This window comes from Kribbella albertanoniae (assembly GCF_004348455.1).
Classification (GTDB): domain Bacteria; phylum Actinomycetota; class Actinomycetes; order Propionibacteriales; family Kribbellaceae; genus Kribbella; species Kribbella albertanoniae.
On record NZ_SMKA01000009.1, the window covers coordinates 1 to 83,011 of the forward strand.

Annotated in this window: 67 protein-coding genes and 2 pseudogenes; 45 read left to right on the plus strand and 24 right to left on the minus strand. The window is 67.3% G+C overall.

Annotated features, from left to right (window positions below; all coding sequences use genetic code 11):
• From E1261_RS04220 to E1261_RS04230, 3 genes are all read right to left on the minus strand, one after another.
• On the minus strand, window positions 1–1,371 hold a 1,371-nt coding region (locus E1261_RS04220; RefSeq protein WP_132402121.1), incomplete at its 3' end, for a hypothetical protein.
• Window positions 1,368–2,027, minus strand: a complete 660-nt coding sequence (locus E1261_RS04225) for a response regulator (RefSeq protein WP_132402124.1) — start codon at window positions 2,025–2,027, stop codon at window positions 1,368–1,370. The genes E1261_RS04220 and E1261_RS04225, both read right to left, overlap by 4 nt.
• Window positions 2,024–3,166: a sensor histidine kinase gene (locus tag E1261_RS04230; RefSeq protein WP_132402127.1), complete on the minus strand. Its 1,143-nt coding sequence runs from the start codon at window positions 3,164–3,166 to the stop codon at window positions 2,024–2,026. The genes E1261_RS04225 and E1261_RS04230 overlap by 4 nt, the downstream gene beginning before the upstream one ends.
• Window positions 3,167–3,297: 131 nt before the next feature.
• Between E1261_RS04230 and E1261_RS04235 the strand changes: the two genes are divergently transcribed.
• Together E1261_RS04235 and E1261_RS04240 are read left to right on the plus strand one after the other, a co-directional pair.
• Window positions 3,298–4,041 carry an ABC transporter ATP-binding protein gene (locus E1261_RS04235; RefSeq protein WP_132402130.1) on the plus strand — a complete coding sequence of 248 codons (744 nt, stop codon included), beginning with the start codon at window positions 3,298–3,300 and terminating at the stop codon, window positions 4,039–4,041.
• Window positions 4,041–6,548 (plus strand): ABC transporter permease, encoded by a 2,508-nt coding sequence (locus E1261_RS04240; protein ID WP_132402133.1) that lies wholly within the window; start codon window positions 4,041–4,043, stop codon window positions 6,546–6,548. Before E1261_RS04235 ends, E1261_RS04240 begins: the two co-directional genes overlap by 1 nt.
• On the opposite strand, the gene E1261_RS04245 is transcribed toward E1261_RS04240, so the two are convergent.
• Both E1261_RS04245 and E1261_RS04250 read right to left on the minus strand, forming a co-directional pair.
• Window positions 6,545–7,276 carry a FadR/GntR family transcriptional regulator gene (locus tag E1261_RS04245; RefSeq protein WP_132402136.1) on the minus strand — a complete coding sequence of 244 codons (732 nt, stop codon included), beginning with the start codon at window positions 7,274–7,276 and terminating at the stop codon, window positions 6,545–6,547. The two genes, E1261_RS04240 and E1261_RS04245, sit on opposite strands and share 4 nt — an antisense overlap.
• Window positions 7,273–8,574, minus strand: coding sequence for an L-fuconate dehydratase (locus E1261_RS04250; RefSeq protein WP_132402139.1), 1,302 nt, complete (start codon window positions 8,572–8,574; stop codon window positions 7,273–7,275). Before E1261_RS04250 ends, E1261_RS04245 begins: the two co-directional genes overlap by 4 nt.
• 139 nt (window positions 8,575–8,713) lie before the next feature.
• Between E1261_RS04250 and E1261_RS04255 the strand changes: the two genes are divergently transcribed.
• The 5 genes from E1261_RS04255 to E1261_RS04275 are packed head-to-tail and all read left to right on the plus strand — an operon-like array spanning window position 8,714 to window position 15,670.
• On the plus strand, window positions 8,714–9,628 hold the full coding sequence (locus E1261_RS04255; protein WP_132402142.1) for an ABC transporter permease: 915 nt from the start codon (window positions 8,714–8,716) through the stop codon (window positions 9,626–9,628).
• Window positions 9,625–10,518, plus strand: a complete 894-nt coding sequence (locus E1261_RS04260; protein ID WP_132402144.1) for a carbohydrate ABC transporter permease — start codon at window positions 9,625–9,627, stop codon at window positions 10,516–10,518. Before E1261_RS04255 ends, E1261_RS04260 begins: the two co-directional genes overlap by 4 nt.
• A gap of 34 nt (window positions 10,519–10,552) precedes the next feature.
• The gene (locus E1261_RS04265) at window positions 10,553–12,238 is read left to right on the plus strand and encodes a type 2 periplasmic-binding domain-containing protein (RefSeq protein ID WP_132402147.1); all 1,686 of its coding nucleotides are present in this window, start codon (window positions 10,553–10,555) and stop codon (window positions 12,236–12,238) included.
• Window positions 12,145–13,674 (plus strand): alpha-L-fucosidase, encoded by a 1,530-nt coding sequence (locus tag E1261_RS04270; protein WP_132402150.1) that lies wholly within the window; start codon window positions 12,145–12,147, stop codon window positions 13,672–13,674. The genes E1261_RS04265 and E1261_RS04270 overlap by 94 nt, the downstream gene beginning before the upstream one ends.
• A gap of 1 nt (window position 13,675) precedes the next feature.
• Entirely contained in the window at window positions 13,676–15,670 is a 1,995-nt protein-coding gene (locus E1261_RS04275; protein ID WP_132402153.1) for a glycoside hydrolase family 36 protein, read from the plus strand.
• Here E1261_RS04275 and E1261_RS04280 read toward each other — a convergent pair.
• Both E1261_RS04280 and E1261_RS04285 read right to left on the minus strand, forming a co-directional pair.
• On the minus strand, window positions 15,663–16,100 hold the full coding sequence (locus E1261_RS04280) for a PPOX class F420-dependent oxidoreductase (protein ID WP_132402156.1): 438 nt from the start codon (window positions 16,098–16,100) through the stop codon (window positions 15,663–15,665). The genes E1261_RS04275 and E1261_RS04280 overlap by 8 nt on opposite strands.
• Before the next feature lie 24 nt (window positions 16,101–16,124).
• Window positions 16,125–16,919, minus strand: a complete 795-nt coding sequence (locus E1261_RS04285; protein WP_132402159.1) for an SDR family NAD(P)-dependent oxidoreductase — start codon at window positions 16,917–16,919, stop codon at window positions 16,125–16,127.
• A 66-nt stretch (window positions 16,920–16,985) separates the two neighbouring features.
• Here E1261_RS04285 and E1261_RS04290 point away from each other — a divergent pair, with 66 nt between their 5' ends.
• The 3 genes from E1261_RS04290 to E1261_RS04300 all read left to right on the plus strand — a co-directional run bounded on the left by E1261_RS04290 (window position 16,986) and on the right by E1261_RS04300 (window position 18,865).
• Window positions 16,986–17,450 (plus strand): MarR family winged helix-turn-helix transcriptional regulator, encoded by a 465-nt coding sequence (locus tag E1261_RS04290; protein ID WP_202874295.1) that lies wholly within the window; start codon window positions 16,986–16,988, stop codon window positions 17,448–17,450.
• An 87-nt stretch (window positions 17,451–17,537) separates the two neighbouring features.
• The gene (locus E1261_RS04295) at window positions 17,538–18,395 is read left to right on the plus strand and encodes a hypothetical protein (RefSeq protein WP_132402162.1); all 858 of its coding nucleotides are present in this window, start codon (window positions 17,538–17,540) and stop codon (window positions 18,393–18,395) included.
• Between the two features lie 23 nt (window positions 18,396–18,418).
• Complete coding sequence (locus E1261_RS04300; protein ID WP_132402165.1) at window positions 18,419–18,865, plus strand: peptidase inhibitor family I36 protein; 447 nt, start codon at window positions 18,419–18,421, stop codon at window positions 18,863–18,865.
• An 11-nt stretch (window positions 18,866–18,876) separates the two neighbouring features.
• Here E1261_RS04300 and E1261_RS04305 read toward each other — a convergent pair whose 3' ends face one another.
• The 5 genes from E1261_RS04305 to E1261_RS04325 all read right to left on the minus strand — a co-directional run bounded on the left by E1261_RS04305 (window position 18,877) and on the right by E1261_RS04325 (window position 26,722).
• Window positions 18,877–19,536: a metal-dependent transcriptional regulator gene (locus tag E1261_RS04305; RefSeq protein ID WP_238175997.1), complete on the minus strand. Its 660-nt coding sequence runs from the start codon at window positions 19,534–19,536 to the stop codon at window positions 18,877–18,879.
• 14 nt (window positions 19,537–19,550) lie between these two features.
• Complete coding sequence (locus tag E1261_RS04310) at window positions 19,551–20,420, minus strand: metal ABC transporter permease (RefSeq protein WP_132402171.1); 870 nt, start codon at window positions 20,418–20,420, stop codon at window positions 19,551–19,553.
• Window positions 20,417–21,157: a metal ABC transporter ATP-binding protein gene (locus tag E1261_RS04315; RefSeq protein ID WP_132402174.1), complete on the minus strand. Its 741-nt coding sequence runs from the start codon at window positions 21,155–21,157 to the stop codon at window positions 20,417–20,419. Before E1261_RS04315 ends, E1261_RS04310 begins: the two co-directional genes overlap by 4 nt.
• Window positions 21,154–22,056, minus strand: coding sequence for a metal ABC transporter substrate-binding protein (locus E1261_RS04320; RefSeq protein WP_132402177.1), 903 nt, complete (start codon window positions 22,054–22,056; stop codon window positions 21,154–21,156). The genes E1261_RS04315 and E1261_RS04320 overlap by 4 nt, the downstream gene beginning before the upstream one ends.
• A gap of 433 nt (window positions 22,057–22,489) precedes the next feature.
• Window positions 22,490–26,722, minus strand: a complete 4,233-nt coding sequence (locus E1261_RS04325; RefSeq protein WP_132402180.1) for an RICIN domain-containing protein — start codon at window positions 26,720–26,722, stop codon at window positions 22,490–22,492.
• A 157-nt stretch (window positions 26,723–26,879) separates the two neighbouring features.
• On the opposite strand from E1261_RS04325, the gene E1261_RS04330 reads away from it, so the two are divergent.
• From E1261_RS04330 to E1261_RS04350, 5 genes and pseudogenes are all read left to right on the plus strand, one after another.
• Window positions 26,880–32,999, plus strand: a complete 6,120-nt coding sequence (locus E1261_RS04330; protein WP_165952354.1) for an RHS repeat domain-containing protein — start codon at window positions 26,880–26,882, stop codon at window positions 32,997–32,999.
• Between the two features lie 64 nt (window positions 33,000–33,063).
• Window positions 33,064–33,879: an ArsR/SmtB family transcription factor gene (locus E1261_RS04335; RefSeq protein ID WP_132402186.1), complete on the plus strand. Its 816-nt coding sequence runs from the start codon at window positions 33,064–33,066 to the stop codon at window positions 33,877–33,879.
• Between the two features lie 7 nt (window positions 33,880–33,886).
• Window positions 33,887–37,120: a chondroitinase-B domain-containing protein gene (locus tag E1261_RS04340; RefSeq protein ID WP_132402189.1), complete on the plus strand. Its 3,234-nt coding sequence runs from the start codon at window positions 33,887–33,889 to the stop codon at window positions 37,118–37,120.
• Window positions 37,121–37,206: 86 nt separating this feature from the next.
• The gene (locus E1261_RS04345) at window positions 37,207–38,064 is read left to right on the plus strand and encodes an LLM class flavin-dependent oxidoreductase (protein WP_132402191.1); all 858 of its coding nucleotides are present in this window, start codon (window positions 37,207–37,209) and stop codon (window positions 38,062–38,064) included.
• Between the two features lie 149 nt (window positions 38,065–38,213).
• Window positions 38,214–39,368, plus strand: a pseudogene (locus E1261_RS04350) (phytase); the annotation flags it as partial.
• Between the two features lie 24 nt (window positions 39,369–39,392).
• On the opposite strand, the gene E1261_RS04355 reads toward E1261_RS04350, so the two are convergent.
• The gene (locus E1261_RS04355) at window positions 39,393–40,028 is read right to left on the minus strand and encodes an S-methyl-5'-thioadenosine phosphorylase (protein WP_132402194.1); all 636 of its coding nucleotides are present in this window, start codon (window positions 40,026–40,028) and stop codon (window positions 39,393–39,395) included.
• Window positions 40,029–40,114: 86 nt separating this feature from the next.
• On the opposite strand from E1261_RS04355, the gene E1261_RS04360 reads away from it, so the two are divergent.
• Together E1261_RS04360 and E1261_RS04365 are read left to right on the plus strand one after the other, a co-directional pair.
• The gene (locus E1261_RS04360; RefSeq protein ID WP_202874297.1) at window positions 40,115–40,600 is read left to right on the plus strand and encodes a hypothetical protein; all 486 of its coding nucleotides are present in this window, start codon (window positions 40,115–40,117) and stop codon (window positions 40,598–40,600) included.
• Window positions 40,597–41,559: an RNA polymerase subunit sigma-70 gene (locus E1261_RS04365; protein ID WP_132402197.1), complete on the plus strand. Its 963-nt coding sequence runs from the start codon at window positions 40,597–40,599 to the stop codon at window positions 41,557–41,559. Before E1261_RS04360 ends, E1261_RS04365 begins: the two co-directional genes overlap by 4 nt.
• Here the strand turns inward: E1261_RS04365 and E1261_RS04370 are convergent.
• The gene (locus tag E1261_RS04370; protein WP_132402200.1) at window positions 41,541–43,196 is read right to left on the minus strand and encodes a bifunctional 3'-5' exonuclease/DNA polymerase; all 1,656 of its coding nucleotides are present in this window, start codon (window positions 43,194–43,196) and stop codon (window positions 41,541–41,543) included. The two genes, E1261_RS04365 and E1261_RS04370, sit on opposite strands and share 19 nt — an antisense overlap.
• Before the next feature lie 507 nt (window positions 43,197–43,703).
• Here E1261_RS04370 and E1261_RS04375 point away from each other — a divergent pair.
• A complete protein-coding gene (locus E1261_RS04375) occupies window positions 43,704–45,059 on the plus strand; it encodes an aminotransferase-like domain-containing protein (protein ID WP_132402202.1) in 1,356 nt (451 codons plus the stop codon).
• Window positions 45,060–45,133: 74 nt separating this feature from the next.
• Window positions 45,134–46,033 carry a pyridoxal 5'-phosphate synthase lyase subunit PdxS gene (gene pdxS, locus E1261_RS04380; protein WP_132402205.1) on the plus strand — a complete coding sequence of 300 codons (900 nt, stop codon included), beginning with the start codon at window positions 45,134–45,136 and terminating at the stop codon, window positions 46,031–46,033.
• An 18-nt stretch (window positions 46,034–46,051) separates the two neighbouring features.
• Here pdxS and E1261_RS04385 read toward each other — a convergent pair whose 3' ends face one another.
• Window positions 46,052–46,918: a hypothetical protein gene (locus E1261_RS04385; protein WP_132402208.1), complete on the minus strand. Its 867-nt coding sequence runs from the start codon at window positions 46,916–46,918 to the stop codon at window positions 46,052–46,054.
• A gap of 304 nt (window positions 46,919–47,222) precedes the next feature.
• On the opposite strand from E1261_RS04385, the gene E1261_RS04390 reads away from it, so the two are divergent.
• Entirely contained in the window at window positions 47,223–49,940 is a 2,718-nt protein-coding gene (locus E1261_RS04390) for a helix-turn-helix transcriptional regulator (RefSeq protein WP_132402211.1), read from the plus strand.
• A gap of 286 nt (window positions 49,941–50,226) precedes the next feature.
• Window positions 50,227–50,595, plus strand: a complete 369-nt coding sequence (locus E1261_RS04395; protein WP_132402214.1) for a YciI family protein — start codon at window positions 50,227–50,229, stop codon at window positions 50,593–50,595.
• A 7-nt stretch (window positions 50,596–50,602) separates the two neighbouring features.
• Here E1261_RS04395 and E1261_RS04400 read toward each other — a convergent pair whose 3' ends face one another.
• Genes E1261_RS04400 through E1261_RS04410 form a run of 3 tightly spaced genes read right to left on the minus strand, consistent with a single transcriptional unit; the run spans window position 50,603 to window position 53,604 of the window.
• A complete protein-coding gene (locus tag E1261_RS04400) occupies window positions 50,603–51,142 on the minus strand; it encodes a TetR/AcrR family transcriptional regulator (RefSeq protein ID WP_132402217.1) in 540 nt (179 codons plus the stop codon).
• Window positions 51,143–51,182: 40 nt separating this feature from the next.
• Window positions 51,183–52,370, minus strand: a complete 1,188-nt coding sequence (locus E1261_RS04405) for a serine hydrolase domain-containing protein (RefSeq protein WP_132402220.1) — start codon at window positions 52,368–52,370, stop codon at window positions 51,183–51,185.
• 46 nt (window positions 52,371–52,416) lie between these two features.
• Window positions 52,417–53,604, minus strand: coding sequence for an NAD(P)/FAD-dependent oxidoreductase (locus E1261_RS04410; RefSeq protein WP_132402223.1), 1,188 nt, complete (start codon window positions 53,602–53,604; stop codon window positions 52,417–52,419).
• A gap of 164 nt (window positions 53,605–53,768) precedes the next feature.
• Between E1261_RS04410 and E1261_RS04415 the strand changes: the two genes are divergently transcribed.
• The 7 genes from E1261_RS04415 to E1261_RS04445 are packed head-to-tail and all read left to right on the plus strand — an operon-like array spanning window position 53,769 to window position 61,564.
• Window positions 53,769–55,118, plus strand: a complete 1,350-nt coding sequence (locus E1261_RS04415; RefSeq protein WP_165952355.1) for a SidA/IucD/PvdA family monooxygenase — start codon at window positions 53,769–53,771, stop codon at window positions 55,116–55,118.
• Entirely contained in the window at window positions 55,109–55,558 is a 450-nt protein-coding gene (locus tag E1261_RS04420) for a DUF3291 domain-containing protein (protein ID WP_132402229.1), read from the plus strand. Before E1261_RS04415 ends, E1261_RS04420 begins: the two co-directional genes overlap by 10 nt.
• A complete protein-coding gene (locus tag E1261_RS04425) occupies window positions 55,551–56,222 on the plus strand; it encodes an FMN-binding negative transcriptional regulator (protein WP_132402232.1) in 672 nt (223 codons plus the stop codon). The genes E1261_RS04420 and E1261_RS04425 overlap by 8 nt, the downstream gene beginning before the upstream one ends.
• Entirely contained in the window at window positions 56,219–57,247 is a 1,029-nt protein-coding gene (locus tag E1261_RS04430; protein WP_132402235.1) for a PLP-dependent cysteine synthase family protein, read from the plus strand. Before E1261_RS04425 ends, E1261_RS04430 begins: the two co-directional genes overlap by 4 nt.
• Window positions 57,244–58,134, plus strand: a complete 891-nt coding sequence (locus E1261_RS04435) for a cupin-like domain-containing protein (protein WP_165952356.1) — start codon at window positions 57,244–57,246, stop codon at window positions 58,132–58,134. Before E1261_RS04430 ends, E1261_RS04435 begins: the two co-directional genes overlap by 4 nt.
• An 8-nt stretch (window positions 58,135–58,142) precedes the next feature.
• Entirely contained in the window at window positions 58,143–59,396 is a 1,254-nt protein-coding gene (gene ectB, locus E1261_RS04440) for a diaminobutyrate--2-oxoglutarate transaminase (protein ID WP_132402241.1), read from the plus strand.
• A complete protein-coding gene (locus tag E1261_RS04445) occupies window positions 59,396–61,564 on the plus strand; it encodes an EamA family transporter (protein ID WP_202874300.1) in 2,169 nt (722 codons plus the stop codon). The genes ectB and E1261_RS04445 overlap by 1 nt, the downstream gene beginning before the upstream one ends.
• Window positions 61,565–61,567: 3 nt before the next feature.
• Here E1261_RS04445 and E1261_RS45105 read toward each other — a convergent pair whose 3' ends face one another.
• Window positions 61,568–62,398, minus strand: coding sequence for an arylamine N-acetyltransferase family protein (locus tag E1261_RS45105; RefSeq protein ID WP_165952357.1), 831 nt, complete (start codon window positions 62,396–62,398; stop codon window positions 61,568–61,570).
• Window positions 62,395–63,945 (minus strand): tannase/feruloyl esterase family alpha/beta hydrolase, encoded by a 1,551-nt coding sequence (locus E1261_RS04455; protein ID WP_132402247.1) that lies wholly within the window; start codon window positions 63,943–63,945, stop codon window positions 62,395–62,397. Before E1261_RS04455 ends, E1261_RS45105 begins: the two co-directional genes overlap by 4 nt.
• A gap of 154 nt (window positions 63,946–64,099) precedes the next feature.
• On the opposite strand from E1261_RS04455, the gene E1261_RS04460 reads away from it, so the two are divergent.
• The 4 genes from E1261_RS04460 to E1261_RS04475 all read left to right on the plus strand — a co-directional run bounded on the left by E1261_RS04460 (window position 64,100) and on the right by E1261_RS04475 (window position 67,070).
• Entirely contained in the window at window positions 64,100–64,672 is a 573-nt protein-coding gene (locus E1261_RS04460; RefSeq protein WP_132402250.1) for a DUF6891 domain-containing protein, read from the plus strand.
• Entirely contained in the window at window positions 64,669–65,265 is a 597-nt protein-coding gene (gene pdxT / locus E1261_RS04465) for a pyridoxal 5'-phosphate synthase glutaminase subunit PdxT (RefSeq protein WP_132402253.1), read from the plus strand. Before E1261_RS04460 ends, pdxT begins: the two co-directional genes overlap by 4 nt.
• A gap of 33 nt (window positions 65,266–65,298) precedes the next feature.
• On the plus strand, window positions 65,299–66,060 hold the full coding sequence (locus E1261_RS04470; protein WP_132402255.1) for a YebC/PmpR family DNA-binding transcriptional regulator: 762 nt from the start codon (window positions 65,299–65,301) through the stop codon (window positions 66,058–66,060).
• Window positions 66,061–66,197: 137 nt separating this feature from the next.
• Window positions 66,198–67,070 (plus strand): chitinase, encoded by an 873-nt coding sequence (locus E1261_RS04475; protein ID WP_132402312.1) that lies wholly within the window; start codon window positions 66,198–66,200, stop codon window positions 67,068–67,070.
• A gap of 23 nt (window positions 67,071–67,093) precedes the next feature.
• Here the strand turns inward: E1261_RS04475 and E1261_RS04480 are convergent, their stop codons facing one another.
• Window positions 67,094–67,867 (minus strand): RNA ligase family protein, encoded by a 774-nt coding sequence (locus tag E1261_RS04480; protein ID WP_132402258.1) that lies wholly within the window; start codon window positions 67,865–67,867, stop codon window positions 67,094–67,096.
• 93 nt (window positions 67,868–67,960) lie between these two features.
• Here E1261_RS04480 and E1261_RS04485 point away from each other — a divergent pair, with 93 nt between their 5' ends.
• The 11 genes from E1261_RS04485 (at window position 67,961) to E1261_RS04540 (ending at window position 79,521) form a co-directional block, all read left to right on the plus strand.
• Window positions 67,961–68,422 carry a hotdog fold domain-containing protein gene (locus E1261_RS04485; RefSeq protein WP_132402261.1) on the plus strand — a complete coding sequence of 154 codons (462 nt, stop codon included), beginning with the start codon at window positions 67,961–67,963 and terminating at the stop codon, window positions 68,420–68,422.
• A gap of 39 nt (window positions 68,423–68,461) precedes the next feature.
• The gene (locus tag E1261_RS04490; RefSeq protein ID WP_132402264.1) at window positions 68,462–69,625 is read left to right on the plus strand and encodes a GNAT family N-acetyltransferase; all 1,164 of its coding nucleotides are present in this window, start codon (window positions 68,462–68,464) and stop codon (window positions 69,623–69,625) included.
• A 74-nt stretch (window positions 69,626–69,699) separates the two neighbouring features.
• Complete coding sequence (gene ruvC / locus E1261_RS04495; RefSeq protein WP_132402267.1) at window positions 69,700–70,296, plus strand: crossover junction endodeoxyribonuclease RuvC; 597 nt, start codon at window positions 69,700–69,702, stop codon at window positions 70,294–70,296.
• Between the two features lie 13 nt (window positions 70,297–70,309).
• Window positions 70,310–70,912 carry a Holliday junction branch migration protein RuvA gene (gene ruvA, locus E1261_RS04500; RefSeq protein WP_132402270.1) on the plus strand — a complete coding sequence of 201 codons (603 nt, stop codon included), beginning with the start codon at window positions 70,310–70,312 and terminating at the stop codon, window positions 70,910–70,912.
• A 3-nt stretch (window positions 70,913–70,915) separates the two neighbouring features.
• Entirely contained in the window at window positions 70,916–71,971 is a 1,056-nt protein-coding gene (gene ruvB, locus E1261_RS04505; protein WP_132402273.1) for a Holliday junction branch migration DNA helicase RuvB, read from the plus strand.
• Window positions 71,972–72,125: 154 nt separating this feature from the next.
• Window positions 72,126–72,560 carry a preprotein translocase subunit YajC gene (yajC, locus tag E1261_RS04510; protein ID WP_132402276.1) on the plus strand — a complete coding sequence of 145 codons (435 nt, stop codon included), beginning with the start codon at window positions 72,126–72,128 and terminating at the stop codon, window positions 72,558–72,560.
• Window positions 72,561–72,640: 80 nt separating this feature from the next.
• Window positions 72,641–74,377: a protein translocase subunit SecD gene (gene secD / locus E1261_RS04515; protein ID WP_132402279.1), complete on the plus strand. Its 1,737-nt coding sequence runs from the start codon at window positions 72,641–72,643 to the stop codon at window positions 74,375–74,377.
• Window positions 74,377–75,552, plus strand: coding sequence for a protein translocase subunit SecF (secF, locus tag E1261_RS04520; RefSeq protein WP_132402282.1), 1,176 nt, complete (start codon window positions 74,377–74,379; stop codon window positions 75,550–75,552). Before secD ends, secF begins: the two co-directional genes overlap by 1 nt.
• On the plus strand, window positions 75,552–76,094 hold the full coding sequence (locus E1261_RS04525; protein ID WP_132402285.1) for an adenine phosphoribosyltransferase: 543 nt from the start codon (window positions 75,552–75,554) through the stop codon (window positions 76,092–76,094). Before secF ends, E1261_RS04525 begins: the two co-directional genes overlap by 1 nt.
• 132 nt (window positions 76,095–76,226) lie before the next feature.
• Window positions 76,227–78,599, plus strand: coding sequence for a RelA/SpoT family protein (locus E1261_RS04530; RefSeq protein WP_238175998.1), 2,373 nt, complete (start codon window positions 76,227–76,229; stop codon window positions 78,597–78,599).
• A gap of 34 nt (window positions 78,600–78,633) precedes the next feature.
• Window positions 78,634–79,521: a hypothetical protein gene (locus E1261_RS04540; protein WP_238175999.1), complete on the plus strand. Its 888-nt coding sequence runs from the start codon at window positions 78,634–78,636 to the stop codon at window positions 79,519–79,521.
• On the opposite strand, the gene E1261_RS04545 is transcribed toward E1261_RS04540, so the two are convergent.
• Complete coding sequence (locus tag E1261_RS04545) at window positions 79,518–80,417, minus strand: hypothetical protein (protein ID WP_132402291.1); 900 nt, start codon at window positions 80,415–80,417, stop codon at window positions 79,518–79,520. The two genes, E1261_RS04540 and E1261_RS04545, sit on opposite strands and share 4 nt — an antisense overlap.
• 164 nt (window positions 80,418–80,581) lie before the next feature.
• On the opposite strand from E1261_RS04545, the gene E1261_RS04550 reads away from it, so the two are divergent.
• Both E1261_RS04550 and E1261_RS04555 read left to right on the plus strand, forming a co-directional pair.
• The gene (locus E1261_RS04550) at window positions 80,582–81,163 is read left to right on the plus strand and encodes a papain-like cysteine protease family protein (protein WP_132402294.1); all 582 of its coding nucleotides are present in this window, start codon (window positions 80,582–80,584) and stop codon (window positions 81,161–81,163) included.
• A gap of 1 nt (window position 81,164) precedes the next feature.
• On the plus strand, window positions 81,165–81,917 hold the full coding sequence (locus E1261_RS04555; protein WP_132402297.1) for a hypothetical protein: 753 nt from the start codon (window positions 81,165–81,167) through the stop codon (window positions 81,915–81,917).
• Here E1261_RS04555 and E1261_RS04560 read toward each other — a convergent pair.
• Together E1261_RS04560 and E1261_RS45110 are read right to left on the minus strand one after the other, a co-directional pair.
• Complete coding sequence (locus E1261_RS04560; protein WP_132402300.1) at window positions 81,914–82,702, minus strand: dienelactone hydrolase family protein; 789 nt, start codon at window positions 82,700–82,702, stop codon at window positions 81,914–81,916. The genes E1261_RS04555 and E1261_RS04560 overlap by 4 nt on opposite strands.
• Window positions 82,695–83,011, minus strand: a pseudogene (locus E1261_RS45110) (hypothetical protein); the annotation flags it as partial. The gene E1261_RS04560 and the pseudogene E1261_RS45110, both read right to left, overlap by 8 nt.

Genomic DNA, 83,011 nt, shown 5'->3' on the forward strand with positions numbered 1-83,011 from the left:
GGCGGGGGGCCAGGGGTCTGGGCGGGCTGCGCGTTGTGCGATGGTGCGGAAGTCTTTGTGGTGGTAGCGGTAGTGCTTCTCGGCTAGGACGGCGCGGAGGGCTGTGCCGTCTGGGTCTTCGGCGTCGTAGCGGTCGAACTGCTCGGTGAGGAAGAGCAGGGGGAGTCGGGCGTCGTTTTCGGGGAGGTAGCCGGCGTCGACTACGGCGGCTACTGCCTCGGGGTTGAGGTCGAGCGCGTGAGTGAGGAGCGCGTCGCGCATGCCGCCGCGCTCCAAGTTCTCCAGCGGGTTGCTGGTGGAGCCGAGGTCGCGCAGGGATCGCCGTACGGCGACGGTCACGTCGTACGGCAGGTTCGTGTTCAGGAGCGCCAGGATCCGGTCGATGATGACGCGGTCGTCGATCGTGAGTCTGTACGTCGAGCACGCCGACTGGAGGACCCGCCCGCCGGGGTCGGCCTCGCGATAGGCGGCGAACTGCTGGGTGAGCAGCAAATGGAGCGGTAGCAAGCCGGGTTCGGTGGGGCGGTAACCGGCGTCGCGGGCTGCTGCGATCGCCTCGGCGTTGCCGTGGATCGCCTGTTCACACACGGCCGCGGCACCGTCGGCGGGCAGTTCACGCAACGCGCGGCGGCAGCGGTCGTGGACCTCGTCGGGCAGCCAGGTGGTCAGATACTCCAGCAGCCGCACGACCAGGGCGCCCTGGTCAAAGGCCGGCAGCAGGTCGAGTCGGTCCTTCAGGAGCGCGAGTAAAGACAGGTCGACGTCATCGGGCTGGGCAGGCGGTCGCGGCAGGTACGGGTTGGCGGACACGATCTCCATCAGCGAGTCCGGCTCACCCTCTCGCCACAGTCCGCACCGGGTCTCATGGCCGGGCGGCGCCGCGCCGATGTAGGTCGGGCCCAGCTGCGCACGCGGCCGGAACTCGGCTTCCAGAGCGTCCAGCAGACCGGGCTGATCAGTGACCGACAACAGGTCGGCCAACCGCTGACGCAGTGCGAGATCGGGAAACCGCAGCGCGGCCGGGACGATCCGCCGTATCCAGGGATCGCCGACGTACAGGCCGTTCTGCGGGTCGGTGGCGGTCTGCGGCAGACAGGCGGTCAGCCGGACCCGCGGCTGGTACGGCGACGTCGGATCGGATTCAAGCAGGAACTCAAGCACCGGTACGACGCGCTCCGGCACCTCGTGATTCCCGAACCTGAAGTTCGCCGCGGTCAGCAAGAACCACGCGCCGCGCCATACCTCGTCGCGGCGGGCTTCATCCGCCCACCACCGATCGATCCGCTCACGCGCTCGGCCGTCGCGCTCGTACAGCGCAGCAGCCAGCACATCCTGGACACGTTTCCGCGGGCGCCGCCGAAAGAACCTCACCCTCCCATGATGCCCTTTGCATCGCGGACAAGGAGGGCCAATTGGACGCGGTTGGCGAGGCAGAGTTTGGTCAAGGCGCGGCTGACATGGGATTTGACGGTTGGTTCCCCGACCGCGATCTCGCGGGCGATCTCGGCGTTCGAGAGGCCGCGGGCGACGCCGTGGGCCACCTGTGCTTCGCGTTCGGTCAGTAGTTCGAGTTGGGCGCGGGCGGCGACGGCTGTTGCAGGCGGTTGCTGCTCGGCGAAAGCCGTGATCAGGCGCTGGGTGACTGCGGGCGAGAGGATCGCGGTGCCGGCCGCGACCGTCCGGATCGCCGTCACCAGGTCCTGCGGCGAGGTGTCCTTGAGCAGGAAGCCGGCGGCCGCGCGCCGCAGAGCAGTGTGGACGTAGTCGTCGAGGTCGTAGGTCGTCAGCATGATGACCTTCGGTGGTGCCGCGGCCTGGTTGATCTCGGTGAGTGCCGACAGACCTTCCATGCCGGGCATCCGGACATCCATCAGTACGACGTCGGGGTCGTGGCACCGGACCGCCTCGACCGCGGCAGCTCCGTCGGTGGCCTCGCCGACCACCTCGATGTCGTCGGCGGTGTCGAGGATCATCCGGAGCCCGCTGCGGACCAGGTCTTCGTCGTCGACGATCAGCACCCGGATCATGAGGCGCGAACTTCGGTCGGCGGCAGCGGGAGCCGGGCTCTGACGATGAAGCCACCGCCGTCCAGGTGGCCGGCGTGGAACTCGCCGCCCATGAGTTCGACCCGCTCACGCAACCCGATCAGTCCGGACCGGCTGCCCGGCAACGAGCCGGACTGCCCTGCCTCGTTGATCACCTCGAGCAGAAGGTGATTCTCCTGGTACTCGAGCAGCACGCGGGTCACAGCCGCGCCCGCATGCTTGTGCACATTGGTCAACGCCTCCTGCGCGACTCGGTAGATGGTGTTCTCCACCAGCACTGGCACCGGTCGAGCATCGCCGCGGTCGCGACGCGAGATCGGCAATCCGACGGCACGGGATCGGTTGAGCAAGGGATCGAGCTGAGCCAGTCCCTGCTGCGGAACCAGATCTTGCTGACCGGTGGTGAGCACGCTGAGAACCGTCCGCAACTGCCCGAGCGCTTCTTGCCCGGTCGTGCGAATGAGCTCCGCCTCGGCAAGTGTCGTCTGCTCTGCCGTGTTGCACTGCAGGGCTCCCGCATGCAGGACCATCAGCGAGACTCGATGGGCGACGACGTCGTGCAGGTCGCGGGCGATCCGCGTCCTCTCCTCCGCGCGTGCCGCGGTGATCTGCGCGGTTCGCTCACGTTCGACGTACGCGGCCCGCTCCCGAAGACCGGCCACAACCTGACGTCTCGCCTTCATCCACCCGCCTACCAGCATCGGTACCCCCACCAGCGCGAAGGCGCTTCCCATCGCAGCGGGTAGTTGCGCAAGGGAGACACCAGGCGCCACGACCTGTACGGCGACTAGGGCCAAGCCGTACCCGGCCAGTCGGCGCATGGACCGGAAGATCGATGCAGCGACGACACAAGCAACCCACTGGAGCGGGATGGTCGTCGCATGCAGCGGGGCAAGCACCAGTGCGGCTGCCAGCAGCGGTAAGGGCCGACGCGGCAGCAGTACGACGATCGCGCTGACGAGGGCCGCGACCGTCTGCTGGAGCCATTGCGGGCCAAGCAGTTCCTGCAACTGGGTCGGCGTGCTGCCGCTCGACAGGAACGGAGCGCCTGCCAGCAGTACGGCGACCACCAGGCGCTCCGGCAGCCGGAGCAGCGGGGGAGTGTCGCCGTACTGGATCATGTTGCCACCGTAGATTCCGCCGACGCTCCGCCGCAGCGGTTGATCGGCTAGACCTGCCTCATCTTTCGTAGTGGGTGCCGATCGACGATCAGCCGATGAGGCGTCGGTGTCGGCGCAGCCAGGATCGGCCCATGCCCACTCGAACCCCAGCGGTCCAAGCGACCGCGCTCACCAAGATCTACGGCACCGGCGACGCACGGGTGATCGCTCTCGACGGAGTCACCGTGGACTTTCACCGCGGCCAGTTCACCGCGATCATGGGGCCGTCGGGCTCCGGTAAGTCGACGTTGATGCATTGTGTCGCCGGGCTGGACCGGCCGGATCTCGGTGCGATCCGGATCGGTGATGCCGAGTTGGGCGAACTGTCCGACGACCAGCTCACCGCGCTCCGCCGGGACCGCGTCGGTTTCATCTTCCAGGCCTTCAACCTGCTTCCCACCTTGACCGCGCTCGAGAACATCACGCTGCCCTTCGATCTGGCCGGCCGGCCGCCGGATCAGACCGCCGTCGACCGGGTTGTGGACGTCGTTCGGCTGCGGGACCGGCTCGGTCATCGCCCGAGTCAACTGTCCGGTGGTCAGCAGCAGCGCGTCGCGGTGGCACGGGCTCTGGTGACCAACCCCGAGGTGGTCTTCGCCGACGAACCGACCGGCTCGCTGGACTCGGCGGCCTCGACCGAGCTGCTCGGTTTCCTGCGTCGTTGCGTCGACGAATTCGAGCAGACCGTGGTGATGGTGACGCACGAACCGTCCGCGGCCGCGTTCGCGGATCGCGTGCTGTTCCTCACCGACGGACGGCTGGTGGACGAGTTGACGGCACCGACGGCTGACCGTGTCCTCGACCTGATGAAGTCGCTGGAGAAGGTGACTTCCTGATGCTCAAGGCAATGATTCGCGATCTGGTCGCGCACAAGAGCCGCGTCGTCATGACCCTGCTCGCGATCGCGGTTGGTGTTGCCGCGATGGTCGCCGCGTGGTTGATCAGCGATTCGACGGCGACCGCGCTGTCGGCCCAGCGGTCGCGGACCGATGTCGGCATCGCGGTGCAGCGCATCGACAGCGATGCCGCTCTGACTGTTGCGCAGAGCAAGCAGTTGGCAGATCTGCCGGGCGTGCGTGGAGTGTCTGTCGTAGCGGTCGGACGAGCCGGTCTGGTCGGCGCGGACGGCAAGCTGGTGCCCGGCGAGACAGTGCCGGAGTACGCCGGAACGAACTGGAGCCGGACCAGTCGGTTCGAACTGACCGAAGGCCGCGCGCCGGCAAAGGCCGGTGAGGTCGTCCTGCGTGATGCTGAAGCGGCCAAGGGACAGTTGCGGGTCGGCACCCGGGTCCGCATCCTGCTCGCGGACGCCAAGGTGGACACTCCAGTCGTGGTCGGCCTGTTCGCGTATCGATCCCTCGGCCCACGATCCGATCCACAGCTGGGATCTGACCCAGTTCCCGCAGTTGCGTACGACGCCAGGACCGCGACGAAGGTCCTTGGCGACGACGTCGAGCGGATCGAGCTGACCGTCGTACCGGGAGCTGACAGTACGGCGCTGACGGCAGCTGCCGATCGAATCACCGGGCCCGGCTTCCGGGCGTCCACCGGAGAGACCCTGGCCGCGGCATCCGCGCGCGAAGCAGCCGACGGTGCAAAGGACCTGCGGCTCGCGCTCTTACCGGCCGCTGCGGTGGCCCTGCTGGTCGGCATGTTCGTCATCGCGAACACCTTCTCGATCCTGGTCACCCAGCGGACCAGACAGTTCGCCCTTTTACGGGCAGTGGGCGCCTATCGCCGGCAGATCCGGTTCAGCACGCTCGTCGAGGCCCTGCTCCTGGGGTCCGCCGGTGGAGCGGTCGGCGTGGCCTGCGGGATCGGGCTGGCCGCGCTCCTGCTTCCGTTGATGAATTCGGATGGGCGGATCCCGTTGGCCGGCGTACCGGTTGCGGTCCTGCTTGGCCTCGGCATCGGCTTGCTGGTCACAGTCACCGCGGCGTGGAGCGCCGCGCGACGAGCGGCCGGCATCTCTCCGATGGCGGCGTTGCGACTGGATCATTCGACGCCGAGGGCGCAGGGACGTCGACAGACGATCATCGGTGCCGTAGCAGTCGCGGTGTCGGTTGTCGTCATCGGTCTCACCGCGAGCCCGAGCGCAGAGAACGCAGCCCGGATCGTGAGTCTTCTCGCTGCCCTCGTCGGAGTCGTTGGGGTGCTGCTGCTCGCGCCGGTCCTTGCCGGATTCTGCTTGCGTCCCCTGCTCGGCCTGGTCGCGCGGCGCAGCAGCCCGGCTCTCCGGCTCGCGGTCCGCAATGCCGTGCGCGATCCGCGTCGTACCGCCGCAACCGGAACCGCCATTACCATCGGGCTCGCGCTGATCTGTGCGCTCGGCGTACTCAGCGCCACCTTGCTGAGTCTGGTCGGATCGACCGTGCGGGAGAACGTGCCGGCGGCAACGACGATCGTGCAGCCCGCCGCAGGTGGCGAGGCGGTTCTGGACGCATCGACCTTGGAGCTCGTGCGCCGGCTTCCGGAGGTGAGTACGGCGGCAGGCAGTCGCGATGTCGTGGCCGACATCTCCTACCGAGGAGGGCAGACGGTACGGCGGGTCTCCGCGATCGAGCCGCATGCGCTCGGCACCGTGTTCACGCCGGATCTGGTGTCCGGCGTGGCCGACCTCCGCCAGGGTGCCGTCGTGTCGAAGAACCAGGCCGACATGCTCGGGCTGAGACTGGGCGACGAACTGACGGTGACCTTCGATCCGGCACACCAGGTGGTGACCAAGGTCGCTGGAATCTACGACGCCACCGAACTCCAGGCCGCGATCTTCGTCGATGTCGCCGCGGTTCCCGAGCGGACCCGCTCACGGCTCAGCCTGATCTACGCCACCGGCCCCGATCCGGTCGCGGCCAAAGCCGCCCTGGACCGGACGTTCGCCGTTCGGCCGGATGTCGAGGTGATCGACCGGGACGCCTTGGTCACCAGGTTGCAGGACGTGCAGCGCGTCGGCTTCGCCGTTCTGTACGCGATGTTCGCCGTCGCGGTGATCATCGCCGTCTTCGGTGTCGTCAACACGCTGATCCTCTCGGTGACCGAACGCACTCGCGAGATCGGCATCGCCCGGGCGGTCGGTGCCGGCACCGACCTGATCCGCCGCTCGATCGCCTGGGAGAGTCTGGTGATCTCGACCTTCGGAGCCGTCCTCGGCGTCTTCGTCGGGCTCGGCGTCGGAGCCGTCCTCCAACATGCGATGCTCGGTCAGCATCTGGCCGATCTGACCGTCCCATGGCTGGTCATCGTCCTCGGCCTCGTCGGCGTGATCATCGCCGCGACCGCGGCGGCCGCCTGGCCTGCCGCTCGGGCTGCCAGAACTGATCCGCTCCGAGCCATCGCCTCCGGCTAGGGCGTGTCGGCTGCGCCGTGCTCGACGAGGTAGTCCTCGACGGTGAACAGGTGGGCGGCCATCCGGGTGCGCGCGCGGTCGGGGTCCTGGGCGGTGAGGGCGGCGAGGATCGAGAGGTGTTCGCGGTGGGCTGTTTCGTCGGCGCCGGGCTGGGAGATGGATCGGCGCAGCCGGTCGCGCATCGTCCGTCCACCCAGGGCGGCGACCAGCGCGGCCAGCACGGGGTTGCCGCCTGCCTCGGCGATGATGCGGTGGAAGGCTATGTCGTTCTCGATCACGGTCTCGTGGTTGGGCTCGGCGAGAGCGAGCTCAGCCTCGTTGTGGCGCAGCAACTCCGCTGCGGACTCGAGTTTCGACGAGCTGATGTGCAGCGCGGCAGCGGCGGCGGCTTCGGTTTCGAGGATCCGGCGGACCGCGTGCAGATGAGGGGTCGCGCTGCCGTCCTGCAGGTCGACGACGAATCCGAGCGGCGCGAGCAGCATGGCGGGATCGAGTTTGGTGACATAGGTGCCGTCGCCTCGCCGGGTCTCGAGGATGCCCATCATGGACAGCGCGCGGACCCCCTCGCGGAGCGGGGTCCTCGAGACGCCCAGCGCAGCAGCGAGATCGTTCTCGACCGGCAGCCGGCTTCCCGGCCGGAGCCGGCCGTCGATGATCATCTGCCGGATGCCCTCGACGACCACATCCGTCTGCGAAACCGTCGGCTCGCTCAGCTTGCCGCCGGTCATGGCAGCGCAGCCCAGTAGGACCCGTGCGGGTACTGGTAGGTCTGAAGCGACTCCCTGTGCATCTCGGCACTGTATCCGGGCGCGACCGGTACGACGTAGGCGCCATTCCGCACCACGCACGGCTCGACGAAGTGCTCGTGCAGGTGGTCGACGTACTCCGTGACCCGCCCGTCGAGATCTCCGGAGACCGCCACGTAGTCGAAGATCGCCAGGTGCTGAACGAGTTCGCACAAACCGACCCCACCCGCATGCGGACAGACCGGTACGTCGAACTTGGCCGCGAGCAGGTAGACCGCGAGCACCTCGTTGACGCTGCCCAGGCGAGCGGCGTCGAGCTGGCAGAAGTCGATGGCACCGGCTTGGAACAGCTGCTTGAACAGCACCCGGTTCATCCCGTGCTCACCGGTGGCGACACCGATCGGGGCGATCGCCTTGCGGATGGCGGCGTGACCGAGGATGTCGTCGGGGCTGGTCGGTTCCTCGATCCACAGCGGGTCGAACTCGGCCAGCGCGTTGACCCACTCGATCGCCTGCGGCACCTCCCACACCTGGTTCGCGTCGATCATCAGATGGCCGTCCGGCCCGATGACCTCGCGCGCGATCCCGCAGCGCCGGATGTCATCGGCGAGATCGGCGCCGACCTTGAGCTTGACGTGTTTGTAGCCTGCGGCAACGGCTTCCTCGCACAGCATCCGCAGCTTGTCATCGGAGTAGCCGAGCCACCCAGCAGAGGTGGTGTAGCAGGGGTAGCCGGTTGCCTCCAGCTCCTCGATCCGTTGCTTGCGGCCCGATTCCTTCTGTTCCAGCAGCGCGACCGCCTGATCCGGCGTCAGTACGTCGGCGAGGTAGCGCAGGTCGGCGGCCTCGACGAGTTGCTGGGGTGACATGTCGGTCAGCAGCCGCCACAGTGGCACGCCGGCCCGGCGGGCGGCCAGGTCCCAGACCGCGTTCATCACCGCGGCCAAGGCCAGGTGGATGACTCCCTTGTCCGGACCGAGCCATCGCAACTGACTGTCCGACTGGAGCTCGCGGTAGATCGCGCCGAGGTTCTCGCACAGGTCGTCGACCTCTCGGCCGATGAGCGGGTCAGCGCGCTGAGTGGCAGCGGCGGCGACCAGATCGGTGCCGCGCCCGATCGTGAACGTGAACCCGTACCCGGCCAAAGAGGGCTCGTCGGTGTGCAGGACGACGTACGCCGCGGAGTGGTCGCCGTCCTTGTTCATCGCGTCCGACCCGTCGCGGGTCAGCGAGGTCGGGAAGCGGACGTCGATGACCTCCACCGAGGTGATACGTGGCATGGCGGGCCCTCTCACGAGCAACGATAGATATGATCTTTTTCCGGTTCAGCTGCCGTTCAGTATGGACCAATGTCGACATGCTCGCTACGATCCCGGCAATTCATAGTATGAATCCACTGGCTCGGGCCAGGAGGGTGTGATGGCAATCGACGGGCTACGGCGTAGTTTCGAACGGCACTGGACCCTGTACTTGCTGATGGTCGTACCGCTGACCTGGTTCGCGGTCTTCAAGTACATTCCGATGTCGAACGCGGTCCTCGCGTTCAAGAACTTCAATGTGATCAAAGGCATCTGGGGCAGCCCCTGGATCGGTTGGCAGAACTTCGAGCTGTTCTTCGCCAACCCCGTGTTCTGGAACCTGGTGAAGAACACGTTCCTGCTGTCGGTCTACACCGTGGCCGCCAGTTTCCCGCTGGCGATCGCGCTCGCACTGGGGCTGAACGAGATCCGCCAGGGCCTGTTCAAGCGCACGGTCCAGATGGTGACCTACGCGCCGTACTTCATCTCCACCGTGGTGGTGGTGTCGATGACGATCCTGGTGCTGTCACCGCGGCTCGGGATCGTCAACGAAGGCCTGGGCTTCTTCGGTGTGCCGGCGATCGACTTCCTCGGCAATCCGGACTACTTCCGGCACATCTACGTCTGGTCCGACGTCTGGCAGACCACCGGCTACTCCGCGGTGATCTACCTGGCCGCGTTGTCCGGGATCGATCCTGCCCTGCACGAGTCGGCCCGGATCGACGGGGCCAGCCGGCTGCAACGGATCCGGCACGTGGACCTGCCCGGCATCATGCCGACCGCGGTCATCATCCTGGTTCTTGCTGTCGGCAACATCATGGCCATCGGCTTCGAGAAGGCGTTCCTGTTGCAGAACCCGCTGAACCTGAGTGAGTCCGAGATCATCGCCACCTACGTCTACAAGACCGGTCTGCTGAACGCCGACTTCAGCATGGCGACGGCGGTCGGGTTGTTCAACTCGGTGATCAACCTGGTGTTGCTGCTCGCCGTCAACTGGGTCGCCAAGCGCGTGACCGGGAACGGACTGTGGTCATGAAGGTCCGGCGGATCCGGGAGCCCCGGACGGACCGCATCTTCCTGGTCTGTGTGTACCTGTTGCTGACCGTCTTCCTCGCGGTTGTCCTGCTGCCGCTGCTCTACATCGTGGCCAGCTCGTTCAGTAGTCCGGAGGCGGTGTCGTCCGGCCGGGTGCTGTTCTGGCCGGTGGACTTCTCACTGCGCGGTTACAACGCTGTATTCCAGAATCCGCAGATCGTCCAGGGCTATCTCAACTCGTTGTTCTACACGGTGGTCGGCACGATCGTCAGTGTCACGATGACGATCGCGATCGCGTATCCGATGTCGCGCCGGACGCTGGTCGGCCGCAACACCGTGATGACCCTGATCCTGTTCACGATGCTGTTCACCGGCGGCCTGATCCCGACGTACCTGGTGGTGCAGTCGGCCGGGCTGCTGGACACCCGCTGGGCGTTGATCGTCCCGCAGGCGATCGGGGTCTGGCAGGTGATCATCGCCCGCACCTACTTCCGGACCGCGATTCCGGAGGAACTGGTCGAAGCCTCCCAGCTCGACGGCTGCGGCGACCTGCGGTTCCTCTGGTCGGTGGTGATTCCGCTGGCCAAACCGATGATCGCCGTGGTGGCGCTGATGTACGCGATCACGCAGTGGAACTCGTACTTCGACGCCCTGATCTACCTCAAGAATCCGGACCTGTTCCCGCTGCAGCTGGTGTTGCGCAACATCCTGATCCTCAACACCACCGGTGGGGGCGCGGTCGACGCGTCCGTCGTCATGCAACGCCAGCAACTGGCCGACCTGCTCAAGTACTCGCTGATCGTGGTCGCCAGTGTGCCGGTGCTGCTCATCTATCCGTTCGTCGCGCGCTACTTCACCAAGGGAATCATGATCGGCGCCGTGAAGGGCTGATCCTCCGCATCACCACAACCCCTGTGAGGGAACCATGTTTCTACAGTTCACACGGCGGAGGCGTGCCGCGATCGCCGGCATCGGCCTCCTGGGACTCGCGCTCGCGGCCTGTACCGGTAGCGGACCGGACGCCGAGCAAGGCAAGCCGCTGCCCACGATCACCGGCAATCCCGCGGTCACCCTCGACGTGTTCGCACCGCAGGCGGCCGACTGGAACCTGGCCACGAACGACTTCACCCAGGAGGTGAAGAAGAAGTTCAACCTCTCGATCAAGTGGCAGACCACGACCTTCGACGGCGGTCCGGCCAAGGAGAAGCGGCAGATCTCGCTGGCCAGCGGTGACTATCCGGACCTGTATCTGCTGATTCCGTGGGTCGACCAGTTCAGCCAGTCCGATCTGCTGAAGCTGTCGAACCAGGGCGTCGTCGTACCGCTGAACCAGTTGATCGACCAGTACGCACCGAACATCAAGAAGGCGCTGGACACCTCGCCCGGCTACAAGGAGATGGCGACCGCGCCGGACGGCAAGATCTACGGGATGCCGCAGTGGGTGGACTGTTTCCACTGTTCCTATCAGGCCAAGCTGTGGATGAACTCGGCCTGGCTGAAGAAGCTCGGGCTGGAGCAGCCGAAGACCACCGAGGACATGCGGAAGGTGCTGCAGGCCTTCAAGACCCAGGACCCCAACGGCAACGGCAAGGCCGACGAGATTCCGCTGAGCGCCGACGTACGGGACGTGCTGATCCCGTACTTCATGAACGCCTTCATCTACGACCCGCAGGGCACGAGCGGCAACAACAACTCGACCCTGGTGCTGGACAACGGCAAGGTCGACCTGCAGGCGAACAAGGACGGCTGGAAGAAGGGTCTCGCCTACCTCAACTCGCTGTACAAGGAGGGCCTGATCGACAAGGGCGCGTTCACCCAGAACCCGGACGCGCTGCATCAGCAGGGCGACCACGCCGGCTCGGTGATCCTCGGGTCCGCGACGGCGCTGCACCCTGGCATCTTCATGAGCACCGGTGTGGCGGACAAACGCGACATGCAGTACGACGCCGTACCGCCGCTGACCGGCCCGGACGGCGCGAACTTCACCGGCTACAACTTCCCGAGCGCGCCCGGCGCAACCTTCGTACTGACCAGCAAGGCGACGCCGGAGGAGCAGATCCAGGCGATCAAGCTGCTCGACTACATCTTCACCGACGAGGGCCAGACCAACGCCTTCTGGGGCAAGGAGGGCAAGACGTGGCGCAAGCCGGCGGCCGGCGACGTCGCGCTCGACAAGTCGCTGAAGCCGTCGTTCGCGCAGATCCAGCAGAAGCCCGGCGCGCCACCGGCGAACTCCGGGTGGCAGGCGCTGGCGCAGTACAACAACACCGCGACCTACCGGAACTCCGAGGCGATCGCCACCGACATCTACTCCGCAGCGGGCTACGAGCGCCGGTTGTACGAGGCAACCAAGCTCTACGCCGGTAAGGAGGACAAGTCCAAGATCTACCCGTACTGGAAGGTGTGGATCGATCCGTCGCAGGCCAGTGAGGTCGCGACCCTGCAGACCAACATCGAGAACTACGTGCAGCAGAACGCCCTGCAGTTCGTCACCGGCTCGAAGAACATCGAGACCGACTGGGACAGCTACGTCAAGGGACTCGAGGGGCTCGGCCTGAAGCGGTACCTCGAGATCCAGCAGGCTGCCTACGACAAGACCCCCAACAAGTAGACGCTGAGGAGCGACCAGTGCCGTACGACGCAACCTTCGAATCCCTGGCGACCTTCGAATGCCCGGAATGGTTCCGGGACGCGAAACTCGGCATCTGGTCGCACTGGGGGCCACAGTCCGTGCCACGGTACGGCGACTGGTACGCCCGGAACATGTATCGCGAGGGGAGCGACCAGTATCGCTACCACCTCCGGACCTACGGCCACCCGTCGCAGTTCGGCTACAAGGACATCGTCCAGCTGTGGAAGGCCGAACGGTTCGATCCGCACGCGTTGATGGACCAGTTCGTCGCGGCCGGCGCCCGGTACTTCGTGGCCCAGGCCGTGCATCACGACAACTTCTTCAACTACGAGTCGGCGATCCACCCCTGGAATTCGGTCAAGGTCGGACCGGGCAAGGACATCGTCGCGCTCTGGAAGGAGGCCGCGGACCAGCGCGGCCTCCCGTTCGGCATCACCGAGCATCTCGGTGCCACGCTCGGCTGGACGGCGGTCAACAAGGGCAGCGACCAGCACGGCCGGTATGCCGGTATTCCGTACGACGGCAACGATCCGGCGTACCGGGATTTCTATCTCGACAACCGGAAGCTGCTGCCCGCCGAGGACATCGTGGTCCACGAGCCGTGGTACAGCGATGATCCCGAGTGGCATCGCTTCTGGCTGGAGGCTGTGACCGAGATGGTTGACCGCTACCAGCCCGACCTCCTGTACTCCGATGGTCCGCTTCCGTTCGGTGAATCCGACTACGCGCCGGGCCTGCAGGCGGTCGCTCATCTCTACAACACGAATGCGCGTGCCGTCTACCAGCAGAAGGACCGCCGGCCCGAGATCAGTGTCGTCGGTGTGATGGACATCGAACGCAGCCAGACCCCTGAGATCCAGCCTGCGCCCTGGCAGACCGACACCTCGGTCGGCGACTGGTTCTACAACGTCCGTGACGTCTACAAGACGCCCGAGCATGTCGTCGAACTGCTGGTCGACATCGTGTCGAAGAACGGCAACCTGCTGCTCAACATCCCGCAGTTGCCGGACGGCACGCTCGACGCCGAGTGTTCACACCTGCTCGATCGGCTCGGTGCCTGGATGCGGGTGTGCGGCGAAGGCATTCATGGGACCCGACCGTTCCGGGTGTTCGGCGAGGGACCCTCGAGTGTGACCATCTCCGGCTTCACTGAGAACCGCGTCGACTGGACGGCTTCTGACTACCGGTTCACCCGCCGTGACAACACCGTGTACGCCTTCCAGTTGGCCTGGCCCGAGGACGGACGCAGCGTGATCCGTACCTTCGCCGACCACGAAACGGTCGCTGGTGTCCGCCTTCTCGGGCACGGCCCGGTTCCCTTCGAGCAGGGCCAGGGGATCCTCGTGGTCCGGCTGCCCGACGTACCGCCGGTTGCTGTGGCCAACTGCCTCGCGCTCGACCTGCGAACGGCCTGAGATGCCCTTGCTGCGCTGGGATACGCCCGACCTGACACTGACGTTCGCCCTCGATGACGGTCCGGTGCGGGCGACCGCCGTACCAACAGATGTGGTTCCTCCTGGCCCGCCGTTGGTCGAGGTCACGGCCGTCGGCTACGGGCGGCTGTCGAGTAGCCACCGGCAGATCGACACTATCCTTGGGCAGCGGTTGCGTTACGTCCGGCACGAGGACAGTGGGCAGACGTTGCGCATCGTTCAGGAGGACACGGACTCGGGGTTGCAGGTCACCAGCGTGTTCGTGGCGGGGGCCGGCGTACAGGCGTGGACCGAGGCGTCGATGGCCGGTGCCGGCAGGTTGGAGCTGACCTTCCTGTCGTCGCTGGTCATCGGTCTGCCGTCGATCGACGTCGAGCTGTACTCCGCCGCGAACAGCTGGATGGCGGAGAGCCGTTGGTCGGCCCGACCTTTGCGGTCGGAGCTGGCCGACATCGTGCGCGACGAGCATCGGCATGTCGCGAGGAGTCGGTACGCCGTCACCAGCACGGGATCGTGGTCGTCGGGCGAGCGGCTGCCGGTGGGCGTGCTGGTCGGGCCGTATGCCCTGGGCTGGCAGATCGAGCACAACGGCGGGTGGCACTACGAACTGGGGGAGTGCCGGTACGGCGGCTACCTCATGCTGAGTGGCCCCATCGATCAGGAGCACCAGTGGAGTTTTGAGCTCACAGCCGACAATCCGCTGACCACTGTGCCGGTGTCGCTGGTGGCCGGGACGGATCGCGACAGCACCTTCGCCGCGCTCACCCGCCAGCGACGAGCCGTGCGCCGACGGCGGCCTGTCGACGCTCGGATGCCGGTCGTCTTCAACGACTTCATGAACACCCTGCTGGGTGACCCGACGACGGAGAAGCTGCTGCCGCTGATCGATGCGGCGGCGGACGTCGGAGCGGACTACTTCTGCATCGACGCCGGCTGGTACGCCGAGGGCGACTGGTGGAACACCGTCGGTGCCTGGCAACCATCGGCCACCCGCTTCCCGAACGGGCTCGGCGAGGTGATCGACCGGATCCACGCACACGGCATGGTCCCTGGCCTCTGGCTCGAGCCCGAGGTGATCGGCGTCCGCTCACGAGTCGCTCAGGAACTACCTGACGAAGCCTTTCTCACTCGCCGTGGTGCGCGGGTCGTCGAGTCCGGCCGCTACCTGCTCGACCTCCGCAGCGCCGCCGCCCGCAAGCACTTGGACGACACGGTCGATCGCCTGATCAGCGAGTTCGGCCTGGGGTTCTTCAAGTTCGACAACAACACGGTGACCGGGCCAGGCACGGACAAGGCCGGTACGTCGCTGGGCCACGGACTGCTCGAGCACAACCGGGCCCTGCTGAGTTGGCTCGACGACCTCCAGGCTCGGCACCCCGACCTGCTGATCGAGAACTGCGCATCAGGAGCCATGCGGATGGACTACGCGATGCTTTCCCGGCTGCATCTGCAGTCCACCTCGGATCAGGAGCACCCGTTGCGCTACGCAACGATCACCGCGGCCGCCCCGGCCGCCGTACTGCCGGAACAGGCCGGTCACTGGGCCTATCCGATCGCCGGCAGCAGTCGCGAAGAGTTCACCTTCGCACTGGTCAACGGCATTCCGGGGCGGCTCTACCTCTCCGGCCACCTCAACCGCATGAGCCCCGAGGAGCTCGATCTGGTGCGGTCCGCGCTCGCCGCGCATCGCGTCGTACAGGAGGATCTCGAGACTCTGGTGCCCAGCTGGCCGCTCGGGCTGCCTGCCTGGACCGACGAGTGGGTCGCACTCTGCCTGACGGGGCCTTCGGTCTCCTACCTCACGGTCTGGCATCGCGGAGCCGGCCCAGCCACCGTCACCCTTCCGCTCGCCCGGTCAGCGGTCGAGCCGCACTTTCCCGCTGACCTCGGCGACTGGAGCTACACGTGGACGGGAGACTCACTCAGCATCACCACTAATGCCTCCGAGCCCTCCGCCCGCGTCCTGCGGCTCAGCTGACGGTTCGCTTGCTGACCTTGTACTCGTAGACATCGGTGTCGGTGCCGTCGATTCCGAAACTGATGATGCGCTTCGGATGGATGCGGATGATGGCGCCGTCGAACCCGGTCCGGTCGAGATCGGCGGCCCAGACGGAGTCGGTGGGCTCGGCGATCGACTCGCCCGCGCCGCGGATCTCCACACACCGCGGCCGCCACGGCTGGACCGAGGCGACATCGTCGATGACGAACGCCACCTGACCGTTCGCGGTGACGTTGCGGAACTTCTTGCTGGCGCCCATCCCGCGCCCGGCGATGTCGATCGTTCCGGTCTTCTCGTTGAAGCGGAACCCGACCGGGCTGATCTGCAGGGTGCCGTCCGGCTGCGCGGTCGCCAGACGCCCCAGTCGCTGGGTGGACAGGTACTCGAGTTCGGTAGCGGTGAATGACATGAGATTCCTTGTGAGTAGTGGAATTCAGGACGACGCGGTGGCGTACCGCTCGGCGAGCGTGGATTGGCCTGCCGCGGCGAGAAGAGTGCGTTCGGCCTGCTGCAGCTGGTCCAGTGCATCGGGCTCGGACAGTCCCGGTACACAGATCGCTTCGCCGCGTGCTACCGCGACTGCGGTCGCCGTCGCGACATCTTCGGCGGACATCGCGCCCGGGCGGTTGCGGTTCGCCCCGCCGGACCACTCGGTCGCAACCAGCCCTGGGCAGACGACGGTGGCGTGGATGCCGGTGCCGGCCAGTTCGTTCGCCAGTGTGCGGGTGAACGCGACCGTCGCCGACTTCGCCGCGGCGTAGAGGGTACGAGCCGGCATCCCGGGAGCGGCCACGCCCGCACTGAACGCCAGCAACGAGGCAACCGTCACGATGTTGCCTCGCCCCTTGGCCAGCAGCGACGGCAGTACGGCGTGCGCGAGGGTGACCGGGGCTGTCGAGTTCAGTCGCCACAGCGTGTCCAGATCGGCGGCGGACACATCGCGCAGCGGGGCATAGCCCGAGGCTCCGGCGTTCGAGATCAGCAGGTCCACATCGCCCGTAGCGGCCCGCTCGGCTGCCGCGGCCAGGCCGTCGCTGCTGGACAGGTCGGTGACGAAGGTCTCCACCGAGGCGCCGCGCCGGCCGGCGTCGGCAGCGACCTCTTCCAGGCGGTCGAGCCGCCGAGCGAGGAGCACCAGGTCGTAGCCGCGCTCCGCGAAAGTCAGCGCGAACGCGGCGCCGATGCCGCTGCTGGCGCCAGTGATCAAGGCTTTGGGTCGAGTTGTCATGTCTTCACCATAGCACTTGATGAGCATCAAGTGCTTGATAAGCATCCAGTGCAATAGACTGCGGGGATGACCAAGCCAGAGTCAGGCGAAACCGACCCGGTGGATCGGGTGACGTGGGCGTTGCGGCGGGCCGATCTGGCCCTGCAGGCGGTCAAGGAACCGCCGTTGCGCGCGATCGGCCTGTCCGGCTCGCACTACGCCGTACTGATGAGCCTGCGGACCACGCCCGGCATCATCGGAGCCGAGCTGGCTCGCTTGGTCGGCGTCACCCCGCAGGCCGTCGCACTCCTGACGGCCAAGCTGATGGAGCGCGGACTGATCGAACGGCGGCCACATCCCCGGCACCGCAACGTGCAGGAGCTTCACCTCACCGAGGTCGGCGAGGCGGAGCTCGAGAAGGCCGAGCGCATCATCCGCGACGTGGAACGCCACGTCCGCGAATCCCTGGGCCCACAGCGCTACGGCCAGCTCCGCAAACTCCTCGGCGAGGTCATCGACGAACTCCCGAACTGGTCCGCCCCGAAGGACTAAGACCGAAAGGCGCTGTTAGCCGATTGAAAGGGGCCTGTCAGCGGAGGCCTGCAGTCTCGTTCCCATCGAGTACCGAAGGGGAACGAGATGACGAGGATAGGGCGCCGTGGCGCGGGTTTGATGGCGGCGGCTGGGCTGGTTGCGGTTGTGGGGGTGACCGTCGTACGGCCGCAGTTCAGTGCGGCGGAGGCGGAGCGGCCGGCGCAGGTTTCGGTTGATGAGGTTGAAGAGCTGGAGCGGGCTGAACAGATCCTGATCCAGCGGTGCATCGAGCGGGCCGGCTTCCAGTACATGATCGTGCCGCGGTTCGTGGACCCGGTGCCGTTCACTTTCAGCTATGTGGTGGACGACGCTGGCTGGGCGGACAAGCACGGCTACGGTGCGGCGTTGCGTCGGCGGGCCGAGGCGAAGGTCGATCCGAATGAGCGGTACTTCCGGTCGCTCCCGCCTACCAGGCAAGAAGCCCTGGCGACTGCCCTCAACGGACCCGAACCGGTCGGTCTGACTGCGACACTTCCCGGCGGCCAGGTCGTCCAGCACAGCGACAAGGGCTGCCAGTCCGAGGCGCAACGCGAGCTCTACGGCGACCTGCCGACCTGGTACGCCTCCACCAAGGTGATCCAGAACCTGAAGGGTCATCGGTTCGGCATGGTGCTTGGCGATCCGCGGTATCAGGCAGCGCTGCCGGCCTGGTCTGAGTGCATGCGAGACCGGGGCTACCGGTTCACGTCACCGGATGCGGCGCGCTCCGAGAAGTTGACCCAAGTCGTCGAGCTTCGGCAGGCCGGCGCGGAGGCTCGGTGTGCGATCAGCACTGGTCTCGGCGCGCTGGTTCGGGAGCTCGACACCAGTTATGACGCGCAGTTGCGTGAGGAGCACCAGTCGCTGCTCGCCACACGCGTCGACCTGCAGCGGCGTGCCCTTCCGAAGGCGCGAGCGCTGTAAATCCAACCCACCAAGGAGAAGAAATGCGATTCATGAAGAAAGCAGTAGCGGCAGGTGCGATTCTCGTCGCCGCCATGGGTGGCGCGGTCGTGAGTCCGACCTCAGCGTCAGCAGCGGTGACCGCGCCACCGCCGGATGGGCACCTCTACGCCTGGTTGGACATCAATGCCGGTGAGTACTACCACTGCCGATGGGTGGGCAACGACGACAACTGGACCAACTGTACGGACTGGGACGGCGTTGCGCGCAACATGCACGACAGGGCCAGCTCGGTCCAGAACAGGGGATATACGAAGGAGGTGAACCTTTACAACGACGCCGGCCAGCGAGGCGCCTGGCGGTGCCTCAGCAGGGGAGAGTTCTGGCCGGACCTGAGGAACGTGCGCTTCAACAGAGGGAGCAGCGAAACGGGGTACAACTATCCGATGGAGAACAGAATCAGCTCACACCTGTGGGTTTCCAGCTGCTGAAGCCGGTGTCGTCAGTTGGGTGAGACTCGGATGGAGCGGGCGGCGGTGAGGCCGAGGATGTGGCAGGCGCCGTTGTAGTCGACGTCGATGGTGCCGATGGCGTCCTGGCGGCGGTGGACCTCCAGGGCGGTGCCGATGGTGATGCCTAGCTCGGCGAGGTGCCGCAGGAGGTCTGGGTCCTCGTCGGACACGCGGGCGACGCGGACGTGGCGGCCGGGCTCGATGGTGTCGAGGGCCGCCTGCTCCACGAGGTGGACGGTGCCGTCGGCGCGGGGGATCGGGTCGCCGTGCGGGTCGTGGTCGGGTTCACCGAGTTTCGCGGCGAGGCGGTCGGCGAAGGTGTCGGAGACTGCGTGCTCCAGTACCTCGGCCTCGTCGTGGACCTCGTCCCAGGTGTAGCCGAGGTACTCCACCAGGAACGTCTCGATCAGCCGGTGCTTCCGCACGGTGGCCAGCGCCAGTCGCTGGCCATCGTCGGTGAGCTCGATGTCGCCGTACTTGGCGTGGGTGAGCAGACCGCGCTCGGTGAGCTTGCGGACCGCGCCGGACACCGAGGAAGGTGCCAGGCCGAGCCGGGTCGCGAGGACGCCGACGGTGACCGGGCCGTCGGACCACTCGCGTGCGTTCCAGACGACCTTGAGGTAGTTCTCAGTGACCTGTGTTTCTGCCACGGCTCGCCTCCCCGTCATCCGTTCGCGACCGCTCGCCGGGACCAGCTTGCCAGATACGTGCTGACCAGACCCCGACGTGGCCCGAAGAGGTGGACGAGCGCGAACGTCACACCCTGGGTGACCACGACCAGCCCGCCGGACGCGGCGTCGAGCCAGTAGCTGAGATAGATCCCGACGACCGAACTGGCCGCGGACAGGACCGGCGCGATCACCAGCATCCGCGTGAATCGGTCGGTCAACAGGTACGCCGTTGCTCCGGGAATGATCAGCATCGCGACGACCAGGATGACGCCGACGACCTGAAGCGCGACCACTGCGGTCAGGGCGAGTACGCCGAGGAGCAGTCCGCCGAGTCGTCGCGGGGACAGGCCGATGGCGTGCGCGTGGACCGGGTCGAACGCATAGAGCGTGAGGTCACGGCGTTTGAACAGCAGGAGTACGAGAGCCACCGCGGCCAGTACGCCGATCTGCAGCTGATCGGACTGTGAGATGCCGAGGATGTTGCCGAAGATGATGTGGTTCAGGTCGGTCTGGCTGGGGACGACCGAGATGAGGACGAGGCCGAGGGCGAACAGGGTCGTGAACACGATCCCGATCACCGCGTCCTCCTTGATCCGGCTGGTACTGCGGATCGCGCCGATCAACCCGACCGCCAGGAACCCGAAGATCACCGCGCCGACCCCGAACGGCAGGCCGAGCATGTAGGCGAGCACGACCCCTGGCAGGACGGCGTGCGACACGGCATCGCCCAGCAGGGACCAGCCGATCAGGACCAGCCAGCAGGACAGTACGGCGCAAACCACCGCTGCCACGACCGTGGTGACGAGAGCCCGCACCATGAAGTCGTAGGAGAGCGGTTCGAGCAGGAAGTCCAGAAGCGTCATGACAGGGTGTCCTGTTCGAGGGGATCCAGGCCGAAGCAGCGGGCCAGGCTCTCAGGCCGCAGGGCCTCGGAAACCGAGCCTTGGAACAGGATCCGCCGCAGCAGCAGGATCGCCTCGTCGGCCAGGTCGGGCAGCGCGTGCAGGTCATGGGTGGAGACCAGGATCGTCCGCTGGTCGGCGGCCAGTTCGCGGAGCAGCCGGACGATGGTGGCTTCGGAGCGTTTGTCGACGCCGGCGAACGGCTCGTCGAGGAACATGATGCCGGCCTCCTGCGCGATGCCGCGGGCAACGAACGCCCGCCGCCGCTGGCCACCGGACAACTGCCCGATCTGCCGCTGCGTGTACTCGCTCAGCTCGACGCGGTCGAGTGCTTCCGCGACGGCGGCTCGATCGACCCGTCCGGGTCGCCGGGTGGGTCCGAGCCGGCTGTAGCGGCCCATCATCACGACGTCGTGGACCGAGACCGGGAAGTTCCAGTCGACGTCCTCGCTCTGCGGGACGTACGCGATCGTGCCGTGCCGCCGCGCCTCGGCCGCGGTCCGCCCGGCGATCCGGATCTCGCCCTGGTCCGGCCGGACGATTCCCAGCATCGCCTTGAACAACGTCGACTTGCCGGACCCGTTCATCCCGATCAACCCAGTCACCCGGCCCGCTTCCAGGCGCAGGTCGACACCTTCCAGCGCGACGATCTCGCCGTACCGGACAGTGAGGCCGCTGACCTCGATTGCCGCGGTCACGAGCGACCAGTCAGACCGGCGATGATCGTCGCCGCGTCGTGCCGGATGAGCTCGAGGTACGTCGGCACCGGGCCATCCGCCTCGGACAGCGAATCGACGTACAGGACACCGCCGTACTTCGCGCCGGTGGCGTCGACCACCCGCTGCATCGGCTTGTCGGACACGGTCGACTCACAGAACACCGCAGGGACCTTGCCTGCCCGGACGAACTCGATCGTGGACGAGATCTGCTGCGGGGTGGCCTGCTGCTCGGCATTGACGGGCCAGATGTACTTCTCGGTCAGGCCGGCATCCCGGGCCAGATACGAGAACGCTCCCTCGCAGGTGACCAGGGCGCGCTCGTTCTTCGGCAGTCCGGCGAGCCCGGTGACCAGTTCGTTCTGCACGTCCTGCAGTTTTGCCTGATACGCCTTGCCGTTGGCGGCGTAGTCGGCCGCGTGCGCGGGGTCGAGTTTGCTGAAGGCGGTGACGATGTTGTCGACGTACGTGCGCACGTTCAGCGGGCTCATCCAGGCGTGCGGGTTCGGCTTACCGGCGTACGCGTCCTGGGTGATGTCGAGGGGTTGGACACCGTCCGAGACCACCGCGTGCGGTGCCTTCGCGCTCTCGACGAACTTCGTGAACCACGATTCCAGATTCAGCCCGTTGTCCAGGATCAGATCGGCCTTCGAGGCCTTGGCGATATCACCCGGCGTCGGCTCGTACCCGTGAATCTCCGCGCCGACCTTGGTGATCGACTCGACCGCCAGGTGATCACCCGCCACATTCCGCGCGATATCGGCGAGCACCGTGAATGTCGTCAGCACTACCGGTCTGCCGTCGGATCGCGCCTGGCCGGGCAGCGTGCACCCCGCCAGCAGCAGTACGGCAACCACAACCGACAGCAGCCTCGTCTTCATCCTCCGAATCTAAGAGTTCGGTCCACCGAAAACAAGTATTCCGACCGTCGAAGAAGTCTCAGGCCGCAGGTTCCCGTGACCGCCCGGGGATCCGTGGTGACACGGATGCCCGGGCCGGCTCCGGACCGCCCCCGCCTCCAGCGCATTTGGTCGGATATCCCCTCAAATCGCCGGTTCTCTCCTCAAGATTTCAGCGGGGAACCGACAACATGCGGGGAGATCCCCTCAAACGGCACCGGGGGCTCTGCCCGAGCCGGTACGACGTTGAGCACGGGTCAGTCATGTGCGCGCCCGGAAGGTGGTTGAGCGGTGCTCAAGGTGGGGTGGTCGGGCGGCCTTGAGCACGGTTCAACCGTTTCCGCGGGTCTCAGGTGGTTGAGGGGTGCTCAAGGTGGCGCTGGACGACGGTCTCGGGTTCCCGGGGCGGTCGGGGTCAGGGGGCGAAGAAGGCGGCTTCGGTGAGGCTGGTCCAGGTGTTGGTGGTGTTGCCGTAGCCGGTTAGGCGGAGGTAGCGGGTGGGTACGGTGCTGGGGAGGTCGTACAGCTCGGGGCCGGTGCTGTCGCCGCTGCTGGTGAAGCTTGTGGAGTCGGTCCAGGTGACGCCGTCGAGCGACAGTTGGAGGCGGAAGTCGAAGGATCGGTTGTCGCCGCCGTGCCAGGACAGTACGGCGTCGTCGACGTTCCGGACGTGTCCGAGGTCGTACTGGATCCAGACACCGTCGCCCTGAGCGGACCATCGAGTCGCCGGGTTGTTGTCGATGGTGTTGGTGGGGACGTTGCCGTCGTGGGCGCTCGCGGTGACGGCGGCGACGGGTAGTGCTGGGGCCGCGGTCTGGCGTTCCAGCAGCCAGCGTTGGCAGGGACCGTTCCAGTAGGTCCAGAGGATCAGGTCGGACAGTGCCTCTTTCCGGCAGCCGCCGACGTCCAGGGCCTTCCCGTTGATGGCGTGCAGAATGCTCCAGGTGCCGTCGTACGCTGGCTCGATCCGCCACCGCTGGCAGTCGCCGGCGGTGATGCTCGACAGGTGGACGAGGGTCGCGTTGCTGGTGGCGCAGCTCTGCGGCTCGATCGCACGGCTGCCGCCGATGTCGATGATCCGGTACATGTCATCACCGAGCGGTCGAAGCTGCCATTGCTGACAGCCGTTCTCCGCGTCCCAGGTGTTCATCCGTACGTCGGCCGCGTCGCCGGTGACGCAGTTCGTGTTCTCGATCGCTTTGCCGCCGCGCAGGGCGGTCACCTTGAACCGCCCGTCGAGTTGTGGCGTGTTGACGGCCGGTCGCAGGATCCACTCCTGATGAGCGGCCGTCCCGCAATTCTGTTGCAGGACTGGACTTCCGCTCGCCGTACTGCCATCGCGCACGGTCGCGCACCGACCGCCGTGCTTGACCCGTACGACGCTGTCGTAGCTCGTGCCTTCGACGTACTCAAGCGTCAGCTGCTGATGAAGAACGCCCAGACACTGCTGTTGCACGAGCGGCGCTCCCTCGGACTGAGGTGGCCGACCGGCGTCCAGGCAGGTACTGCGGCCGTCGTCGCGCTCCCCATCTGCATGCGCCGGGTGCAGCATGACGTAAGGGCTGCCGATGATCGTGTCGATCTGGAACCGCTGGTGAAGCGCCCCGCTACAGGACTGCTGTTCGATCGCAGCCCCGAGGCTCTGACTCGCACCTCGGACAGCCAGACATTGCCGGCTGTGCCGCGCGACCAGCTCGTAGCTGCGTTGCTCGATGTCGAACTTCGCGGCACTGATAGCTCCAGCAGTCGGGACGCTCCAGGACAGTTGCCGGGCACCGAAGGCGGTGCCGGTAGCGGCCAGCGTGTAGAAGTCGCGACCGCCCCCAGCCGTCGTGGCAACCAGTGTGACATCGTCCTTGCCGTCGCCGGTCACGTCACCCGTCGACAGCGTCGTCTGTGCTGCATTGAACTGTCCAGGTGCCCGCCACCACGATTCCAAGGCGGTGCCGCCGGTACGCAACACCCGCAGTTCGAGGTCGGCCGGGCCGTGTTCGTAGCGCAGTACGACGTCGTCCTTGCCGTCGCCGTCGACATCCCCGATCGCCGGCCTGATCCGGTCCTGGCACAACCCGGTCTGGTCGAGCAACGTCTCGCCGGCCGCGGCGAACGCCGTACCGGTTGATCGGTGGACTGTCACCACGGTGCGGCAGCTGCCCGCGTCGCGGACCGAGATCAGGTCATCGTTGCCATCAGCATCGATATCGCCGAGGTGTGCGGTGCTGCGACGCCAGACGCCAGGGGCCGATGGCAACCATTCGATCGGGGCACTGAGCTGTGGACCGGCGAAGACGAGCATGCGCCAGGTCCCGTTGCCGTTATCCACCTGTACGGCGAGGTCGTCGCGACCGTCACCGTTCACGTCACCCGCTGTCAATCGTGCCGTGCTGTGCTGCCAGCCCGTGCTGTCACTGCTCCACAGCGGAGTGGCCGAACTGTTGTAGCCGTTGCCCTCCGAACGAAGCTTGAAGAGTGCAACCCGATGACCGGCTTCGCCGCGCAGCAGGGCCAAGTCGGCGCGCCCGTCACCGTCGAAGTCGCCCTGCGCGGTCTGCGTTCGCTGGAGCGCGAAGCCACCGTTGTTGCCGGAGTCCCAGCCGATCGTTCCGGTGGTACCCAAGCTGTTCCAGATCGCAGTCCGGCCGTCACCATGATCCAGTACGGCGGTGCTGTCGGCCCGGCCGTCGCCGTTCACGTCACCACGAACCCGGGGTACCGGATCAGGGTTGGGGAGCGCCCGCAGCGTCCGACCCGCCGAGGCCGGTCCGGTGTTGCCGGCCCGGTCGACCGCACTCGCGTAGAACTGCACAGGCAGGTCGGAAGCCATGGTCACCGGGGCCTCTGCCGTGCCGTCCGGCCGGGCCGGAACGCGGTACGGCATCCTGTCCCGGCTGAACCCGTAGACGAACTCGGCCACGTCGGTGTCACCGGCCGCCGCGCGCAACGTGATCGTCCCCATCGTTCGCGCCTTCACGACGCCCTGCCCGTCGGGATAGTCCGCGGACTGCGCTGTCGGCTGGTCGGGGCCGACCTGGTCGATCACGAAGTAGCAGTCAGCTGTCGAAGGACCAGCAGCAAGTGGATCGCTGCTGCGTGCTCGGTAGTAATAGACGACCCCAGGGATCAGCTCACCATCGGGCACCGGTGGCCAGCTGAAAGTCGAGCCCGGCGTCGTCAAGGCTGAGTCCGCCTCGTACTCGAGCGCGCCGTTGTCAGCCCGGTACACCGACAACTTGGTGGTCACGTTCTCGCTGTCCGGATCACCGGCGACCGCGCCGAACACGGGTTGAGTGGTGTCGATCGCGGCCGGCGAAGTCGCCGTACCGCAGGGGCGCGGTTGCTGAAAGCCGAGCTGTTGCGGCGGGAACGGCGCATTGTTGTACTCGACAACGATCTTGGCCGTGTCCGGGTAGAACTCCTTCCACTGATCGCCCTCGTCCTCGTCCGGCGCCCGCAACCCCACCGTCACGTGCAGCGCCTCGTCGGTAGCCGCCTTCTGGATCATGCGCAGCAGCGACGACGAGGTGAAGCCCATGCCCATATCAGGTTTGTCGTCGTGCGCCGTGCCCTTGGCCTGCGCGAGCTTCTCCAGCCAGTGGCTGCCCGAGTTGTCCCAGGTCAGTTCGTCGGACGGGTCGATCGACTTGGTCCGCCAGAGGTCGACCGGGGTCGCGGTCTTGGTGGTCGTACGGTCCAGCACGATCTGGAACTGGGCGTTGTGCACCGTGCTTCCGGCCAGCGGTGACGTGTCGAGCTGGAAGAACGACCGGAACATGTCGCCCTTGCCAGCCCCACCCTCGGCGTACCCAGTGAGGGCCCGTTCGCGGTAGGTCGTCCAGTACGACTTGTCGTCCAGCCGCCGGTTCACTTTCGTCCAGCGGTACTGGCCCGCCGAGAACGAAGGGTCGATGTAGACCGGGTACTGCGTCTTCGGACCAGTGAGCAAGGCCAGGTCCGGTACGACGATCAGTTCCCGCGCGGAACGAGTCGTCCGCAGCATCGCCAGGTCGCGGCCGGTCCACATCGTCGGAGTCCCGGCGCTGAACACCAGCCGGCCGTTCGCGTCCTTCGCCTGGGTGGTTCCACTGGCGGTGGTCGTCAACGACAGGCCGGTACTCCGCAGCGGGAAGCGAAGCTGACGCAACGCCGGGTTCAGCGCGGCCTTACGGTTCTTCACGACCAGCACCTGGGCGAAACCGGCGGCCTGCGCCTCGATCCGCAGATCCACACCGGGCAACACTTCTGGGTACGTCGCGATCGGTCCCGCCAACGTCGGACGCGGCAGCCGGCCCATCCAGCCGAGCGTGATCCGGTCCGCACCATCAGCCAGTTCAGCGAGTCGGTCCCCGGTTCCGCCTCCCGACAGCACCAGCTCGGACACAACAGCGACCGGCCGGACCGAACCGTCGGCACCAAAGCGCAGCGTCGTGTCGATCGGTACCCAGCCGTCATCCGTCCGCGCCCGCACCGGTACGGCGTACTGCTCCAGCGTGCGACCGCCACCCGGCTCAGCGAACACCTGCGTGGTTTCCGTCCGCAGGTGAGTCAGCTCCACCCGCTCCTGCCGCCGGTCGTCAACAACCTCCGGGTCCCGCGCAGCGGGGAGCAGACCGGCGACGAGGAGGGCCATCAAGAGCAGGGTTTTGGGCATGACAGATCTCCGTCGCCGTAGGGACTGGCCCTCAACCTGACAGCACGCCGTACCGCAGGGCAACGCTTTACAACGTGGGTTGTAAGGCGTTGCGGAGGGGATGACCGCGTTCCCAGACTGCAGGCACACGTCGCCCCGCCCCGGCAGGAGAGACCTCATGCCCGCTCGTCGTTTGAAGGCTCTGATCGCGGTGCCCACCGCGCTGGCCATGCTGCTCGGACTGCACGGCCAGGCGGCCGAGGCAGCGACCACGTCTACGGCCAAGGACAAGCCCTGGTCACCGCCCAAGGAGAAGTCGGTCACCGGAACCGATGCCGCGGTCAAACCGCGCCGGCCCGACCCCACCGACCGCTCGGTGCTGACCGGGACACCAGCCGTGGCCTGGCCGAAGGCCGGTACGGCGCAAGTCCGGCTGCCGGACCCGTGGTCGTCAACGCTGGCAGGGACCGGGGACAATCCGACTGCCCAGGCCGACGAACTCCCCGTCCGGATCGGCCGCCCAGAAGGGAAGGCAGATCCGGCACCAGCCGAGGTCAAGGTGGAGCTACTCGGTCGACGTGCCGACCGCCTGCTGCTCAAGGTCGACCGGACGGACGGCGTCGCCAATGCCGGCCGGCTCACCATGGTGGTCGACTATCGCGGCTTCCAGCACACCTACGGCGGCGACTGGAACAGCCGCCTCCGCGTGGTTCAGCTGTCCGGGTGCGACACCTGTGCGGGCACTCCGGTCAAGACCAGCAACGACGGATCAGGCGAGTTGTCGGCCGAGGTATCGACCGGCTCGTTGTACGCCGTAGAAGCAGCGCCGGGTGGGCCCGCTGGCGACTTCAAGTCCTCCCAGCTGAGCCCTGCCGCTACCTGGCAGGTCGGCGGCTCGTCGGGTGACTTCAACTGGCGCTACCCGATGGAGGTGCCGCCCGGGCTCGGTGGACCGGCGGTGGACCTGTCGGTCGACTATTCGTCCGGCTCGGTGGACGGCCGGACAAGTGCCACCAACAACCAGCCGTCCTGGGTGGGCGAGGGCTTCGAACTCGAGCCAGGTGGATCGATCGAACGGAAATACGCCAGCTGCTACGCCAAATCGGAGCAGTCCGGGACCAACGACGACCGCAAGATCGGCGACCTGTGCTGGGCGACCGACAACGCCACGATCACCCTGAACGGCAAGGGCGGCGAGCTGATCCGCGACGACGCCACCGGTGTCTGGCGTTCGCGAGGCGATGACGGTACGACGATCGAGCGGCTCACCGGTGCGTCGAACGGTGACAACAACGGCGAGTACTGGGTTGTCACGTCCGACGACGGCACCAAGTACTACTTCGGCCTGAACCGGCCGACCGGCTGGGCCAGCGGCAAGCAGGAGACGCAGTCGACCTGGACCGTGCCGGTGTTCGGCAATCACAAGAACGAGCCCTGCTACGACAGCAGCTTCTCCAGCGCGCACTGCCAGCAGGCGTACAAGTGGAACCTCGACTACGTGGTGGACCGGCACGGCAACACGATGAGCCTGTTCTACGACGTCGAGACCAACTACTACGGCCGCAACGCGAGCTCCTCCTCGGTCAGCAAGTACACGCGGGCCGGCAACATCGCCCGGATCGAGTACGGCCAGCGCGATGGAGCCGTCTACTCAACCCCAGCGGTCGGGCGGGTGCAGTTCACCACTGCGGAGCGCTGCAGCCCCGGCAGCACGTGCAAGGTCAGCGACCCGGCCGGCTACCCCGACACCCCGCTTGACCAGTCGTGCACGAGCAGCAGCAAGTGTGAGAACAAGTTCACCCCGACGTTCTGGACCCAGAAGCGCCTCGCGAAGGTCACCACCGAGGTCTGGCGCGGTACGGCGTTCGCGTCCGTCGACTCGTGGACGTTCCGGCACACGTTCCCCGCACCGGGCGACGGAACCCGAGCCGGGTTGTGGCTGGACGGGATCGTGAACACCGGTCACGTCGGCGGAACGGTGCCGACACCGGAGGTCGGCTTCGACGGCATCCAGTTGCCGAACCGGGTTGCGGGCATTGACGGGATCCCGGCAATGAACTGGTTCCGGGTCAACGCCGTCCACTTCGGCACCGGCGGTGAGCTGGCGGTCGCGTACTCACCGACCGAGTGCAGCGCGCCGGGCAATGTGCCGGCTCCGGACACGAACGGCAAGCGCTGCCACCCGGCGAAGTGGACGCCGGACGGGCAGGCCGAGCGGCAGGACTGGTTCAACAAGTTCGTGGTGACGCAGGTGACCGAATCCGACCGGGTCAGTGGACTGGACCCGGTGGTGACGAAGGTCGACTACCTCACCCCGCCCGCTTGGCGGCACGACGAGGAAGACGGTCTGGTCGAGATTGGCAAGAAGACGTGGGCCCAGTGGCGCGGTTACGAACGTGTTCGAGTGACCAAAGGCAGCACCACCGGACCACAGGCGATCACCGAGCACCGGTACTTCCGCGGCATGGACGGCGACAAACTCGCCTCCGGCGGTCAGAAGGACGTTCACATCACGGACTCGACCGGCGTACGGGTAGAGGATCTTGACCCGCTGGCCGGAACAGTCCGGGAGTCGATCACGTACGACGGCACGAACGTGGTCGAGCGATCCGTCACCGATCATTGGGTGTCGGCGCCGACCGCGACCCGGGTCCGGTCGTGGGGAACCACCCGCGCGTACAAGGTCGAGGACACTGCGATCCGGCAGGACGAGGCCGTCGCCGGCGGCGGGCTGCGCCGGAACTCCTCGCGGAACACCTACGACGCCGATGGCCGAGTGACCGAGTCGGTGGACTTCAACAACGTCGCCGAACCTGACGACGACACCTGCACCCGGTACAGCTATACCGCCAACCCTGCGGTCGGGTTGAAGGAACTGCCGATTCGGGAGCAGACGGTGAAGGTTGCGTGCGACAAGCCGTGGACCGCTGCGGACGTGCTGCAGGACGACCGGATCACGTACGACAACGGTGCCGCGACACCGACGAAGGGTGACATCACCAAGGTCGAGGAGCTGACCGGTTTCGACCCGGCCGGTGCGCCTGTGTACAAGACGAGTTGGGAGGCGGCGTACGACTCGTTCGGCCGGACCACCAGCACCACCGACGCGTTGCGGCGGACCACGACCAAGGCCTACCTTCCGGCCAGCGGTGGACCGGTGACCAAGACCGTGGTGACCCATCCGAACGGCCACCAGGTCACCGAGGACATCGACCCCGCCTGGGGCGAGGAGACCGCGGTGACGGGGCCGGACGGTCGCCGTACCGAGATTGCCTACGACCCGCTCGGCCGAACCTCCAAGGTCTGGGAGCCAGGCAGGAACCGCACCGAGACACCGAACTTCTCCTACGAGTACCAGCTGCGCGGGGACGGGCCCGGCGTGGTGAAGTCCACCACGCTGCAGGCAGACAACAGCCTGGAAACCACGATCGAGCTGACCGATGGGCTGCTGCGGCCGCGGCAGGTCCAGGAGCCGGCGCCGGGTGGCGGCCGGACGGTCACCGACTACGTCTACGACTCGCGCGGCGAGCTGGTCAAGGAGAACGGCCCGTACTACAACAGCGCACCGCCGTCCGACCAGGTCCTGGTCCCGCGCGAAGCTGAGTTGCCGCTGCAGAAGGTCACCAACTACGACGGCGCGATCCGGCCGACCAGCCAGGTGATCAAGTCCCGCAACACCGAGAAGTGGCGCACCACCTATAGCGAGACGGCCGACGTTCACACCACGACACCGCCGCAGGGTGAGAAGCCGAGCACTCGCATCACCGATGCCCAGGGCCGCCTGATCGAGTTGCGGCAGTACTCGGCCGACACCGCGACCGGCTCGTACGACAGCACGAAGTACACCTACACGCCGGCCGGTCAGCTCGCGTCGGTGACGGACCCGGTTGGCAACGCCTGGACCTTCGACTACGACCTGCGCGGCCGCAAGATCAAGGAGTCCGACCCGGACAAGGGCGTCAGCACTTACACGTACGACGACGAGGATCAGCTGCTCACCAGTACGGATGCTCGCGGCGTCACGCTGGCCTACAGCTACGACGAAGTCGGCCGGAAGACGGCAGTGCACGAGAGGTCAACCGCCGGACCGAAGCGAGCCGAGTGGCGTTACGACAGCCTCGGCGCCGGGCTGCCCACGTCGGCGATCCGGTACGTCGACGGCCAGGCCTACACGACCGGCATCACCGGCTACGACAGCGGTGGCCGTCCTGAGGGCATCGAGGTGACTCTGCCGGCCCGCGAGGGTGCGCTGGCGGGGACGTACCGGGTCCGGAACACCTACAACCCGGACGGCGAGGTCGCGAGTACCGAGCTGCCGGGTGTCGGTGGGCTACCGGCGGAGACACTGCAGTTCGGCTACAACAGTCACGACCTGCCGACCACGCTGACCGGCGCCACGTCGTACGTCACCGGCACGAGCTACACGCCGTACGGCGAGGTCGAGTCAGTGACCATGTCCCAGACGAGGGGCAAGTGGGTGCAGCAGTTGCGCGAGTACGAGGCCGGCACGCGCAGGCTGACCCGAGTGATCACGGAGCGGGAGACAGCGCCCGAACGGGTCGCGGACGTCAACTACAGCTACGATCCGGCCGGCAACATCCGCAAGATCAGTGACGTCCCGTCGGCAGCCAGTGGCGAGGCAACTGACACTCAGTGCTTCGACTACGACCACCTTCGTCGACTGACCGCGGCCTGGACGCCGGCCAGCAACGACTGCACCACAGCCCCGGACGCGAGTGCGCTGGGCGGACCGGCGCCGTACTGGCAGTCGTGGACCTTCGACAAGGTCGGCAACCGCCAGACCGAGACCCGACACTCGGCCGGCGGCGCAAACACCAGCACCTACACGTATCCGAGCGTTGGTCAGGCGCAGCCGCATGCTGTGCGCAAGGTGTCGAACGGAACGACCGAGAACACCTACGCGTACGACGAGATGGGCAACCTGACCCAGCGGAAGCTCGGCGGGGTTGAGGAAACCTTCACCTGGGACGCCGAAGGGAACCTGGAAGAAGTCACGAAGAACGGCAAGACCACCGCCTTCGTGTACGACGCCGACGGCAACCGCATGCTGCGTCGCGACCCGAGTGGGACGACGTTCTATCTCGGGCAGACCGAGCTGCTGCTCGAACCGAACGGCACTCTCACCGGCACCAGGCACTACGCGCATGGGAAGCAGACCGTCGCAGTCCGGGTCGGCGACAAACTGACCTGGCTCGGCAACGACCATCACGGTACGCCGGATCTCGCGATCGACGCCGACACGCAATCCGTCCAGCGCCGCCGATCGACGCCGTACGGGGAAAGTCGCGGTACGCCGCCGGCCGGCTGGCCTGGGCAGAAGGGTTTCGTCGGCGGGGTGAACGATCCGAGCACCGGACTCGTGCATCTGCAGGCGCGGGAGTACGACCCGACGATCGGGAAGTTCATCTCGGTCGACCCGGTGGCGGAGTACGAGGATGCCCAGCAGCTGAACGGGTATGCCTACGCGAACAACAGCCCGGTGACGTACGCCGACCCGGACGGACAGCTCGCGTTCATCCCGATCATCATCCTGGCCATCCGGCTGATCCCGATCATCATCCGGGTGGTGCGAGCGGTACCGACCATCGTCCGGACCATGGTGCCGGTCGTCCGGACGATCGTGTCGAGCGCACGGCACGTCGTCGCCGGGATCTCCCGCGTGGTTCAGACGGTGCGCAAGGTGACGACGCTGGTGCCGCGGATGAAGACGGTGATCAAACGGATCGCCTCCAACGTCCGCAAGACCAAGACCGTCACCACCCGGCAGACGAAGTACGGCCGAGGCCCAGGCACCGCGAAGAAACCGACCTCAGCCGCCAAGAAGGTCGCCGCGGCGGTGAAGCGCAACGTCGCGAATGCCCGCAAGGCCGCGGAGAAACGATCGCGGCAGCGCGCGATCGACAAGGGGCGGAAGGAGGAAGCGAAGAAGGCGAGGGCCAAGGCGAAGGAGGAGGAGCGCAAGGAACGGGACAAGAAGACCCTGCCCCAGCGGTACATCGAGTCCCGTCAGCCTGCCAGGAAGACCCGTGGCCCGGACCCCAAGGACTATCAGGAAACGATCGACGTCGCTAATCCGCCGAACGGCTGGACAGGCACCACCGCAACGAAGGGCGATCCACTGCCCGACCCGATCAACGACCCGACCGGTCATCCGCACTTCGTCAGTCCGAAGGACACCCATCTGATGCGACCGGGACCCGGGGCGAGCAAGGCGAAGTGGGTGGCCTACTACACCTGGGAAATCCTCAAGCCCTTCCTCCAGCGGCCTCCCTCCTGACGTCGTGTCATCGAGCTGTCATCGTGCGTGGCGAGAATTTGAGGAAAGGGGAACGACCTGGGGGATGACAGTGCGGATTCATTTCACGCCACGCGACCTGGCCCGGACCACCGTGGCCACGACGGCGGCGCCGCTGCTGGAGGCAAGGCTCAGCCTCCGGTTGCTGCGCCACGAGGAAGGTGAACGGGTGTTCGGGCGATGGCGTCAGCGGGTTCGGGCGACCGTATCCGCTGACCGGTTGCAGCGGTTGTTCGAGCAGACCGAGCTCGAATCGCTGCGCGCGTACCACGAGGTGGCTATTGCGCCGTACTGGCGGTCGATCAACGCTCAGGTGACCACCGAGAACGCCGAACTCGGCGACGACCTGGCCACGTACGGCGTCGATACCGTGCTCAGTCGCCTGCACGAGCGCGTCGTCTGGTCGCCGCCGGAGCTGCACCTACCTGACCTGACCGGGCCGGATCTGCACCTCGGCGGACGTGGAATCAAGCTGCAGCTGTCGGTCTTCTGCTGGCGTGCACCCACCAAACTGCTCGACTCCGACGGTCGGCCGGTGCTGGTTCTTCCGGTACGGCAGGCCCCGACCCTGCTCCACCTGGCCGGTACCGAGCCACGGCGCGCCCTGGCCGCCGTACTGGGCCCGACCCGTGCGGCGGCACTGGACGCGGCCCTGGTGCCGTGCACCACCACCGAGCTGGCGAGGCGCTGCGGGATCACGCCCAGCGCCGCCAGCTACCACGCCGCCATCCTCCGCGAAGCCGGTCTGATCAGCAGTAGCCGGGTTCGCTCCACAGTTCTGCACCACACCACCCCGCTCGGCCGCCGCCTGTTGTCCGGCCGAGCGCAAACTCCCGAATCGCCAGTCACACACCCGAAATGAGGCCTGTATGCGAAGGGTTCGGCGTACGTTGGCAGCTGTTGTCGTTGCTGTCTTTGCCGTCAGCAACGTTTTGTCTCCGGCGGCGGCTGATCCGTTGCCGGTGGTCAGTGCCACTGCCAGTGCTGACGACGGCAACGTCGCAGCGAACACACTGGACGGCGACCTGACGACGCGCTGGTCCGCGCAGGGCGATGGCGTGTGGATCCGTTACGACCTCGGGTCGGCGCAGACGGTCGGGTCGGTGTCCATCGCCTGGCATCAGGGGAACAGCAGGAAGCAGACCTTCGACGTCGAGTTGTCGGCGGACGGTTCGACGTGGAGTCCCGCGCTCACTCGCAAGGTCAGCAGCGGCAGCACGACACAACTGGAGAAGTACGACATTCCCGACGCCTCCGCGCGGTACGTGCGCGTGGTCGGCCACGGAAACACGTACAACAACTGGAACAGCATCACCGAGACAACGATCGCCGGCGCGGACGGCCCGGGCGGTGAGTGCCGGTACCCGGCCGACGTCCTGGACCTGCAGAACTGGTACGTCGGCCTGCCGATCGGCGAGGAGGAGAGCCCGAAGAACGTCTATCAGCCCGAACTCGCGACGTACTCGATCGACCCGTGGTTCGTTCCGAAGGCGGATTGTTCGGGGGTGCAGTTCCGGGCTGCGGTGAACGGCGTGACCACGAGTGGTTCCAGCTATCCGCGCTCGGAGTTGCGTGAGATGAACGGCTCCGCGAAGGCTAGTTGGTCGTCCACCTCGGGCACCCACACGATGGTGATCGACCAGGCCATCACCGCTGCTCCGCAAGGCCGGCCGAATGTGGTCGCGGGTCAGATCCACGACGCGAGCGATGACGTGTCGGTGTTCCGGCTCGAGGGCAGCCGGCTGTACGTGACCAATGGCAACACTTCGCAGTACAAGCTTGTCGACGGCAACTATGTGCTCGGGACGCGGTTCCAGGCGAAGTTCGTGGTGAGCGACGGGCAGATCAAGGCCTACTACAACGGCGTCCTGCAAACGACGATCGCGAAGACCTTCTCCGGCGGCTACTTCAAGGCCGGTGCCTACACGCAGGCCAACTGCGGCAACGCGTCACCGTGCTCGGCTTCCAACTACGGCCAGGTGGAGATCTACGACCTGAGCGTCACCCACTCCAACGGCAATCCGGCCGAAACCACCGCGGCCGAGCGGTTCGGATGGGGTACGCCGTTGCCGGGGTCGGACGAGTTCAACTACGGCTCGGTGGGCGCGCCCGCCGTACCGGACCAGACGAAGTGGAGCCTCGCTGGTGGGGGAGTCGACCAGTGCTGGCCTGGACACAATGAGAACGGTCGACGTTGTGACGCGAACACCCGGGTTGTCGGCGGGGTGCTGCGGATGCTGGGCGAGGCTGACGGTGACAGCGGTTGGCTGGCCTCGAAGAACGGGCGCCAGTATGGGCGGTGGGAGGCGCGGGTTCGGTCGGTCAATACCGGTACGGCGAACGGTCGCGAGTACCACCCGTTGCTGATCATCTGGCCGGATTCCAACAGCCGGCTCGCGGACGGCGAGTACGACTACCTGGAGAACGGGGCGCCGGGGGAGGCCTGCGCTGAGGCGTTCATGCACTACCCGCACGACCCCGGGCCGGTCCAGCAGGAGCACGCCTCGGAGACGAACTGCGGTACGCCATTGTCGGAATGGCACAACGTTGCCTTCGAATGGACGGCCACCCATGTTGCCGGTTTCATCGACGGGCGGGAGTGGTTCCGCTTCTCTGACGGCGCTTCCAGCACCCGCGAATGCATGCAGTGCATGACGTCTGGCCACCAGACCATCCAGCTCGACAACTTCTACGGCACGGACATGACAGCGGCCACCTATGAGCTCGACTGGTACCGCGAGTACGCCGCCCCGGCTGCTCAGGAGACCCGACTGGTTCCGGTGTCGACTTCGGCGCAGCTGTCCTCGGCCTTCGCGGCGGCCCAGCCGGGTGACGCGATCGAGCTGGCAGACGGCTCGTACACGATCGGCAAACTGACCCGGTGTGCGGGCACGGCCGAGAAGCCGATCGTGGTCCGGGCCGCACACCGCGGCGGCGCGACCATCGCCGCCGGTCAGCTGGAGCTGTCGGGTTGCTCGTACGTCACGGTCGAAGGACTGCGCTGGCGCACCGATCAGACACTCAAGATCACTTCGTCACATCACGTTCGCCTGACTCGCAACGACTTCCAGCTGACCGAGGACGAGTCGCTCAAGTGGGTGCTGATCGGTGGTACAGGTAGCCACCACAACCGGATCGACCACAACGACTTCCACGACAAGCGCCAGACCGGCAACTACGTCACGATCGACGGATCCGCGACCCAGCAGTCGCAGTACGACGTGATCGACCACAACCACTTCCGCGACATCGGACCGCGCGCGGCCAACGAGATGGAGTCGATCCGGGTCGGCTGGAGTGAGATCTCGCAGTCGAGCGGGTTCACCACGATCGAGCACAACCTGTTCGAGAACTGCGACGGCGATCCGGAGATCGTCTCGGTGAAGAGCAACGACAATGTCGTTCGCCACAACACGTTCCGGACCTCGGCCGGCGTGCTCTCGGCCCGGCACGGCAACCGGAACTCGTTCCACGGCAACTTCTTCCTCGGCGGCGGCAAGGCCGGCACCGGCGGCATCCGGGTCTACGGGCAGGACCACAAGATCTTCAACAACTACTTCGCCGACCTGCGCGGCACCGGGTACGACGCCGCACTCAGCCTGGACGGCGGTGACGTGGACACGTCCGGCGCGCTCAACAAGCACTGGCGCGTCTATCGCGCTCTCGTTGCCAACAACACCTTCGTCAGCAACGCCTCAACCATCGAGATCGGCCGCAACTACAGTCTCCCGCCGGTCGACTCGACCATCGTGAACAACATCGTCACCGGCACGGCTGGGCCGCTCATCCAAGAATTCAAACCGCCGGTGCGACTGACCTACACCGGCAACATCGCCCACCCAACCGGCTCAGCCACCGTAGGCATCGACAAACCAGCCACAGCAATCCGAGTCGCCGACCCACAGCTAGCCCTCGACGGCACCCTCTACCGCCCAGCCCCCGGCAGCCCAGCCGCCGACACAGCCGTCGGTTCCACCATTACCGACGACATGGACGGTCAGCCCCGCGACGCCGTACCGGACGTAGGCGCCGACGAGCTCTCCACCGCCCCCATCCTCCAAACCCCAGCAACCGCCGCAAACGTAGGTCCCAACGCTCCCTGAACCTCACTGTGGCGGCTGCAGGATTTGACCTCAACCATGCTTGAGGTCGAAGACTGGGGCTTCGACTGGAGCGTTGGGAGCATCGGATGATCGCGGTGGGTGTGGTTCTGCCATCAGTCACGGCTCAGCGTGCGCAGGGACTGGACCTGCGGACGGCCGCGCGGCATGCGGAACAGGTCGGGCTGGCCAGTGTTTGGCATGGCGATCACCTGGCGATCGGTTCGCCTGTGCTCGACGTGATGGTCGGCTTGGCGACGGTCGCTGCGGTCACCGAGACGATCGCGATCGGGGCCAGTGTGTTCATCCCTGCGCTGCGCCCGCTCGCGTTGGCAGCCAAGCAGGTCGCGAGCGTTCAGCACCTGAGCAATGGCCGGGTCATCCTCGGGATCGGATCCGGGGGAGGGCCCGCCCAATGGGCGGCAGCCGGGGTACCGTACGCCGATCGAGGCCGCCGTACCGATCGAGCGCTCGACCTGCTGCCCGGGCTGCTTGCCGGGGAGCCGGTCGTGGTCGATGGGCAGCGGGTGGTTCTCGAACCGGCGGTGACTCGGCCGCCGTTCTGGGTCGGCAACGCATCTGCTGTTGCATTGCGTCGTGCCGCACGGGCTGGCGATGGATGGTTCCCTTCACTGATTCCGGCCGCCGAGGTGGCGGCCGGTGCAGCCCGCTTGGCGGAGCTGGCTGACACGCCGCGGGTGATCGCTGTCGGCGCAACGGGCGCGCTCGGCGGCGACGTCGCCTCGCAAGGGGAGATCGAGGAATCCATTCGGGCGAACTACGGCCGTGCGGCGGTCGGCGTACCGATCACCGGCGGTCCACGCCAGGTCGCCGACCGCCTCGCAGAATTCCACCAGGCCGGTGCCCATCACCTCGTGATGGGTTTCGCCGACGGCGACTGGAGAACGCAATGTGACCTCCTCGCCGACGCCACAGCAACCCTCTGATTTGCGGGCATTGCCTGTACGGCGCACTCCACCCCACCCCATCAAATGCAGCCGGGGCGGCCGGAGTTTTCGTTCGGGACTCCTGTTGTCTGCTTTGGCGGTTTAGGGTCCAGCGCGCATCCCGCCCAGCTCTGGAGGTACCCGTGCCAATGTCCCGACGTTTCCTGCGCCTGCCGGTGGTTCTCGGTGCCGGCCTAGGGCTGGTCGCCAGCTCGGTGATCGGTCTTCCGGCCGGTGCGCAGACGAGCATCGCGTCCATTCACGCCGTGACCGAGACGCCAGCTCAGTTCGACGATGACGCGGGTGGCAACGCCGACGCGGATGACCCGGCGATCTGGCGTAACAAGGCGCAGCCGTCGAAGAGCCTGGTGATCACGACGGCCAAAGAGGGCGGGCTGAAGGTCTACAACCTGGCAGGTGTCCAGGTTCAGGCGTTGCCGGTGCCTGCTCCGCCGGGGCCGGGGCTCGAGAGCGGCCGGTTCAACAACGTTGACCTGTTGTCCGGTGTGCAGTTCGCTGATGGCAAGGCTGATGTTGCGGTCGTTTCCGACCGGGGACGCGACCGGATCCGCACGTACCGCATCAATCCGGGCAACGCTGCCGCGCCCCTCACGGACATCACGGCTGCGTCTGTGCCGCGCGTCTTCTCGGCGACCGAGGCCGAGGTCGAGGATCAGAACACGGCGTACGGCCTGGCTGCTTACACCGACCGGGCGACCGGCAAGCACTACGCGATCGCCAGCCGGCGGAACAACACCACCCTCAAGCTGGTCGAACTGAAGGTGGTCGGTGCATCCATCACCTACACGGCCGTGCGGAGCTACAGCCTGCCCGCCACTTTCACGCTGCCCAACGGGACGCGGTGGGCACCTTGCGACGAGCCGGGTACGACGCCTCAGGTGGAAGGCATCGTCGTCGACACGCATACCGGCAAGCTGTACGCCGGGCAGGAGGATGTCGGCATCTGGAAGCTGAACGCCAACCTCACCGGGTCATCAACGCTGGTGGACAAGGTGCGCGAGTTCGGAATCCCCGGCACCTATGACCCGGAGACCGACGAGTGCACTGCCGGGGCAGATCCCGGGTACGGCGGCGCTCACGTCAACGCGGATGTCGAGGGGCTGACCATCTTCGACGATGGTGACGGCGAGGGCTACCTGCTCGCCTCCAGCCAAGGTGACAACACCTTCGTCGCCTACGACCGCGAGGGATCGAACCGGTTCGTGACCAACTTCAGGATCGCGGCCAAGAGCACGATCGACGGTTCCGAGGAGTGTGACGGCGCCATGGTGTCAAGTGCTTCCTTCGGAAGTGCCTACCCGGACGGCCTACTCGTCGTACAGGACGGCGCCAACACCCCGGACGTGGTCGGTGACGACGGCGAGCGAGGTGTAGCACAGCGCCAGTTCGCGGGCCACGGCAGCTTCAGGAGCACCGGTCATGCCGACGACGGACCAGCCCTGGGCCGCGTGCCACAAGGACTCGGCACGGGTGGAGAAGCGAGGGCCGTTGATGACCACCATCGTTCCGTCCGGTACGACGTTGCCGGTGGCAATGATCGTTGCGCGGCCGGCCGGGCAGTACGGGTCGGCGGCCGAGGTGTGGACGGCCGCGTCGTCGTACACGGTCTGCGGCCGGCCCCACGTGCGGTCGACGTACTGGTCGGGGACGAGGAAGGTGCCAGGGGTCAGTTCGGGCCGCAGCGAGCCGACGGCGCAGGGAGCAACGACCTGGCGGACGCCCAATGAGCGCAGCGCCCAGAGGTTGGCGCGGTAGTTCACGCGGTGCGGCGGGAAGCGGTGGTCGGCGCCGTGCCGCGGGATGAACGCGACCTCGCGGCCGGCGACCTGCCCGACGACGGGCGGTTCGCTGGGCGGGCCGAACGGCGTACTGACGTCGACGCGGCGCGCGTCCGCCAGGAACGAGTAGAAGCCGGAACCACCGAGCACACCGATATCAACCATGAATCCGACGCTAAATGCGTCCGGCCCGCTGATGACGCGATTCGGCCGGACCGTGAGCGCTCCGTAAGGGGTGGTCCAATGTTGCAGTGAAGGTGACCACGGCACTGCTCGCGATCGGCGTCGTGCTGCTGCTGTTCGGCGGCTACGCGAGCTGGACCGCGGGCCGCCTGGACCGGCTGCACCATCGCGTCGAGCTCTCCCGTGCCGCTCTGGAGACCGAACTCGTCCGCCGCGCCGCGCTGGTCGCGGAGCTCGCAGGTGCTGGCATCCTCGACCCGGCCTCGTCTCTGCTGCTCCTCGATGCCGCCCACCGGGCGCGCACCGCGTCCCCCGACGACCGCGAGCAGCGGGAGTCCGCGCTTTCCCGTGCAGTAAACGCAACAGGTACCACCGTCGAGCCCTGGGCGAGTGAGCTTGCGCTGGCGATGCGCCGGGTACAGCTGGCCCGGCGCTTTCACAACGACGTCGTCGTCTCCACCCGAGATCTCCGGCAGCGCCGCCTCGTGCAGTGGTTCCGTTTGGCCGGCCGGGCGCCGATGCCCTGCACCATCGAGCTGGAGGACGGGCGTTGACCGACTTCGAGGTCGAGATCGAGCGCCACAGGCATGAGCTGCGGGTGCACTGCTACCGCCTGCTCGGCTCGTACGACGAGGCCGAGGACATGGTTCAGGAGACCTTCCTCCGAGCCTGGCGCAGTCGAGACGCCTTCGAACGCCGGTCCAGCGTCCGCACCTGGCTCTACCGCATCGCGACCAACCTCTGCATCGACGACGTACGGCGGCCGCGGCGAGTCCTGCCACACCAGCTCGAGCCCGCATCGTTCCCGGCGGCGGCACTGCCGGCCCGGGACGACCTGCCCTGGCTGCAGCCGTTCCCCGACGTGCTGCTGGACCGAGCCGAGGAACCAGACGCCCAGCTGGTACGGCGGGAGACGATCGAGCTCGCGCTTCTGGTGGCGATCCAGCACCTGCCACCGCGGCGGCGCGCCGTACTGATCTTCCGCGACGTCCTCGGCTGGTCCGCCAAGGAAACCGCGGCGGTGATGGACCTGACCGTCGCTGCGGTCAACTCAGCACTCCAGCGCGCACGCCCGGTACTACGCGATCAGCTGCCACCGCATCGAGTCGAGTGGAACGTGACGCCGTCCACCACCGAGGAGCGGGCGCTGCTGCGCAAGTACGTCGACGCGTGGGAGGCGGGCGATCCGGATGCGCTGACCGCGCTCATGCACGAGGACGTGCGGATCACGATGCCGCCGTACCCGTTCTGGTTCCAGGGAAGAGCTGTGGCGCGGCGGACGATCGCCGTGAACCTGGACCCGGCGTACCGGGGGCAGTGGCGCTACCTGATCACCTCCGTCAACCGTCAGCCCACGCTCGCCGCCTATCTGCGCGCGCCGGGGGACACGGTCTTCCGGCCGTTCGGTCTGGATGTCTTCCGGATCGAGGACGGCCTCATCGCGGAGCTGACCGCGTTCGAGCGCACCGACTTCGACCGCCATGGTCTGCCGCTCTACTTGGCCTCCGCATAGGTCTTCACGGTCGCGGTGCTGAACGCGAACCGGGTCGGCGTGGGCCCAAAGGTGAGTGTGCCGGCCAAATCGCTGGCGGTCTGGATGGCAGCGGCGACGGTTGCAGCCTCCTCGCTCGGGCAGTGCACGATGACCTCGTCGTGCTGGAAGAAGACGAGCTCCGCCTTCAACGGCCCCAGCGCCTGCCGCAACGCCGCGAGCATCAGCAACGCCCAGTCGGCTGCACTGCCCTGTACGACGAAGTTCCGCGTGAAGCGGCCGCGGGCACGGGCATGGCGGGAGTCGGTCTGCGGCTCGTCGACGGGTGGGCCTTCGAGGGTGGCGTCGTCGAGCGGCGCACCGCCCGGCGGACAGGTGCGGCCGAGCCAGGTGCGCACCAGCTTGCCCTCCTCACCTGCGCGGGCGGCATCGTCGACGTACGCGACGGCTTGGGGGAATCGCTTGCGGAGCATGGCGAGGTTCTTGAGCCCGTCGCCGGAAGTCTGGCCGTAGATCGCACCCAGTACGGCGAGTTTGGCCATCGCGCGGTCGCCGGCGAACGCCTGGTCCGACACGGCTTTGTAGAGGTCACCGGGATCACTGGCCACCTCCATCAGCGCCCGGTCCCGGGAGATCGCGGCGAGGATCCGCGGCTCGAGCTGCGACGCGTCGGCGACGACCAGACTCCAGCCGGGATCGGCGACCACCGCACGCCGGATCACCTTCGGGATCTGCAGACCGCCACCACCGTTGGTGATCCAGCGCCCCGAGACCGTGCCGCCGGGGACGAATCCGGGCCGGAACCGCCCGTCGTGCACCCAGTCGTTGAGCCAGGACCACCCGTTGGCCGTGTAGATCCGGTAGAGCTTCTTGTGCTCGATCAGTGGCGCGACGGCCGGGTGATCGATCGTCTCCAGCTCCCAGCGGCGCGTGCTCTTCAGCTGGAACCCGGCCTGTTTGAACGCCTTCAGCACGTCAGCCGGCAGGTCCGGCCGGACCCGGCGCCCGAACGCGGCCGACACCTCGTCAGCCAGCTCGGTCAGCCGCCGCGGCTCACCCGTCCCGCCGAACCGCTCACCCAGCAACTCCGTCAGCATCTCGCGATGCGTCGACGCGCTCCACGGGAGCCCAGCCCGGTCCATCTCAGCGGCCACCAGCATCCCGGACGACTCCGACGCGGTCAGCAATCGCATCCGATCCGGGTGCTCCGTCTCCCCATGACGCCGGAGCTGATCGGCGTACACCTGGAGCAGTGCGTCGAAGGCGATCGGCTCCTCTTGGATCTCGAATAGCGACGACTGCTCACCCGGTACGACGGCGCGCAGCGGCGGGTCGGCTGGGACAGGCGCACCGGTCATCCGGGCCCACGCGGCCGCGGCGGACCGTGGCTCGCCGAGCCGGCCGGCGTGACCGAGCAGCAAGCCCTCACTGTTCTCGATGTCGTAGCAGCGGTCGACACGGACACCACTGGCGAGCAGGCGCGGGTAGATCTCGGCCGACGCCCGCCAGACCCACCGCGTCACCTGCGGCCGCGAGCCAACCGCCGCGGCGAGATCCGGCTCATGCAGCACCGGCCCAGCAGGCTGCCCATCCGGATGCAGGGCAACGAGAACCGCCCCGCCACCCTCCTCCGGCGCAATCGCCCACCGCTCGTCCATACCCCGCATCCTCACACTCCCCACCGACACATTCGCACCTTGAGCACCCCTCAACCACTTCACGGGCGCCCGGGCGACTGATCCGTGCTCAAGGTGCGTGGGCTCGCACCTTGTGCACGGTTCGACCATTCGGCGGGGCGGAGGATGGTTGACCGGTGCTCAAGGTCCGTGCTTTCGCACGTTGAGCACGGTTCGATCATGGGGCCGGGGCTGAGGATGGTTGAACGGTGCTCAAGGTCCGTGGTGTCGCACGTTGAGCGCGGTTCGACCACGCGGCGGGGCTGAGGGTGGTTGAACGGTGCTCAAGGTGATCCGCGGTGGTTGAACGGTGCTCAGGGCGGACCTTGGGCACCGGTTGATCGTTTGCGGTGGGCTGTGGTGGCTGATCCGTGCTCAAGGTCGGCGGCCGGCTGCACTTTGGGCGCGGCTCGACTATTCGGCGGAGCTGAGGGTGGTTGAGCGGTGCTCAAGGTGGGGTGGTGAGGCCAGTGGTGGGAGACTGGACTTATGTGGCGGGCGGGGGATCTGGAACCGGCGGACGGGACCAAGACCGAACAGGTCGAGGCCCTCGTACTGCGGCGGATCGAGCGCGGGGATTTGTCGATCGGGTCGCGGTTGCCGTCGGAGCGGGTGCTGGCTGAGCGGCTGGGGCTCAGCCGGGTGACGGTTGTGCGCGCTCTCGACCACCTGCGGGCGGACGGCGTACTGGAGACCAAGCGGGGTTCGGGGACGCATGTGCGGCCGACTGACCGGCTGCTCGACCCGATTGCGCCGGCGTCGACTGTCAGTGCGGGGGACCAGCCGCTGCTCGATCTGCGGTTCGCAACGACCGCAGCACCGCATGATGTGGTCGAGGCGGCGGCTCAGATGGTCCAGGACACGCTGCCGCAAGCCATGGGGGGCGACGGTCCGCCGTCGGGTGGCTCTCTCGAGCTCCGTACGGCGCTCGCCGAGCGACTCACCTCTGAGGGCGTACCGACCGAGCCGGACCAACTCACCCTGACTGTTGGTGCAGCAGCAGGTCTGAACGCCGCACTGGCCGGGCTGGACCTCGGACCGGGCGTGGCGATCACCGAAACACCGACGTACCCGGCTGCCTTCGACCTGCTGCGCAAACACCGGCTGGACGTGGCCGGGTGGCCGGCGGGGGTCTGGGACACCGACCAGCTCGCACATCTGTGCAGACGACACCGGCCGAAGGTCATCTACCTCCAGGCCGACAACCACAACCCAACCGGCCTCAGCCTCCCCGCAGACCGCCGTACGACGGTTGTCGAGATCGCCCGGCGTTATGGCGCCGCCCTGATCAGTGACGAGACCATGCGACCGCTGTGGCTGGCCAGTGGGGCGCAGGCGGACCCGTTGAGCCGCTATCCGCGGACGGTGAGCGTTGGGTCGCTGTCGAAGACGGTCTGGGGCGGACTCCGAGTCGGCTGGGTCCGCACCGGCAAGCAGCTCAGGAGGCGGATCAACACGGCCGCACAGCTCAGCGTGGCTTCGCCCAGTGCGCTGGACGATCTGCTGGCACAGGCGATTGTGCAGAAACTCGACAAGGTGATCAGCAGGCGCCGTACCCGCCTCCGTGCCAATCTGAATGCGCTGGAGGCCGGACTGAAGACACTGGACGGCGTGACATGGGCCACGCCGACAGGTGGCATGACGCTCTGGCTGGAACTGACCGACGTACGGGCCCGGCGGGTGCTGGACGCTGCTCGCGAACGCGGCCTCCTGCTCGGTTCAGGCGACCTGTTCACGCCGGACGGGACGGATCGGCGGCACATCCGGATCCCGTTCACCGCACCGCCCGCCACGCTGCGGCTGGTGGTCGCGCGCCTCGGCGAGGCGTTGGCTCAGTCCACTTGAATCAAGGTGGACTGAAGATTGCTGCCTCCTGCCGCCTACCGTGGGACGTGAAGTCCCACGACCAGGAGGATGCAGTGAGCGAGAACGTGAACCCGCAGACCGGTACCGCGAAGGTCAAGCGCGGCATGGCGGAGATGCTCAAGGGCGGCGTGATCATGGACGTCGTCACCGCCGAGCAGGCCAAGATCGCCGAGGACGCCGGTGCGGTCGCCGTGATGGCGCTGGAGCGGGTTCCGGCCGACATCCGTGCGCAGGGTGGCGTCTCCCGGATGAGCGACCCGGACATGATCGAGAGCATCGTCAGCACCGTGTCGATCCCGGTGATGGCCAAGGCCCGGATCGGTCACTTCGTCGAGGCGCAGGTCCTGCAGAGCCTCGGGGTCGACTACATCGACGAGTCCGAGGTGCTCACCCCGGCCGACTACGCCAACCACATCGACAAGTGGAACTTCACCGTCCCCTTCGTCTGTGGCGCCACCAACCTGGGCGAGGCGCTGCGCCGGATCACCGAGGGCGCGGCGATGATCCGCTCCAAGGGCGAGGCCGGCACCGGTGACGTCTCCAACGCCACCACGCACATGCGCCAGATCCGCCAGGAGCTGCGCAAGCTGCAGAACCTCCCCGAGGACGAGCTGTACGTCGCAGCCAAGGAACTGCAGGCGCCGTACGAACTGGTCAAGGAGGTCGCTGCCCTCGGCAAGCTTCCCGTCGTACTGTTCACCGCCGGCGGCATCGCGACCCCGGCCGACGCGGCCATGATGATGCAGCTCGGCGCCGAGGGTGTCTTCGTCGGCTCCGGCATCTTCAAGTCCGGTAACCCGGCCCAGCGCGCCGAGGCCATCGTGAAGGCCACCACCTTCTACGACGACCCCGACGTGATCGCCAAGGTCTCCCGCGGCCTCGGCGAGGCCATGGTCGGCATCAACGTCGACGAGATCCCGCAGCCGCACCGCCTCGCCGAGCGCGGCTGGTAGGCAACCGGAACCGGTTGATCATCGGGCAGGCTCCATCTTGTAGTGCAGGCGCATCATCCAGGTGCGCCGGATCCGCAGTTCGTGGTCGGTGCGGAGCACCCCGTAGGGGTCGCAGTACAGGCGGAAGGTCTCGTGGAGCGGGACGCGCGCGGCGAAGTCCCGTCCGTTGTCGTGTACGACGACGTACGCGCCGTTCTGCCCGAATCGTCCTGGGGGTGACTCCAGGACGAGCCCGCCCCCTTCGCTGATGACCGGGCGCAGGAAGACCTGGACGTTCCCGGACTCGAGTGGGAACGCGACATGGACGCTCGGCTGCGCCGCGCCGGGGAGACGCCGCGCCGAGTAGCAGCCGCTGAACACGTAGCGGCCGGACAGCCGGAGCGTCCGCAGCCACGCGGCGCCCACCTGCTCGCCGTCCCGGTCGCGGATCACGCGGACCCGGCTGTCCATCCCGTACGCGACGTCAAGCGGGCGCATCGGGAGAGACAGCTGCTCCACCCGGCGGCCGAACAAGCGCGCGATCAGCTCACCTGCCGGCCAGAACAGCGGTGACCATCCGGACCACACCTCCATGTGCCAGGCGGCGGTGTGTTCATAGAAGTCGCAGATCCGTGGGTCCAGTCGGGACGCGTCGAACCCGGGGCCGTCGAGGATGGTCATCGCAGGGAGCAGACCGGGTGCCCGGCCCGCTGAAGAACCTGTGGCCGCGGCATCCTCGTCGACCGTGCCGCCGTGGTGCCGAGCCTCGACGGACAGCCAGCCGTCCCCGACCGCGGAGGAACGACTCATCGGGGCGCGCAGCCAGGAGTGCTCCACGGCGAGGTCGACAGGCTTGCCGACCAGTCGCCAGAACTTTCGGGCCCCGAGATCCAGCACATGGTTCACGACAACGCATTCTTGCAGGGGGCCGGTCGAGGTTCGTGCTGATGATGATCGGGAGCTTCCGGTCAGCGCACCCATCCTGCGCCTGTTGCTGGGCGCGTCCGGGTCTACAACGGCACCGGCCACAGCGGCTCCTCGTTCTGCCTGACCCGGAGGGTGCAGGCCGGCCCGAGCTGGACAACTACGGCAGCTCTCACAAGTGGGTCGGCTCCTGCTGATCTCTCGCATCTGAACGCCGGTGGGCCATCCGCCAGTGGTCCACCGGCGTCGGCGTTCTGGGGCTTGGGGAGCGGGTTATCGTGACCGCATGTCGCTGGTGGGGAGAGACGACGAGCTGAAGCGGATCGAAGGCCTGCTGGCGGATGCGCGTGCTGAGCGCAGCGGTGCGCTGGTGGTGCGGGGGGAGGCGGGCGTCGGCAAGTCGGTGCTGCTCGACCGCGTGGTGTCGGTGGCGAGATCCGAAGGCTTTCGGGTAGTGAGCGCGATCGGGGTCGAGTCCGACTCCCAGCTGGCCTACGGAGGCCTGCATCAGCTGCTGTTTCCGCATCTGGACCGGTTGGATGCTCTACCGGAACCTCAGGCCGCGGCCTTGCGCGGTGCCTTCGGACTGGCTGAGACCGGTACGGCGAATCGGTTCCTGACCTCCGCCGGCACGCTGGCGCTGTTCGCTGACCTGGCCGAGGACGCCCCGCTGCTCTGCGTCGTCGACGACCTGCAGTGGTTCGACCAGGGTTCCGCGGAGGCGCTGCTGTTCGTGGCTCGTCGCTTCGAGGCCGACCGGATCGCGATGCTGTTCGCGGTGCGCGAGACGTCGATGCCGTTCGAGACTCCGGGGATCGAGGTGATGCAGCTGTCTGGCCTCGCGGCGGGCGACGCCGCCAAGCTGCTCGACTGCCATGCACCGGAGTTGGCCGACCCGTTGCGGGCCCGCGTGCTCGAGGAGTCCGCCGGTAATCCGCTGGCGATCATCGAGCTCGGATCGAACCGGCGTGATGACCCAGACTTTTTCGACCCGGTTGGCACGTTGCCGGTATCCGTCCGCGTCCAGGAGTTGTTCCGTCGGCAGATCGCGGAACTTCCCGATCCGACCCGACGGGCGCTCCTGGTCGCCGCAGCGGACTCGACGGCGCCACTCGAGACGGTCCTGCGGGTGGTCGAGACTCTCGGAGGTGCTGCCGCCGACCTGGCGCCAGCGGAACGCGCCACCCTGGTTCGGATCGGGACCCGCGTCGCGTTCCGGCATCCACTGGTGCGCGCGGCCGCCTATCGGGGCGAGCCGCTGCATCGACGGGTCGAGGTGCATCGCGCGTACGCCGACGCCCTGACGGCCGACGCGGTTGCCGATCGCCGGGCCTGGCATCTCGCCGCTGCCGCAACTGCTCCCGACGAGGCGGTGGCGGTCGAGCTCGAAGGCGCTGCCGAACGGGCCCAGCACCGTGGCGGCGCGATGGCGATGTCTGTCGCCTACGAGCGCGCCGGTCGACTCAGCGTGGACCCGCAGCCGAGAGCCCGGCGGATTGCCCGGGCGGCCCAGGCCGCGTTCGACGCGGGCAAGCCTGACCGAGCCGCCCGACTGGCGGCCGAAGCGCTCTCGCTGACCACCGACCCTGGCATCCGGGCCGAGGCCATCTACGCCCAGGGCGCGGTGGCCTACGAGCGCACCTCGCCACGGATCGATGCGGAACTGACGATCGAAGCCGGCGCGCTGGTGCGTGACACCGATCCCGAGCAGGCCGCGCTCAACCTCTACGAAGCCGTGCACGCCGCCCGGCACGGGGCAGCCCACGACCTGCTGCAACGCGCCACGGACCTGTTGCGCGAGTTCACGCCGCCGCGGCATTGGGAGATCGTGGTCGCCACGTTTCTTGGCTGGCAGGAGCTGTTCTCCGGGCGCCCCGAGCCGGGTGTCGGCCCGACGCGCGAGCTCCTGGCCGCCGTACAAGGTAGTGATCTCGAGCTGACGCACCGGATGACCGCAGCTGTCGGCGGGCTCCTGATCGCCGCCGACGACGATGTGGTCGCCGAAACCGAGGCCATGCTCGCCCAGGTGCGGGCGACCGGGGCGCTGGGCTGGGTCCCGTACCTCCTCAACGTGCTGGCGGTGGCGCGGCTGCTTCGCGGCGAGTTCGCGGACGCGCGGGCGGATGTCGCGGAAGGCGCAGCGATCAGTGCGGAGTTCGGCAACTCGACCGAGAGACTGGCGCACCGCTCGGTGGAGGTGTGGCTGCACGCCGTAGCGGGGGAGGAGACCCGCAGCCGAGAGCTGGCTGCCGAGGTGCTTCCGGACGCCCAGAGCCGGCACCGGGTGAATGCGGAGATCGGGGCGTGGGGCTTGGCGATGCTCGACCTGTCCGCCAGACGATTCGAGACTGCGCTCGGCGGACTCGAAGAGGTCTGTCGCGGCCCTGCCCGCCGCGACGTGCTGATGCGGGCGGTGCCCGATCTGGTGGAGGCGGCAGTACGCAGCGGCGCACCGGACCGGGCACTGGACGCGTGGGCGGAGTTCGCGCACTGGGCCGAGCAGGTCGACCAGCCGGTCATCACCGGGCTCGCCCTGCGTTGCCGCGCGCTCTTGGCCGCTGACGGTGAGGCCGAACCGCTCTACGTCGAAGGCATCCGGCTCCACGAGCGGTACGGCGGCCCGTACGACCACGCTCGCACCCGACTGGTCTACGGCGAATGGCTGCGTCGCCAACGCAGGCGCACCGAGGCACGGGCCCACCTCGAGGCAGCGGCCGCCGGATTCGAACGCATTGGTGCGTCCCTGTGGGCCGAACGCGCCCACGGTGAGCTCGCCGCCTTCGGCGGAGCCAGGACCGAGAAGCGCGACATCGGACCCCTCACCCTGCTCACTCCGCAGGAGCTGCAGGTAGTGCAGCTGGCCGCAGCTGGGCAGACCAACAAGCAGATCGCTGCGCAGCTCTATCTCAGTCCGCGCACCGTCGGCCACCACCTCTACAAGGCCTATCCGAAGCTCGGTGTCACCGCCCGCAACGAGTTGGCCGGCCTCGTCGCCGGGGCGTGACTGGGGCTAGGGCGTGTCTCTTAAGCCCACGCCTACTGCGCTGCACTCGGCACGGCACCTCGCCGCACTGGAGGAAAGGCCACGATGGAAAGCATCGAGGCCTCCCCTCCAGCACACCGAGCTACCGCACCGAGCACATGCTCGCTACGGCGCGGACTTAAGAGACACGCCCTAGTCCGCCCGAAGCCAGTCACGATGACTGATTCGGCATCAGGTGCCTTCTTCATAGTGTCTGAGACAGCGATCGGGCCGACCGAGACGCACCTCAGCGACCAAGGAGCACGTGATGACCCAGTACTTCCTCAGCCTTCCGCATGACTCCGAAACCGAGCCGACGATGGAGAGCATCGACCCCGCGGAGCTGGAGGAGCTCATGGCGGAGGTAGGGGCCTTCAACACGGCACTCCAGGACTCCGGCGCCTTCCGGTTCGCCGGCGGTCTGCAGCCGCCGTCGACCGCGACCACAGTGGACGCCACCGGCGACGGTCCGGAGTTCACCCCCGGTCCGTTCGCGACGGCCAGTGAGTACCTCGGCGGCTTCTGGATCATCGAGGCCGAGAACGACGACGACGCGATCGGATGGGCCAAGCGGGCCTCCGGCGTCCTGCGGAGCCGCGTCGAGGTGCGCGCCCTGCAAGAGGCACCCGCTGCGTGAACGGCTCCTAGGTGTGGAGCACGGCGGCGGCCCCGCGCAGGAGTTCGGCGCGGAGGTCCGCCACCGGTACGTCGGTGAACTGGCTGACCGGGTCCGTGGCTGCTGCGAACGCCTGGGCCGCGCGGACGCGACGGCGCCAGTCCGCGTCGGGCCCGGCCAGCAGTTCGATGGCGCGGTTGACGATGTCCGTCATCCGCGCCATCACCGCGGTCGAGTCGTCGCTGTAGACCGAGGCGTCCCGCAGCAGCAGGTTCATGGTCTCGCGATGGGCGAGCATGACATCGACGCACCCGCCCAGGATCCGCTCGGCGATCTCGGCCTGGCTGTCCCGGCCGGCAGCATCCTCGACTACCGCCTCGAGCTCGTCGATGGGCGGGCCGACCAGGTGGCCGAGGATCTCGCTCTTGCTGCGGAAGTGGTGGTAGAGCGTGGGTTTGGTGATGCCGACCCGCTCGGCGATGTCGCGCATCGAGGCCGCGCGGTAGGTGTGGGTGGTGAACAGTTCGCGCGCTGTCTCGACGATGCGGTTCCTGGTGTCGCCCGACAACGGTCATCTCCCACAGGTGGTGTTTTCGGTGGGTCGAAGCCTAGACCCTCCCGTCGTACAGCGCGGCGATCAGGCTGCGGACCCGGAAGTCGCCGCCTTCCAGCAGTTCCGAGCCACGGTTGGGCACGTAGGCGAAGGCCAGGCCTCGGTCCGGGTCGGCGAAGGCGAACGATCCGCTGGCGCCACTGTGCCCGAACAGGCCCTCGATCTGTTCCGGCGCCGGCCACATCGGGCCGCCGGGCAGTGCGAAGCCGAGACCCCATGAGGTGTGCACCTGCAGGATCTCGTCGAGGCCGTCGCCGTATGGGTGCCGCACCTGCTCCATCAGGCTCGGAGCGAGCAGTCGTACGCCGTCCACCTCGCCGATCAGGGCCGCGTAGTACCGGGCGAGCGATGTGGCCGAGGCGACGCCGTCCATGGACGGGCTCTCCACCTGGTAGGTGCGCGGGTCGTTGGTGGCGTCCCAGCTGATCGCGACACTGCCGTACATCGACCGGTACGTCAGCGTGGTCGGGTCATTGAGCGCGCGGACCATGTTCGCGAGCTCGGGCACCTTCATCCCCAGCATGAGCTGTTCGGCGTCGGGGACGACCATGGTGGCCAGCCGAGGCAGCTCCGCGTCGGGCACGCGAATGAAGCAGTCGAGTCCGAGCGGTACGGCGATCTCGCGCGCGAAGTACTCGCCCAGGCTCACGCCGGAGACCCGGCGGACGATCTCGCCGACCAGATGGCCGAACGTGACGCCGTGGTACCCGTGGGCCGTGCCGGGCGGCCACTCGGGGGTAGCCGCGGCCAGAGTCTCGGTGATTGGCGTCCAATCACGCAGGTCTTCCCAGGTGACCGGTCGGGTGTGCATCGAGGGCAGCCCGGCGCGATGGCTGAGCAGCACCCGGACGCTGATGTCGCCCTTGCCGTTCTGCGCGAACCCCGGCCAGTAGCGTGCCACCGGCTCGTCCAGATCCACGTCTCCGCGCTCGACCAGGAGCAGTAACGCCCCGGCCGCGAGGCTCTTGGTGGTCGAGGCCAGTACGGCGATCGTGTCGTGCTGCCACGGGCGGTGGGTGGCCGGGTCGGCCTCGCCGGCCCACAGGTCCACGACCGGCTGCCCGTTCTGATAGACGGCGAGCCCCGCGCCGACCTCGGCGCCTTGCTCGAAATTGCACTGGAAAGCATCCCGCACCGGCTCGAAGCCCTCGGCGACCGTTCCCTGTACCTCAACGGCTTGCATGGCCACTCCTCTCTACCGACCGATAGGTAGGTTTCTGTGAGTGACCCTACCGACCGGTCGGTCGGGTTGCAAGGTCGCGGTAGCGAGCCGTGGCCCGCCGGCGGAGGTCCTCGGGCGAGGAGCCGGTGAAGCGTCCGGGATCGAGCGGAGTGATCGCGGACGGTTCCCCGAACATCTGTGCCACCAGAGCTTTCGCTGCGCCCGCCGCATGGGTGACCCAGATTGCTTCGGCCGACCAGAGGCCATTCACCTGACCAAGCGACCCGAGCAGTGGCATCTTGTCCGGGGTGATGGCCAGTACGCCGCCGAGGTGCTCACTCGGACTCCACCGGTGTTCGGCGGGCAGTAACTTCAGAGCGGCGGCAACCGCGTCGTCGAATTCACCGCCCGGCCACGACAACTCGGCCCGGTCCGCCAACTCGTCCGCGATCAAAGGGGCATGGTCGGAAGTGCCCAAGCCGTAGCGTGAGCCGTCGTCGCGCATATAGACGTTGTGTTCGGGCCAGCGGACGAGAGGCGAGGGCCGCCTGGTCGCCGAATGCGCGGAGCTGTAGACATAAGCATGTACGACGGGGACCAGCGGCAGGTGAATTCCGGCCAGGTCCGCAATTGCAGGCCCCCAGATACCGCAGGCGACAACCACGTCGTCCGCCGGCAGCCTTTCGTTTCCGACCTGTACGCCGACAATCCGATCGCCCCGAAGTTCGATCGCGGTTACCGGTTGACCGAACAAGAAGCGGGCCCCCGCTGCCTCGGCCCGTTCGGCAAGGGCTGCCGTGATGACGGTCGCACGAGCCGCGCCGTCCCAAGGCAAATGCAGCGCGGCCACGATCCCCTGGCGATCAACCATTCGCGGTGCCAGCGCCACGGCGTCGGCTGGATCGATCAGTGTCGCTGGAATGCCTACGGTGGCGGCTGCCTGCGCGCGCACCGTCAGCCGCTCGGACCCGGCACGGCTTGTCGCCAGCTCCAAAGCTCCCACCTGATCGAAGCCCGCCTGGCCTCGCCACTGCAGGTTGCGGTAGATCTCCACGCTCTCGCGGGCCAACTCGACCAGAGTCGGCTCGTCGTTCAGGATCCCGACGAATCCGGGGGCATGGCCGGTCGACCCCGGCAGGCTGTCCGGCCCGCGCCGGTCGACCACGATGACCGAACATCCGGCCCGCCGGCCGAGCTGTTCGGCGACCGCCGTACCGACAATTCCGGCACCGAGTACTACGACCTGCCTTGTCATGACTTTCCCTCCGTGAAGTTTTGTGAAATTGCAGGTTCCTGCCACGGCCTTTCGGGCTGGATCAAATATCTTGACCCCGGTCGGCCCGGACCGTACTGTCCCGGTGACGTCCAGGCCGTGGCCGGGCGCAAATGTTCATATCCAGTGGGGGAAAGGTAGTTCACGTGCATCGTGACGCTATCGGTGACAGCGCTATCGATGAAGGGGAAATCTTCGATACCGTCGGCGTCGGGTTCGGCCCGGCCAACATCGCCCTGGCGGTGGCCCACGCGGAGTGCTCGAGCCCGCGGTCGCTGACCTTCGTCGAGGCGAACGACGGGCCGGCCTGGCAGGCCGGGATGATCATCGACGGTTCGGACATCCAGCACAATCCGCTCCGGGACTTCATCACCCCGAAGAACCCGTGCAGCCCGTACGGCTTCCTGAGTTACCTGAAGAGCGAAGACCGGTTGTTCCACTTCCTCAACCTGGACGCGCCCTATCCGCCGCGGTCGGACTTCGCCCGCTACGTCAACTGGGTGGCGGACCAGTTCAAGGAGCAGACGCACTACTCCGAAGCGGTCGCCGCGATCTCCCTGTGCGACGATCCGGCCTCGGCGTCGGGCCGCCGGCTGGTCCGGGTCGACACCGGCTCCCGATCGCTGTGGGGCCGTTCGCTGTCCTTCGCCCCGGGCCGGTCGAAGAACATTCCCGAGATCTTTCAGCCGCTGCTCGGCGACAATGTCTTCCATTTCACCGAATACACCGGCCGCCGGGATCTCTGGAAAGCCGGGAACGCGCCGAAGTCGGTGGCGGTGATCGGTTCGAGTCAAAGCTCGGTCGAGATCATTCTCGATCTGCGCGGCAGCCTTCCGGGGACCAAGACGCACAGCGTCTTCCGGAAATTCAGTTATGTCCTGAAGGACACCAGTCCGTTCACCGAGGACCTGCTGTTCCCGAAATTCACCGACTATTTCTACAACTCCTCGCCCGAGTCGAAGAAGCAGCTGAACGAGCAGGTCCTCCGGAGCAACTACGGCTCCGTCGACGAGGACGTTCTGAAGGAGCTGTACTTCGTCCTCTACGAGAACAAGGTGCGCGGCGACTCGTCGATCCTGGTGCACAACAACCGGGAGGTCATCGACGCGACCCACCGCGGCGCCGGCGTGGAGCTCGTCCTCCGGGATCAGCACACCGGCCAGGTGGAGACGATCCTGGTCGACGCCGTCATCCTCGCCACCGGCTTCCGGAACTTCGGCACCGCGGAGAACGAGGAACTCTGTCATCCGCTGCTGGGCGACATCGCCGACTCCTACGAGAAGAACGAGGACGGAACGCTGCGGGTGACCCGCAGCTACCAGGCGGTTCCGCGGGACGGGCACAACGCCCCGCCGCTGGTGCTCAACGGCCTGTGCGAGTCGTCGCACGGCCTGGGTGATGCCGGCTCGTTCAGTCTGCTGTCCTACCGCGCCTTCGACATCGAGCGTGCCCTCGCCGAGGCCCTCGACCCGAACTCTGGAGTGTCATGTACGTAGCGCAGTTCAACATCTCGATCGAACGCGAGTCGCTCGATCACCCCCGGATGAAGGACTTCGTCGAACGGCTCGAACCGGTGAACGCCGAGGCCGACGTCTGGGACGGCTTCGTCTGGCGGTTGCACGACGACACCGGCAACGCGACCGACATCCGGGCGTTCGACGACCAGCGGATCATCTTCAACCTCTCGGTCTGGAAGTCCGTCGAGACGCTGAAGAACTTCGTCTACCAGTCCAGCCATCGGGCGATGCTGAAACGGCGGCTGGACTGGTTCGAGCGGATCGTCGAGCCGAGCTATGTGCTGTGGTGGGTCGACGAGTCCGAACGGCCGTCGGTCGAGGAGGCGAAGAGCCGCCTGAAGCAGCTTCAGGAGCACGGACCGAGCTCGTCGGTGTTCACCTTCGACACCGTGCCGGTGCCGGACAGCAGCGATGCCTGAGTACCTGACCGACCAGTACCGCAGTACCGATCAGGACAGAATCCTCCATCTCGTCGAGAACTTCCCGTTCGCGACGTTGATCCCGGCCGACGGTTCGGACGTCGGGTTCATGCCGCTGCTGCTCGATCGGAGCAACGGGGACCGTGGTGTGTGGCTGTACGGGCATCTGGACCTGCACAACCCGTTCCTGCCACAGCTGGACGGGCAGCGGATCACCGCGGTGTTCTCGGGCCCCAACGCCTACATCTCGCCGGTCGAGTACGAGTCACGGCAGTACCCGACCTGGAACTACGCCGTGGCGCGGCTGACGGGGACCAGCGAACTCGTCAAGGACGAGACCGACAAGCTCGCCGCCATGGTCCGGATGGTCGACCAGTTGGAGAGCGCCAACGGGACCGGCTATCGGTTGGACGAGCGCAGCCCGCAGGCACTGGCCATGATCAGCCGGATCGTCTTCTTCCGGCTTGAAGTGCTGGCCATGGACGGCGTCTTCAAGTTCTCGCAGGAGAAGTCTACCGAGGACAGACGACGCGCGCAGGACAGCTTGATCCGCAAGCTGCAGAGCAGGCAGAGCCAAGTGCTGCCGCGGCTGACGGCGGACTTGGAGACGCAGACCAGATCCGGCAGAAGCGCCGGCAACGTACGTCGGGGAGCGCAGCAATGACACAGACCACGTCCAACCCGCCGAACAGCGCAGTGCATGAGAACGTGCTCGGCGCCATCGGCAACACCCCGATCGTCCGGCTGAACCGGGTGGCGGCGGACGAGTCCGCCGAAATCTTCGCGAAGCTGGAGTTCACCAATCCGGGTGGCTCGATCAAGGACCGGATCGGCTGGTGGCTGCTCGAGGACGCGGAGCGGCGGGGCCTGCTGAAGCCCGGCGGTGTGGTGGTCGAGGGGACCGGTGGGAACACCGGAATCGGTCTCGCGATGGCCGCGGCGGTGAAGGGCTACCGCTGTGTGTTCACCGTGCCGGACAAGATGTCCGAGGGGAAGATCAAGGTACTGCGTGCCTTCGGCGCCGAGGTGGTCGTGACACTGACCGTTCCGCCGGAGAACCCGGAGAACTACTGCGCGGTCGCTCGCGAGATCGCGCGCAAGGAGCCGAACGCGTTCTACATCGACCAGTACAACAACCTCGCGAACGGCGACTACCACTACCGCAACACCGGCCCGGAGATCCTGCGGCAGTTGCCGGAGATCGACGTACTGGTCGCCGGCCTCGGGACGGGCGGGACGCTGTGCGGCACCGGCCGGTTCCTCAAGGAGCAGAATCCCGCGCTCAAGGTGATCGGGATCGACCCGATCGGCTCGATCCTCTACGACATGTACACGCACGGTAAGAGCGGTCCGGCGCAGCCCTACCTGATCGAGGGCATCGGCAAGGACTGCGTCCCGGCGAACATCGACTTCGATCTGATCGACGCTGTGGTGCAGGTGACCGATCACCAGGGCTTCTCGATGACGCGCCGGATGCTCAAGGAGGAAGGCATCTTCGCGGGTGTCTCCTCGGGCAGCGCCGTCGCCGGAGCCCTCAACTGGCTGCGCGAGGAAGGCCAAGGCACCGCCGGCCTCAAGGTGCTGGTGATGTGCCCGGACAGCGGCAGCCGCTACATCTCCAAGGTGTACGACGACGACTGGATGACGGCGAACGGCCTTCTCGACGAGTTGAATGGAGTTTCGTGGTGACAGCGACCTGGAGCACGGTCGAGCGGGTCGACGCGATCGGCCGGGAGGACTTCTACGGCGAGTTCGTTGCCCAAGGCAAACCAGTGGTGATCCGGAACCTGACCACGGACTGGCGGGCACTGGACTGGACCCCGGAGTACTTCCGCCGTGGCGGGCACACCACGAAGCTGGGCGTCAAGATGGGCAACGTGGCCGACGGCCGGCGCGAGTACGTCGCTCTGTCGGACTACCTGGAATCGCTGGCCAAGCACGAGACACAGGTTGCCGAAGGCACCGTGACGGAGCGGCCTGGCTATCTGCACGACGTGCCCCTGTTCGGCCACTTCCCAGACCTCAAGGCCGATGTCGATCCCTTCCCGCTGCACCTGCTGCCGGAGTGGTACCGGCCGAACTGGCCGGACTACACCCAGCACTTCATGGGGCCGACCGGCAGCATCACGCCGCTGCACTTCGACACCCTGCTGACCAACAACCTGTTCTTCCACCTGGCCGGGCGCAAGCAGTTCATCCTGATCCCCGCCGAGCAACGCGAACTCTGCTACACCCACGGCTGGCGCTGGGCGAGCTTCGATCCCACCGCCCCCGACTACGACGCGTTCCCGCGGGCCGCCGAGACCACGCCCGTCACGGTCGTGCTCGAACCGGGCGAGATTCTCTACATGCCGCCGGGCACCCTGCACCACGTCACGAACCTGAGCCTGACGATGTCGTTCAACATCGACTGGCACACGGCCGAGAGCGCCCGCCGGGGGATGGGATCCGTCTTCCACGGCGCACCGGTGCAGAACGGCTACTACAACCTGATCTCCTATCTCGGACTCGGTCTCGGCGTGCCCGCGAAATACGCCTTCCCGTTCTACAAGTCCTATCTGACCTACGTGAGCTGACAATTCTGATGACTGTGATCGACGATGTTGCCTGCCTCGAGTCCGAGGTACGGGTCTACAGCCGAAGCTGGCCGGACATCTTCACCAGGGCCTCCGGCGACCGGATCCACGCCGCTGACGGCTCGGTCTACCTCGACTTCTTCATGGGTGCCGGCGCGCTGAACTACGGTCACGCCAACCCGCTACTGAAGGCGCCGCTGATCGACTACCTCACCGCCGACGGCATCGTGCACAGCCTGGACATGATGACCGAGGCGAAGAGCGACTTCCTGCGGTCCTTCCAGGAGTTGGTGCTGCGGCCCCGGCACCTGGATTACAAGGTCCAGTTCACCGGACCCACCGGCACCAACGCGGTTGAGGCTGCCTTGAAACTCGCGCGGAAGGTGACCGGACGCGAGACGGTGGTCGCCTTCACCCGCTCCTTCCACGGCGTCAGCCTGGGCGCGCTGGCGGTGACCGCCAACGCGGACAAGCGGGCCGGCGCCGGCGTACCGCTGGACCACGTCCTCCGGATCCCGTACGACGGGTTCGGGCAGCACGGCGTATCCGGACTCGACCTGTTGGACGACCTGATCCGTGACACGGGCAGCGGGATCAGCCTGCCGGCGGCCGTCATCGTGGAGACGGTTCAGGGCGAAGGTGGTGTCAACATCGCCGGCGCCGAGTGGCTGCAGCGGCTGGCGGCAATGTGCAGCAAGTGGGACATCCTGCTCGTCGTCGACGACATCCAGGCCGGCTGCGGGCGGACCGGTGGATTCTTCAGCTTCGAGGACGCGGGCATCCTGCCCGACATCGTCTGCCTGTCGAAGTCCATCAGCGGGTACGGCCTGCCGATGGCGCTCACCTTGTTCCGCCGCGAACTCGACGTCTGGAATCCCGGCGAGCACAACGGCACGTTCCGGGGCAGCAATCCGGCCTTCGTGACCGCGACGGCCGCGCTCCGGACGTACTGGTCCGACGAGGTCCTGCACAAGGAGGTCGTGGCGAAGGGGGAGCTCGTCTCGGACTACCTGACCGCTGTCTGCAGCCGGTATCCGGGCGTCGTTCACCGTGGCCGTGGGCTCTTCTGGGGAGTGGAGTTCGCCGAGCCAGGGCTGGCCCGGCGGGTCAGCGCAGCGGCGTACGAGGACGGCCTTCTGGTGGAGACTTCTGGTCCCGACGACGAGGTCGTGAAACTGCTGCCCTCGTTGCTGATCTCACCGGCCGACCTCCGGGCAGGCTTGAGGATCCTGGGCGGCGCGATCGACCGGACGATGGCCTGATGGCCGCCGGGGGGAAGCTGTCGAACACCGCGCGCGGTGTCTACTCGGTGATCGGCTTCGCTTTCATGACCGCGGTCGTCAACGTCTATGCGGGCAACGTCTTCCAGGATCTCAACCCGGCGGTGGTCGGCGCGATCTCCTTCGCCCTGGCCGGTATGGCGTTCGCCGGGCTGGAGGTCGCCCGGCGAGGTACCGCGGTGCTGGAGCCGATCCGCCGCCAGCCCGGTGATGTCGCGGCCCTCAACGTCACCACGGCCATCGCCTGGCTCACCGTGCTGTTCTCGCTGAAGTACATCGAACCGGCGATCGTCAACGTCATCAGTCTCGCCATCGGACCGGTGTTCCTGGCGCTGGCCGGATCGCGGCTGCGCAAAGGAACCGCGGTGGTCGCCGGCGAGATCGTCGCCGCCATCGGCATCTTCGCGCTGATCCTGGTCCTGACCTGGGGCTCGATCACCGGCCGGAGCGCGGTCGGCGCGATCGGCCATCGGGAGGCCGCACTGGGGATCGTGCTCGCGCTCGTCTCCGGGCTCGCCTCGGCCGGCAACATCGTCTTCTCGAAGCGGCTCAGCGAGCGGGGGAACTCACCGGGCTCGGTGATGTCGGTGCGGTTCTTCCTGATGATCGCGGTGAGCTGGACGGTGGTGGCGACCACCGATCAGCCGCAGCTCGCCGACTCCGTCGTACCAGGGATCGTGCTCGCGCTGATCTCGGTGATCATCCCGCTCTATCTGCTCCAGCTGGGTGTGAAGCATGCGGAGCCGATCACCGTCTCGCTGCTGGTCTGTGTCGGTCCGGCGTTCGCGATCGCACTGCAACTGCTCGACGGCCGGCTGGGCATCTCGCCGTTGTCGATCGTGTGCGTCCTCGGAATCGTGGCGCTGGTCGCCTGGGGAGTCCGGGCCCGAAGCGTGGCCGCGCGTCCACGTGCCGTCGTCGTGGTCGACGCCTACTCGACCGGCCGGTACCTGCCCGCCGCTCTGAACAAGCTCGGCGCAGACTGCATCCACGTCCAGTCCGAGAGTCCGGACGTGAACCTGACGCTGGACACCACCGGGCTGAAGGAGAACCTCCGGCACCACGGTGACGTGACGGCCACAGCCGCAGCACTCCGCCAGTACGGCGTCAGCCAGGTGATCGCGGCTGCCGAATCCGGGGTGGAGCTGGCCGATCAGCTCTCGGCCGCGTTGGGCACACCGGGCAACGGGATGAGCCGACCGAGAAGCCGCCGGGACAAGTACGAGATGGTGCAGGCTCTGCGCGCCGCCGGACTGCCGCACGCGGCCACCATCGTCTCCGGCGACGCCGACGAGGTGGTGGCCTGGGCCGCGACCGAGGCGAACTGGCCGATCGTGCTCAAACCGGTGGCCAGTGCCGGGACCGACAATGTCGTGGTCTGCAACTCACCCGAGCAAGTGCGGGCCGCGTGCGCGAAGATCATCGCCAGCGCCGACCGCTATGGACTGGCCAATCACGTCGTGCTCGCGCAGGAGTTCCTGGCCGGTGACGAGTACTTCGTCAACACGGTCAGCCGCGATGGCCGGCACCGCACTGCGGAGATCTGGCGCTACTCCAAGCGCCACCTGCCGGGTGGGAACATCATCTTCGACTATCACGAGCCACAGTCGCCGGATGATCCGGACGCGCAGCGAATCGCGCGGTACACCCATCAGGTGCTGGACGCGCTGGAGATCCGCAACGGGGCCGGTCACAGCGAGGTGATGCTCACGAGCAGAGGGCCGGTTCTGGTCGAGTGCGCCGCGCGGCTGGGTGGCGGGCAGGTTCCGGAGATCAACCTTCGGTGCCTCGGGATCAGTCAGGTGGACCTGCTGGCCCTGGCAGCGGTCGAGCCGGACGAGTTCCACCGGCTGCCGGAGACGGCGTACCGGCTTCTCGAGCGACCACGTCACGTGTCGCTGATCAATCCGCGGGACGGGGGACTGGTGCCGTCGCACGAAGCGATGGCGGTCATCCGCGAACTACCGTCGTACGCGCACACGGTGATGGCGCACCCCGAAGGGCATCCACTGCCGCAGACGATCGACGTGGTGACGTCCCCGGGATTCGTGTACCTGATCTCGGACGATCCGGAGCAGATCGCCGCCGACTACGCACGACTGCGGCAACTGGAGCAGGACGGGCTCTACAGCCGCGTGCCGGTGCACTAGGACTCAGCCGGCGGCCAGCCAGATCTCGTGTTGTTGTACGGCGCGCTCCCAGAGCGCATCGAGGTCGAGCCCGGCCAGCGGTAGCGCGAACTCCTTCGTCAGTACGGCGGCGAGGTCGTCGGCGTCGATGAGTACGCGCTGCACCTTGCCGCCGCTGACCGCCGGTCCGGTCCGGGTGAGGGTGCGGGACCGCAGAATCACTGCCTCGTCGATGTCCGTGCGGGCGACCAGGAGGGTCTGCACGAAGATCGATTCCGGCGCCGTGGCCCGCCAGGCGCACACCTCGGTGAAGTCCTCGATCGTCAGCGGGCCGGAGCGCAGGTCGCAAGTGATGAAGGCACCGCCAGGGCGGTGGTGCAGACGCCAGACATCGTCGCCGACCTGCACCAGCGAATACGTCTGCCGACCTTCGACGTGCTTGCCGGGCCGAAGGCGGATGGGGGACAGGAAGCCGTCCATCAGACCCACGTCGCAGAGCCACGTCTCACCGTCGACAGTCACGAGCAGTTGCATGTGGTTGCGCCAGGCCGACTCGCCACGCAGCTCCCGGTCAACGGCGGCCTCGATGATCGAGACCTCGAAACCAACCGCGCCGAGCATCACCGCGAACGCGTAGTTCTGCTCGTAACAGAACCCACCCCGCCGACGCGTGATGATCTTGTCGGCCAGCGCCTCCGGTGCCAGGCTCACCGGTCGGCCCAGCTGGATGTCGAGGTTCTCGTAGGTCACCGCAGTGGCCCAGGCATGATGCAGCCTCCGCAGACTGACCAGGTCAGGCCCGACCGGTCCATCGATCCCTAGTCGCTCCAGCGTCCGGCCGATATCTAGACTCACCGGCAGGTGTAGCTGGTGGCTTGGCGAGGGTCGCCGGTGCCGTTGTAGTGGGATTTCAGGGGGTAGCGGCACAGGTCGCGGGATGCGCCGGTGTAGGTGAAGGCGGCGATGGTCTCGGGGGCCTTGCCCTTCTCGACCCAGTCGACCACCGGTTTGAGCTGATCGAACGGGGCCGCGCCCGCGGCCGGGCCGCAGTGCTCCGCGCCGGGGGCGAGGAAGACCCGGTAGAACTTGTCCACCTTGGTGGCGCCGCCCATCCGCCGTACGACCTGGTGGCGGTAGTCGAGCGTGCCGCCGTAGTGGATGACGGAGTCTTCGGTGCCGTGCCAGGTGACCACTTTGCCGCCACTGTTGCGGAAGGCGGTCAGGTTGGGATCGTCGGTCCCGAGGATCCGGTCGTACTCGCGCTTCGACTGGTAGAAGATCTGCTCGAACTCGCGGTAGCCGACGGTGCTGAAGTCGAAGGCGGGATCCTTCTTGACGAAGTACTTGACCCAGTTCACCGCGAGCTTGAAGGGGGTGCCCGCGGTGAAGGCGAGACTCGTGCTCGGGTCGTAGCCGGGCCACAACTGCGCGCCGGAGCTGCTCTTCGGGCCCGCCCAGATCTTGCGGACGACGTCCGCCTCGGCCTTGGTGATGGTGACGGTCTTGCCCTTGCACTCGATCTGCCGGCCGACCAGCGTGCTGGGATCGAAGCGGCATTCACCGGGCTCGCGGACGATACCGTCCACCAGGCCGTCGGCGGGATCGCAGTGCGCGGTCGCCGCCCGCTGGAACTCGTCGAGCACGCAGCCCGTCGGGTGGACGCCTTCGACGTTCTGCACGACCTGCGGCCACAGATCCGCGACCACGAAGCTCGGCATGCTGATCGCGGGCGCGGCCGCGCTGATGCCGTCGTAGTCGTTCGGATAGCGCTGGGCGTTCATCATGCCTTGGCGGCCACCGGTCGAGCAGCCGTTCCAGTACGAGTAGGCGGGCGCCTTGCCGTAGTACGTCTTGGTGACGGCCTTGCCCGCGACGGCCAGGTCGTGCAGCGAGCGGTAGGCGAAGTTCTTCAGGAGCTCGCGATTGACGCGGCCCTTGCTGTCGAGCGCCCACTTCGACGGGTCCTCCATGTCGAAGCCGACACCGCCGTCGGTCTGCGCCGCTGCGTAGCCCTCCTTGATGGCAAGCGCGAGCGGCCCGTCGCCCTGGTGCATCGAGTAGCCACCGCCACCGGTCGCCTGGAAGCGGCCGTTCCAGCCGGTCAGAGGCAGCCACAAGCGGACCAGCACCTGGTCGCCGGCACCGGGATGCGTGAGCTCGACCTTGACCTCACAGAACGGCGGCACGTTGGTGATCGGTGGGACGCCCCACTCCGGCGGATACTCGACCGTGCCGCCAGGCTTCGGCGCCGCACTGGTCGAGAGCACCTTCGCGCCCGGCACGGACGGCTTCGTGACCGCTTCACACCCAGCGGCCGGCGCGGCAGCCGATCCGGTCGCGGAGGCCTGGACCGGGACGAGCAGTGCGCCGAGGGACAACACCGCCAAGATCATTCGCTTCATGCCAACTCCTGAGTGCGACCAGGTGCGGAACGTGGGGACGGGCAACGTCAAGACCGACGTTAGACGCCCCCGGGGACAAAATCGGCCGGAACTCCATGCCATGGCAGCTACCCGTCACGATTTGACGTCGGGAAACCGGGCTACCCTGGCCGGTATGAACGCTGTACAAGGGCTCCTGGCGCTCGACGAACGGACGGCCCGTGAACTGCGCGGGCTGGCCCGGGTGCTGGTGCGGTCCGGGTACGCAGACCACGCGGCGATCACGGCTGCGCTCACGGAGGCGGTCCAGGAGGACGCCCCGGCGATGGACGCGTCCGCGTTGGTGCCGCTGCTGATCGGTGAGGCGCTGATCGACGTCACCGAGGACGCGAAGACGTGGCCGGAGGTGACTGACCTCGACCGGCTGGACGCCGTACTGGCTGAGCTGGAGGCGCTGGGGCTGGTGGTGGTTCGGTATACAGCCGACCACCATGAGGCCAGGCAGGCGCTGGAGGCTGCTGCCGAGCCGCAGGGGCTGGTGTTCTTCACCGACACCGACGTCTGGCACGCAGTCGACTTCGGCATGCTCGAGCTGAAGGTCTGGCACCCGGACACCGCCAACGTGGCGCCGGGGGAGCCGTTGCTCGAGGACGTACTCGCCCTGCTCAACGAGCGCAACCTCCCGGCCGTCTTCGACGAGGGCCGCATCGAGGTGACGCTGGACTGGCAGCGTCGGGTGGTCCTATGAGCCCGGTGATCGGGGTCTTCGCGCTGCAGGGGAACGTGCGCGAGCACGTGGCGATGCTGACGCAGGCAGGTGCGGAGGCACGGCCGGTACGGCGTCCGTCCGAGCTCGCGCAGGTGGATGCGATGGTGCTGCCGGGTGGTGAGTCGACCACGATGGAGAAGCTGGCGCGGGCGTTTGAGCTGTTCGAGCCGCTGCAGAAGCGGATCGCGGACGGGATGCCGGTGTTCGGGACGTGCGCGGGGATGATCCTGCTCGCTAACGAGATCACCGGCGGGATCGCCGGCCAGGAGACGCTCGGCGGGCTCGACGTGACGGTCCGGCGGAACGCGTTCGGCCGGCAGGTGGACTCGTTCGAGGCGGATCTGGAGTTCGCCGCGTTCGAGGCGCCGTACCACGCCGTGTTCATCCGGGCACCGTGGGTGGAACGGGTCGGCCCGCAGGTCGAGGTACTGTCGACGGTGAGCTCGGGCCCGGCCACGGGTAGGATCGTCGCGGTTCGCCACGACCGGCTGCTGGCCACGTCGTTCCATCCGGAGCTGACCGGGGACGCCAGGCTGCACGGCTACTTCGCCGAGCTGGTCCGCGAGCTCTAACGTTTGTTCGGCGGTAGAGAGGTTGGGTTCGCGATGTCAGGCCACTCCAAATGGGCCACCACGAAGCACAAGAAAGCGGTCATCGACTCGAGGCGCGCCAAGCTCTTCGCGAAGCTGATCAAGAACATCGAGGTGGCCGCCCGGACCGGCGGCGGTGACCTCGCGGGCAACCCGACCCTGTACGACGCGGTCCAGAAGGCGAAGAAGTCGTCGGTCCCGAACGACAACATCGACCGCGCGGTCAAGCGTGGTTCCGGCGCCGAGGCCGGTGGCGCGGACTGGCAGTCGATCACCTACGAGGGCTACGGCCCGAACGGTGTCGCGATGCTGATCGAGTGCCTGACCGACAACCGCAACCGCGCGGCGGCCGACGTGCGCACCGCGATGACCCGCAACGGCGGTTCGCTCGCGGACCCGAACAGTGTCGCCTACCTGTTCCACCGCAAGGGCGTCATCGTCGTGAACAAGGAGCAGGACGGCAAGTCCTACACCGAGGACGACGTGATGGAGGCCGTCCTCGAGGCCGGCGCCGACGAGGTCAACGACCTCGGCGAGTCCTACGAGGTGATCAGCGAGGCCACCGACCTGGTCAAGGTCCGGACCGCCCTCCAGGACGCCGGCATCGACTACGAGTCCGCCGACGCTTCCTTCGTCCCGTCGATGACGGTCGACCTCGACGCCGACGGCGCGAACAAGATCTTCCGCCTGATCGACGCCCTCGAGGACAGCGACGACGTCCAGAACGTCTACGCGAACTTCGACGTCTCCGACGAGGTCATGGCCGAGGTCGGCTGACCCTCCCAGTTTGATCGAATCTTTTCGCTGAGATCTTTCTTTAGTCGGGCAAGTTGCTTACCTTGGCCTCGTCGGGACCCCCTTCGGGCCCCTGCGCTCCGAGTAACCGCCCCTACGAAGGAGACGCTGTGAAGAAGATGATCGGTCTTGCCGTGGCGCTGGTCGCGCTACTGGTTCCGGGAACTGTGATGGCTGGATCGGCGGTGGCTGCGCCGACAGCCTCGCTCGCCTGTAGTTACACCGACTGGGTGCAAGGGCAGTGGTACGTGACGGGCAACATCGTGCGGTTCCAGGGTTCCTACTACATCGCGGAGCATGACAATCCGGGGTACTCGCCGACCGTGAGTACCTGGTACTGGGAGCCGTACAACTGCGATGGCGGGAGCACCAGTGGCTTCCCGGTGAGCGAGGCGTTGTTCAACCAGATGTTCCCGAACCGGAACTCGTTCTACACGTACTCCGGTCTGATCAACGCGATGAGTGCCTATCCCGGATTCGCCAACACCGGTGACGACACGACCAAGAAGCGCGAGGCTGCTGCGTTCCTGGCCAACGTCAATCACGAGACCGGTGGGCTGGTCTACATCAAGGAGATCAACGAGGCGAACTACCCGAGCTACTGCCACTGGGAGTATTCCTACGGCTGCCCGGCCGGCCAGAACGCGTACTACGGTCGCGGTCCGATCCAGTTGAGCCACAACTTCAACTACAAGGCTGCGGGCGATGCACTCGGGCTGCCGTTGCTCACCAATCCCTGGCTGGTCGAGCAGGACCCGGCTGTCTCGTGGAAGACCGGACTATGGTTCTGGAACACCCAGACCGGTGCCGGCACGATGACTGCACACAACGCGATGGTCAACAACCAGGGCTTCGGCCAGACCATCCGGACCATCAACGGTTCGATCGAGTGCAACGGCGGCAACCCGGCGCAGGTGGAGGCCCGGGTCAGCGCCTACCGGCGGTTCACCGGTCTGCTCGGTGTCACGCCAGGCGACAACCTCTACTGCTGAGAGCCGGCCGGGTCCGCACGTTCTTAGCGGGCTCGGCGCTTCAGAGTGCGGGCGTAGTCCTGGAAGCGCGCCTTCGCGATCGTGGAGCGGTCGGGCGTGCGCAGGACAATGCCCTCGGGGATGCCGGCGGCAGTGTCGTCCAGGCCGCTGAGGGTGTGCGGGAGATGCTCGGTGAGGAAGGCCTGGGTCGCTGCGAGCTCGTGCGGCAGGGCGGTTGCGTCCAGCGTGAACAGACGTGGCGTGAGCGCCAGTCCGTCGGCCACAGCGAGCTTCTGGAGGTCTTCCTCAGTGAGGAACGGCTGGTTGCCGGCCTCGCGCCAGTCCGAGAGGGCCGCGCGGGGCTGGGCCAGCAGGTCTTCGTAGCCGGTGAGGTAGACCGCGTCGAAAAGGCGGTGGCCGACTCGGCGGTCGCCGGTGTAGTTCTTGCTGGCGCCGGTGACCTTGCCGCCGTACACCTCCAGGAAGCGGACCTCGATCCGGTCGGCGGCCGGGACCGGGAGTGCGTCCGCGACCGCCCGCAGCTCCGCGACGATGCCGAGCGCCGGATTACCGATCAGGTCGCCCTTGGCATAGAGAAGTTCCTCGCGGCTGCCGAGCAGATAGGAGCCGTCCGGCAGCGTGATGATCCGCGCGTTCGTACCGTCGACCTTCTCGGTGCCGATGACCGGACCGCTGAAGCTGACGTGCTCGTCGAGCAGTCCTCCGTTGCGTGGATCCAGCGTGTGGTACGTCGGGATCGACGGGTACTTCGTCACGGAGTTCAGGTTGTCCAGGTCGCACGTGCGCAGGTCGAGCATCAGGTGACCATAGGGCGGACGGTTCGGTGGCAGCAACGCGATATTCCGGCAGGCCGGCGACAGGATCCCTTACTCGTGGGTAACATGATCTGTATGGCGACTCAGGTAGTGGAGATGTGGGGCCGGCTCAAGGGGATTCCGGGTGGGGACCGGGTGTTCTCGCGGGCGTTCACGTGGAAGGCGCCGTACTTCCGGTCGATCCGGCCGCGGTTCGTACAGGTCGGCCCGAACTACGCCTCGCTGCTGCTGCCGAAGCGGCGGGCGGTGCAGAACCACATCGGTACGGTGCATGCGATCGCGGTGTGCAACGGACTGGAGGCGGCGATGGGCGCACTGGCCGAGGCGACCGTTCCGGCCGGCAAGCGCTGGCTGCCGAAGGGCATGGAGGTCGCGTACCTTGCCAAGTCCACCACCGACCTCACCTGCTCGGCCGAGACCGACCCGGACGACTGGACCACCGGACCCGACGTACCGGTCCGCGTGAAGGCGACCCGCGACGACGGCACGGTGGTTGTCGAGGGCACCATCCACCTGTGGGTCACCGACCGGAAATAGCCGGGCGAGCGGACTGGTGCCTCACGTAACCTCGGCGAGGTGACGGATGCGCTGCGGGTGGTGGATGTTGCTGAGGAGCACCTGGACTCGGCGTGGCAGGTGCGGCAGAGGTCGTTCGGGCCTGGTGGGGACAAGGCTGAGTGGCGGAAGACTGCGCTGGAGTTCGCACAGGACGGCCGCTATCTCGGTGTTGTCGACGGAGACGAGCTGGTTGCGGCCGCGCGGATCTGGCCGTTCGAGCAGTGGTGGGGCGGTCGGCGGATACCCATGGCCGGTGTCGCCGGTGTGGTCGTCGCGCCGGAGTACCGCGGGCGTGGTGTCGCCAGCCTGCTGATGCGTGGTGTGTTGCAGCGCAGTGTGGAGAAGGGCTATCCGCTGTCGGCGCTCTACCCAGCGACCACCGTGCTCTACCGGCACCTCGGGTACGAGTTCGGCGGCGGACGGTACCGGTTCACGTTCCCGGCGGCCGATCTGCGCATGCTGGGTGGTCGGGGCGTCGCGGTGCGCAAGGCCGGTAAGGCGGATGCGCAGCTCTTCATCGAGCTGGCCTCGAAGCTGCATGAGACGCAGCGGTCCAACGGTCCGCTGATCTGGCCGCTTCGCCAGATCGAGTCCTGGCTGGAGGATGACGACAACTTCGCGTACGTCGCCGAGGACGGTTTCGTCGTCTACAACTGGTCCGACGGGGACCTGTCCATCGACGAGCTCGTGGCCGGCTCCGAAGAGACCGCCCGGGCGCTCTGGGCGACTGTCGGATCCGGTGCGTCGATCGCGAAGAGCGTGCTGGTCCACACCGCACCGACCGACCCCGTGCACCTGCTCGCCGAGCACGAGGCGGAAGCCGAGTCGCGGGTCCAGCGGTGGATGCTGCGGCTCACCGATGCGCCGGCCGCGATCGCACAGCGCGGGTACGCGGCAGGCGCCGTACTGGATCTTCCGGTGCACCTCGAGGATGCCGATCTGCCAGCAAATGCTGGGGATTGGCGGCTGTCGGTTGCGGACGGCACCGGTTCACTGGTGGCTGCCGAGCCCTCCGATGACGCGGTCCGGCTAGGTGCCCGTGGCCTGGCCGCGCTCTATGCCGGTACGCCGGTCGCTGCGCTCCGCGGAGCCGGACTGCTGTCCGGGGGATCGGCGGCGGCCGATGCTGCCCTCGACACCGCGTTCGGCGGGTCGACGGCGTACATGCTCGACTACTTCTGAGCGGGCGGCGCGTCGATTTCCCGGCTGTCCGGACCGGCCGTTAGGGTTGTCGAACAAACGTTCGGAGGTAGTCCATGCGGGTGCTCGGCGTCGACCCTGGGTTGACCCGGTGCGGTCTCGGCGTCGTCGAGGGCACACCGGGCAGACCGCCCACGATGGTCGCCGTCGGCGTGATCCGGACCCCGCCCGACCTCGACGTATCCCAACGCCTGGTGCGGATCGAGTCCGAGCTGATCGAGTGGATCACCGAGCACCGGCCGGATGCCGTCGCGGTGGAGCGGGTCTTCGCGCAGCACAACGTGCGGACGGTGATGGGCACGGCCCAGGCCTCCGGGGTGGCGATGGTGGTGGCCGCGCGCAGCGGGCTGCCGGTCGCGTTGCACACGCCGAGTGAGGTCAAGGCCGCGGTCACCGGGTCCGGGCGGGCCGGCAAGGAGCAGGTGACCACCATGGTCACCCGGATCCTGCAGCTGCCCGAGCGGCCGACACCCGCCGACGCCGCCGATGCGCTGGCGCTGGCGATCTGTCACATCTGGCGTGGTGGTGTGGCGAGCAGACTGCAGCAGGCGGCCGCCTCGCGGTCGAATGTCGAGGCCGCGGCGCAGGCGCAGTCCTGCCTGCAGGTGGCCCGGTTGCGAGCCGCCGTTGCGGCGCAGGAGGGCAAGCGATGAGTGGAGGTGCGCGGTGATCGCGTTCGTGCGTGGCCCGGTGGCGGCCATCGGAGTGGACAGTGCCGTGATCGAGGTCGGGGGAGTGGGCCTGCAGGTTCTCTGTGACCCCGGCACGCTGGCGGGGCTGCGGCCCGGTCAGGAGGCCCGGATCGCGACCTCGATGATCGTGCGCGAGGACTCGCTCACGCTCTACGGTTTCGCCGACGACGACGCGAAGAGCCTGTTCGAGCTGCTGCTGACCGCGACCGGGGTCGGCCCGAAGCTGGCGCAGGCCGCGCTCGCGGTGCTCGAGCCCGATCAGTTGCGCCATGCCGTGGCCACCGAGGACCTCGCCGTACTGGTGAAGGTGCCGGGTATCGGCAAGAAGGGCGCCCAGCGGATCGTGCTGGAGCTCAAGGACAAGATCGGTGCACCGTCGCGGACGGTGACCGGGCGGCCGCTGCAGACCCAGGATGCCTGGCGGGCGCAGGTACACGCCGGTCTGGTCGGTCTCGGCTGGTCCCCGCGGGATGCCGAGGACGCAGTCACCGCCGTGTCGCCACTGGCCGCGGACAACCCGAATCCGTCGGTTCCCGACCTGCTGCGCGCTGCCTTGCGCGCGCTCTCCAAGGCCTAGGCCATGGAGGAGAACAACGTTCGCCCGCTGGTCTCCGCGGATGCGGTGGATCTCGAGGAGCGCAAGATCGAGTCGGCGCTGCGTCCGCGCACGCTGGCCGAGTTCGGTGGCCAGCGCCGGGTCAGCGAGCAGCTCGAGCTCGTCCTGCACGCCGCCCGCGGCCGGAACCGGACACCTGACCATGTGCTGCTGTCCGGTCCGCCCGGGCTGGGGAAGACGACACTGGCGATGATCATCGCCAGTGAGCTGGCGGCCCCGCTGCGGATCACGAGCGGTCCGGCGATCCAGCACGCCGGTGACCTGGCCGCGATCCTGTCCGGGCTCAACGAGGGTGAAGTGCTGTTCCTCGACGAGATCCACCGGATGTCGCGCCCCGCCGAAGAGCTGCTCTACATGGCGATGGAGGACTTCCGGGTCGACGTGATCGTCGGCAAGGGGCCCGGGGCGACCGCGATCCCGTTGGAGATTCCGCCGTTCACACTGGTCGGGGCGACCACCCGCGCCGGGCTCCTGCCAGGGCCGCTGCGCGACAGGTTCGGCTTCACCGGGCACCTGGAGTTCTACGACGCCTCCGAGCTGGAGAAGATCGTCAACCGGTCGGCCGACCTGCTCGAGGTCGACATCACCCCGGAGGGTGCGGCCGAGATCGCCTCCCGGTCCCGCGGCACACCCCGGATCGCGAACCGGCTGCTCCGCCGGGTGCGCGACTTCGCCGAGGTCCGGGCGGACGGGATCATCACGCTGGCGCTGTCGAAGGCCGCCCTCGAGCTCTACGAGGTGGACAAGATGGGGCTGGACCGGCTGGACCGCTCCGTGCTGGACGCCTTGTGCCGGCGGTTCGGCGGCGGCCCGGTCGGCTTGTCCACGCTCGCCGTCGCCGTCGGTGAGGAGCGCGAGACGGTCGAGGAGGTGGCCGAGCCCTTCCTGGTGCGCTCCGGCTACCTGGCGCGCACGCCGCGGGGCCGGGTGGCCACCCCCGCCGCCTGGCGCCATATCGGGCTCAAGGTGCCGAAAGGTGCAACATTCGCGGACACGCTCTTCGATGACGAAGGCGAGTAACGTAAACGTGACCCGGTGTTGTGACGCACTTGTTGACGCTCAGGGTTAGACTCCCCGTTGGCCTGACCTGAGGTCATTCCGCTGCGACCTGCGCGCTTCTGCAGAGCGTGCCGGTAGCCCGTTTTCCCCGATCGACGAAGGATTCTGAGACCCGATGCAACTCCTCGCCGTACCGATGGCCTCTTCCGGGGGTGGCGGTATCACGCTGCTCATCCCGCTGATCCTGATCGTCGGAATGATCTGGTTCATGAGCCGCACGCAGCGTAAGCAGCGTGAACGTCAGGCTCAGACGGTCGCTTCCCTGGCCCCGGGTACCAAGGTGATCACCACCAGTGGCCTGGTCGGCATCGTGGAGGAGACCGACGACGACTACGTGACGCTGGAGATCTCCGACGGCGTCCTGGTCCAGGTCGTCAAGGCCGCCATCGGCCGGATCATTCCGGAAGAGGCCACCGACGAGGCTGCTGACGCCGACGAGGAGCCCGCGGCGGACAACGACCCGGTCGACGTGCCGGACGCGGGCCGTGACAAGGCGGACGGCAAGGTGCAGGACGCGCCGAAGACGCCGCCGACGCACACCGAGAACTGACCCCTCACTGACGGCCTGCGGCGCGCCCCGCGTCCACAAGACACCGGGGCGCGCCCAGAAGCACAAAGGTTGAATCTGACGTGGCAACGACGACGACATCCCGCCCCGGTCGGCTCCTGATTGCCCTGGGAGTCATCGTGGTCCTGCTGTTCGGGATCATGGCGCTCACCAAGACCTGGAAGCCCAAGCTCGGTCTGGACCTGCGCGGTGGCACCACCATCACGCTGACCGCCAAGAATCTGGCGGGCAGTGGTGACGTGACCGCTGAGCAGCTCAACGAGGCCAAGAACATCATCTCCCAGCGCGTGAACGGTGCCGGTGTCGCCGAGGCCGACATCACCACCTCGGGCAACAACCACATCACTGTGGCCGTGCCCGGCGCGACGCGGGACTCCTTGGTGGCCCAGGTCGGCCAGACCGCCTTGCTGTACTTCCGGATCGTGTACGACGCGCAGCCGGCGAACCCGATGCCGCAGCCGTCGACGACGCCGACCCCCACCGGGAAGCCCAGTGGCAAGCCGTCCACGACGCCGAAGCCGAGTACGTCGATCAAGCCCAGCGCCACCCCGAACGGCCGCGCCTGGAGCAGTGTGCTCGGCCAGGCCACGCCGACGCCCACCCCGAAGCCCAGCACCCCGAAGCCCAGCACGCCGGCGCCGAGCACTCCGCCGAGCGCCCCGGGTGCCCACAAGGGTGACCCGCTGACCTACGTTCCGGACGCAGCCGCGCAGGCGGCCTTCGCGGCGTACAAGTGCGGTGACAAGCAGGACGAGGACCCGGCCAAGCCGCAGTTCTCCTGTGACAAGGGCAAGACCTACAAGTACCTGCTCGGCCCCGCGATCCTGAAGGGCACCGACCTGTCGGACGCCTCGGCCGGGATCCCGCAGGGCGGCTTCCAGTGGCAGGTCAACCTGAACTTCACCGGTGAGGGCGGCGACAAGTTCCTCAAGGCCACTCAGAACATCTCCGCGCGCGGCGAGGGCCAGAACCTGTTCGCGATCGTCCTGGACGGCATCGCGATCTCGACGCCGAGCGTCTCGCAGCCGATCCCGGGTGGTTCGGCGCAGATCACCGGTACCTTCACCGAGACCGAGGCCCGCGACCTGGCCAACGTGCTCAAGTACGGCGCCCTGCCGGTCGCGTTCGACACGTCATCGGTCGAGACGGTGTCGCCGCAGCTCGGTGGCGATCAGCTGACCGCCGGCATCTACGCCGGTCTGGCCGGTCTCGGCCTGGTCGTGCTCTTCTCGTTCCTGTACTACCGCGGTCTCGGCCTGGTGGTGGTGGCCTCGCTGGCCGTCGCCGCGGTGCTCACCTTCGCGCTGGTGGTGCTGCTCGGCAAGGCGATCGGGTTCACCCTGACGCTCGCCGGTATCGCCGGTCTGATCGTGGCCATCGGTATCACCGCGGACTCGTTCGTCATCTACTTCGAACGACTACGCGACGAAGTGCGCGAAGGCCGCAGCCTGCGGTCGTCGGTGGAGACCGGCTGGGCGCGCGCCAAGCACACGATCATCGCAGCCGACTCGATCTCGCTGCTCGCCGCGCTGGTGCTGTACATCCTGGCCGTCGGCAGCGTCCGCGGCTTCGCGTTCACCCTCGGCCTGACCACCCTGATCGACCTGGTCGTGGTGTTCATCTTCACCAAGCCGCTGGTCACGCTGCTGGCCAAGACGAACTTCTTCGGTCACGGCCACAAGCTGTCCGGCCTGGATCCTGAACATCTCGGCGTCGAACGGCTACCGGGACACAGCGCGGGGCCCGCCCCGCGGAAGAAGACGACCGCGACGCGCAAGCCGGTCGGAGGGGAGGTCTGATGTCGAAGCTCGGACAGCTCGGGAACGCACTGCACCGCGGTGACGTCTCCTACGACTTCATCGGCAAGCGCAAGATCTGGTTCGTCGTCTCGATCGCCCTGGTGCTGATCTCGCTCGGCGGCCTGTTCGCCCGCGGCCTGGAGCTCGGGATCGAGTTCCGCGGCGGCGTGGAGTACGAGGCGAAGACCCAGATCACCAGCGGTACCGTGCAGAAGTTCACCGACGCGGTGAAGGCGACCAACATCGAGGGTCTCGGCGACCCGGTCGTCACCACCATCAACAACGAGCGGGTGCGGGTCCAGACCAAGCCGCTCAGCCAGGACGACGTCCCGAAGGTCCGGGCCGTGGTCGCCAAGGAAGCCGGGATCAGCCCCGACCAGGTGACCTCGAACCAGATCGGCGCCTCCTGGGGTAACCAGATCGCCAACAAGGCGATCTGGGCGCTGGCGGTCTTCATCCTGCTGGTGTTCTTCGTGATCTGGGCGTACTTCCGGGAATCGAAGGCCTCGATGGCCGCGATCATCGCCCTGGTCCACGACGTGCTGATCACGGTCGGCGTCTACGCGCTGATCGGGTTCGACGTCACGCCGGCCACGGTGATCGGCGTACTGACCATCCTCGGTTACTCGCTGTACGACACCGTCGTGGTGTTCGACAAGATCCGCGAGAACACCCGCGGGATCACCGGCTCGAACCGCTACACGTACTCCGACGCCACCAACCTCGCGGTCAACCAGACCATCGTGCGGTCGATCAACACCACGCTGATCGCGCTGCTGCCGGTCGGGTCGATCCTCGTGGTCGGCACCTGGGTGCTCGGCAGCGGTCCGCTGAAGGACCTCTCGCTGGCGCTGTTCGTCGGTATCGCGGTCGGTGCGTACTCGTCGATCTTCGTCGCGCCGGCGCTGCTGGCCGTCTTCAAGGAGCGCGAGCCGGGGATGCAGGCGCTGAACCGCCGCGTCACCGCGAAGAAGGCCCAGAGCCAGGGCGGTACGCCGAAGAAGAAGACCGCTGTCGAGAGCGAGCTGGTGCCGGCGGCACCGGGCGCCTCGCCGGTACAGGACCGGCCGCGGGCGACCGGCTCGGTGCCTGCGCCCGCAGCGCGACCGATGAACGCCGGCGGTGCCGGGCGGCCGCAACCGAGCCGCAAGCCGCGGTCGAAGCGCGGTAAGTGATGTCGCGGACGTTGGAGCAGGTTCTGGCCGACGGCATCCGCGACATCCCGGACTACCCGCAGGAAGGGGTGGTGTTCAAGGACATCACCCCGCTGCTGGCCGACCACACGGGCTTCGGCCAGGTGGTCCAGGCGCTGGCGGCCGCGGGACAGGATGACGACGGCAGCCCGGTGGTCGACAAGGTGGTCGGGATCGAGGCGCGCGGGTTCATTCTCGCCGCCCCGGTCGCGCTCGCCCTCGGCGCCGGGTTCGTCCCGGTCCGGAAGAAGGGCAAGCTGCCGGCGGCGACGTACGAGGAGTCGTACGCGCTGGAGTACGGCGAGGCGACCATCGAGGTGCACCAGGACGCGTTCACTCCGGGTGACCGGGTGCTGGTGATCGACGACGTACTGGCCACCGGTGGGACCGTGGAGGCCTGTCTGCGGCTGATCCGGCGCTGCGGCGCCGAGGTCGTCGGTACGGCGGTTTTGCTGGAGCTGTCGTTCCTGCCCTGGCGCGAGAAGCTCGCCTCGGAGCGCGTCACATCGCTACTATCGGTCTGAATTCGGACAAACTCTGTGTGACGGATCAATGACCCGGCGTGTTGTCCACAGGGTGTTTCTCTGCCGTTGGCCGGTGACCCCTAGACTGGTGGTCTGTCGGCGGAGGGACACAACGTGGGCGAAGACCCGGCGATGACGTCAGCGGTACCGAACGTAGTACCGCAGGAGCCCCCGCGCGCCCCGGCACCGGTGCGCCCGGCTCCCGTGTCACCGCCGCCGGCCGCCCAACCGCCGCGGATCGCCCCGGCCCGTGTCCGCGCCCGGCTCGCCCGCCTCGGCGGCACCCGGCACCCGAACCGGGCCCCCATGCTCGAGCCGCTGTTCCGGGTGGTGCGCGCGACGCACCCGAAGGCCGATCTGGCGATGATCGAGCGCGCCTACCGGACCGCGGAGAAGTACCACACCGGCCAGCTGCGCAAGAGCGGTGACGCCTACATCACGCACCCGCTCGCCGTGGCCACGATCCTCGCCGAGCTCGGTATGACGGCTCCCACGCTCTGCGCCGCGCTGCTGCACGACACGGTCGAGGACACGCCGTACACGGTGGCCGAGCTGACCAAGGACTTCGGCCAAGAGATCGCCATGCTGGTCGATGGCGTCACCAAGCTGGACAAGGTCAAGTACGGCGAGTCCGCGCAGGCCGAGACGATCCGCAAGATGGTCGTCGCGATGGCCAAGGACATCCGGGTGCTGGTGATCAAGCTCGCCGACCGGCTGCACAACATGCGCACCCTGGGCTTCCTGCGCCAGGAGAAGCAGGAGCGGATCGCCCGCGAGACGCTGGAGATCTACGCCCCGCTGGCGCACCGGCTCGGTATGAACACCATCAAGTGGGAGCTCGAGGACCTGTCGTTCTCGACCCTGCACCCGAAGGTGTACGACGAGATCGTCCGGCTGGTGGCCGAGCGAGCTCCGTCCCGCGACGAGTATCTGGCGTCGGTGATCGACCAGGTGCACGAGGACCTGCGCGCCGCCAAGGTCAAGGCGACCGTCACCGGCCGGCCCAAGCACTACTACTCGATCTACCAGAAGATGATCGTCCGCGGCCGCGAGTTCGGCGACATCTACGACCTGGTCGGTATCCGCGTCCTGGTCGAGTCCGTCCGCGACTGCTACGCGGCCCTCGGCATCCTGCACTCGCGGTGGAATCCGGTCCCCGGCCGGTTCAAGGACTACATCGCGATGCCGAAGTTCAACATGTACCAGTCGCTGCACACCACCGTGATCGGCCCGCAGGGCAAGCCGGTGGAGCTGCAGATCCGCTCGTTCTCCATGCACCGCCGCGCTGAGTACGGGATCGCCGCGCACTGGAAGTACAAGGAAGACCCGAACGCGCCGTCCCCGGAGGTGGCCGGCCCGCCGACCACCGAGATCGGCGCGCCGAACGACATGCCCTGGGTCCGGCAGCTCGTCGACTGGCAGCGCGAGACCTCCGACCCGTCGGAGTTCCTGGACTCGCTGCGGTTCGAGATCAACAACTCCGAGGTCTACGTCTTCACCCCGCGCGGCGACGTGATGTCGCTGCCGACGGGCTCCTCACCGGTCGACTTCGCGTACGCGATCCATACCGAGGTCGGGCACCGCTGTATCGGCGCCCGCGTCAACGGCCGGCTTGTGCCGCTGGAGAGCACCCTCGAGAACGGTGACGTCGTCGAGGTCTTCACCTCGAAGGCGCAAGGCGCCGGCCCCTCGCGGGACTGGCTGGCCTTCGTCAAGAGCCCGCGCGCGCGGAACAAGATCAAGCACTGGTTCTCCAAGGAGCGCCGCGACGAGGCGATCGAGCACGGTAAGGACGCGATCGCCAAGCAGCTCCGCAAGGAGGGTCTGCCGCTGCAGCGCCTGCTGTCCCACGAGACCCTGACCGCGGTCGCCAACTCACTGCGGTACCCCGATGTCACCGGTCTGTACGCCGCGGTCGGCGAGAGCCACGTGAGCGCGCAGGCCGTCGTACGGCGTCTGATCGAGACGTACGGCGGTGAGGAGGGCGCGGCCGAGGACCTGGCCGAGGGCCTGCGGTTGCCGCAGTCGCGCGAGCGGCGGAAGCGGACTGCTCGCGGCGATGCTGGTGTCATCGTCAAGGGCGCCACCGACGTGCTCTCCAAGCTGGCCCGCTGCTGTACACCGGTGCCCGGTGACGAGATCATCGGCTGGATCACCCGCGGCGCGGGCGTCTCGGTGCACCGGGCCGACTGCGCCAACGTGGAGAACCTGTCGACCCAGCCGGAGCGGATCGTCGAGGTCGAGTGGGCCCCGACGGCACAGTCGCTCTTCCTGGTCGCCATCCAGGTCGAGGCACTCGACCGGGCCCGCCTGCTCTCGGACATTACCCGGGTGCTGTCGGACTACCACGTCAACATCCTGTCCGCGGCGCTCACCACGACCCGCGACCGGATCGCCAAGTCCCGCTTCACCTTCGAGATGGGCGACCCGACCCACCTCGGCCACGTCCTGAAGGCAGTGCGGTCGGTCGAGGGCGTCTTCGACGTCTACCGGGTGACGCAGTAGCTGCACGGCTTGTGTGGCCGGGGAGACTGCAGTCATGGTCTCCTCGGGTGAGTTCGGGCGGCGCGGCCTGCTGATCGCCGGTGCCGGATTGCTGGTCGGCTGCAGTCCGTCCGGTAACTCTGCCCAGCCTTCGACGCAGCCTCCATCCAGTACGCCGCCTTCCAGCCCACCACCGCCTTCCTCCAGTACGCCGTCTGCTCCGGCGCTGCCGTCGGTGCGGCCGTGGGTGCCGGGGCCGAGTGAGGTGGCGCCGCAGGTGAAGCGGCTCGCGGTGGCTGCGGTGGTGGAGCAGTTGCAGCGAGGTGGTGCGGTGGTCGAGGTGATCGATGCCCAGTACGGCGGGATCCTGAGCAGCAGCGCGAGTGTGCTGGTGCCGTGCCGGGTGTATTCGATCAGCGACGGCCGGGTCGTCACCGGCGGTACGACGGTCGACGTCCGGCTCAGCCGGTCCGGCGACAACTGGCGAGTCACGTCGACCCATCCGGCGAACCCGGGGCCGGCGGCGGCAAGTCTGTCGGCAGTGGCCCGGCAGGTACTGGCGAACAAGCAGATTCTGTTGCCCCCGGCATCGATCGCGGATGTCCGGTCCGGGCAGGTCAGCGAGAGCGTGCTGACCGCGATGCTCGAGCTGGCGAAGACCTACCGGATCGGGGTCAGCGTGATCCGCTCCGGGCATCCGCTCAACGTGTTCGGCACCGACCGGCCGAGCGACCATCCCCGCGGGCGCGCATTCGACACCTGGCAGATCGACGGCCACGCGGTCGTGTCCCCGGACACCTCGCGGAGCCTGATCTCGTCGTACATGAAGGCTTCTGAACGCGTTGGCTCACACAACGTGGGTGGTCCGGTGGTGCTCTCCGGCGCTGCCTTCTTCTCCGACCAAACCCATCACGATCACGTCCATGCGGGCTTCCGGAGCTAGTCCCATTCCCAGGAGATGCCGAGCAGGCCGGGTTCGGTGGACGGCTCGATCAGGTGGGCGCGGCCGTCCGGGGTGAGCATCAGATCCTGTCGCAGTACGTCGGCGCCGTCGGCATGCCGATGACGGAACTCGTTCACGCGAACCGGGAGAGCGGCTCGGTCGAACTGGACTTCAAGCACGTAGTGCGTGCCGCCCCACTCGTCGAAGCGGTAGTAGTTCGATGAGGGCAAGCCGGTGAGGTCCTCGATCTCGTAGTGCACGACGGCCGTCTCGCCGGTCGCGAGGACGCGGTCGAGGAGCAGTTCGGCGAGTAGCGCGCCGGCCTCGGGAGCCCGGGCGATGCGGCCGGTCCGGCAACCGCTGAGGCCGTGGACGTTCACCTGGCCGACGTCGCAGCCCGGCTCACCTTGGTGCGCGACGATGATCCGGTCGACGGGTTGGACGGCGACGACGCACTGGGTGACGCGGCGGTACTGGACGGCGCGATCGGGGCCGTGCTGGACCTCTTCGAAGATGGTGACATTGCGGAGACGCCCATGCGCGTCCCGGCGGAGCCGATCGAGCAGTCGGCCGAGAGCCTCGGCGTACTCGACGACGGCGTACGGGCGGTGGGAAGCGACCAGGTCAGATCGGGCCGGCGGAATGCGGACGGTCAGCCAGCCGGGTGGGACCTGCAGGAGCTCCTCGAGCGCGATGATGACGGCCAGCGAGTCGTCGCGGGGGACTCGGCGGCCGCTCTGCCAGGTGCTGAGCGTGGCGATCCCGACGTGCAGGCCGCGGTCGGCCAGATGGGTGCGGATCCGGTTCAGTGCCAGGCCGCGATGGGCGATCGCCTGGCGCAGTGCCGCGGCGAACGACGTGTCCGGGGTGACGGCAGGCACCGACGATCCGGTCATGCGGCTCAGTGTAAACGTTCACAGCACACACCGATATTGCCCGGTCACGCGCTGTTCACGCCGCTTTGGTATTCACAGCGGATTTCGGTGCGGGAGTTACTTCTTGCCGGGGGTGCGGCATGTCCTGACGATGGACGGCACCACACCCCACTCAAGGAGGGTTCATGAGCAGGCTCCGCCCCCGCCGCTCCTGGTCATTGCTGCTGGCAACCGTGCTGGGACTGGCCTCGCTGGTCCCGCTGGCGCCGGTCGCCGCCGCCGCGCCCGGTAGTTACTACCTGAGCGTGACCGGTCAGGCCCAGCAGAAGACGAACTGGTGCTGGGCCGCGACCGGTAACAGCATCGCGGCCTTCTACGGTAAGAGCTATTCGCAGAACCAGTTCTGCAACCTCGCGTTCGGCTACAGCCAGAACGCCACCTGCCCGAACAACCAGGCCACGCTGGGCAACGACCAGCGCGCCTTCAACGCGATCGGGATCAGCTCCGGCAGCTACGTCTCGTCGACGCTGAGCTTCAGCACTCTCGTTACCGAGATCGCCGCCGGCCGCCCGGTGATGACGCGGATCGGCTGGAGCTCCGGTGGCGGGCACATGATGGACATCCTCGGGTACGACTCGTCCGACTCGACCATCAAGTACTACAACCCGTGGCCGGACGACCCGCGGTACAACTACTCGACGTACAACTGGTACCGGTCCAACTCGCAGTTCACCTGGACGCACTCGCTCTACCGGATCGGAGCCTGAGATGGGCGGCCTCAAGCACTTCCTGTTCCGCGCGGCCGCCGTACTGGCCGCCGGTCTCGCTCTCTCGCTGACCACCACCGCCTTCGCGAACGCAGCCGGCCCGCAGCCGGTCCCCGCGAGCGAGTTGTCCAAGGCAACCAGCGCGGCCGGTTCGCCGACCGCCCTCGGCCTGCTCTCCAAGGCCTCGGTCGTGGGGAAGTCCGCCGCCAAGGTAGCTGTGGCGCAGGAGGCCCGGCCGGTCTACGCCCTCAACCCGGCCTTCGTCCGCGACGCCTCCGCGCCGGTCGCCACCTTCTGGTACGCCGCCACCACCGCAACCCGCGGCACCGACCGCCTCACCGTGTACACGGCCCCCGACGCCAAGGGCACCTGGCAAGCCGTCAACGTGGCAACCGGTGACACGGAAGCCCGCATGTTCACCGCAGCCCGCGGCGCTCTCGTCTTCACCGAACCGCAGATCGGTGCCTGGTACGCCTTGGCCGGCGACCGGGTCCGCCCGCTCAACCAGTCCGCCACCCAGTCCATCGGCACCGCACCCATCACGGTCGCCGCCTACCAGGACCTCGTCGCCACCCGCTACGCCGACAAACTCCCCGGCAGCACCTACTCCGACAACGGCACCGCCGGCGGCTACGACACCACGACGGCCGTGGCAACCGCGGCTTCCACTCACAACTACCTCATCCCAGGTGCGGCAGCCGGCCTGACGCTCCTGCTCGCTACCGCCTTCCTCATCCGCCGCCGTACCGCCTAATCCACTACTTGATCTGATACCCGCCGGGCCAGTCTCATCCCGGCGGGTTCCAGATGTTCGATGACGAATTCGCACCAGGACCTGATTGCCGTGGGAGGACTGATTCGGTGCGCCCCTGGGAAGGCAACCAGTTGCTTGTCAGCTGAACCAAGCTGGTCGAACAGCTCGAACTGCCCAGCGCGAGGGAAGAGTTCGTCGTCCCACTGCACGTGGAACAGGACCGGGACGCTGACCCGAGGAGCGTCCCGGGCAAGCCGTGCAGCCGCGTCGACGGGGGCTGACACGGTGGGCGACTGCAGTAGCCCGTACTTGCCGAGCACTGCGCAACGCAATCGGTGATTCGCGGCGGCGACGTACGGCAGCCCGAAACGGGTCCCCATCGAGAGACCGAGATAGGCGACTCGGCCACTATCGATCAGTTGCAGGTTGGTGAGGGCGTCCAGAGTCGCGTTCCAGTCGTCCACCATGCCGTCGGTCACCGCGTCGGATCCGATCGCCGCTGGTCGGCCCATGTGCTGGCGGTCGCCGTGGAACGGGCCGTCGATGGCAACAGCAGCCACATGCCATCTGCCGGCGAACCACCGACCCAGTTCCAGTTGCCGTGCGGCCCGCTTATGCCCGCTGCCGCCGTGTCCGAGCAGCACGAGGGGATGCGGATAGTGAAGGCCTGCTGGCAGCCACAGGATGCCGGGGACGATGCCCGATTCGCGGACAAGGTTGAATCGGCGTTCGGTGACACCGCGGTCGGTCACCGGTTCGCCGATCCAGTGCAATGTGTCAGCCATCTGGTGCCTCCTTGGGGACTCGATGGGTGCCGGTGGGGTTGACGTGGAGCACGAAGCCGTGGGGTGTTGTCCATTCGATCGTTGTGGTGTCGATTCGGCGGACTTTCCATCCGGCGGCGTGCGTTTTTACCCGGTGGCCGTAGCGGCTGAGCGGTATGAGGTTCTGGGTGTTGGTTTGGCCTGGTGGGCCGAGGGGGTTGTAGGGCTGGATGTGGTCGAGGTCGATGTTGTTGGTGGTTTCGCGGGTGCCGTAGGGGAATTGTTCGGTGGGGTGGGTGAGTTTGATGTGTTCGCGGATCCGGTCGGTGA

Excerpts from the sequence above, each read along its gene's own strand:
- E1261_RS04280 (WP_132402156.1), bottom strand. The coding sequence starts at position 16,100 with ATGTCATTCACCGCTACCGAACTCGAGTACCTGTCCACCCAGCGACTG.
- E1261_RS04545 (WP_132402291.1), bottom strand. The coding sequence starts at position 80,417 with ATGACCGGATCGTCGGTGCCTGCCGTCACCCCGGACACGTCGTTCGCC.
- E1261_RS04420 (WP_132402229.1), top strand. The coding sequence starts at position 55,109 with ATGTACGTAGCGCAGTTCAACATCTCGATCGAACGCGAGTCGCTCGAT.
- E1261_RS04485 (WP_132402261.1), top strand. The coding sequence starts at position 67,961 with ATGGCGACTCAGGTAGTGGAGATGTGGGGCCGGCTCAAGGGGATTCCG.
- E1261_RS04275 (WP_132402153.1), top strand. The coding sequence starts at position 13,676 with ATGCCCTTGCTGCGCTGGGATACGCCCGACCTGACACTGACGTTCGCC.
- E1261_RS04430 (WP_132402235.1), top strand. The coding sequence starts at position 56,219 with ATGACACAGACCACGTCCAACCCGCCGAACAGCGCAGTGCATGAGAAC.
- yajC (WP_132402276.1), top strand. The coding sequence starts at position 72,126 with ATGCAACTCCTCGCCGTACCGATGGCCTCTTCCGGGGGTGGCGGTATC.
- E1261_RS04355 (WP_132402194.1), bottom strand. The coding sequence starts at position 40,028 with ATGGTTGATATCGGTGTGCTCGGTGGTTCCGGCTTCTACTCGTTCCTG.
- ruvC (WP_132402267.1), top strand. The coding sequence starts at position 69,700 with ATGCGGGTGCTCGGCGTCGACCCTGGGTTGACCCGGTGCGGTCTCGGC.
- E1261_RS04425 (WP_132402232.1), top strand. The coding sequence starts at position 55,551 with ATGCCTGAGTACCTGACCGACCAGTACCGCAGTACCGATCAGGACAGA.
- E1261_RS04445 (WP_202874300.1), top strand. The coding sequence starts at position 59,396 with ATGGCCGCCGGGGGGAAGCTGTCGAACACCGCGCGCGGTGTCTACTCG.
- E1261_RS04390 (WP_132402211.1), top strand. The coding sequence starts at position 47,223 with ATGTCGCTGGTGGGGAGAGACGACGAGCTGAAGCGGATCGAAGGCCTG.
- E1261_RS04325 (WP_132402180.1), bottom strand. The coding sequence starts at position 26,722 with ATGCCCAAAACCCTGCTCTTGATGGCCCTCCTCGTCGCCGGTCTGCTC.
- E1261_RS04530 (WP_238175998.1), top strand. The coding sequence starts at position 76,227 with ATGACGTCAGCGGTACCGAACGTAGTACCGCAGGAGCCCCCGCGCGCC.
- E1261_RS04480 (WP_132402258.1), bottom strand. The coding sequence starts at position 67,867 with ATGCTCGACCTGCGCACGTGCGACCTGGACAACCTGAACTCCGTGACG.
- E1261_RS04395 (WP_132402214.1), top strand. The coding sequence starts at position 50,227 with ATGACCCAGTACTTCCTCAGCCTTCCGCATGACTCCGAAACCGAGCCG.
- E1261_RS04455 (WP_132402247.1), bottom strand. The coding sequence starts at position 63,945 with ATGAAGCGAATGATCTTGGCGGTGTTGTCCCTCGGCGCACTGCTCGTC.
- E1261_RS04460 (WP_132402250.1), top strand. The coding sequence starts at position 64,100 with ATGAACGCTGTACAAGGGCTCCTGGCGCTCGACGAACGGACGGCCCGT.
- E1261_RS04300 (WP_132402165.1), top strand. The coding sequence starts at position 18,419 with ATGCGATTCATGAAGAAAGCAGTAGCGGCAGGTGCGATTCTCGTCGCC.
- E1261_RS04335 (WP_132402186.1), top strand. The coding sequence starts at position 33,064 with ATGACAGTGCGGATTCATTTCACGCCACGCGACCTGGCCCGGACCACC.
- E1261_RS04345 (WP_132402191.1), top strand. The coding sequence starts at position 37,207 with ATGATCGCGGTGGGTGTGGTTCTGCCATCAGTCACGGCTCAGCGTGCG.
- E1261_RS04255 (WP_132402142.1), top strand. The coding sequence starts at position 8,714 with ATGGCAATCGACGGGCTACGGCGTAGTTTCGAACGGCACTGGACCCTG.
- ectB (WP_132402241.1), top strand. The coding sequence starts at position 58,143 with ATGACTGTGATCGACGATGTTGCCTGCCTCGAGTCCGAGGTACGGGTC.
- E1261_RS04235 (WP_132402130.1), top strand. The coding sequence starts at position 3,298 with ATGCCCACTCGAACCCCAGCGGTCCAAGCGACCGCGCTCACCAAGATC.
- E1261_RS04375 (WP_132402202.1), top strand. The coding sequence starts at position 43,704 with ATGTGGCGGGCGGGGGATCTGGAACCGGCGGACGGGACCAAGACCGAA.
- E1261_RS04290 (WP_202874295.1), top strand. The coding sequence starts at position 16,986 with ATGACCAAGCCAGAGTCAGGCGAAACCGACCCGGTGGATCGGGTGACG.
- ruvB (WP_132402273.1), top strand. The coding sequence starts at position 70,916 with ATGGAGGAGAACAACGTTCGCCCGCTGGTCTCCGCGGATGCGGTGGAT.
- secF (WP_132402282.1), top strand. The coding sequence starts at position 74,377 with ATGTCGAAGCTCGGACAGCTCGGGAACGCACTGCACCGCGGTGACGTC.
- E1261_RS04245 (WP_132402136.1), bottom strand. The coding sequence starts at position 7,276 with ATGACCGGCGGCAAGCTGAGCGAGCCGACGGTTTCGCAGACGGATGTG.
- E1261_RS04250 (WP_132402139.1), bottom strand. The coding sequence starts at position 8,574 with ATGCCACGTATCACCTCGGTGGAGGTCATCGACGTCCGCTTCCCGACC.
- E1261_RS04225 (WP_132402124.1), bottom strand. The coding sequence starts at position 2,027 with ATGATCCGGGTGCTGATCGTCGACGACGAAGACCTGGTCCGCAGCGGG.
- E1261_RS04285 (WP_132402159.1), bottom strand. The coding sequence starts at position 16,919 with ATGACAACTCGACCCAAAGCCTTGATCACTGGCGCCAGCAGCGGCATC.
- E1261_RS04555 (WP_132402297.1), top strand. The coding sequence starts at position 81,165 with ATGGGCGGCCTCAAGCACTTCCTGTTCCGCGCGGCCGCCGTACTGGCC.
- E1261_RS04295 (WP_132402162.1), top strand. The coding sequence starts at position 17,538 with ATGACGAGGATAGGGCGCCGTGGCGCGGGTTTGATGGCGGCGGCTGGG.
- E1261_RS04310 (WP_132402171.1), bottom strand. The coding sequence starts at position 20,420 with ATGACGCTTCTGGACTTCCTGCTCGAACCGCTCTCCTACGACTTCATG.
- E1261_RS04330 (WP_165952354.1), top strand. The coding sequence starts at position 26,880 with ATGCCCGCTCGTCGTTTGAAGGCTCTGATCGCGGTGCCCACCGCGCTG.
- E1261_RS04340 (WP_132402189.1), top strand. The coding sequence starts at position 33,887 with ATGCGAAGGGTTCGGCGTACGTTGGCAGCTGTTGTCGTTGCTGTCTTT.
- E1261_RS04475 (WP_132402312.1), top strand. The coding sequence starts at position 66,198 with ATGATCGGTCTTGCCGTGGCGCTGGTCGCGCTACTGGTTCCGGGAACT.
- E1261_RS04525 (WP_132402285.1), top strand. The coding sequence starts at position 75,552 with ATGTCGCGGACGTTGGAGCAGGTTCTGGCCGACGGCATCCGCGACATC.
- E1261_RS04405 (WP_132402220.1), bottom strand. The coding sequence starts at position 52,370 with ATGCAAGCCGTTGAGGTACAGGGAACGGTCGCCGAGGGCTTCGAGCCG.
- E1261_RS04230 (WP_132402127.1), bottom strand. The coding sequence starts at position 3,166 with ATGATCCAGTACGGCGACACTCCCCCGCTGCTCCGGCTGCCGGAGCGC.
- pdxT (WP_132402253.1), top strand. The coding sequence starts at position 64,669 with ATGAGCCCGGTGATCGGGGTCTTCGCGCTGCAGGGGAACGTGCGCGAG.
- E1261_RS04240 (WP_132402133.1), top strand. The coding sequence starts at position 4,041 with ATGCTCAAGGCAATGATTCGCGATCTGGTCGCGCACAAGAGCCGCGTC.
- E1261_RS04550 (WP_132402294.1), top strand. The coding sequence starts at position 80,582 with ATGAGCAGGCTCCGCCCCCGCCGCTCCTGGTCATTGCTGCTGGCAACC.
- E1261_RS04560 (WP_132402300.1), bottom strand. The coding sequence starts at position 82,702 with ATGGCTGACACATTGCACTGGATCGGCGAACCGGTGACCGACCGCGGT.
- E1261_RS04260 (WP_132402144.1), top strand. The coding sequence starts at position 9,625 with ATGAAGGTCCGGCGGATCCGGGAGCCCCGGACGGACCGCATCTTCCTG.
- E1261_RS04540 (WP_238175999.1), top strand. The coding sequence starts at position 78,634 with ATGGTCTCCTCGGGTGAGTTCGGGCGGCGCGGCCTGCTGATCGCCGGT.
- E1261_RS04470 (WP_132402255.1), top strand. The coding sequence starts at position 65,299 with ATGTCAGGCCACTCCAAATGGGCCACCACGAAGCACAAGAAAGCGGTC.
- E1261_RS04370 (WP_132402200.1), bottom strand. The coding sequence starts at position 43,196 with ATGGACGAGCGGTGGGCGATTGCGCCGGAGGAGGGTGGCGGGGCGGTT.
- E1261_RS04410 (WP_132402223.1), bottom strand. The coding sequence starts at position 53,604 with ATGACAAGGCAGGTCGTAGTACTCGGTGCCGGAATTGTCGGTACGGCG.
- E1261_RS04265 (WP_132402147.1), top strand. The coding sequence starts at position 10,553 with ATGTTTCTACAGTTCACACGGCGGAGGCGTGCCGCGATCGCCGGCATC.
- E1261_RS04320 (WP_132402177.1), bottom strand. The coding sequence starts at position 22,056 with ATGAAGACGAGGCTGCTGTCGGTTGTGGTTGCCGTACTGCTGCTGGCG.